This is a genomic window from Kitasatospora sp. NPDC032757 (assembly GCF_055579305.1).
The window spans coordinates 11,813-104,562 of the sequence record NZ_JBVINN010000033.1 but is presented as its reverse complement, the minus strand read 5'-3'; the positions used below and the strand labels follow the sequence as shown (position 1 = coordinate 104,562).

Below are 92,750 nucleotides of genomic sequence, written 5' to 3'. Positions count from 1 at the left end.
CGCCCGGTTACATTCCGAACCCGGAAGCTAAGCCTCACAGCGCCGATGGTACTGCAGGGGGGACCCTGTGGGAGAGTAGGACGCCGCCGAACAATTCTTCGAGAGAAGCCCCCGCCGGGGAACCGGACGGGGGCTTTTCTGTTGTAAGGTCAACGTGCAAAGTCGTCACACGGTACAGGAGGCCCCCGGGTGGAGGTCCAGGAGACGCGGGTCCAGACCGATCGCGTCCTCACCATCCCCAACCTGCTGAGCATGGGCCGGCTGGTCGGTGTTCCGTTGTTCCTCTGGCTGATTCTCTGGCCGGTGTTCGGTGGGCCGAACAATGACGGCTGGGCGTTGCTGATCCTGATGTTGAGTGGCATCAGTGACTACCTGGACGGAAAGCTGGCCCGCAGGTGGGGTCAGATCAGCCGGGTCGGCCAGCTGCTCGACCCGCTGGCGGATCGTCTCTATGTGCTGTCCACGCTGGTCGGTCTGACCTGGCGTGAGATCCTGCCGTGGTGGCTCACGGCGATCCTGCTGGCCCGTGAACTGTTTATCGCGGCGCTGCTTCCCATTCTCAACCGGCACGGCTACGGGCCGTTGCAGGTGAGTTTCCTGGGGAAGGCCGCGACGTTCAATCTGATGTACGCGTTTCCGCTTCTGCTGCTCGGCACCGGCGACAGTTGGATCGCACGGCCGGCCGAGGTCGTCAGCTGGGCCTTCATCTGGTGGGGGACCACGCTCTACTGGTGGGCCGCCATTCTTTACGCGGTGCAGGCGCGACAGATCGTCCGGGGCGTCTCGGCCTCCTCGGCGTCCACAGTCTGAGACGCGATCTGAGAGAAGTCCCACGGCGACACGGTGCGTCGGACGATATCTTCCGGGTAGAGAACCTCTGGAACGGTTTGATGGACCTGCAGGTCCACCACCGCGAAGGAGGACGCACCCGTAATGAAAGCCGTTGTAATGGCAGGGGGCGAAGGCACCCGACTCCGCCCGATGACCTCCAGCATGCCGAAGCCGCTGCTTCCCGTGGCCAACCGCCCGATCATGGAGCACGTGCTGCGGCTGCTGAAGCGGCACGGCCTCTCCGACACCGTCGTCACCGTGCAGTTCCTGGCCTCGCTGGTCAAGAACTACTTCGGTGACGGCGAAGAGTTGGGTATGCATCTGACATATGCGAACGAGGAGACGCCGCTAGGCACTGCGGGGAGTGTCAAGAACGCCGAGGACGCGCTGAAGGACGACTCCTTTCTGGTGATCTCCGGCGACGCGCTGACCGACTTCAACCTCTCGGAATTGATCGAGTTTCACCGTAGTAAGAACGCACTGGTCACCGTCTGTCTCACTCGAGTGCCGAATCCCCTGGAGTTCGGCATCACGATCACCGACGACGAGGGGCGCGTCGAGCGCTTCCTGGAGAAGCCGACCTGGGGGCAGGTCTTCTCCGACACGGTGAACACCGGGATCTACGTCATGGAACCCGAGGTCTTCGACTACGTGGCGGCGGGGGAGTCCGTCGACTGGTCGAGCGACGTGTTCCCGCAGTTGCTCAAGGAGGGCAAGCGGGTCTACGGGTACGTGGCCGAGGGCTACTGGGAGGACGTGGGCACCCACGAGAGCTATGGCAAGGCCCAGGCGGACGTCCTGGAGGGCAAGGTCGACGTCGAGCTCGACGGCTTCGAGATCTCTCCGGGCGTCTGGGTGGCCGAAGGGGCCGAGGTGGACCCGGAGGCGGTGCTCCGCGGGCCGCTGTACATCGGGGACTACGCCAAGGTCGAGGCCGGCGTGGAGATCCGCGAGCACACCGTGCTCGGCAGCAATGTCGTCGTGAAGCGCGGCGCCTTCCTGCACAGGGCGGTCATCCACGACAACGTCTACGTCGGGCCGCAGAGCAATCTGCGGGGGTGCGTGGTCGGGAAGAACACCGATGTGATGCGGGCCGCGCGGATCGAGGACGGAGCGGTGATCGGGGACGAGTGCCTGATCGGCGAGGAGTCGATCATCGCCGCCAACGTCCGGGTCTACCCGTTCAAGACCATCGAGGCCGGCGCGGTCGTCAACACCTCGGTGATCTGGGAGTCCCGCGGCCAGGAGCACCTCTTCGGGCTGCGCGGCGTCTCGGGCATCCTCAACGTCGAGATCACGCCCGAGCTGGCCGTGCGGCTGGCGGGCGCGTACGCGACCACGTTGAAGAAGGGGGCGACCGTCACCATCGCGCGTGACCACTCGCGTGGTGCGCGTGCGCTCAAGCGGGCGATGATCTCGGCGCTCCAGACCAGCGCGATCGACGTCCGCGACCTCGAGAACGTGCCGATGCCGGTGGCCCGGCAGCACACCGCGCGGGGGAGCGCCGGCGGGATCTTCCTGCGGACCACGCCCGGGGTGCCGGACTCGTTGGACATCCTCTTCTTCGACGAGCGCGGCGCCGACCTCTCGCAGGCCGGGCAGCGCAAGCTGGACCGCGTCTACGCGCGCCAGGAGTACCGGCGCGCTTTCCCGGGAGAGATCGGCGACCTGACCTTCCCGTCCAGCGTGTTCGACTCCTACGCGGGCAACCTGCTGCGGACCATCGACACCACGGGTGTCCGCGAGGCCGGGCTGAAGGTGGTCGTGGACACCGCGCACGGCAGTGCCGGGCTCGTTCTGCCGAGCATCCTCGGCCGGCTCGGGGTGGAGGCGCTCACCGTCTCCAGCGGGCTGGACGAGTCACGGCCGACCGAGGACGCCGAGGAGCGCCGGGCGGGGCTGGCCAGGCTGGGCGAGCTGGTGGCGTCCTCCCGGGCGGCCTTCGGCGTGCGCTTCGACCCGGTGGGCGAGCGGGTGGCCTTCGTGGACGAGCTGGGCCGGGTGATCGACGACGACCGGGCGCTGCTGGTGCTGCTCGACCTGGTCGCGGCCGAGCGCCGCAGCGGGCAGGTCGCGCTGCCGGTGACCACCACGCGGATCGCCGAGCAGGTGGCGGCGTACCACGGCACCCAGGTCATCTGGACCACGACCACGCCGGACGACCTGGCGAAGGCGGCCGCCACCGAGGGCACGGTGTTCGGCGGGGACGGGCGCGGAGGCTTCGTCGTCCCCGAGTTCAGCGGTGTGCTGGACGGTGCGGCGGCGTTCGTCCGGCTGGTCGGGCTGGTGGCCCGGACCCAGCTCACGCTGAGCCAGATCGACGCGCGCATCCCGCAGGCGCACATCCGGCGTCGGGACATCGCGACGCCGTGGGCGGCGAAGGGCATGGTCATGCGCTCGGTGGTGGAGGCGGCCGGCAACCGGCGGCTCGACACCACGGACGGCGTCCGGGTGGTCGAGGCGGACGGCCGGTGGACGCTGGTGCTGCCGGACCCGGCCGAGGCGGTCACCCACCTCTGGGCGGAGGGCCCGGACGACGAGGCGACGGAGGCGCTGCTGGACGAGTGGGCGGCGGTGGTCGACGGCGCCGGCCGGTGACCGCCGGGTGATCCCCGGCCGACTCCGGGAGGGCGGGGCGGCGAGTGCCGCCCCGCCCCGCTCGTCCGCCAGCCGGCGGATCTGCCTGACCCCCGATTGCCCGGTTGTCCGTTTTGGGGGCCTTGATGGTGATCCGTCGCTTCTGGTGAGTGCGCAGGTCAGGGGGAGTGCACAGGCCCCTCCGCCGACGTGGGACGATGGTCCGCATGCCAGCGACGCCGACGCCGAGTGCCAGCAACGGACGGTTCAACCGTCCGGACGCCTCGATGTCCTTGCTGACCAACGTGATGGATCACGGTCTGGACGAGGGCTACGCCGAGGCGGCCGCGGCGCGGGGCGGTGACCGCGACAGCCGGATACCCGGCACGGTCCGGGGCCTGCTGACGCTGGGCGCCGGGCTGGCCCTGGTGGGGGCGGTGGTGACGGTCGGCGCGGTGAACGCGCACAAGGCGGAGCCGACGCTCGCCAAGGAACGCGACGCGCTGATCCACCGGATCAACGACAGCAACGGGTCGGCGGACCGCCTGCAGAAGCAGGTGCAGGACCTGCGGCGGAAGGTCGACAGTACGCAGCAGCAGGCGCTGGCCCCGGGGGACGGCGACCCGGCCGCCCTGGCGGGCGCGGTCGGCCTGGCCGAGGTCACGGGCCCGGGGGTCAAGCTCGTCCTGGAGGACGCGGCCGGTACCGGCGCCGGTGGGAACGTCGATCCGCGCGCCGGGCAGGGGTTCTCCAACAGCGGCCGGCTGCGCGACCGGGACCTCCAGCTGGTGGTGAACGGGCTCTGGGAGTCCGGCGCCGAGGGCATCTCGATCAACGGGCAGCGGCTCACCGCACTCTCGGCGATCCGCGCCGCGGGCGAGGCGGTGCTGGTGGACAACCGGCCGCTCGTCCCGCCGTACAGCGTGCAGGCGCTCGGCGACGGCCCCAAGCTGATCGGCGCCTTCGAGAACAACATGGCGGGCCAGTACCTGCGTCTGCTGCAGGAGAAGTACGGCATCAAGTCGACGCTGTCCGCGCAGAAGAAGCTGACGCTGCCCGCGGCGGTGGGCGTCACCCTGCGGACCGCCCAGCCCGCCACGCCGGAGCCCTCGCCGTCGGCGAGCCCGTCCGCCACCGCCCCGAGCGCCGCGGCGTCCGGCGGGTCGCCGAGCCCCTCCGCGAGCACGTCGCCGTCGGCCACGCCGACCCCGCAGAGCTCCGGGAAGCGCACGCCGAGCGGCTCCGCCAAGACCACCACAGCCCACTCGCCCACGGCGACCACGAGCGGGTCGTCCACCGCAGGGACAGGAGCAGCCAGACCGTGATTGCCGTACTTGGTCTCGTGATCGGGGTGGTCGTCGGACTCTTCGTCCAGCCCGAGGTGCCGGACGCCGTAGTGCCGTACCTTCCGATCGCGGTGGTCGCGGCGCTCGACGCCGTGTTCGGCGGTGTCCGGGCGATGCTGGACGGGATCTTCAACGACAAGGTGTTCATCGTCTCCTTCCTCTCCAACGTGGTGGTCGCGGCGCTGATCGTCTTCCTCGGGGACCAGCTGGGGGTCGGCTCGCAGCTGTCCACCGGTGTGGTCGTCGTCCTGGGTATCCGCATCTTCTCCAACGCCGCTGCGATAAGGCGCCATGTCTTCCGCGCCTGAGCCGGGCCGCGGTGAGGCGGCGGAGGAGAGGACCGGGGACGGAGCGGCGGGAGAAGGCGTGGGCGAGAACGGCAGCGCGGAGCGGGAGACGGCTCCGGCGGCGGAGAAGCCGCTGCGGAGGCCTGCGGAGGTTGCCGGGCCCGTCGAGGCCGCGGCGCCTGCCGAGCCCGTGAAGGCTGTGGAGCCTGCCGAGCCCGTGAAGGCTGTGGAGCCTGCCGAGCCGGTGGAGCCTGCGGCGCCGGTGGAGGCTGTGGAGCCGGTCGAACCGGTGAAGCCGGTGGAGCCGTTGAAGGAGAAGGAGAAGGCGGAACCGGTCGAGGCGGCGCGTCCGCTGGCCGGGGAGGTCAGGAAGACCGAGGGGGCCGAGCGGAAGCCGGACGGGGAGCAGCAGAAGCCTCAGGCTGAGGTGGAGGAACCGGAGGTCGAGGCGGCGCCCGCCGAGGCAGCCGAGCCCGGACCGCAGCCCGGATCGGAGTCCGGACCGCAGCCCGGGGCGGAGTCGGAGGAGCCCGAGGCCGCCGAGCCGGCGCCCGCTTCGCGGGACGCCGACCGCGGTGCGGGCCGGCGCCGGCTGAAGGCGGCGCTCTGGCCGCCGCGGCTGTCGCGCGGCCAGCTGGTCGTGGCGCTGCTGCTGTTCTCGCTCGGCCTGGCCCTGGCGATCCAGGTCCGCTCGACCAACGACCACCACAGCCAGCTGCGCGGCGCACGCCAGGAGGATCTTGTCCGGATCCTCGACGAACTGGACGGCCGTCAGCAGCGTCTCCAACAGGAGAAGGCGGAGTTGGAGCAGTCCCTGGCCAAGTTGGAGAACAGTTCCAACCAGGCCAAGGAAGCCCAGGAACAGACCAGGAAGAAGGTGACGGAACTCGGTGTACTCGCGGGAACCGTCAAAGCCACTGGTCCGGGCATCGTACTCACTGTCGATGATCCCCAAGGGCAGGTGAAGGCGGATATGCTGCTGGACACCCTGCAGGAACTCCGAGCGGCGGGGGCGGAGGCGATTCAGATCAACGATGTGCGCGTGGTGGTCAACACCTACTTCACGGACCTGTCCGGTGGCGGTGTGCAGATCGACGGCAAGAAGGTCTCGCAGCCCTATCGCTTCACCGTCGTGGGGAACCCGCAGGACCTCACACCCGCGCTGAACATCCCGGGAGGTGTGGTCCGTACCCTGGAGAGTCATCAGGCCCGGGCGACCATCTCCCAGCAGCAGAAGGTGGTCGTCGACGCCCTCGTCGATCTGAAGACGCCGCAGTACGCCAAGCCGGCTCCGAAGTGACGGGGCACCGGCCGAACGGCCCCTCACCTGCGGGCGCCCCCCGGTGCGGGGGGTCGTCGCCGCGTGGGCGAGACTGGTCCACACCAGCACATGCCGGAGCACCACACGTCGGAGTACCACTCCAGCCGGCCCGGTCCGAGACCGGGCCCGCAGCCTGTCCGAGGTTCTCACCCTGCCCCGCGGGCGGGTCTGTCACACGCAAGGGGATTCGCCCGTGAGTTTCTTCTCGAAGTTGTTCGGTCGTAACAAGGGCCGTGACGCGGCCGCCGTCGAGGCACCCACCGCGCGTCACCGCCGGGCCGACGAAGAGCCCGCCGTGCCGGGCATGCGCCCTGCCCCCGAGGGGGTGGAGTACGCGGAGCGGCCTCTGTTCCGGGACGGCGCCAACCAGCAGTTCGCGGGGAATCCGGCGGGCTACGGCGCGTCGGTTGACCCCTCCGGCGCGCCGCGCATAGGTTTCCCGTCAGGACCCTCAACCTCTGGTGGAGGGTTTGCCCCGGATCCGTACGCCGGGCACAACCCGTCGGGTGTGCCGCGCCAGGAGGCTGTGAACATGGCTGGCCCCACTCCGTGCCCCAGGTGCGGCAACCAGAACCCGGCCGCGGCCCGCTTCTGTTCCAACTGCGGTACGGCGCTGCGCGGCGGTGCGTTGCCCGAGGGGGCGGCGGAGACCACGTCGACCATCTCGATCTCCGGCCTGGAGTCCTACGACCCCAACACCACGACCGGTACCGGCGCCACGCCGGCCCTGTCGGCCGAGGTGCTGGCGGCGATCGACGCGCTGCCGCCGGGCACGGCCCTGCTGATCGTCCAGCGCGGCCCCAACTCGGGCAGCCGGTTCCTGCTGGACTCGGACAAGACCACGGCCGGCCGTCACCCGCAGGGCGAGATCTTCCTGGACGACGTCACCGTCTCGCGCAAGCACGTGGAGTTCCGCCGGACGCCCGGCGGCGGCTTCACCGTGGCCGACGTGGGCAGCCTCAACGGCACGTACGTCAACCGGGAGCGGATCGACGAGGTGCCGCTGAACAACGGCGACGAGGTGCAGATCGGGAAGTACCGGCTGGTGTTCTTCGCCAGCCACCACCGGGGGTACTGAAACCAACGTCGGCAGGAGCCCGAGTGAGTACGAATACCCCTTCATCTCTCGGGGCGGCCACCCCCGTGTCGTCCGGTCCGCAGACGGACCAGGGCACACGGGGAGTGGTCGCGGCTCCCAGGCAGCCGGTCCGTCCGGACCGGCCCGCCGGGGGCGGCCGACGGCGCGGCGGCGACGAGCTGCTGAGCATCGGCGCGGTGCTGGCCTTCCTGCGGGACGACTTTCCCGAGGTCACCATCTCGAAGATCAGGTTCCTGGAGGCGGAGGGCCTGGTCGAGCCGCAGCGCACGCCCTCGGGGTACCGCAAGTTCAGCCCGGCCGACGTCGAGCGGCTGGCCTACGTGCTGCGGATGCAGCGTGACCACTATCTTCCGCTGCGGGTGATCCGCGAGCACCTGGACGCCATCGAGCGCGGTGAGAGCCCGCCCGCGCTACCCGCCGCCGACGCCCGGCCCGGGCCGCTGGAGGAGGCGGACCGCGAGCTGGTGGCCGGCGCCGAGAGCCCGGCCGGGGTCCGGCTGGGCCGGGCCGAGCTGCTGGCGGCCGCCGAGGCCGGCGAGCGGCAGCTGGCCGAGTGGGAGTCCTACGGGCTGGTCGCGGCGGGGCCGGACGGCGGCTACGACGGCGAGGCGCTGCAGGTCGCCCGGCTCGTGGCGGAGCTGGGCCGGTACGGGCTGGAGCCGCGCCACCTGCGCGCCATGAAGGCGGCCGCCGACCGCGAGATCGCGCTCGTCGAGCAGGTGGTGGCGCCGCTGCGGCGGCACCGGAACCCGCAGACCAGGGCGCATGCCGAGGCCACCGCCAGGGAGCTGGCCACGCTCTCCGTCCGGCTGCACGCGGCCATGGTCCAGGCCGGTCTGCGGAACCGTACCTGACCGGCCGACCCCGCTGACCAGCGCGGTCGGGTCTGCGCTTTCATATCCGGGTCAAGGGCCATAGGGTTGCCTGTGTGAATGAGCTCGACGTCGTGGGTGTCCGGGTGGAGATGCCTTCCAACCAGCCGATCGTGCTGCTCCGGGAGGTCGGGGGCGACCGTTACCTGCCGATCTGGATCGGCCCCGGCGAGGCGACCGCGATCGCCTTCGCCCAGCAGGGCATGACTCCGGTGCGCCCGCTGACGCACGACCTCTTCAAGGACGTCCTGGAGGCGCTCGGGCAGCAGCTCACCGAGGTGCGGATCACCGACCTGCGGGAGGGCGTCTTCTACGCCGAGCTGGTGTTCGCCGGCGGGGTCGAGGTGAGCGCCCGGCCGTCCGACGCGATAGCGCTGGCGCTGCGCACCGGTACGCCCATCTACGGGAGCGAGGAGGTGCTCGCCGAGGCGGGCATCGCGATCCCGGACGAGCAGGAGGACGAGGTCGAGAAGTTCCGTGAGTTCCTCGACCAGGTCTCGCCCGAGGACTTCGGCGGCGGCACGCCGCAGTAGCCGGCCGCCTGCAGCGTGTCGCCCCGGGGCCGCGTGCGGCGTTGTGCCGTGTACGTTCGGCCGTTTTGCCAAAAGGCGTCTACCTACCCACACTAGGGGCACGAAAAACCACTCTCCTGAGTGACGTGGTTTGTCCCGCCCGGCGTGGCGATCGTTGACGGGCCATAGGGGACTGCCTACCGTCAGGGGTGGCTGCCCGGGTGCCTGTCGCCCGCAGTCTGGGTTGCCCGCAGCATGAGTGGACGGAGGTAGGCATGACCGGCACCGGCGATGAAGCGGCCGTGGGAGGCCTGTGCGCCGTGCACATGCCGCGCACCGCCCGCAGCGTGACCGACCTGCCCCGGACGGAGCTGCCCCGGCTGAGCCGGTTCCCGGCCGTACAGCCCGGTCAGCCCGCCATCGAGCGGCTCGCGCCCACCTCGGAGCTGATCGGCTACCGCGGCCCGACGGCCTGTGCGGCGGCCGGGATCACCTACCGCCAGCTGGACTACTGGGCCCGGACGGGGCTGCTGGAGCCCAGTGTCCGCTCGGTCTACCCGGCGAGCAGCCACCGGCTGTACAGCTTCCGCGACATCCTGCTGCTGAAGATCGTGAAGCGGCTGCTGGACGCCGGCGTCTCGCTCCAGAACATCCGGGTGGCGGTGGCCCATCTGCAGTCGCCCGAGGTCGCCGGCCTGGCCGGGCTGACGCTGATGTGCGACGGCGCCACGGTGTACGAGTGCACCACGCCGCAGCAGGTGGTCGACCTGCTGAAGGGCGGTCAGGGCGTCTTCGGCATCGCCGTCGGCGCGGTCTGGAAGGAACTGGAGCTGGCTCTCGGGCGGCTGCACGCCGAGCGGACCGACACCGGTGAGACGGTGGTCGGGCACGACCCGGGCGACGAGCTGGCGCAGCGCCGCAACCGCGCGGTCTGACAGGCGTACTGACGAGGCCGAGGGGGGGGGGGGGGGGGGGGGGGGGGGGGGGGAGGGGGGGGTGGGGGGGGGGGGGGGGGGGGGGGGGGGGGGGGGGGAGGGGAGGAGGTTGGTCGGGGGTTTTGTAGGCCGCCGGCGAGAAGGGCTTAGTGGTGGGGGTGGGGTGGCTACCCACCCCCCCCCCCCCTCTCCCCCCCCCCCCCCCCCCCCCGCGGCCTCGTCGTGCCTGGTGAACCGATCAAGCCTGGTGAGCGACTCAAGGGGGAGCACGTGCGGTTCGGCTCCGGAATACCCGGCCTGCTGCGGCGGCGGGCACGGCGGCTCTGCGTCCGGCTGGGACGGCGGCGCACGCAGCGCCGGATCTTCCAACTCGTCACCGCGGTCTGCGCGCTGGCGCTGGCGCCGAGTGCCTGGCTGTGGATCTCGGCGGACGACCGGGTCGGTACGGTGGCGAGCGCGCCGAAGGCACCGGTGGCGGTGGTGTTCGGCGCGGGCCTGTCCGAGGGCAAGCCGTCGCCGTACCTGGCGCACCGGCTGGACGCGGCGGTCGACCTGTACCGGGAGCAGAAGGTCCAGGCGGTCCTGGTCACCGGCGACAACGGGCGGGACAGCTACGACGAGACCGACGCCATGCGGCAGTACCTGATCGAGCACGGGGTGCCGCAGGTACGGGTGGTGGGCGACTACGCGGGCTTCGACACCTGGGACTCCTGCACCCGGGCGCACCGGATCTTCGGGGTGGACCGGGCGGTGCTGGTCAGCCAGGACTTCCATGTCCGGCGGGCGCTGGCGCTCTGTGAGGCGGCCGGCATCGACGCGTACGCGGTCGGGGTGCCGGAGGTGCACGACGCCACCTGGCTGTACGGCGGGCTGCGGGAGATCCCGGGGGCTGGCAAGGCCGCGCTGAACGCCTGGCTGCGGCCGGACCCGCTGTTCCTCGGGCCCAGGGAGGAGGGCATCCCGCGGGCGCTGGCCGACGCGGGGGCGGCGCAGCAGCGTTAGGCCCTGCCGGGGGGAGGGACTTCGCCGGGGCGGGACCTCGCCGGGGGCGGGGAGGCGGCCGGGTTCGGCCGGACTGTCGTACCCGTGCGGCATGATCGGCAGGTGCGGTCACTGCCGAGCATCATCCACCTCGACATGGACGCCTTCTTCGCCGCGGTGGAGCAGGCGGCCAAGCCGAGCCTGCGCGGAAAGCCGGTGATCGTCGGCGGTCTGGGCGGGCGCGGGGTGGTCTCCACGGCCTCGTACGAGGCGCGGAAGTTCGGCGTGCACTCGGCGATGCCGATGGCGCAGGCACGCCGGCTCTGCCCGAACGCGGCGTTCCTGTCCGGGCGCTTCGAGGCCTACCGGCAGGTGAGCGAGCTGGTGATGGGCCTGCTGCGGGAGCTGTCGCCGCTGGTCCAGCCGCTCAGCCTGGACGAGGCGTTCGTCGACCTGGAGGCCGGTCCGTACGGTCCGGCGCTGGCGGCGGCCGACCACGGGACGGGGGAGCGGCTGGTGCTGGCCCTCGCGGAGGACCTGCGGGCCGACATCCACCGGCGGACCGGGCTGACCGCCTCGGTCGGGGCGGCCGGGTCCAAGCTGATGGCCAAGATCGCCTCCGAGCAGGCCAAGCCGGACGGGCTGGTGCTGATCGAGCCCGGCCAGGAGCGCGCGGTGCTCGGGCCGATGCCGGTGCGCGCGCTGCCCGGCATCGGTCCGGCCACCGAACAGGTGCTGCGGCGGGCCGGGCTGAACACGGTGGCCGACCTCGCCGAGGCGGGGGAGGCGGAGCTGGTGCAGCTGCTGGGGAAGGCGCACGGCGCCGGCGTCCACCAGATGTCGACAGGGGTGGACGACCGGCCGGTCGTCGCCGACCAGGACGCCAAGTCGGTGTCGGTGGAGGACACCTTCGAGGTGGACCTCGCGGACCGGGACCGCGTGCTGCGCGAGGTCGACGTACTGGCCGCGCGGTGCGTGCGGCGGCTCCGCGCGGCCGGCCGGTCGGGGCGGACGGTGGTGTTGAAGGTGCGGCGGTTCGACTTCTCCACGCTGACCCGTTCGGAGACGCTGCGCGGCCCGACGGACGACGAGGCGGTGATCACCGAGACGGCCCGGCGGCTGGCCTCGCAGGTGGACATCACCGGCGGGGTGCGGCTGCTCGGCGTCGGGGTCTCGCAGCTTGCCGACTACACCCAGGAGGACCTGTTCGCGCAGGCCGTCCGGGAGGAGGCCGCCGAGCACGAGGTGGTGGACGGCGAGGAGGAGGACGAGCCGGAGCCGGCCGGGCCCGCGGTGCGGCACTGGATGCCGGGGCAGGACGTGCGGCACGGCGAGTTCGGGCCCGGGTGGGTGCAGGGCAGCGGGGTCGGACGGGTGACGGTGCGGTTCGAGACGCCGTGGAGCGGGCCGGGCCGGGTGCGGACGTTCGCGGTGGACGACCCGGCGCTGGAGCCCACGCGTCCGCTGCCGTTGCGGGGCCGCGAGGGCGGGGGCGCAGACGGGGGCGAAAGCCCGGGGGAGGGCTGAGCGCACGAAACGGCCCCACCCGGCAGGGGAACCGGGTGGGGCCGTGTGAAGTGCCGGCCTCGGATGGTCGCGATGCCCTCGTCGACCGTTCGGGGACCGGTCCCCCGCGCCCTGTCCCTGGGCGCGGGGGGTGGACGCCTCGTCAGGCGTCGGTCTTGGCCAGTGCGGGGCTGGAGTTCAGGTCCGCGACCTCGTTGCCGGCGGCGACGGTGGCGGCCGGCTTGACGGAGCGGATCAGGAACGGGACGGCGCTGGCGATCGCGCAGACCACCGCGGCGGTCCAGAACGCGTGCTTGTAGGCGTCCAGGGTGGGCAGCGAGACCGGGATCGGCAGCTTCATGGTGTCGCCGGTCAGGATCGCGGCCATCACGGCGGTGCCGATCGCGCCACCGACGGTACGCAGCACGGCGTTCATGCCGTTGGCGATGCCGCTCTGCTCGACCGGGACGGCGCCGTTGATGTAGGCGGGCATCGCCGAGAAGGCGAGGCCGATGCCCAGACCGAAGATCGCCGAAGCGGTGTAGATGTCGGCCTCGTGGCTGTGGCGCGCGGCCAGGTAGGCCATCGCGATCGCGCCGAGCACGCCACCGAGGACCAGCGGCAGGCGCGGGCCGCGGCGGGCGATGAGCAGGGCGCCCAGCGGGGCGGCGACCATCGAGCCGATGGCGGACGGCAGCAGCATGACGCCGGCGTGCAGCACGGTGGCGGTGAAGCCGTAGTGCGTGAACTTCTCCGGGGTCTGGGCGAAGTTGCTGATCACCATGAACGAGCCGTACATGCCGAAGCCGATCAGCAGGCCGGCCAGGTTGGTGAAGGCGACGGCCGGGCGGGACATCATCTTCATGTCCACCAGCGGGTGCTTCACCTTGACCTCGATGACGCCCCAGATCAGGGCGACCACCGCGGCGACGGCGAACAGGCCGAGGGTCTTGGTCGAGGTCCAGCCCCAGTTGTTGCCCTGGCTGACCGCGACCAGCAGGGCGGAGAGCCAGCCGGCCAGGGTGATGGCACCGAGCGGGTCGGCGCCGCCGTCCTTGTCGGTGACAGGGTCGCTGGGAACGCGCAGGGCGACCAGGGCGACCGCGATCAGGCCGAATACCAGACCCATCCAGAAGATCGACTTGTAGCTCCAGTGCTCCAGCAGGAGACCGGTCGCCACCAGGCCGAGGCCGGAGCCGACGCCCATCGAGGCGCTGATGGCGGCGACGCCGCCGGTCACCTTGTGCTTCGGCAGCTCGTCGCGGACGATGCTGATCGCCAGCGGCAGCACGCCACCGCCGGCGCCCTGCAGGACACGGGCGACGACCAGCCAGGTGAAGGAGTGGGTGCTGACCGCCAGCGCGGAGCCGGCCACCAGGCCGGTCAGCGAGATCAGCAGCATCGGCTTGCGGCCGCGCAGGTCGCCGAAGCGGCCCAGCAGGGGGGTCAGCACGGCGGCGGAGAGCAGGTTGGCCGTCATCAGCCAGGTGATGCTGGAGCCGGAGACGCTGAGCTCCTTGGCCAGCGAGGGCAGGATCGGGACGACCGCGGTCTGCACCACGCTGAACGACAGCATCGCCAGGATGAGGGCCGGCAGGACCCGGGCGCTGCTCTGCTTCTCGGCCGCGCTGGTGGGCTGTGGTGCCTCACTCACGGTTGCTTCCTCCCGTACATAGTGAATGAACTGAAATAACCATGCAGGGAGATACTTCAGTGTGTCAAATATCGATCGGTGAAGCTTTGGCAAAGTCGAAGGACCGCGGCCCCGAAGGCCGGGGTCGCGGGGTGGAAAACCCGAAGGACCCCGGGCCGTGGCGGGCCCGGGGTCCTCGGTGAACTGCTCCGTCAGGCGAGGGGCCTGAGGGGGGCCGGGCGGGACGGCTCGTCGGCCGGAGCGGGGGTGTGGGCGTGGGCGGGCGGCGTTGCGGGGGCCGGGGTCGGGGTCGAGGCCGAGGTGGTGTTGTCGTGGACCTCGACGTGCTCGCGGCGCAGCTCGTCGCGGATCACCTCCTCGGTGGTGTACCGCTCGACCACCAGGCGTACCCGCTCGATCGGGGCCACGTACTTGCGGACCACCGGGCGCTCCTCGCGCAGCGTGACCTCCTCCACCGCCTCGGCGATGTCCTTCTCGCTCAGCGAGGCCCGCTCCGCCTCGCCGACCGGCATCCGCTCCACCCGCACGCGCTCGCGGACCACCGGGATGCGGCGCTCGACCGGCTCGCTGGTCACGTACTTGCGCAGCTTCGCGGTGCCGAGGACGTGCCACTCGGTAATGATGTCCAGGCGCTCCTCGCGGCAGGTGATCTCCACCGGGCCGCTGGGCGCGGACGAGGCCGGCCCGGAGGTGGAGGCGCCCGGGGCGGACGTGGAGGAGGCCGGCGCGGACGTGGAGGCGGCCGGGGCGGCAGGGGCGGCAGGGGCGACCGGGCCGGTGGTGGCCGGCGCGGCCTGGGGGCGCGACTCGGGGGTGACCGGCGCCGCGGACGTCGACGACGCCGGCGCGGACGTGGACGACGCCGGCCCGGACGTGGACGTGGAGGCGGCCGGGGCGGCAGGGGCGACCGGGCCGGTGGTGGCCGGCGCGGCCTGGGGGCGCGACTCGGGGGTGACCGGCGCCGCGGGGGTGGCGGGTGCGGAGGTGCTGAGGGTCCGCACGTTGGCCTCCGTGGCGGGTTCGGACGGCTTGCCGAGGTCGGCTGCCGGGGTGGTGTGGGGGGAGGCGGCCGGGGTGTCGGCCGGGTGGAAGGCGAGCGGCTTCGCGACGGGCGCGGCCGGTCCGGCGTTCGGGGCCGCCGGGGTGTCCGCGGGCGCCGGCGCCGTGTGCGTGGCCGCGGCCACCGCGGTGCCGGCGGCCGCCATCGGGGCCGCCGCCGGGACGGAGCCGAAGTCGTGGTCGGCCGGATCGGAGCCGGAGCCGTCGCCCGCCGACGGGCGTCCGTCCACCGGGGTGTCCAGCCCGTAGTAGCGGTACAGCTGGAGCTCCTGGGCCGGCGACAGGTGCTGGCCGACGCCGAAGTCCGGCGACTCCTTCACCAGTGACTTGTCGTACGGCACCCGCAGCTCGTCGCCGGAGAACTCGCTCGTGGTCAGGGGGACGAAGGCGTCCCGGCCGAAGATGCCGGTCCGGACGGCCGCCCATTCGGGCTGTCCGGTGGCGTCGTCCAGGTACACCTCGTCGACCGTCCCGATCTTGTCTCCGTTGCGGTCGACCGCCTTGTGGCCGATGAGGTCCCGGGGGTCGATATCGGTCTGCACTCTTTCCTCCAGTGCGCTGCGCCTGCGGAACTCCCGCAGGCCGATGGCCGGCCCGCCCGTTCCATCCGCCACTTCACACCAAAAGCCATGAACCGGACGCCCGCGACCGGGGCGGGGCCGGACGGGCCCGGTGCTGCGCCGTCCGGGTCACGGGGCCGTCCCGGGATCGACCCGACGCACCCGTGATCGAAGGGCCTCCCGCTGGTACCCTGGGCGCGACCGCCGAGCCCGCTCGGGAGAGTCCCCGACAGCGAAAACCACTGGTCGGGGCGCCGAAGGAGCAACTCCTCCCCGGAATCTCTCAGGCATCCGTACCGTGTGGGATAGGTCACTCTGGAAAGCAGGGCAGGACTACCGGCGAGGGAGCCGGTGGCCACCACCCTCACCGACGGTGCAAGCCGGCGGCGCGCCCACGGCGTGCCGCGCGGGCGAAGCTCTCAGGTCCCGATGACAGAGGGGGAGGCCTGTTGGGTCCGCCCGCCCAGGCCCTTCCGCTGTTGTCCGCAGCGGCGGAGCCGTACGGCGTGCGTACCCCCGCCGGTCCGTGACCAGGAGGCCTCGACCACCATGAACGCCCAGCCGAACGAGGGACGCCCCACCGGCGCCCCGACCCTCACCGAGCTTGAGCTGGCCAGTCCCTTCGAGAACCGCCACATCGGCCCCGACGCCGCCGCGCAGGAGAAGATGCTGGCCCAGGTCGGCTACGGCTCGCTGGACGAGCTCGCCGCCACCGCCGTGCCCGAGGCGATCCGCTCCATCACCGGCCTGGACCTGCCCGCCGGCCGCAGCGAGGCGCAGGTCCTCGCCGAGCTGCGCGAGCTGGCAGGACGCAACCAGGTGCTCCAGCCGATGATCGGCCTGGGCTACTACGGCACCTTCACCCCGCCGGTGATCCTGCGCAACGTCCTGGAGAACCCGGCCTGGTACACCGCGTACACGCCGTACCAGCCGGAGATCTCGCAGGGCCGCCTGGAGGCGCTGCTCAACTTCCAGACCCTGGTCTCCGACCTGACCGGCCTGGCCACCTCCGGCTCCTCGCTGCTGGACGAGGGCACCGCGGCCGCCGAGGCGATGGCGCTGGCCCGCCGCGTCACCAAGGTCAAGGGCGGTGTCTTCCTGGTCGACGCAGAGACCCTGCCGCAGACCATCGCGGTGATCGAGACCCGTGCCGAGCCGACCGGTGTGGAGGTCGTCGTCGCCGACCTCTCCGCGGGCATCCCCGCCGAGATCGCCGAGCGCGGCGTCTTCGGTCTGCTGCTGCAGTACCCGGGCGCCACCGGTGTGGTCCGCGACCTCGCCCCCGTCATCGAGCAGGCCCACGGCCTCGGCGCGGTCGTCGCCGTCGCCGCCGACCTGCTGGCGCTCACCCTGCTGAAGTCCCCGGGCTCGCTCGGCGCCGACATCGCCTGCGGCACCTCGCAGCGCTTCGGTGTGCCGATGGGCTTCGGCGGCCCGCACGCCGGCTACCTCTCGGTGCGTGCCGAGTACGCCCGCTCGCTGCCCGGCCGTCTGGTCGGCGTCTCCGTCGACGCCGACGGCACCCGCGCCTACCGCCTGGCGCTGCAGACCCGCGAGCAGCACATCCGCCGCGAGAAGGCCACCAGCAACATCTGCACCGCCCAGGTGCTGCTCGCCGTGATGGCCTCGATGTACGCCGTCTACCACGGCCCGGACGGCCTGGCCGACATCGCCCGCCGCACCCACCGCTACGCCGCCGCCCTCGCCGAGGGCCTGCGGGCCGGCGGCGTCGAGCTGCTCCACGGCGAGTTCTTCGACACCGTTACCGCCGTCGTCCCCGGCCGCGCCGCCGCGATCGCCGAGGCCGCGCGCGCCCACGGCATCAACGTCCACCAGGACGGCGAGGACCGGATCTCGGTCTCCACCGACGAGACCACCACCCGCGAGCACCTGGCGGGCGTCTGGGCCGCGTTCGGCGTCGAGGGCGTGGAGGCCGCCGAGAGCGCCGACGCGCTGCCGGCCGCGCTGCTGCGCGAGGACGAGTACCTGACCCACCCGGTCTTCCACAGCCACCGCTCCGAGACCGCCATGCTGCGCTACCTGCGCCGCCTGTCGGACCGCGACTACGCGCTGGACCGCGGCATGATCCCGCTGGGCTCCTGCACCATGAAGCTCAACGCGACCACCGAGATGGAGCCGGTGACCTGGCCCGAGTTCGGCCAGCTGCACCCGTTCGCGCCGATCGAGCAGGCGCAGGGCTTCCTGACCCTGATCCGCCAGCTGGAGCAGCAGCTGGTCGAGGTGACCGGGTACGACGCCGTCTCGATCCAGCCGAACGCCGGCTCCCAGGGCGAGCTGGCCGGCCTGCTGGCCGTCCGCGCGTACCACCACGCCAACGGCGACACCCAGCGTGACGTCTGCCTGATCCCGTCCTCCGCGCACGGCACCAACGCGGCCTCCGCCGTGATGGCCGGAATGCGTGTGGTCGTGGTGAAGACCCTGGTCGACGGCGACGTCGACGTGGACGACCTGAAGGCCAAGATCGAGCAGCACCGCGACCAGCTCGCCGTGCTGATGGTCACCTACCCGTCCACCCACGGCGTGTACGAGACCGAGATCACCGACATCTGCGCGGCCGTGCACGAGGCCGGCGGCCAGGTGTACGTGGACGGCGCCAACCTGAACGCCCTGGTCGGCCTGGCCAAGCCGGGCAAGTTCGGCGCGGACGTCTCGCACCTGAACCTGCACAAGACCTTCTGCATCCCGCACGGCGGCGGTGGCCCCGGCGTCGGCCCGGTCGCGGTCCGCGCGCACCTCGCGCCGTACCTGCCGAACCACCCGCTCCAGGCGGAGGCCGGCCCGGCCACCGGCGTCGGCCCGATCTCGGCCGCGCCGTGGGGCTCGGCGGCCATCCTGCCGATCTCCTGGGCGTACGTCCGGCTGATGGGCGGCGAGGGCCTCAAGCGCGCCACCCAGGTGGCGGTCCTGAACGCCAACTACATCGCCAAGCGCCTGGCCCCGCACTTCCCGGTGCTCTACACCGGCCCCGGCGGCCTGGTCGCGCACGAGTGCATCATCGACCTGCGCCCGCTCACCAAGGAGACGGGCGTGACGGTGGACGACATCGCCAAGCGCCTGATCGACTACGGGTTCCACGCGCCGACGATGTCCTTCCCGGTGGCCGGCACCCTGATGATCGAGCCGACCGAGTCCGAGGACCTGCACGAGATCGACCGGTTCTGCGACGCGATGATCGAGATCCGCGCCGAGATCGACAAGGTCGGCTCGGGCGAGTGGGCGGCCGAGGACAACCCGCTGCGCAACGCCCCGCACACCGCCGCCACGCTGGCCGGCGACTGGGCGCACGGCTACTCGCGGCAGGAGGCGGTCTTCCCGGCGGGTGTGAACCCGGCGGACAAGTACTGGCCCCCGGTCAGCCGCATCGACGGCGCGTACGGCGACCGCAACCTGGTCTGCTCCTGCCCGCCGCTGGACGAGTACGGCAACTGAGCGAGCCGAGCTACGGCAGGGCCCCGGTGCGGAAGTCCCCCAGCCTTCGGCCGGGAGGTGCTCCATCACCGGGGCCCTGCCCGTTCCTCGACGTCTGTCGGCGGCTGCCCCCGCCTGCGGGTCAGGCCGCGTGGGCGACGGGGCGGCGCGGGGCGATCACCCGGCCGTCGGGCAGCAGTTCGCCGGTGTCCTCGAAGAGCAGGACGCCGTTGCAGAGCAGGCTCCAACCCTGCTCCGGGTGGCAGGCCACCGGTACGGCCGCCTCGCGGTCCTCGGACTCGGCCGTCGGGCATTCAGGACGGTGCTGGCACATACGTACCCTCGCTTCGCTCTGCGATCCTCCCCGTGGTGCGGCGCCGTCGGATGCCCGTCGGGAGCCGCCGCGGTAGTCGGATCCTGTCCGGCGCCGGACGGTGTAGACCGGCGCTCAAGTGGGTAGGACAGGTGGTCCTTCCACGCTGGTTCCCAGTGTCGGCATCCCGGGACGATCGCGCAGCAGTTTGGTGACATGCGCCACAACCCGAGGGCAGAGATCACCCGTTCAGGTGGCTGCGGCCCGGAAAAGCCCCCGGACGGGCCATCAGGCGGCTGGCCCTTCAGGGCCATGCCCGATGGCCCGTCCGGGTGAGGCGGGCAGAGCGGGGCCGGCGCGGAGCGCGCCGGCGGGGCGATCGGTGAGGGAGCGGCCGGCGAGGGAGCCGGCCGGCGGGGGAGGGTTCAGGAGGAGCCGAGCAGCAGCGGCCGGCCCAGCGGCGCCCGGGCCAGCACCGGCAGCAGGTCGGCGGCCGGGTAGGCGCGGTGCGCGGTGACCCCGAGCGGGGCCGGTGCCAGCGGGATCAGAAGGTCCGCCCCCGGGTCGGCGTCCGGACTGTGCAGCCAGAGCGCCGTCGCGTACTGGCCCGGGAAGGTCAGCAGCCGGGGCTGCCGGCGGGCCCGTGACGTCTGGGTGAGCTGCCAGGCCTGGCGCAGCGCCCGGACGGTGGAGTCCAGGTAGGGCCCGGCGGTGAAGTGGGAGAAGGTGTGGCCCTCGACGCCCTGCACCACCTCGGCCGCGGCGGCCACCTCGGTGCCGTCCTTGATCAGGAAGCGCCAGCCCGTCCGCCGGGCGGCGGTGAGCTCGGGGCGCGGCCCGTCCAGGACGTGGACCGCGAGCGGGTGCGCGGGGAGCAGCGGTCCGGTCGGATGACGCAGCGCTGCGGCGGCGGGCTGGCGCAGCGCGTCCTCCGAGTCGAGCGCGGCGAGGACGGCGCGCAGGGCACTGGGCGGGGGCTGGGGGGTCTGCAGAGTCATGGCGGGGTCGCCTCTCCGTGCGAGATCGGCGTGCGAGTGCGGCATACCGGCATGGCGCGGTGTGTCGTCGGTGACGGGACCTGGCCATGTCCGGTTGTGCATGATCGCGGTGCGGGTACGGCCGCCGCCGTCGACGAGGGTTTCGGAGCGGCAGCGGGCCGGCCTGGGCGCAGTGCGAATTCTATCGAACAGGTGCGCAGGGTGACCTGTTTATCACAGGCGGTGGCGCCGGGCAAGTCGGCGGATGTGCTGAAAGACCGTCAGTTTCCTTGCATTGCAAGCCGTTCGAAGCAATCGGGTATCGATCTTCGAGGTGGGCATGATGCATGCACGGTCGCTCGGCCGGGCGGCTCAGGAGGAGGGGATCATGGGCGAGAAGGTCGTGGCGACGCGCGCGGACCTGTCGGACCGGCAGCTGTACCGCCGCAAGCTCCAGTCCTGCCTCGACGCGCTCGGGCGGATGCTGCGCGAGGACCGCTTCGACCGGCCCCGGGCGGTGATGGGCCTGGAGATCGAGCTCAACCTCGCCGACGAGCAGGGCCTGCCGGTGATGCGCAACGCCCAGGTGCTCAGCGCGATCGGCTCCAGTGACTTCCAGACCGAGCTGGGGCAGTTCAACATCGAGGTCAACATCACCCCGCACCGGCTCTGCGGCCACGTGTTCGAGGAGCTGCGCGAGGAGATCGACACCGGGCTGCGCTACGCCGACCGCAGGGCCGCCGAGGCCGGTGCGCGGATCGTCATGGTGGGAATCCTGCCGACCCTGGAGCACGACCACACCGGGCTGGACGCGATGTCTCACAACCAGCGGTACAGCCTGCTCAGCGACCAGATCCTGGCCGCCCGCGGCGAGGACATCACGCTGGACATCGAGGGCGTCGAACGCCTCCAGCTGGAGTCGATCACCATGGTCGCCGAGGCCGCCGCGACCTCGTTGCAGCTGCATCTGCAGGTCACCCCCGAGCGGTTCTCCTCGGTCTGGAACGCCGCCCAGGCGATCTGCGGCCCGCAGCTCGCACTCGGCGCCAACTCGCCGTTCCTGTTCGGGCGCGAGCTCTGGCGGGAGACCAGGCCGGTGCTCTTCCAGCAGGCCTGCGACACCCGTTCGGCGGAGCTCAAGGCCCAGGGCGTGCGCCCGATCACGTGGTTCGGCGAGCGGTGGGTGGACTCGGCGTACGACCTCTTCGAGGAGAACCTGCGGTACTTCCCGGCGCTGCTGCCGATCTGTGACGATGAGGACCCGGTCAAGACGCTCGCCTCCGGGGGCGTGCCGCGGCTCGCCGAGATGCGGCTGCACAACGGCACCATCTACCGCTGGAACCGGCCGGTGTACGACGTCAGCGGCGGAGTGCCGCACCTGCGGGTGGAGAACCGCGCGCTGCCGGCCGGGCCGACCGTCGCCGACACGCTGGCCAACGCGGCGTTCTACTACGGCCTGGTACGGGTGCTGGCCGAGCAGCCGCGGCCGATCTGGAACAGGCTGCCGTTCGAGCGGGCCGACGAGAACTTCCGGCAGGCCGCCCGGTACGGCATCGACGCCGTCTTCCAGTGGCCGCAGAAGAGCCGGGCCGGTCGCGGCGGCGGGCTCACCACCGTGCCCGCCGTCGACCTGATCATGAACGAACTGCTGCCGATGGCCCACCAGGGGCTGGACGAGTGGGGCGTGGAGCCCGCCGACCGGGACCGTTACCTCGGCATCATCGAGCAGCGCTGCCTGCGCCGGGTCAACGGCGCCTCCTGGCAGAGCGCCACCTTCCACCGGCTGCGCGAGCAGTTCGGGATGGACCGGCCGGCCGCGCTGGCGGCGATGACCCGGCGGTACGTCGAGTACATGCGCGGCGGCGAGCCGGTGCACACCTGGCCGGTGGGCTGAGGGTCCGACCGCCCCTTCACCGCCCCTGTGGAAGGATGACCGCTCCGGCGGTCGGCCGACGGCCGGAGCGATGCCGGACCGCTGGAGCACGCCGTGACCACCGCCTCGACCGAACCGGAGACCGCGAAGCCCACGCGCCGGCTGCTCGGCGTCGAGCTGCTGACCGTTCTCGGCCTCTCCCTCGGGGCCAGTGGCATCGGCGCGCTGATCAGCTTCACGGGATCGCTCACCGAGACGCTCAGCCTCGGCCAGCAGGTCGCCACCCTGAACTCCTCGCGCGCGCCCGGCCGGCCCTGGCTGGACCTCGCCTGGCAGCTCTACTACATCGGGCGCGGGCTGATGCCGGTCGTCCTGGTCGGCTACCTGCTGGTGCGCGAGGGCACCTCGCTACGGGTGATCGGCTTCGACCTCGGGCAGAAGCTGCGCGACCTCGGCCGCGGAGCCGTCGTGGCCGCCGCGATCGGCGGCTCCGGGCTGGCGCTCTACCTGCTCTCGCAGGCGGCCGGGTACAACCTGACGGTGGCGCCGTCCGGGCTGCCGGACGTCTGGTGGCGGATCCCGGTGCTGGTCGCCTCCGCCTGGCAGAACGCGATCCTGGAGGAGGTCGTCGTCCTCGGCTACCTGCTGCGCCGGCTCGGGCAGCTGGGCTGGTCGTGGCCGGCGGCGCTGGTGGCCAGCTCGGTGCTGCGGGGCTCGTACCACCTGTACCAGGGAGTCGGCGGACTGGTCGGCAACATGGTGATGGGCGCGGTGTTCTGCCTGCTGTACCGGCGGTGGGGCCGGGTGATGCCGCTGGTGGTGGCGCATGCGCTGATCGACACGGTGGCCTTCGTCGGGTACGCGCTGCTGGCCGGGCACGTCAGCTGGCTGCCCACCGGCTGACCAACGGCGGGACGGCGAGGGCGCGCGGCGGGCGGGCGAGCAGCCGGTCGACGTGCGGGCGCTCCAGGCCCCGGCCCGGGTCGATCGGGAGCAGGAGGCGGTCGCGCCGCCAGAGCGAGTTGCGGACCAGGCGGCCGGGGATGACGTCGTCGACCCAGGCGAAGGGCCGGCCGGCGGCGTACCGCAGCAGCGGGGCCCACTTGTGGGCGGAGAACAGCTCCATCAGCGGCACCTTCGGGTCGCCGGGCTGCGGGACGTAGCCGGTGAAGCGGACCACCGGCAGCTCGGGCAGGCCGATCGCCGGGGCGATGTGGGCGTTGGCCTGCTCCTCCCAGGTGGTGGCCCAGACGAGCTCGTACGTACCGGCCAGCTCGCGCAGCCAGGTGCCGTGCCGGGCGGAGAGCAGCACGGTGTAGCCGAGCAGGGTGTGGGCGTCGAAGTCGGCGTCCGCTTCGGGGCAGACCGGGTTGAGCACGCCGTCGACGTCCAGGAACAGCAGTGGCTTCGGCATCGGGCGCCCCCCAGGTCTGACTCCGTCGTCACCTGGTCGGACGAGCGGCGCCCGCCGGTGGTTGCCCACCGGAGGGCGCACGCGGGGCGCACCGGGCGCGTCAGCGGGTGGTGGCGGGCTCCGCGAGCGGTGCGGACGGTTGGTCGGCGGTACGCCGGGAGAGACGGCGGACCTGGGGTTCCAGCAGGACGACGGCGCTCAGCAGCAGGCAGAGCGCCGCACACGCCCAGAGTGCGCCGGAGAGGCCGAGCGCGTCCGCTGCGGGGCCGGCCAGGGCGGTGCCGACCGGGGCCAGCGAGAGCGAGCCGAGCTGGTCGTACGCCGAGACCCGGGAGAACGCCTCGGCCGGGATCTCCTGCTGGAGCGCGATCATCCAGTTGACGCCGAAGACGGTGACCCCGGCGCCGGACAGGAACATCGCCGCCACCAGGGCCGGCAGCGGCACGGCCAGGGCGAGCGCCAGGGCGGGCAGGCCGAAGAGGAAGACGCCCCAGTTGCCGATCAGCAGGATCCGGCGCGGCTGCCAGCGGACCATCACCAGGCCGGTCACCACCAGGCCGACGCCGTGCGCGGCCAGTGCCAGGCCCCAGTCGCGGGCCCCGCCGAGCCGCTGCTCGGCGACGATCGGCCCGTACACCGCGTCCACGGCGGTGATGCAGGCCATCAGCACGGCGAACTGGAGCACGATCACCCAGAGCCAGCGGCGGGAGGCGAACTCCTGCCAGCCCTCGCGCAGGTCGCGCAGCATGCCGCCGCCGGGCTCGGCCGGAGCGGCCGGCTCGGCCTCCAGGAGGAAGCGCAGCGAGGCGGCGAGCAGGAAGCAGCCGGCGTCCAGCGCGAGCACCCAGCCGGGGCCGACGGCGGCGGTGAGGGCGCCGCCGAGCGCCATGCCGCCGATCTGGGCGGAGTTGAGCGCCATCCGGAAGACCGAGAAGGCCCGGCCGGCGTGTTCGGCCGCCACGCTCTGCATGATCATGCCCTCGGACGCGGGGGCGTAGAAGGCGTGGCCGGCGCCGCCCGCCGCGGAGAGCAGCATCAGCTGCCAGAGCTGGACGTTCCCGGCCAGCACCAGGGCGGCCAGCACGGCCTGCGAGACGGCGCTGAACAGGTTGGCCGCGACCATGACGTGGTGGCGCGGCAGACGGTCGGCGAGCGCGCCGCCGACCATCAGCAATAGGACCACCGGGACCAGCCGGGCGGCGGTGACATAGCCGACCTCGGCCGTGGAGCCGCCGTTCTCCATGACGGCGAACGCGGTGGCGATCGGGGCGCCGGCATTGCCGAGACCGCTGATCACGGTGGCGGCGGTCTGGATGCGGTAGTTGCGGCCGGCCCAGGGGAAGCGGCGCCGGTGCGGGGGTGGGGGTTGGCTCTGCACCCGGCGACTATGGCCGGGGAACTGTCAGCTGTCCAGCGCGTTTCGGCCCTTACGGCCTCCGTCAGCCGAGATGGCCCCAGAGGAAGCTGAGCGTCCGCCGCCAGGCGATCCGGGCCTGGAGCGCGTCATGGGTGCCGAGCAGGTTCTCGTCGTTCATGAAGGCGTGCCCGGCCGGATAGAAGTGGATCTCCGGGCGGACGTCGGTGGCCTCGCCGATCCGGATCGCCGCCTCGTCCACGGCGGCCACCGGGATCGAGCGGTCGTGCTCGGCGTAGTGGCCGAGGACGTGGGCGGTCAGGCCGCGGTAGTCGAAGTCCGGGTCGGGCGGCAGCCCGTAGAACGGGACCGCCGCGGCCACCCGGTCGCCCTCGGCGGCGGCCAGCAGCAGGGCGAAGCCGCCGCCCATGCAGAAGCCGACCACGCCGACGGCGTCGCCGACCACGCCGTCCAGCCCGAGCAGGAAGCCGACCGCGCCGCGCAGGTCCACCACGGCCTGCCCGACCGGGAGTTCGCGTTTGAGCCGGGCGGCCTCGGCGGCGTCGTGGGTGGTCGTACCGCCGAACAGGTCCGGCGCGAGGACGGTGAAGCCCTCGGCGGCGAAGCGGTCCGCCATCGCCGCGACGTGCGAGGTGAGGCCCCACCACTCCTGGACCACCACCAGCCCGGGGCCGACGCCCTGCGGCGGCCGGGCCAGGTAGCCGTGGGCCTCGCGGCCGTTGCTGCGGAAGGTGACGTTCTGCCGGGAGCCGCCCTGCTCAGGCATGGCTTCCTCTCGGTGGGACGGGCCGCGCGCGGCGGCGTGGACGGCGGTGCCGCGGACGGCGGGCTCAGCCCATCTCCTCCAGGGCGCGGCCCTTGGTCTCCTTGATGCAGAAGACCACGAAGGGGATGGAGAGCAGCGCGAAGACCGCGTAGATCACGTACGTCGCCGACAAGTTCCAGTCGGCGAGGTCGGGGAAGCTGACGGTGATCGCCCAGTTGGCGATCCACTGGGCCGAGGCGGCCACGGACAGGGCGAGCGCCCGGATCCGGTTGGGGAACATCTCGCCGAGCAGGACCCAGACCACCACGCCCCAGGAGAAGGCGAAGCAGAACACGAAGACGTGCGCGGCGACCAGGGCGACGGTGGCGTGGGCGTTGTCCAGGGTGGCGGTGTCACCGGTGCCTTGCCGGTAGGAGAACGCCCAGGCGGCGGTGCCCAGCGAGAGCGCCATGCCGGCCGAGCCGGCCAGCGCGAGCGGCTTGCGGCCGATCCGGTCGACCAGCACCATCGCGACCACCGTGCCGATCACGTTGACGATCGAGGTGGAGAGGCTGATCAGCAGCGAGTCGGCCTCGTTGATGCCGACGGACTGCCAGAGGAACGAGGAGTAGTAGAAGATCACGTTGATGCCGACGAACTGCTGGAACACCGAGGCGCCGATCCCGACCCAGACGATCGGCAGCAGCCCGAACCGGCCGCCCAGCAGGTCCTTGGCGCGCGGCTTGTGCGTGGACTCCAGCACGGCGCGGATCTCGGCGACCCGGGCGTCGAGGTCCACCCCCTCGCCCTCCACATCCAGCAGCACCTCGCGGGCCTGCGCCTCGCGGTGGTCGGCGATCAGGTAGCGCGGGGACTCCGGGATCGCCAGCGCCATCAGCCCGTAGACCAGGGCCGGGATGGTCTCCACGCCGAGCATCCACTGCCAGGCCTGGATGCCGCCGAGGTGGCCGGTGGACTCGCCGCCGGCGGCCTGGTTGAGCGCCCAGTTGGCGAGCTGCGAGACGGTGATGCCGAGCACGATCGCCATCTGCTGGAAGGAGGCGAGCCGGCCGCGGTAGGCGGTCGGCGCGACCTCGGCGATGTAGGTCGGCGCGATGACCGAGGCGATGCCGATCGCGACCCCGCCGACCACCCGCCAGGTGGCCAGCACCTGGATGGTCGGCGGGAACATCGAGCCGATGCCGCTGATCGCGAACAGCACGGCGGCCAGCAGCATGGTCCGGACCCGGCCCAGGTGGTCGGCGAGCCGGCCGGCGGCCACCGCGCCGGCCGCCGAGCCGAGCAGCGCGATGGCCACCACGAAGGCCGTCTCGCCGTTGCCCACCCCGAAGTGCTTCTGGATGCCGGTCACCGCGCCGTTGATCACCGCGCTGTCGTAGCCGAACAGGAAGCCGCCCATCGCGGCGGCCGCGGAGATGAAGACGACGTGCCCGAGGTGCGCCTCACCGGCGGCCGGATGGGTGTGGGTTGTGGACACGCACGCTCCCCGAGTGGACGGGCCCGCCGGCACGGCCGAATGGGCAGGACTCGCCTCACATTCGATCAGCGGCCGCGGTGGCCCGCCCGGCACCGGGGCCCGAACGGGTGACTTTGCGTCAGTGTCGCGACCCCGTACGGCGGGCGTTGCGCCGGAGCAGCTGGGCGCGGACGCCCGCGTCCAGGCCGTGCCCGCGCTCGGCGAGCCGGTCCGCGAGGGCGTACTGCTCGTCGGCGGGCTTCTTGTCGTCGTACTTGAACTTGGCCCGCACCTCGCGGACCGCCAGCCGCAGCCCGCGCAGACCCGGAAGGAGCGGGCCGAACGGGCGCTCGCCGGGGGCGACCCGGGTGTCCGGCGTCTCCGGCTGGAAGTGCGCCAGCTGCCGGTTGAGGATCTCCGCCTTGCCGGCCGCGTCCTCGACGACCGAGGCCGTGCAGTGGAAGTGCACCGAGGCGTAGTAGCTGGTCGGCGTGCCCGGCTCGCCGCGCCAGTGACCGGGGGCGAAGGCGTAGTCGTCGGTCACCGCCAGGGTGACCGCGGGGTCGGCGCGGACGGCGGCGAGCAGGGGGTTGGGCGCGGCGAGGTGGAGCAGGATCTCGCCGGCCTCCGCGTCCAGCAGGAAGTGGGTGGGGACCAGCACCGGGCCCTCGCCGGCGCGGCCGTTGGCGGCGAGCAGACCGAAGTCGCGCCCCTCGGCGAGCCAGGCCTGCCACTCGGCCTCGTCGCCCCGGTCCCAGGACCTGATCAGCATCGCCGGGCCCCCGTCACCCGGTGAAGTCGCGCAGGTGCGCGGGGAGCGGCACGGTGGTGGACTCGTGCGGCTCGGGCGTGCCGTAGACCGTGGTCACCGGCACCACACCGGCCCAGTGCGGGAGGCCGCGGTCCTCCTCGTCGTCGTCGGCGCCGTCGGCCCGGGTCTTGGCGGAGACCTCGTCCAGGACGAGGCGGATGACGGCGGTGGCGGCCAGCTCCCTGGCGTTGGCCGGGCGGACCTCGGCGGAGCGGCCGGGGACGGTCTGGTCGACCAGCGCGTCCAGTGCGACCGACAGCTCCTCGGGGTCGGTCACCTGGTGGGCGGTGCCGTGGGCGACCACCGAGCGGAAGTTGATCGAGTGGTTGAACGCGGACTTGGTCAGCACCAGGCCGTCGACCAGGGTGACGGTGACGCAGACCGGAAGCCCCTCGTCGCCCTTGGCGCCGCGCAGTGGCCGGCTGCCGGTGGAGCCGTGGACGTACAGGCGGTCGCCGACCCGGGCGTAGATGGTCGGAAGCACGACGGGGGCGCCGTCGGCTATGAATCCGAGGTGGCAGAGGTAGCCGCTGTCCAGAATGGCGTGAATCGCGTCCTGCTCCCAGGTCGCGCGGTCCTTGTAGCGGGTCGGGGTGGTGCGCGGGGTGCGGGAGTAGGACGCAGCGCTGCCTGACATGACAACCTCTATGTACTAGTGCATAATCTCTTTTGTGCTAGGAGACTATCCGATCAAGGGGCGGCGCGCCAGCGAAATCGCGGCCGACGTCGAACAGGGCGTCAGTGCCGGACGACTCGCGCCCGGCACCCCGCTGCCCCCGCTGCGCGACCTGGCCGCCGAACTCGGCGTCAACCCCAACACCGTCGCCGCCGCCTACCGGCTCCTCCGCGACCGGGGCGTCATCGAGACCGCCGGCCGCAAGGGCAGTCGGATCCGCCCGCGGCCCGCGACCACCCCGCGCGACCAGATCCGGATGCCCGTCCCGCCGCACGCCCGGGACCTCTCCAACGGCAACCCCGACCCGGCGCAGCTGCCCGACCTCACCCCGGCCCTCGCCGCGGCCGCCGAGGCCGCCCGCCGCGACCCGGTGCGCTACGGCCGCGCCTCCGCCGACCCCGGACTGCTCGCACTGGCCTCCGAGGGCTTCCGCGCAGACGGCCTGCCCGCCGGGCCGGTCGCCATCGCCTCCGGCTCGCTCGACACCATCGAACGGATCCTCGCCACCCGGCTGCGCCCCGGCGACGTCGTCGCGGTCGAGGACCCGGGCTGGGGGAGCCTGTTGGACCTGCTGCCGGCACTCGGGCTGCGCGCCGCCCCGGTGCGGCTGGACGACGACGGCCCGCTGCCCGACGCGCTCGCCCGGGTGCTGGCGGACGGCGCCCGCGCGGTGGTCGTCACCAGCCGGGCGCAGAACCCGACCGGCGCCGTGCTCACCGCCGAGCGGGCGCGGGAGCTGCGCGCCGTGCTGGCCGAGCACCCCGGCGTCCTGCTGATCGAGGACGACCACGGCCACGGCATCGTCGACCAGCCGTACCATCCGCTGGCCGGCGCCGGGTCGGAGCACTGGGCGGTGGTGCGCTCGGCGGCCAAGGCGTACGGGCCGGACCTGCGGCTCTCGGTCGCGGTCGGGGACGCGGAGACCATCGGGCGGGTGCTGGGCCGCCAGCGGCTCGGCGCCGGCTGGGTCAGCCACCTGCTGCAGTGCACCGTCGCCGAACTGTGGCGCACCGACGCCGCGCCGGTCTCGCGGGTGGCCGCCGCCTACGGGGCCCGGCGTGGCGCACTGCTCGGCGAGCTGGCCGCGCGCGGCATCGAGGCGCACGGTGCGAGCGGGCTCAACGTCTGGGTGCCGGTGCCGGACGAGACCACCGTGCTGGCTGCACTGGTGCAGCGTGGCTGGGTCGCGGCGCCCGGCGCGCGCTTCCGCCTGGACTCCCCGCCCGGCCTGCGGATCACCGTCGCGGAGCTGGACCCCGCCGACGCGCGGCGGCTGGCCGACGACCTGGCGGCCGTGCTGGGAACGGACGGTGCCGTCTCGCGACCGATCTGAACCGACCGGTAACACAGCGAGAAACCTGGTGCAGATACCTAGCGGTAACAAGTGCGGGCGTGTCATGTTCATCGCGCCACCGGCCGGCGGCCCGCCCTCACCTACGCGTCTCCCCGCCCCCACAGCGCGGGCGAGACCGACCGCAGGAGTTCCGCCGTGCCCGAAAGCTGTTCGAGCATCACTCGCAGAACCACCCGCACCACCCGACTGACCCGATTCGCCCGCCGGCTGCTCGCCGCCGGGCTCACCCTCCCGCTCGGCGCGGCCGGCCTGCTGGCCGTGGCCGCCGCACCCGCCCGGGCCGCCGCCGGGACGGGGACGACCGCCAGCGTGACCCTCGGCGACAGCTACATCTCCGGCGAGGCCGGCCGCTGGAAGGGCAACTCCGTTGTCACCAGCGGCAACCGGGCCGGGACCGACCGGGCCTGGACCGGCAGCGCGTACGACCCGAGCCGGGTGTACGGCGCGACCGCGGCGAGCGGGTGCGACCGCTCGGACGTCGCCGAGGTCCGCAGTGCGCCCTCGGTGGCGCAGACCCAGATCAACCTGGCCTGCTCCGGCGCCGTCGCCGCCAACGTCTACCGCGCCGCCAACGGCGGCCAGTCGTTCAAGGGCGAGGCCCCGCAGGCCGACCAACTCGCCACCGTGGCCGGCCAGTACAACGTCAAGCTGATCACCCTCTCGATCGGCGGCAACGACCTCGGCTTCGCCGACGTGATCACCACCTGCGTCTCGGACTACCTCGTCTGGTACTCCTACTGCAACGACGACCAGCAGTCCGCGATCGACTCCCGGATGCCCGCCGCGATGGCCGGTGTCGGCAAGGCGCTGGACGAGATCCGGGCGGTGATGTCGAACGCCGGCTACAAGTCGGGCGACTACCGGATCGTGCTGCAGTCCTACCCCTCGCCGATCCCGCGCAGCGCCGAGATGCGCTACCCCGAGAGCGGCTGGAGCCGCTCCGACACCGGCGGCTGCCCGTTCTGGAACGGGGACGCCGACTGGGCGCGGGACTCGCTCGTCCCGCAGATCTCCCGGGCGCTGGCAGGCGTCGCCGCCGCGAAGGGCGCGCAGTTCCTGGACCTCGCCGACATGCTGCAGGGGCGTGAGGTGTGTGCGACGTCCGCCCGCCAGGCGACCTCGACCACGGCGCCGTCCGCCACCACCAGCGAGTGGGCGCGGTTCGTCGACGGCGGGCTCAGCTCCTCGCAGGGCGTCATCCAGGAGTCGATGCACCCGAACTACTACGGGCAGCAGGCCCTCGGGCAGTGCCTCACCCTGCTGTACGCGCGGCCCAGCGGTGACTACGCGTGCCGCAACACCGCGGGGAAGGACGCGAGCGGGATGTACCTGACCGCGAAGTAGCGGCCGGGGACGGGCCGGTGCCCCTGCCGGGATCGGCAGGGGCACCGGTCGGCTGGGTTGTTGCTGGGTTGTTGCTGGGGTCGTGCTCGGGTCGTGCCGGGGTCAGGGCCGGGGCCGGGGGGCTGGGCGGGTCCGGCGGCCGTCAGCCCTTGGCCAGCAGGGCCTGGGCGTGCGCCCGGACCTGATCCTTCGTCAAGTAGGCGTCGGTGTACTCGAAGTCGCGGAGCCGGGCGGGCTGGCGGGCCAGGAAGCCGGTCCGGACGAAGTCGTCGCCGGCGGTGGCGTTGAGCAGCCAGTTGGCGCCGACCCGGAACTTGGCCGCATTGGTGCGCATCGCCATCAGGTGGTAGCCGCGTGCCACCAGCTGGGCGGGGACGCCGCGCAGCTCGACACCGACCGGCTTGGAGACCGCGTCCTTGCCGCCGAGGTCCACCACCAGGCCCAAGTCCTTGTGGTAGTAGGGCTCCAGAGGCTGGTTGCGCAGCGCGGCGATCACGTTGTTCGCCACCGCCCTGCCCTGGCGGGCCGAGTGCTGGGCGGTCGGCGGGCAGACCGCGCCGTCACCCTTGGCGAGGTCCGGTACCGCGGCCGCGTCGCCGAGCGCGAAGACGCCCTCGAACTGCGGGACCCGCATCTCGGCGGTCACCGCGATCCGGCCGCGGACGGTCTCCGCGTCCAGGGTGGCGATCAGCGGGCTGGCCGCGACCCCCGCCGTCCAGATCAGGGTGCGGCTGGGGAGCACCCGGCCGTCGGTGAACTTGACCGACTCGGCACCGACTTCGGCCACCGAGACGCCGAGCGAGACGTCGATGCCGCGCCCGCGCAGCACCTCCAGGGCCGCGGTGCCGAGGGCGTCACCCAGTTCGGGCATCAGCTTCGGGGCGATGTCGATCAGGTGCCACTTGATCTGCCGGGAGTCCAGCCGCGGGTAGCGCTGGGCGGCCGCGGTCGTCAGACGCTGGAGGCAGGCGGCCGTCTCGGTGCCCGCGTAGCCGCCGCCGACCACCACGAACTGGAGCCGCGACTCGCGCTCCTTCTGGTCCAGGGTGGCCGAGGCGAGGTCGAGTTGGGCGATCACGTGGTCGCGGACGTAGGTCGCCTCGGCGAGCGTCTTCATGCCGCGCGCGTAGTCGGTGAGGCCCGGGATGTCGAAGGTGCGGGTCACGCTGCCGGGGGCGAGCACCAGGTAGTCGTACTTCTGCGCGACCACCTCGTCGGTGATCTTGCGGACCACGCAGACCTTGGAGCGCGGGTCCACGCCGATCGCGCCGCCCGGGACGATGTGGGTACGGCGCAGCGACCGGCGGAGCGAGACCGCGACCGACTGCGGGGTGAGCACCCCGGCCGCGACGTGCGGGAGCAGCGGAAGATAGAGCTGATAGCTGAACGGCGTGACCAGCGAGATCTCCGCCTCGGAGGGCGAGAGCTTGCGTTCGAGGCGGCGAGCGCACTCCAGTCCGGCGAAGCCGCCGCCCACGATCAGGATCCGAGATCGTTCCATCGCTCATCCTTACAGTGCAGGTCGTACCGCGCTGGGTCCGAGGCCACTACTGCCCGCCACACTCGCACGGCGCAGGGCGGGGTGCCACCGGGGCGGCGCGGATGGTGGAGACGGGGGTGGTGGGGCCTTCGGGGGTCGGGTGGGGTCGGGGCGGGCCGGTCGGTCCGGGTCGGTCCGGGGCGTCCGGCCGGTGCGGGTCGGACGGTGCGGGGCTCGGGGCCTCCGGGCGGTGGGGCGGCGCGGTGGCCGGAGGTGGGCTGGGAGAGCCCGGGCCGTGCATATGCCCGATAGGCTGTCCGGCGTGCTCCCCGAGGTGACGGCGGTCCGTTATGTGACCCCACTGCGAGAAGGCGGCTCGATGCCGGGCCTGGTCGAGGCCGACGACCGGCGGCTGTACGCGCTGAAATGGGTCGGCGCGGCGCAGGGCCGCAAGGCGCTGGTGGCGGAGGTGCTGGCGGGCGAGCTCGGCCGCCGGCTCGGCCTGCCGGTGCCGGAGCTGGTCACCGTCGACCTCGATCCGGTGCTCGCCCGCAGCGAGCCGGACCAGCAGGTCCAGGACCAGATGCGCGCCAGTGGTGGTCTCAACCTGGGCATGGCCTTCGTCAGCGGCGCGCTCAACTTCGACCCGGTCTGCTTCGACGTGGACGCCGGACTGGCCGGGCAGGTGCTCTGGTTCGACGCGCTGATCGGCAATGTGGACCGCTCCTGGCGCAACCCCAACCTGCTGGTCGCCACCGGCGGCCTGCGACTGATCGACCACGGCGCCAGCCTGATCTTCCATCACCACTGGCCCGGCGCCGCCGGGTGGGTCCGCCGTCCCTACGACGCCTCCGACCATGCGCTGCTGCGGGCCGAACCGGACCTGGTGGCGGCGGACAAGGCGCTCGCCCCGCTCGCGGAGGCGGCGATCGAGGCGGCGGTGGCGCAGATCCCCGACGTCTGGCTCGCGGACGAACCGGGCTTCGACTCGCCCGAGGCGGTGCGCGCCGCGTACCGCGCCCAGCTGACCGAGCGACTGGCCGGTCCGCGCGACTGGCTGCCGGAGGTGTCCGCATGACCGAGCCCGTGCTGCCGGCTGCCCTGCCGGCCGTCGCCGAGCTGCACGACTACGAGTACGCGGTGGTCCGGGCGGTGCCCCGGGTGGAGCGTGGCGAGTGCATCAACGTCGGCGTGCTGCTGTACTGCCGGCAGAGCGCGCACCTGGCGGCGCGGACCCACCTGGACCAGGCCCGGCTGCTGGCGCTGGACCCGGTGGCGGACGTCGCCGGAGTGCGGCGCGCGTTGCACGGGATCGAGGCGGTCTGCGCGGGCGGGCCGCCGGCCGGCCCGGCGGCGTCGGACAGCCCCGGGCAGCGGTTCCGCTGGCTGACGGCGCCGCGCAGCGCGGTCGTCCAGCCGGGGCCGGTGCACACCGGGCTGACCGCGGACCCGGAGGCCGAGCTGCGGCGGCTCTTCGACCAGTTGGTGCTCTGAGGCACGGCCCGGACAGCCGGACCGAGGACCTTTGCCGTGGTCAAAGCTTGAGTTGCTGAAGCACTCGGCCGTACGCTGACTCCATGGGTTCGACAGCGACGACGACCGTACCGACCAACGCCGAGCTGATGGAGGCGTTGGCCGCCGTCGGCGCCGCCTACTTCCAGGACTTCGCTGCTGCGGCGGCCCGGCACGGGCTCTCCTCCTCGCAGGCGAAGGCGCTCGGCGCGGTGCAGGAGCCGGTGCCGATGCGGGCGCTGGCCGGGCGGCTCGGCTGTGACGCCTCCAATGTGACCGGGATCGTCGACCGGCTGGAGTCGCTGGGCCTGGCCAACCGTGAGGCGGCGGCCGGTGACCGGCGGGTCAAGATCGTCGTGATCACCGGGCAGGGCCGGGAGATCCTGGGCCTGATCCGCGCCGAGATGAGCCGCACCCACCAGGCCTTCGAGGCGATGACGGACGAGCAGCGGGTGTCGCTGCACTCGATCTGTTCCCAGGTGCTGCCGGTGCTGACCGGCCGGGCCGCCGGCGCGCAGTAGACCGGGCCTCAGCGCGGCCCGGAGTCGCGCAGCCTGGGCCGCGCGGCCCGGGGGCCCGGTGTGGGGCCGGGAATCCGGGAGTGCGAGCTCGGGGCGCTGGTGGACGGGCTGGCCTCCGGGGCGGGCGACTGGCTCCGGCCCGCCCCGGCGTGGCCGTCGATGCGGCTGCGGCCGGGCCTGGCCGTCGGGGCTGCCGGCGGGCAGGGGCGCGGGAGGCAGCCGTGCGCGCGTCGCGGCCGTCCACCCGGTCCGGCGGCGTTCCGCCTGACCTCGGCTGTTAGGCTTGCGAAGCGTGAGCGCGAAGCCCCAGATCCCCAATGTCCTGGCCTCCCGGTACGCCTCGGCGACCCTGGCCCAGCTCTGGTCCCCCGAGCACAAGGTGGTCCTCGAGCGCCACCTGTGGCTCGCCGTCCTGAAGGCCCAGCAGGACCTCGGCGTCGAGGTGCCCGCGGGCGCCGTCGCCGACTACGAGCGGGTGATCGACCAGGTCGACCTCGGCTCGATCGCCGCCCGTGAGCGGGTCACCCGCCACGACGTGAAGGCCCGGATCGAGGAGTTCAGCGAGCTCGCCGGCCACGAGCAGATCCACAAGGGCATGACCTCCCGGGATCTGACCGAGAACGTCGAGCAGCTCCAGATCCGCCAGTCGCTGGCGCACGTGCGCGACCGCACGGTCGCCGTGCTGGTGCGCCTGGGCCGGCTCTCCGCCCAGTACACCGAGCTGGTCATGGCCGGCCGCTCGCACAACGTCGCCGCGCAGGCGACCACGCTGGGCAAGCGCTTCGCGACCGTCGCCGACGAGCTGCTGGTCGCCTTCCGCCGCCTGGAGGAGCTGATCGCCCGCTACCCGCTGCGCGGGATCAAGGGCCCGGTCGGCACCGCCCAGGACATGCTGGACCTGCTCGGCGGCGACACCGACAAGCTCGCCGAGCTGGAGAGCCGGGTGGCCGGCCACCTGGGCTTCGACAACGTGCTCACCTCCGTCGGCCAGGTCTACCCGCGCTCGCTGGACTTCGAGGTGCTGACCGCGCTCGTCCAGCTCTCCGCCGCGCCGTCCAGCCTGGCCAAGACGATCCGCCTGATGGCCGGCCACGAGCTGGTCACCGAGGGGTTCAAGGAGGGCCAGGTCGGCTCCTCCGCGATGCCGCACAAGATGAACACCCGCTCCTGCGAGCGCGTCAACGGCCTGGCCGTCATCCTGCGCGGCTACGCGTCGATGACCGCCGAGCTGGGCGGCGACCAGTGGAACGAGGGCGACGTCTCCTGCTCCGTGGTCCGCCGGGTCGCGCTGCCGGACGCGTTCTTCGCCTTCGACGGTCTGCTGGAGACCTTCCTGACCGTCCTCGACGAGTTCGGTGCCTTCCCCGCCGTGATCGAGGCCGAGCTCGACCGCTACCTGCCGTTCCTGGCCACCACCAAGGTGCTGATGGGCGCGGTGCGCGCGGGCGTCGGCCGCGAGACCGGGCACGAGGTCATCAAGGAGCACGCCGTCGCCTCGGCGCTGGCGATGCGGGCCGGCGCCCGGGAGAACGAGCTGCTGGACCGGCTCGCCGCCGACGAGCGGATGCCGCTGGACCGGGCCGCGCTGGATGCGCTGCTGGCCGACCGGCTCTCCTTCACCGGCGCTGCTGGTGCACAGGTCGCCGAGGTCGTCCGCCAGGTCGAGGCCGTTGCGGCCACCTACCCGGAGGCCGCCAAGTACGCGCCCGGCGACATCCTCTGACGGTTTATCAGACGATTTCCCTGACGATTTCCCAGACGTACGAGGGCTCCGCCACCGGTCAGGTGGCGGGGCCCTCGGGCGTTTCGGGGGCCCGCGGGGCGTCCGCCCCGGCGGCGAGGTGGCCCGGGTCGAGCGGCGGGGCGTTGGTGGCGCAGGAGTAGTGGCAGTCCGGCTCGGCCACCGGGTGGTCCTCGCCGGCCAGGACGTTGCCCCGGACGGTCGTGAACGCGGTGAGCCCGCCCGTGACCAGCAGCCCGGCGCAGATCAGCATCGCCGTCCGGAAGGCGGAGTCCACGGAGGAGGGCACCTGGTAGGCGTCGCCGCTGAGCCCGGCCAGTGCGGGCAGCGCGGCGACCGCGAGCAGGCCGGCCGCGCGGGCGGCGGCGTTGTTGACGCCGCTGGCGATGCCCGCGTGCCGGACCTCCACCGCCGCCAGCACGGTCGCGGTCAGCGGTGCCACCAGCAGCACCATCCCGCAGCCCATCACGGTGACGGCCGGCAGCACGTCCGTCCAGTACGAGGCCCCCGGGCCGATCCGCAGCATCAGCATCACGCCGGCCGCGCAGATCAGCGGGCCCACGGTGAGCGGCACCCGTGGGCCGATCCGCTTGCCCAGCCGGCCGGCCCGGGCGGAGAGCGCCAGCATCAGCACGGTGATCGGCACCAGGGCCAGCCCGGAGACGAGCGGCGAGAAGCCCGAGACGATCTGCAACTGCACGACCAGCAGGAAGAACACCCCGCTGAAGGCGGCGTAGACGCAGAGGGTGACCAGGTTCACCGCGGTGAACAGCCGGGAGGAGAAGAGGCCGAGCGGCAGCATCGGCTCCGGGGTGCGGCGCTCGACCACGACGAAGGCCGCGCCCAGCAGCAGCCCGGCCGCGCCGGTCAGCCAGACCCCGGGGGTCAGCCCGTCGCCGGCCGCGGTCAGGGCGTAGGTGACGGAGCCGAGCGCCAGCGCGGCCAGCGCCGCGCCGAGCACGTCGAACCGGCCGGTCGCGCTCTCGTCCCGGCTCTCCGGCACGTGCCGGGACGCCACGGCCACGACCACCGCGGCCAGCGGAATGTTCAGCAGGAAGATCCACCGCCAGCCGGGGCCGTCCACCAGCCAGCCGCCGACGAAGGGGCCGACCGCGGCCGACACCCCGCCCAGGCCCGACCAGAGGCCGACCGCCGTCGAGCGGTCGTCCGGGTGGTAGACGGCCTGAAGCATCGCCAGCGAGCCGGGCGTGAGCAGCGCCCCGCCGATGCCCTGGACCGCGCGGGCGGCGATCAGCACCTCGATGGTGGGCGCGGCGGCGCAGGCCGCCGAGGCGACGGCGAACCAGATGACGCCGAGCAGGAAGATCCGGCGCCGGCCGTAGCGGTCCCCGAGCGCGCCGCCGAGCAGGATCAGCCCGGCCAGGGTGAGCAGATAGGCGTTCAGAGTCCACTGCAGTGCGGCGAGCGGGGCCCCGAGATCGGTGCCGATCCGGGGCAGGGCGACGTTCACGACCGTGCCGTCGAGCATCGCCATGCTGGAGCCGAGCACCGTCGCCAGTAGTACCCAGCGGCCCTGCGCGGTGCCCAGGCGCAGGGTGCCGGCCTCGGAGTTGGTCACGGCCCGATCGTCCGCCCCGGGGGGCCGACGTGACAAGGGTCACCGGGGGTGTGTCGGTGAATGGCTTTCCGTAGGTGATCGCATGCGGACGGACACCGAAATCGGCGGAGCGTCGTGGATCAGTGGCGCGCGGTGAATCGATTGTGCACGTACTGTGCAGCCGATCATTCGGAGTGTCACCGTCATCCCGACTTTTGTTGCCCGTTCAAGAGATCGACATTGCTTCACCCGATCGGATGGGCTTTAGTTCAGCGACCGCCCGGCGTTGGCCCGGGTGGCCACCGGGTGGAACGCCTAGTCCTGCCGCTGCCCGGTGGTACGAACTGAACTCTGTACGGCAGGAGCGGGGGACCCAAAGGTAAGTCGCCGGACCGGAATTCACGGTCCGGCTTGGGGTGAAGCCGCGCATGCGGCCGGGCAACTCCAGCCCGAACCCGACAGCTCACCTCGCAGGCGTCGGAGAGGAAATTCCCCATGCCCGCACAGGCTCGTCGTATCGCCCTGCCCCGCGCCGCCCGCATCGGTATCGCCACCGCCGTCACCGGCGCCGCGTTCGCCCTTCCGCTGGTGACCACGATCAGCGCCCAGGCCCACACCGCCCCGGCCGCGAAGCCCGCGCAGACCAGCACCTGGACCGGCGCCACCAGCGTCGACGCCGCTCCGGCCGCCGCTGCTCCGGCCGCCGCCGCTCCGGCTGCCGCCGAGGCCGCCAAGCCGGCCGCCGCCCCGGTCGAGGAGAGCTACAAGGTCGTCGGCGGGGACACCCTGTCGAAGATCGCCAACGCCAAGCACGTCGACGGTGGCTGGCAGGCGCTGTACGACCACAACCGCTCGGTCGTCGGCTCCAACCCGAACCTGATCTTCCCGGGCCAGAAGCTCGCGCTGGGCGCCAAGGCCGCCGCCGCTCCGGCCGCCGCCGAGGCCGCCAAGCCGGCCGCCCCCGCCAAGCCCGCCTCGCAGGACTCGGCGAAGCCGGCCGCCCACGCCGCCGCCCCGAAGCCGGTCCAGGCCGCCAAGCCCGCGCAGGCCCCGGCCGTCAAGCCCGCGCAGGCCCCGGCCGTCAAGCCGGCGCCCGCCGCCGCCAAGCCGGCCGCCCCGGCCACCACCCCGGCCCCGGCCGCGGTGGCCAGCACCTCCGGCTACGTCGCCCCCGTCGCCAACCCGAAGCTCGGCACCGCCTACGGCGTGGCCGGCTCGATGTGGGCCTCCGGCCACCACACCGGTGCCGACTTCGTCGCCTCCACCGGCACCCCGCTGCGCGCCATCGCGGCCGGCACCGTGGTGAAGGCCGGCAACGGCGGCGCCTACGGCAACGAGGTCGAGATCAAGCTCGCCGACGGCAAGTACGCCCAGTACGCGCACCTGTCCTCGATCGGCGTGAAGATCGGTCAGACCGTCACCGCCGGCCAGCAGATCGGCCTCTCCGGTGCGACCGGCAACGTGACCGGCCCGCACCTGCACTTCGAGATCCGCACCGGCTCGGAGTACGGCTCGGACATCGACCCGATCGCCTACCTGCGGGCGCACGGCGTCTCCATCTGACCTTCGGGCAGAGACCACCGCAGGGTGCGGGGCGTACGACCTCCCGGGATGGTCATGTCGGGTGACCGCTCGACCGGGTGATCGCCGCACCACCGGCGGAACAACGGGCGCGGGACACGCCCAGGCCGGCCCGGCTCGCGAAGCTACTTCGCGGGCCGGGCCGGCCGTTGTCGTTTTCCGGGGAGCTTCCTCGACCGATGCTCGACCCGGTTCACGCCGCCTCGCTCGGGTCTCGCCGCTCGGTTCTCGACCGGGTTCTCGACGCGCTTCACGCCCCGGTTCTCGGCCGGGGGGCGGTCCGGTGGCGTTCGGTGGCGGGTCCGGCTTCCGGCCCGGTGCCGGGGGCCCGGGTCGGCCCGTACGCCGGTTCGCGATGCCCGCCCGCCCGGTCAGAACCGGTGGGCGGGCAGTCCGCTGTGGGCGGCGGTCAGCAGCTGGTGCACCCGGTGGCCGAACTCGTCGGCGTCGCGGGCCGGTTCGGGGAAGACCAGGCGGACGTCGCGGTGGCCGTGCGGGTGGTCGAGGCGGAGCACCAGGCCGTACCGGTCGAGCGCGAGGGGGCGGATCTCCGGGCGGCCGGCGAGGAGTCGGGGGTCGATCAGCCGGGTGAGCACGGCGAGCGCGTCGCGGTGGTCGTCGGCGAGGTGGGTGAGCAGGCCGGCCTCGTACGGGGCGAGCGGGTCGGGCGCGGCGAGGGCGAGATTGGCGCCGGTGAGCGCACTGGTGCCGTACGGGGTGGCGAGGACGGCGTGGGCGACGTCCAGGCGGAGGTGGACGCTGATGCCGTCGTCGGCGAGGTGGGCGAGGTGGAGCCGGCCGGCGAGGGTGAGGCGGCCGCGGACCCGGTCGCGCACGGCGACCGGGGCGACATCGGTGAGGTCCAGGACGACGGCGAGACCGTCCGGTTCGCGGGTCACGGCGAGGGTGAGCGGCGAGTCGAGCGGTGCGCTCAGGCGCAGCCGGGAGCCGTGCACCGCGACCGGGGTGTCGAGGTCGTGATGCTCGCCGCAGGCGCGGACCACCACCGAGGAGGTGGCGCCGAGCAGGCTGCAGACCCGTTCGGCGGCGGTGGGCTCGGACACCTCGACGTCGGTGGGGCTGGGGCTCATGACGACCTCCGGATGAGTTAGGTAAGCCTAACCTAATGAGTTTGCCGGACGGGGGCAAGATGGCCGGGGCGACTGTGGGTTGAATGTGCATGCGGGTATAGGCCGCGCTTGCAAGTATCAGGCGAGCGGTCGTATTGTCGACGCTGGTAGTTGCACGCACAACGTTCTCTGTCTGCTCCGGAAAGCGGTTCCCTCATGCCCCTCGCGCTCCTGGCGCTGGCGATCAGTGCCTTCGGCATCGGTACCACCGAGTTCGTGATCATGGGCCTGCTGCCCGAGGTCGCCGGCGACTTCTCGGTCTCCATCCCCACCGCCGGCCTGCTCATCTCCGGCTACGCGCTCGGCGTGGTGGTCGGCGGGCCGCTGCTCACCGTCCTCGGCACGCGCATTCCCCGCAAGGGGATGCTGCTGATGCTGATGGGCCTGTTCATCGCCGGCAACCTGGTCTCCGCCGTCGCCCCCGCCTTCGGGCTGCTGCTCGTCGGCCGGGTGCTCGCGGCCTTCGCGCACGGCGCCTTCTTCGGCATCGGTTCGGTGGTCGCCGCCGACCTGGTCGCCCCGCACAAGCGGGCCGGCGCCATCGCCCTGATGTTCACCGGGCTCACCGCCGCCAACGTGCTCGGCGTCCCGATGGGCACCCTTCTCGGCCAGCACTTCGGCTGGCGCTCCACCTTCTACGTCGTCGCGGCGCTCGGTGTGATCGGCTTCACCGGGATCGCCGCGCTGGTGCCCGTCCAGCCACGCGCCGCGGACACCCGGCTCGGCCCCGAGCTGGCCGTCTTCCGCAAGCCGCAGATCTGGCTCGCGCTCGGCATGACGGTGCTCGGCTGGGGTGGCATCTTCGCGATGTTCACCTACATCACGCCGATGATGACCGAGATGGCGGGCTTCGCCGACTCCAGCGTCACCTGGCTGCTCTTCCTGTTCGGCGTCGGCCTCTTCGTCGGCAACCTGCTCGGCGGCTGGTTCGCCGACCGCGCACTGATGCGCAGCCTGTACGTGATCCTCGCGGTGCTGGCGGTGCTGCTCTTCGCCTTCACCTTCGCCGCGCACAGCAAAGTGGGCGCGATCGCGGCCATCCCGCTGATCGGGGTCTTCGGCTTCGCGACCGTCGCGCCGTTGCAGAAGCGGGTGATGGACCAGGCCGCGGGCGCGCCCACGCTGGCCTCGGCCGCCAACATCGCGGCCTTCAACCTGGGCAACGCGCTCGCCGCCTGGCTCGGCGGGCTGGTGATCTCGGCCGGGCTCGGCTACGACGCGCCGAACTGGGTGGGCGGACTGATGGCCGCCCTCGCCCTGGGCATCGCGCTGTTCTCCGGTGCGCTGGAGCGCAGGGCCGGCGGCCGCGGCGGGGCCGGCGGCGTGGACACCGGCGGCGTCGGTCTCGGCGTTGGTGGCAAGGTCGTGGCGCGCGGGGGCACGGCGGCCGAGGAGACGGTCACCGCGGGGCGGTGATCCGGTGCGTGGTAGCACGGCGTGGGGTGGCCCGTGAGCGCTGACCCGTGGCCCGGGTGACCCGTGACCCGTGACCGGGTGGTCCGGTGAGGGGTGCTCCGGTGGGTGGTGCGGAAGGGCCCGGACGGTCGGTCGTCCGGGCCCTTCGCGGGTGTGGCCGGTCAGCCGATCACGGCCTGCGCGTCGATCTCGACCAGCATCGGCTCCTGCGGCAGCTCGACGAAGATCGTGGTGCGACAGGGCTTCACCCCGCCCGGCTTGATGTTCTCCTCGATGAACTCGGCGTAGACCTCGTTCATCAGCGGGAAGTCGGCCCGCTTGGTGAGGTAGACGCGGAACATCACCACGTCCTCGACGGTGGCGCCGCCGGCCTCGACGATCGCCTTGACGTTCTCCAGCGTCCGGCGCGTCTGCGCTTTCACGTCGCCGTGGAACAGGTACTCGCCCGTGGCCGGGTCCTGCGGGCCCTGGCCGGAGACCTGGAGGATCGGGCCCTTGCGGACACCCTGGGAGAACATCCAGGCCGGGGCGGGGGCGCCGTCCGTGCGGATCTCGGTCTTCTGGATGGAGTCGCTCATGAGCTTCCTCTGGTCGGGGGCGGGCGGTCAGCCGGCCGGGGGTGTCTGCCCGCAGTCGGCGGAGATGGCGCGGGTGGTGGCGAGCAGTTGCGGCAGCAGTTCCAGCACCTGTTCGTAGGGGAGGACGACGTCCGGGACGGAGATCGAGGCGGCCGCGACGACACGTCCGCCGGCATCCCGGATCGGGGCGGCCACGCAGTTGATGAACGCCTCGTGCTCGGCGTGGTCCTGCGCCCAGCCCTGGGCGGCGACCTTCTCCAGCTCGGCCATCAGGGCCTCGGGGGTGGTCAGCGTCCGGGTGGTGTGCGGGGTGAAGTCGATGCCCGCCACCACGCGGCGCCGCTCGGCAGCCGGCAGGTCGGCCAGCAGCACCTTGGACACGGCCGCGCTGTGCAGGGCCGCGCGCAGGCCGATCCGGGAGTACATCCGCACCGGGTGGCGCGAGTCGTACTTGTCGATGTAGACGACCTCGCCGCCCTCATAGGCGGCCAGGTGCACGGTCTGGCCGGTGGCGGCGTTCAGCTCGGCCAGGTGCGGGGCGGCGATCCGGCGGACGCCGCGCTGCTCCAGGGCGAGCCCGGAGAGTGCGAAGAGGCCGGCGCCCAGGTGGTAGCGGTAGGCCGGGTCGCGGTAGACGAATCGTTCCTCTTCGAGGCTCTGGAGCAGCCGCAGCACCGTGGTCTTGTGCACGCCGAGCACCTCGGCGAGCTGGTCCAGGGAACGCTCGCCCTCGCCGAGCTCGGCGAGGATGCGCAGGGCGCGGGTGACGGTCTGGCTCATGGGGCTCCAAGGGCCGGGGAAGGGGCCGGTAGCGGGTCTGTGGCCGGCCCGGGGCGTGCGGCTGCCCCCGCGCTCGTCGGCAGGACGGGCGACACGATGCCGTCCGCCGACACGCGGGTCGCCGCCCAGTCCGCGGCGGAGGCGGCCAGCAGAGCATCGACCGCGGGCGCCGGCGGCAGCTCGGCCTGGTCGCCGTGGGCGGTCAGCGCACAGGCGGCGCTGAGGTGGCCGAGCCGCAGTCGGCGGCGCTGGTCCAGGCCGCGCACGGTGCCTGCCAGGTAGCCCGCCGCGAAGGCGTCACCCGCTCCGGTGGCCTCGACCACCTCGACGGCGAGGGCCGGCTCGGTGACGGCCGTACCGTCCCGGTCCAGCGCGGTGACCAGCCGGGCGGCGTCCTTCACCACCACGGTCGCCGGGGAGGGGAAGCGGCGGCGCAGCGCCCGCGGGTCGCCGGTGCCGAAGGCGGCCTCGGCCTCGTCGGCGCCGAGCAGCAGCACGTCGGCGGCGTCCAGCAGTGGCGGCAGTACGGCCGGGTCGCGGTCGCGCCAGAGGGCGGGGCGCCAGTTGAGGTCGAAGCTGACCAGCCGGCCCGGCCGGCGATCGGCGAGCAGGGCGCGCAGCAGGGACAGGCAGTCGTCGGAGAGGGCGGCGGTGATGCCGGACAGGTGCAGCAGGCGGGCGCCGGCCAGCAGCCGGGCGGCAGCCGGGTCGGCCAGCAGGGCGGGCGAGAGCGTGGCGGCGGCCGAGCCGCGGCGGTGGTAGTGCAGGCGGCTGCGCCCGGGCCCGAGGTCGTGGCGGCTGCCGGTGGTGCCGCCGACCTCCTTGAGGTACAGCCCGGTCGGGCGGTGCCGGTCCACGGAGACCGCGGAGACGTCCACCCCGCGGGCGGCGACCTCGGTGAGCAGGCGGCGCCCGAAGCCGTCGTCGCCGACCCGGCTGATCCAGGCGCTCGGCACTCCGAGCGCGGCCAGCGCGCCAGCCACGTTGGACTCGGCGCCGCCGACCGCGAGACGGAAGTGCTCCACCGACTCCAGCGGGCCCGGCCGGTCCGGCAGCAGCACCGCCATCGACTCGCCCACGCAGACCGCCGTCGGAGACGTCGGCCGCGGGGTGCCCGAGCTCGCGGCGGGATCCTGTCGGGGCATCAGCTGGGCTCCTCGCGTGCTGCGGCGGCCGTTCCGTTGACCTTGGTCCGGCGCCGATGCTAGAACCGTGCTGCCAGCATGTGCAACCCTCGTTGCACATGTTGCAACACGGTAGATGGAGGAAGACGGTGGACCAGACCTTCGCAGGCACCTTCGCAAGCACCGGCACCGGGCCGGCGATCGACACCGGCAAGGTGGCGGCCCTCGCCGACGAGGTGCTCGACTGGCGCTTCAAGGCGCTGCCGCCCGCCGCCTCGGGCCTCAGTGCCCGTGACTACCTCGCCACCGGGCCCACCCTCGCCGGGCTCGGCACCCCGCTGCTCACCCTCGACGGGGCCGCCGTCGACCACAACGTGCGGACCATGGCCGACTGGTGTGCCAAGGCCGGCGTCGCGCTCGCCCCGCACGGCAAGACCACCATGGCGCCCGCGCTCTGGCAGGCGCAGCTCGACGCGGGCAGCCACGGCATCACGCTCGCCAACCTGCCGCAGGTCAGGGTCGCGCGGGCCTTCGGCGTACAGCGGATCCTGCTCGCCAACACCCTGCTCGACCCGGCCGGGCTCGGCTGGCTCGCCGCCGAACTGGCCGCCGACCCCTCGTTCGCCTTCGTCTCCTGGGTCGACTCCACCGAGAGCGTCCGGCTGATGGACGAGGCGCTGCGGGCGGCCGGCGCCGATCGCCCGGTCGAGGTGCTGGTCGAACTCGGCGGCCCCGGCGGGCGCACCGGCACCCGCGGCGTCGACGCGGCGGTCGAGGTCGCCGCCGCCGTGCTGCGCGCACCCACCCTGCGGCTGGCCGGCATCGGCGGGTACGAGGGCGCACTGGCCCACGACGCCGGTGCGGACGGGCTGGCCACCGTCCGGGGCTACCTGCGGGACCTCGCCGAGCTGCACGCTCGGCTCTCCACCGCATACGACGACGCCGCCGCGCCGCTGGTCACCGCCGGTGGCAGCGCCTACTTCGACCTGGTGGTCGAGGAGTTGAACGCCCTCCCGGAGGCCTTCGTGGTGCTCCGCTCGGGCGCGTACATCGCCCACGACGACGGCTTCTACCGCGGGATCTCGCCGCTCGTCCGGGGCGCCGGCGACACGCCGTTCCGCGGCGCGCTGCACGGCTGGGCCCGGGTGGTCTCCCGGCCGGAGCCCCAACTCGCCCTGCTGGACGCCGGCAAGCGAGACCTGCCGTTCGACGAGGGCATGCCCGAGCCGCAGCTGGTCCGGGGCGGGGCTGATCTGACCGGCACGACGGCGAGGATCACCGCGCTCAACGACCAGCACGCCTTCCTGCGCGACGCCGGCGATCTCGCCCCGGTCGGCGCCGTGCTGCGGCTCGGCATCTCGCACCCGTGCACCGCCTTCGACAGGTGGACGCTGATTCCGGTGCTGGACGACGCCTCCGCGCCGGAGCCGAAGGTCACGGGCCTGGTCAGGACCTTCTTCTGATGGCTGCGGGCCGGACGCGTGGCGGTCCGGTGCTTGGTGGTCCGGTGCACGGCGATCCGATGAGTGGTGGTCCGGTGTACGGCGGTCCGACGCTCGGTGGTCGTGAGGGCGGCGCTCCTGCGAGTGGTGGTCCGCTCGTCTTCAAGGGCGCCACCGTGATCGACGGGAGCGGCGCCGACCGGTACCGGGCCGACGTCCGGACCGACCGGGGGATGATCACCGAGATCGGTCAGGGCCTGGCCGCCGCACGGGAGGTGGACGCCGACGGGCTGGTACTGGCCCCCGGGTTCATCGACATGCACGCCCACTCCGACCTCGCCCTGCTGCTCGAACCCGAGCACCCGGCCAAGGTCACCCAGGGCGTCACCTGCGAAGTCCTCGGCCAGGACGGCCTGTCCTACGCGCCGGTCGACGACACCACACTGCCGGCGCTGCGCCGCCAGATCGCCGGCTGGAACGGCGACCCGGAGGGCTTCGACTGGGACTGGCGGACGGTCGGGGAGTACCTGGACCGGCTGGACCGGACGGGTACGGGCATCAACGCCTGCTACCTCGTCCCGCACGGCACGCTGCGGATGCTCGCCGTGGGCTGGGAGAACCGGGCGCCGCGCCCGGCCGAACTCGACCGGATGCGCGCGCTGTTGGGGGAGGGCCTGCGGCAGGGGGCGGTCGGGATGTCGAGCGGGCTCACGTACACGCCGGGGATGTATGCCGGCACCGCCGAGCTGGTCGAGCTCTGCCGGGTGGTCGCGCAGTACGGAGGCTTCCACGCGCCGCACCAACGCTCCTACGGGGCTGGCGCGTTGGAGGGCTACGCGGAGATGGTGGAGATCGCCCGGCAGTCCGGCTGCCCCGTCCACCTGACCCACGCCACCATGAACTTCGGCGTCAACCAGGGGCGGGCCGGCGAACTCCTCGACCTGGTCGACCGGGCCCTTGCCGACGGCGTCGACCTCACCCTCGACAGCTACCCCTACCTGCCGGGATCCACCACCCTGGCCGCCCTGCTGCCCAGTTGGGCCACCGAGGGCGGCCCGCGGGCCACCCTGGCCCGGCTCGGCGAGCCGGACGCGCGCGAGCGGATCCGGTACGAGGTGGAGGAGAAGGGCAGTGACGGCTGCCACGGGGTGGTCACCGACTGGGCGACCATCCAGCTCTCCGGCGTCCGGAACCCCGCGCTGGCGGGGGCCGTCGGGCGGACGGTGGCCGAACTCGCCGCCGAGCGGCGGCAGAGCGGGACGGACGTCTTCCTCGACCTGCTGCGCCGGGACGAGCTCGCCACCACCATCCTCCAGCACGTCGGCCACGAGGAGAACGTCCGGGCGATCATGCGCCACCGCGTGCACACCGTCGGCAGCGACGGCCTGCTGGTCGGCGCCCGCCCGCACCCGCGGGCCTGGGGCACCTTCCCCCGCTACCTGGCCCGCTACAGCCGGGAGTCGGGGGTGCTCACGCTGGAGGAGACCATCGCCCGGATGACCGGCCGCCCCGCCGCCCGGCTCCGACTCGACCGGCGCGGCCTGATCGCCCCCGGCCACCACGCCGACCTGGTCCTCTTCGACCCGGAGAAGGTCCAGGACACCGCCACCTTCGAGCAGCCCCGGCGGCCCGCCGCGGGCATCGAGCACGTCTACGTCAACGGCACCGCCGTTGTCCGGCAGGGCCGCACCACGGGCGCCCGGCCCGGGCGCGCCCTGCGCCGAACCGACCGAGGGACCCGAGCCGCATGAGCCCCACGCCCGCCGTCCTCGCCCGCATGCGCGCCGTGCTGGCCGCTTCGCCCGTCATCGCCGTGGTCCGCGCCCCCCGGATACCCGACGCCGTCGCGCTCTGCGCCGCGCTCGCCGAGGGCGGCATCAATCTGACCGAATTCACCTACACCACACCGAATGTGACGGAACATCTGCGCCGCGCCGCGCGGGAGGGCTGGCGGGTCGGGGTCGGCACCGTGCTGACCGTGGAGCAGGCCGAGGGGGCCCTCGCCGCCGACGCCGCGTTCCTGGTCACCCCCGGACTCCGGCCCGACGTGGCCCAGCGCGCGCACGCCGCCAGGGTGCCGGTGGTGCTCGGCGCACTCACACCGACCGAGGTGGCGCAGGCGGTCGAACTCGGCGCCGCGGCCGTCAAGATCTTCCCGGCCCGGGCGTTCGGCCCCGGCTACTTCAAGGACCTGCGCGGCCCGTACCCGGACGTCCCGCTGGTCGCCTCCGGTGGCGTCAACGCGGGCAACGCCGCGGAGTTCCTGGCCCAGGGCGCCCTCGCGGTCTGCGCCGGGACGGATGTGGTGGCGCCGGACGTCGTCGCGGCCGGCGACTGGGCGGAGATCACCCGGCGGGCGAAGGCGTTCACCGAGGCGTGCGGGGCGGCCCGCTAGCGGTACGGCGCGTTCCGGTCAGGGGTGGTGCCGGTGGCGGGGGTGGGGCTTGGCCGGGTCGGCCGGGTCGGGCAGGGACAGGGGGAGGGGGAGGGCAGGGGCAGGGGCAGGGAGTGGTGGATGCGGGCTGTCGGGACGGCCGGGATTGGACGAGAATCGGTAGACCCGGCCCCCGGACCCGGCAGGAGGATCCACCCCATGACCTCGACCCGCCCCGGCCCCGACTGGCTGGCCGACGCCGTCCTCTACCAGATCTACCCGCAGACCTTCGCCGACTCCGACGGAGACGGCATCGGCGACTTCGCGGGCATCGCCGACCATCTCGATCACCTCGCCTGGCTCGGCGTCGACACGGTCTGGCTCAACCCCTGCTTCGCCTCGCCGTTCCGCGACGCCGGCTACGACATCAGCGACTACCTCGCCCCGGCCCCGCGCTACGGCACCACCGAGGACCTCGCGGCCCTCGCCGAGGCGGCGGCCCGACGGGGCATCCGGCTCCTGCTCGACCTCGTCGCCGGCCACACCTCCGACCGCCACCCCTGGTTCCTCGCCGCCGCCGAGGACCGGTCCGACCACCGCTACATCTGGTCCGACCGCCCGGTCGACGGCTTCGTCGCCTCGCCCGGCAGCCGCCCCGGCTGGTACCGGCCGAACTTCTTCGACTGCCAGCCCGCGCTCAACTTCGGCTACGCGCGCACCCGTTACGACGAGCCCTGGCGCCAGCCGGTCGACGCCGACGGCCCGCGCGCCAACCGCGCCGCTCTGCGCGAGATCATGGCTCACTGGCTCGGCCTCGGCGTGGCCGGCTTCCGCGTCGACATGGCCTCCTCGCTGGTCAAGGACGACCCCGGGTTCACCGAGACCGCCAAGCTCTGGACCGAACTGCGCGACTGGCTCGACCGGAGCCACCCGCAGGCCGCCCTGTTCGCCGAGTGGGGCGACCCGGCCACCGCCGTCGCCGCCGGCTTCCACGCCGACTTCTTCCTCCAGTTCGGCGGCGCCGACCGGGGCCTGCCGCTGCGCTCGCTCTGGAACAACAACGCCGGCACGGTGGAGGAGTACTGGAAGCAGGGCCCCTGCTACTTCGACGCCGAGGGCCTCGGCACCCCGCAGGTCTTCCTGGACGCCTGGCGCTCCGCCGCCGAACTCACCGAGGGCGCCGGGTACATCGCACTCCCCACCGCCAACCACGACTTCTCCCGGCTCGCCACCGGCCCGCGCACCGCCGAGCAACTCGCCGCCGCCTTCGCCCTCCTGCTCACCTGGCCCACCCTGCCCGCCGTCTACTACGGCGACGAGATCGGCATGCGCTACCTGCCGGACCTGCCCGACGTCGAGGGCAGCGTGCTCGGTCCGCAGTACAACCGGGCCGGCTCGCGCACGCCGATGCAGTGGGCGCCGGGCCCGAACGCCGGCTTCTCCACCGCACCGGCCGAGCGCCTGTACTTGCCCGTCGACCCCGACCCCCGCCGGCCCGACGTCGCCACCCAGCGGGCCGACCCGACCTCGCTGCTGCACACCGTCCGCCGGCTGATCGCGTTGCGCCGGGCCCACCCGGGGCTCGGTGCGGAGGGTGGAGTGGAGGTCCGGCACGCCGGGTACCCGCTGGTGTACACCCGGGCGGGCCGGTACCTGGTCGCCGTCAACCCGCGGCGGGAACCGGGCTCGGTGCCGCTCGGGTCGGTCGGTGCGGGAGCCGGGTCGGTGGCGGCGGGCCCTGGGTCGGTCGTTGCGCGGCCGCTGGACGTGCAGGGGGTGCGGGTGGCCGACGGGGAGCTGCGGGCGGAGGGCTTCTCGTACGGGGTGTTCGAGCTGGGCTGATGCCCGGGAGAGCGGGCCTTGGTCCGGGGGCGGGCCCGGGTGGCCGCAGACGTCGGCGGAGGCCGAGGAGGAGATGGAGGAGGCGGTCGCGGTCTGACCCCCCTCGCGGGAGGGCTTCACCCGGCTTCACCCGGCGCCAGGGGCGTCGGTGCCGGGTGGGGACTGGTGGTCCTCTGCTCGGTGGGGGAGTCGGCCGTCCAGCCAGGCTCTGAGCTCGGCGGTGTGCTCGCCCAGCCGGGGCGGGCGGCGCTCGTAGCGCGGAGGTGTGCGGGAGAGGCCGATCGGGTTGGCGACCAGGTCGAGCGGTTCACCGTCGTCGGTGCCGTCCGGGCCGGTCAGTGTGGTGCGCGGCTCCAGGCCCAGGGCGTCGGCGAGTCGGAAGGCGTCGGCGAGGTCGTTCACCGGTCCGCACGGCACACCGAGCGGGGTGAGGAGGGTGCACCACTCGGCGGCGGTCCGGTGCCGGAGGCGGGCGGTGAGTTCGGCGGCCAGCACGTCGATGTGGGCCACGCGGTCCGAGTTGGTGGCGAACCGGGGATCCGTGGCGAGCTGCGGCACGTCCAGCCCCCGGCAGAGTGCGGCGAACTGGCGGTCGTTGCCGACGGCGATCACCAGCGGCCGGTCGGCGGCGGTGAGCACCTCGTACGGCGCGATCGACGGGTGGCGGTTGCCGAGGATGCCCGGGACCACGCCGGCCAGGGTGTACCCGGCGGACTGGTTGACCAGGCTGGAGAGCAGCGTGGAGAGCAGGTTGACCTCCACCAACTGGCCCTCGCCGGTGGCGTCCCGCTCGCGCAGCGCGGCCAGCACCCCGACCGCGGCGTGCAGCCCGGCCAGCACGTCCACCAGGGCCACGCCCGTCTTCACCGGCTCGCCGGGCGCCGGTCCGGTCACGCTCATCAGCCCGCCGACGGCCTGCACCAGCAGGTCGTACCCCGGCAGTTCGGCGCCCGGGCCGGTGCCGAAACCGGTCACCGAGCAGTAGACCAGCCGGGGGTTGAGGGCCTTGCTCTCCTCGTAGCCGAGGCCGTGCTTCGCCATCGTGCCCGGGCGGAAGTTCTCCACCAGGACGTCCGCGCGGCGGACCAGTTCGACCGCGCGGGCGTGGTCGGCCGGGTCGCGCAGGTCGAGTGCGATCGAGCGCTTGTTGCGGTTGACGGAGAGGAAGTAGGTGGCCTCGCCCCCGACGTGCGGCGGGCCCCAGGCGCGGGTGTCGTCCCCGGTGCCCGGCCGTTCGACCTTGACCACGTCCGCGCCCAGGTCGGCGAGGAGCATCGTGGCGTACGGCGCCGCGAGGACGCGGCCGAAGTCGGCCACCAGGACGCCGGAGAGAGGGAGGTTCATGAGGTGCCTCCAGTGGTGGGGAGGGGGTGCATACGCGGAGGTACACGGTACGGGTGGTGGGGACCGCCCGGGCCGGCGTCTCGCCGTACCGCCCGGCGCGGGAGGCGGTGGTCGCCGCGCCGCTGCCTGCCTGGTGAGCACCATCGCTCTCCCTCTCGCTCGTCCGGTTTTCCTGTCGTTCGGCTTTGTGTCGCCCGGCTGCGTGTCGCCGGGCGTTGTGTCGCCGGGCCCGGTGCTGTCGCCCGGCCGGTCCGTCGGGTGCGGATCATTCTGTGCGGCCGGGGGCAGCCGGCGCAGTCGACGCGATGTCTCGTGGAGTGCCAGGGCCGGATGGACGTTTCGTCTGGCGGGGTCCGTGGTGCCGTGTTCCCCGGACGGCGGTGGCCCGAGCGGGGGATCTCGTGGTGGCGCGGCGGCGCAATGCGGGTGGCAGGGGCGGTGTGCGTGCTCTGCTGACAGGTGCGCGCTAAGCCCACCCCCGTTCGGTTCTGAGTTCGAGTACGACTCCGAGTTCGACGTCGAGTTCGAGGAGACACCCATGACCCGCCCGCCCCGCCGGCTTGCCGGCCTGCTCGGTACCGCCGCCTCCACAGCCCTCGCCCTGCTGGTGGCCACCCCGGCCGTCGCTGTCGCGCCGCCGCTCTCGCAGCCCCGGATCATCGCCCACTTCAACCTGGACCTGGGCCTCCAACCGGAGAACATCGCCCTCGAACCGGACGGCTCGGCAGACCTCACCTTCTCCTTCGCCCGCAAGATCGGCCGGGTCGACCGGGCCGGAAACCTCACCGAGCTGGCCGTCCTGCCCGCGCCCGCACAGCCGGCCACCCCGCTGATCGGTGCGGCCGTGGTGACCGGCATCGCCCGCGCCCACGACGGAACCCTTTACTTCGCCTACGCCACCGGCACCGAGGACCTCACCGGCATCTGGCGCCTCTGCCCCGGCGGCACCCCGGAACGCATCTCCGCCCTCCCCGTCACCAGCTTCCCCAACGGCCTCGCCCTCGACGAGCGCTCTGGCCTGCTCTACACCGCCGATTCGGCTCTCGGGGTCGTCTACGCCACCCCTCTGAAGGGCGGGGCCTCGACGGTCTGGTCCGACGACGCGCTGCTCAAGCCCCACGGTGGTTTCGGCGCCAACGGTCTCAAGGTGCACCACCACGCCGTCTGGGTCGGCAACACCGACACCGGCAACCTGCTGCGCATCCCGATCGACGGTGACGGCACCGCCGGGCCGGCCGAGACCCGCGCGACCGGCATGGTCGGCATCGACGACTTCGCCTTCCTGGGGCACAGCAACAACGTGATCGCCGCGATCAACGGCACGAGCGAGGCCGTCTACATCGCCGGGGACGGCAGCCACCACACCGTCCTCACCGGGCAGGACGGCCTCTCCAACCCGACCTCGGTGGCCGTCCGCGGCGACACCGTGTATGTCCCGAGCGCGGCTTACCTCACCCGGACCGACCCCAACCTGCTCCTCGCGACGTTGGAGCGGTAGCCGGTAGCCGGTAGCCGGTAGCCGGTAGCCGGTAGCCGGCTGCGGCTGCGGCTGCGGATTCGCATGCGGTCGCGGTGAGCCGGTGGACCCGGGTGGGGGAATCGGCCTCGCTCGGGCCACCGGTGGGGCCCCGGTGGATGGGGCGCAGGGGTGCAGGGGTGCAGGTGGGGGGCGGTGAGTCGGTGTGACCCGTGGGGGGCTGTGCTGAGGACGCGTTCACCGCCGCTCAACCAGGTTGTGGGATAGGTAAGTTCGATGCTGTCCACCCAGGTGGCCGGCTGGTCCGGGCTGCTGCGGCCGGCCAGTACCCACAGGCCGGGGCCCCGCCGGCCCACGAGCCAGACGACCGGGAAGCTCCAGAGCATCGGCGGGCCGGCGGTGGAGAGAGAGGTGGAGAGGGGTGTGCAGACGCCGACGGCGGGGGAGAGATACGTGAATCTGAGGGAGACATAGGCCCAGAGATTCGTGTCGCGCCTGAACCGGGGGCGTGACGTGACGCTCGGGGCCAGGGCGCGGGGAAACGTACGAGAGTGAGTTTCCAGGGGCAAGGGGGTCACGGCTGTCTGCGTTGTACGCTGCCGGAAACACTCGGCAGGACGGTGATCGGGGAGGGCCCGCCATTGACCACCACCGGGAGTAAGACCCCGCTGCTCAGTGCCGTCCTCGCCCCGCTCACCGACCTCGGCCGGGCCGATGCCGTCGCCCGCCGGATCACCGAGGCGATCGCCCTCGGCCTGGTCGCCGACGGCGACCAACTGCCCAGCGAGAACGACCTCGCCGACCAACTCGGCGTCGCCAACGGAACCCTGCGCGAGGCGCTCGCCCTGCTCCGCGACGCCGGACTGATCGAGACCCGGCGCGGCCGCAACGGCGGCAGCTTCGTCCGCACCCCGGCGGAAGGATCGGACCGTCTCCAGCTCGCCCGGCTGCGCGAACTCGGCACCGTCGAGTTGCGCGACCTGGGGGACGAGGAGCTGGCAGTCGCCGGAACCGCTGCCCGGCTCGCCGCCGAACGCGCGCCCGCCGACCTGGCCGGCCGTCTCACCCGGCTGGTCACCGCGCTGCGGGAGGCCCGCACCCCCGCCGAGCTGCGTCGTGCCGATGCCCGCTTCCACATCGAACTCGCGGTCGCCGCCCAGTCGGCGCGCCTCACCCGGCTCGCCGTCCGGCTCCAGGCCGAACTCGGGCCGCTGCTCTGGCTGCCGGCGCCCTACGTGCCCGACCGGGAGCGGTTCGCCGAACAGCACCGGGAGATCCTGGTCGCGGTGGTTGCCGGGGACGGGCCCGGCGCCCGCGCGGCGGCGGAGGCGCACACCGTCGCGTGCGTGCACCACCTGGTGCGGGGCCACCTGGAGCTGACGGACTCGACGCGGGTTCCTCGGCCGGCGTCCTCGACCTTCCTGGCGGAGCGGTCATGAGCGTGTCGGCCTGGTCCCCAGCCTGGTCCCCGGCCGGGGTGGCCTTCCGGCTGGGCGTGCCGGGCCGGATGCGCGTTTGACCTTCGACCTCGGAGGTATCCCGTCCGGCTGTGGCTGTGGCTGTGGCTGTGTCGGCGGTGCCGTCAGTGGCGGTGGGGAGGTGCTCAGGTGCGACGGGGTGGCCGGGTGAAGCAGCAGTCGCCGCATACTCCCGCGCCCGGGCCCACGCGGTAGTAGAGGCAGCAGCTGTTCCGCCGGAAGCCGGTGTCGTCCAGGATCCCGGCGCCGGCCAGCGGCGGCCGGTCGAGCAGCCCCGCGGCCAGTGCCCTGGCCCGGCCGGGAGCCGTGTGGGGGCCGAGCATGCGCAACGCGCCCGCGAGTGCGGATGCGGCGTTGCCCTGGAGGAGCCGCTCCGAGAGCGGCACCGTGGCCCGGACGGCGGCGGCAAGCGGCGCCAACTGGCCTTGGACGAGAGCTCGGTGGAGGCGTTGGGTCAGGGCTTCTTTGTCGTCGGCCCGCGTGTCCTCCGACCGGGGCTCGTACGGCGTCCAGAGATCGATCGGCCCCTGCTCCGGCACGCGTACGAATGCACTGCCGGGGTCCAAGGAGGGGACCACGCCGAGCAGGACGGCTGCGCCGAGGCTCACCGAGCAGAACCGGGCGGCCAGTCCGAGGTGCAGGATCGAGGCCGCCACCCGGGGTTCGCCGGTGCCGAGCCGTCGCGCGACCTCCCGCACGCGTGCGGGGAGCAACCCGTCCGGCCCCTCCGCGTAGAGCTCGTGCAGCGGCCGGAAGCCGGGAGGCGGCGTGTCGGTGGGCGCGGTGGCGGCGTTCAGCGCGAAGTACGGGCCGACGGTGGCGAGTCGGCTGTAGTCGGGAGGGGTGGTGGTCATCGGGTGGCCGCCGGGTCCGTCGGGCCCGCCACCGGGTCCGCTGTGGGGCCCGCTGTGGGGCCCGCTGTGACGCCTGCGCCGGACCGAGGGCGGGCGGCGCGGAAGGTGCGGCCGGCGGTCGGGCGGTGGTGGGGCATCGGGCGGTCCTTCGGGTCGGGCGGGTCGGGCGGTCGGCCCCGTACGTGACGTTGTCGTTGTCGGTACCGACGAACGGTACCGCGCCCCCGCGGCCCGGGATCGGGACGCCCCTCGACCCGGGTTGTGACCGCGCCGCACCATTGGTGACGGTGGTGCCGCCGCTGTCCGGGAGTCGTGACAGAGGGCGAGGGTGCATGTCCGGTGCCGGCGAAGCGACCTGAGGTTCAATCAGCACTCCGTCTGTGGTGGGGGGATGTGATTGTCCCGGGGAGGATCCCGGCCTCCCCCGGGAGCTGGGCCCGAGGAATCCGGTGGGCGCCGCGCCATAGGCTCGGCGCATGCGTTCCGAAATCCCGGCGTCGGACGGCCGGTCCACTTCGGCTGTCCCTCCCCACCAGCCGGCCTCGCCCCGGCCGGCCCCGCCCCGGTCGACCCCGGATCGACCGGCCCTGGATCGGCCGGCTCTGACCGGGCCCCCCGCCGCCGTTGCGGCGCGGCTTCGCCGGCCGCTGTCCGCCGTCGCGGCGCTCGGCATGCTGGCGCCGGTGGTGCTGGCGCACCCGGGCCAGCGTGCGGCCGCGTTGCTCGTCGCCGCGATGGCCGCGCTCGCGGCGGCGGTGGCGCTCCTGCGGTGGCCGTCCCGCGGGGTGACGCCGGCGGCCGCGGCGGGTGCCGTCGCGGTCGCCTCGCTGGTGCTGGATGCGGGCTACTCGGGTCCGTACCGCCTCGCCGCGTTCTGGCTGCCGTTCGAGTGGCTTGCGCTGCTGGTGCTGCTCGGCCGGGCGGCGCGGCGGGTGCCCGGCCGGTGGGCGGGGCCGGTCGGGGTGGCGGTCGGCCTGGCCGTGCTGTTGGTGCCGCTGCGCTTCACCCTCCGGGTACCCCAGGCGGGTTGGACCGGTTCGCTCGTCGCCCTGCTGCTCTCGCTCCTTCCGGCAGTCGGTGTGGCCGGAGCCGGCCTCTACCTGCGGGCCCTGGACGCCCGCCGGGAGCGGGCAGTGGCCGGCGCCCGCCGCGAGCAGCGACTCGAAGTGGCCCGGGGACTGCACGACTTCGTCGCCCACGAGATCACCGGCATCGTGCTGGAGGCCCAGGCCGGCCAGCTGCCCGGCCTGGACGCAATGGAGGCGGCCGCCCTGCTGCGCCGACTGGAGGAGGCCGGTCTGCGGGCGCTGGACTCGATGGACGCGATGGTGGGCGCGCTGCGCGACCCGCAGGCGGACGAGGTGGCGGAGGGTCGGGCGGTCGGGGCCACCCGGGTGCACGGGCTGGCCGACCTGCCGGAGTTGGGCGGGCGCTTCTCGGGGAGCGGTTCGACCCTGGCCGCCGTCGAGCTGGCGCCGGAGGCCACCGGGCTTCTGTCGCGCGAGGCCGAGGCCACTGCGTACGCGGTCGTGCTGGAGGGGCTGACCAATGTGCGGCGGCATGCGCCCGGTGCGGCGGAGGCGATCGTGCGGGTGGCGGTTGTGGGCGGCCCGGTCGGGTCGGCCGGTCCGGGTGGGCCCCACGACTCGGGTGGTTCGCGTGATGGGGGCGGGCTTGCGGCGGTGGCGCTCCGGTCGGTGGTGGTGTCGGTGACGGACGACGGTGGGCGCGGGGGTGGTCCGAAGGGGCTGCTGCGGCGGCTCCCGGGCAGCGGCGGTACCGGACTGGCCGGCCTGGCCGAGCGGGTGGGCGCCCACGGCGGGACACTCGTCGCGGGTCCGCACCGGCCGTCGGGCTGGCGGATCAGCTGCGAGCTGCCGGTGCGGTAGTTGCAGCTGCGGGAGCCGGTGGGGAGCCGGTGGGGTGGTCGGTCGGTAGGCCGTTCGGCTTCCCCGGGAGGACCCTTCCCATGACTGCCACACCGGCTGTGCCGGACACGCCCGTCCGCCGGGTGCTTGCCACCGTGGTCGCGCTGGTCGCCCTCGCTGCGCTGGTGGCCGTCACCGGTTGCGCGAAGGCCGACGAAGCCACCCCGGAGGACAAGACCTTCGGCTATCACGGCACCACTCTCGACGTTGTCTCGCTCCACCACGTTCCGACCGATCTGGTGGTGGCGGACCGTCAGGACATCAAGGTCATCCGCTGGTTCAGGGCGGACGTCATCGGAAAGCAGAGAAGCAGCTGGGCGTTGGATGACGACACCCTCACGCTGGAAGCGAGTTGTAGCGGAATCGCCAACTGTGACGCCCGGTTCCGCGTCGAAGTCCCGCCGCACATAACCGTGCTGCGCGACGGAGCTCAAGGGCGACACCGCCTGAGCCGCTGGGCGACGCGGGGTGGGGGGCGGTGCGGGGCGTGCGAGACTGCTCCCCGTGACGAGTCCCCATTCGGAGCGCAGCCCGAGGAGCCCGGCGTCTGCTGCGGCGCGTGCAGCGCTGCCCGCTGCGGTGCCGCCAGGGGTCGCGTCCGCGACGGTGATCGGCGCGGAGCCGCCGGAGGCCGCCCAGGCTCCGATCCGCACGCTGATCGCGGACGACCAGGAGGCGGTCCGCCGGAGTGTGCGGCGGATCCTGGAGGCGCAGCCCGACATCACCGTGGTCGGCGAGGCAGCCGACGGCGCCGCCGCGCTCGAACTCGCCGGGCAGCTGCGCCCGGACGTCGCGCTCGTCGACATCCGGATGCCCCGGATGGACGGCCTGGAGCTGACCCGACGGCTGGCCGGGCCGGGTGCCGTCACACCGGTGCGGGTGGTGGTGCTGACCACCTTCGACCTCGACGAGTACGTCTACCCGGCTCTTCAGCACGGGGCGTCGGGCTTCCTGCTGAAGCGGTCCGGGCCCGCCCTGCTGGCCGAGGCGGTCCGGGCGGCGGCGGGCGGGGAGAGCCTGATCAGCCCGTCCGTCACGGTCCGGCTGCTGAAGCACGTGACGGCGCCCCGGCGTCCGGAGAGCCGTCGTGGTCTCGTCGTGCCGCTCACCGAACGGGAGGTGGAGGTCGCCGGTCACGTCGCAGCGGGCCGGACCAACGCGGACATCGCCGCCGAGCTGTTCATCTCACCGGGCACGGTGAAGACGCACGTCGCCAGCATCCAGCGGAAGCTGGGCGTGCAGAACCGGGTCGGCATTGCCGTGCACGCCTGGGAGATGGGGTACGCGTATCCGACCGCGTAGTGGCGCTGTGTCCCTCGCACGTTGCCCGGCCGTTCGGCGGGGAGGGCGGGGGATGCGGGGGAGGGCGGGGGATACGGGGGGAGCGCGGGGGATGGGGGGAGGGGTGGGCACGGGGAACCTGCGAGGCGGGGGTGGCCTCCGGACATCGTGTCCTCCGGCCTCACAGTTCGATCGTCGACCGAGGTACCAGCGGCAGACCCTGATCCGTCTCGATCTGTCGCCACTGCCTCCTGCGGTCGAACTCCCTCATCTACCTCGCAGGTCCACCTCCATGATGCTCCTCCCGTGCCGGTTGCACCAGAGTCTTCCGGTGCGAAATCGGGCAAAGTGTGCAGGTCGGGCGCGGGGCGGGAGGGCGCGAGGTCGGGAGACCGGCCCGAGGGGATGTCCGGCGGATGTCCGGGGCTGCTCGGAGGCTCCTCGGGCGCTGGTGAGGAGGGACGGCCGCTAGCGCAGGGCGTCCTTGCGCAGGAACCGCTTCAGCCGCTGCCACGTCCAGGTGTTGATCACGTCCTCGGTGGTCAGCCAGGCCCGCTGGGCGGTGCCGATGCCGTAGCGCGGGTAGGCGAGGTGGCCGGTGGCGTGGGCATCGCTGTCGATCGAGAACTTCACTCCGTAGCGCTTCGCCCGCAGCGCGTCCTCGTCGCGGAGGTCGAGCCGTTGCGGTGAGCTGTTGATCTCGATCGCGGTGCCGGTACGGGCAGCGGCCTCGAAGACCGCGTCGAGATCGACGTCGATCGGCCCGCGCCGGCCGATCCGGCGGGTGGTGAGGTGGCCGATGATGTGAACGTACGGGTTCTCGCAGGCGCGGATCAGCCGACGGGTCTGGGTGGCCCGGTCGGCACCGAAGTGCGAGTGGACGGAGGCCACGCAGACGTCGAAGCCGGCCAGGAACTCGGCGGGCCAGTCCACTCCGCCGTCCGGGCCGATGTTGAGCTCGGTGCCGTGCAGCAGGCGCATCCGCCGGTGCCGGCCGGCGAGTTTGCGCAGCTGATCGCGCTGGGCGAGCATCTTCTCGTCGGTCATCCGCTGCATGACCAGGTCGGGTGCGTGGTCGGTCACGGCGTAGTACGCGTAGCCGCGGGCGGCCGCCGTGTCGATCATCTCCTCCAGGGTGGCCAGCCCGTCGGTGAGGTTGGTGTGCGAGTGCAGGTCACCGCGGAGGTCCGCCTCGGTGACCAGCTCCGGCAGTTCGCCGCGCAGCGCCGCCTCGACCTCACCCCGGTCCTCGCGCAGCGGCGGCGCGATCCACGGCAGCCCGAGCGCCGCGTAGACCTCCTCCTCGGTCGCCGACGCCACCTTCGCGCCGCCCGCGCCGGCGCCCGCGCCACGGTCGCCGGTGCCGGTGCCGGTGCCGCTGTCGGCCTGCTCCGCGTCCTCGGCTTCCTCGGTGTTCTCGGCTTCGAACAGCCCGTACTCGGAGAGCTTCAGGCCGGCCCGGACGGCCATGGTGCGGAGCTTGATGTTGTGGGCTTTGGAGCCGGTGAAGTAGACCAGCGCCGCACCCCAGTCCTCCTCCGGCACCACCCGTAGGTCCACCTGGAGGCCCTTGGTCGTGCGCACCGAGGTCTTGGTCGGGCCGCGCACGATCACCTCGGCCACGTAGGGGAGTTCGGTGAGTGCGGCCATCAGCGGCGCGGAGTCCTCGGCGGTGGCCAGCACGTCGATGTCGCCGACGGTTTCGCGCATCCGGCGCAGCGAACCCGCGTACGCGCAGCGGGTGCAGCCCGGCACGGCCGCGATCGCCGCGACGATCTGATCGGCCTGCTCGGTGGCCGCGTCGAGCAGCGTCCGCCCGCCGGACTGCCGCATCATCTCGATGCCGTGCAGGATCTTGTCGCCGCTGCGTTCGCCGAACCCGGCCACCCCGCTCAGCCGGTCCGCGCGGATCGCCTCGGCGAGCTGGTCGACCGAGGCGATGCCGAGATCGCGGTAGAGGGCGAGGGCGCGTTTGGGGCCCACGCTGGGGACGGCCATCATCTCGCGCACCCCGGGCGGGATCGCGGCGCGCAACGTCTCCAGCGCCTCCATCCGGCCGGTGGCGAGGTACTGGGCGACCTTCTCGGCGGTGGACTTCCCGACGCCGGGGATCTGCTGGAGGCCCTTGGCGTCCAGCCCGGCGACGTCCTCCGGGTAACCGCCCACGGCGCGGGCGGCCTTCTCGTAGGCGCGGGCCCGGAAGGCGTCCCCGCCGGTGATCGAGATCAGGTCGGCGTACTCCTGGAGCAGCTCCTGGACCTGGTCGTTGAGCCGGGTCATGGGGTCAGTCTAGGTTCGGCGGTCGGATCGGGCCGGGTGGCCGGGTGGCCGGGTGGCCGGGTGGGTGGGCGCCGGACGGCATTCCGGGCAGGCGGCGCTCCGACGGCGCGCCGGGGGGGGATCCGGCGGACCGGACCCGCCGGTCGGCCGGGTGGTACCCGCCGACCGGCGGGGTGCGGTGGCCGATTTGCGTCCATGAGCCGGATTGTCACCCGGGTGGCGGAGGCGCAGGCTTGGCGCAGGGGCCCGGAGAGCGGCCCCGTCCGGCCTGCTGCGCCTCCGGCGGTGGCGGCCGGTGACGTACGAGGGGCAGGGCGATGGCACGCGGGAAGCTCTGGGGCTATGTCGCGTCGGGGGGTGCCCGGGTACTCGGTGGGCTGGGCGCTTTCGGCGGACTCGGCGGACTCGGCGGCCCGGGCGGCTCCGGGGCCGCCGGGCGCGGCGGCGGCCGGGACGGTGGATTCGGGAGCGGTTCGGACGGTGCCGCTGACGCGGGCGGGTTCGGTGGCGCCGGCTCCGGCTGGGCGGGCGGTCCGGGGCGGCCGCCGGGGGAGATGGCCGCACCGCGGGCACTCAGCAGGCCCGAACTGGAGCGGGTGCGGTGGACGGAGCGTACGGAGGGCTGCGATCCGCAGGCACAGCACGTCCAGGTGGCCGAGGTGGTGCAGAGGGTGCTGCGGGGCGGCGGCCGGGCGGCGTCGGTCTCGGTGCGGATACCGGCCGGCCTGCCGGTGGTGGCCGTGGACGCCCGGCGGCTGGAGTCCGCGCTGGCGGGGCTGGTCGACCATGCGATCCGGCGCAGCCCGGCGGGGGACCGGGTGCTGGTCCGGGTCGACGCGGTGTCCGGCCGGAGGGCTTCGGGCGGTTGGGGCGGCGTCGGAGGCGCGCGCGGTCCGGGTGGGTCGGGCACCGTGGCGCGGGCCGTTCGTGGCCGGGAGCCGGGGCCGGCCGGTGCGGCGTCGGACCGGGCCCGGGTGGAGCTGAGGGTGGTGGACCGCGGGCCCTGTGAACTTCCGGAGGCCCGTGAGTGGCTGCTCGCCGGAGTGCGCCCGGACGGTCCGGTGGGCCCGGCCGGCTACGGGCTGATCCGCGCGGCCGGCGGGCAGCTGGCGGTGGAGCCGACCCCGGGCGGCGGCATCACCGTGGTCCTGATCCTGGCGGTGGCCGGCGACTGAGCGCAACGGACGGCCACCCCGCGGTATCGGGCGGCCCGGCCCGGCATCCGGAAGATCGCCAAGACTTCTTTGCAAATAACCCTTTGCAAAGAAGTGCTTGCGGTTCTAATCTGCTGCCATGACCGAGGAGCAGAAGTGGCCGCACGGCCCGGATCCGCAGACCGATGTCGTCGTCCTCGACGCCAAGGGCCTGCGGGCCCTCGCCCACCCCGTGCGCGTGCAACTGGTCGGGCTGCTGCGCCGGCACGGACCGTCCACGGCGACCAGGCTCGCCGAGCGGATGGGGCTGACGTCGGGCGCGACCAGCTACCACCTGCGCCAGCTGGCGGCCGCCGGCTTCGTCGCGGAGGACACCGAGCGCGGCAACGCCCGTGAGCGGTGGTGGAAGCCGCTCCACCAGATGACCTGGTTCGCCGACCGGGACTTGGCCGACGAGGAGCCCGGGGCCGCGTTCGCCTATCTGCGGTCGGTCGTCGCCGCCAACGCGCTGACCACCCAGCGTGCGCTGAACTCCTTCGAGACGATGCCGCGGGAGTGGCGGCACGCCTTCGACTTCAGCGACTGGTCGCTGCGGCTGACGCCGGATGAGGCGCGCCGCCTCGCCGAGGAGGTGGCGGAGGTGGTCGCCCGCTACCGCTGGGCCGCGGGGCCCGAGTCCGGTGCCGGGTCCGGTGCCGGGGCCGGCTCGGAGGCCGAGGCGGTGCCGGAGGGGGCCGAGCGGGTCGCGGTGGTGTTCCAGGTCCTGCCCGACCCCGCGGGCGAGCCGGAGGCGGACGAAGCGGAGGGGCGGAGGTGAGCGCCGTCCCCGATGCGCCTCCCCGGTCCGCCGCTCCGCGCACGGTCCGGCCGCTGGCCGGGGTGCTCGGGGCGATGGCGATCTCCCTGACCGGGACGCGGGTCTCGGCGATCGCCCTGCCCTGGTTCGTCCTCGCCACCACCGGCAGCGCCACCATGACGGGTGTCGTCGCCTTCGTCGAGATGACGCCCTACGTCCTGGTCAAGGCGCTGGCCGGGCCGGTCATCGACCGGCTGGGCCCGAGGGTCATCTCCTGGACGACGGATGCGGTGAGCGCCGTTGCCGCGGGCATGATCCCGTTGCTGCACGGCCTCGGGGTGCTTCCGTTCTGGCTGCTGCTGGTCATGGTCGGGCTGGTCGGAGCGGTCCGCGGCCCGGGGGACCTGGCCAAGGAGGTGATGGTCCCCGAGGCGGCCGACCGTGCCCGCATCCCGTTGGAGCGGGCCACCGGGCTCTCCGGGGTCACCGAGCGGCTTGCCTCCACGGTCGGCCCGGCGATCGGCGGCGGGCTGATCGCGCTGCTCGGCCCGATGGCCGGTCTGACGGTCAACGCGGTCGCGTTCGCCCTCGGCTCGCTCGTCATCGCGCTCGTACTGCCGCGCGGCATGGGCCGGGCGGCCACCACCCCGCAGCCGACGGGGGAGAACGCGCCGGAGCAGGAGGCTGGCTACTGGCGGATGTTCCGGGAGGGCTTCACCTTCGTGCGCAGCGAGCCGCTGATGCTCACCGTAATCGTGATGATCGGTGTGACCAACCTGCTGGACGCCGGGTTCATGACGGTCCTGGTGCCGGTCTGGGCGCAGGAGTCCGGCGGCGGCCCGGCGGCCATCGGCCTGACCGGCAGCGCCTGGGGGATCGCCGCGGTCGGCGGCAGCCTGACAGCGGCGGCGTTCGCCCACCGGCTCCCGCGCCGGATCGTCTTCTTCACCGGCTTCCTGCTCTGCGGGGCGCCGAGGTTCCTGGTCCTCGCCATGGACGCACCGATGGGCGTCGTGCTCGCCGTCTTCGTGGTGGGCGGGTTCGGCTCCGGCTTCCTCAACCCGATCCTCGGCGCGATGCTGTTCGAACGGGTGCCGCGCCACCTGCTCGGCCGTGTCGGCGCCCTCGGTGACTCCCTGGCCTGGGCCGGCATCCCCCTCGGTGGTCTCCTCGCCGGCGCCGCCGTCGCCCTCACCGGCCTGATACCCGTGCTGTTCGTCTGCGGTGGCCTGTACTTCGCGACCACCACGCTCGCCGGACTCCGCCCGGAGTGGCGGGAGATGGACCGCCTGCGCGGCCACGGCCCGGCGGGCGAGGTGCCGGAACCCACGCGGTCGGCGGCCTCGGCCTGACGCCGTTCGTCCGGACGTCGGGCTCACCCGGAACGGACGCTGACCGGGCGCGTCCACCACGCCACGACGGACGCTGACCACCACGCGCCACCACGCCACGACGGACGCTGACCAGCGCGTCCACCCGCCCATCACGGACGCTGACCGGGCGCGCCCAGCATGCCCGGCACGGAGGATCCCGTGGGCGCCGGCCGAGGGTGTTTCGCCCGGGGAACGTGCGGACACCGATTGCCGGTCAGTTGCCCGTTGACTTGCCGATGACGGCTGCGGCGATCTCCTACTGTCCGTCAAGTGACCGGAGAAAATAAATCGTGTCGGGTGATCGAGCAAGAACTCTGTGACATCTGGGCGGGCGTCCTCGGCGTCACGGCCCAGCCGCACGACGATTTCTTCGATCTGGGCGGGAATTCGCTCAAGGTGGTCGATGTCGTCATCGCTGCACGGCAGCGCGGAATATCCGTGCGGAGCTCGGCGGTGTTCCGGAATCCCACACCGGCCCGGCTCGCCGAAAGCCTGACGGTTGGCGGCGTCGGATCCGTTGATCCGCCGGCCGGGATTCCGGTCCCGGCCGTGCTGACGGACTCCGCCCCCGCGCCTGACTCCGTCAGCACGCCGGCCCCCGCCCCGGCGTCGGCGTCCGCCCCCGCGTCCGCCCTCGTGCCGGCCCCAGCCGCCGTGTCAGCCCCCACCCCCACCCCCGCCCCCGTACACGGCGCGCCGGCCCTGGCCGTGCTCGTCGCGGACGGTGTCGGGGAGCCGCTGTTCCTCGTCCTCTCGGAGCAGTTCTCCGACCTCGAGCGCGAGGCCGCGCGGGGCTGGGAGACCGGGCGCCCGGTGTACACGCTGTCGCTGGAGCACGACCCGGGCGCCGACCCGGCTGCCGAGCCGTGGACGGCGACCGTCCCCGAGCTGGCCGAGCGGTTCGTCGGCGAGCTGCTGGCCGTCCAGCCGGCGGGCCCGTTCCACCTGGCCGGTGTCGGCAGCGGCGCCGTGCTCGCCTTCGAGCTGGCGCGTCAACTGCGCGCGCACGCACGGGAGGTGGACCGGGTGGTGCTGATCAAGCCGCCCGCCCTGCCCGGCTCGCCGGTCGACTTCGACCTCGCGCTGCGCCGCCGGCTGGCCCTGGTGGTGAAGCGGTTCGGCCTCGGCGGCGAGGAGGACGCGGAGCAGGTACTCGCCCTGCTGAGCCGGGAGGGCTGGTACGGCGCGGACACCGGGGCGGCCGACCTGGCGCGGCTCCAGCGGGTGGCGGCCGGCCTCGCGTGGGCGCTGAGCCGCTACCGCCCGGAGGCCTGCGACGTCCCCGTCGTCCTGCTCCAGGACGAGAAGGAGGCCGACGCAGCCGAGCTGCTCTGGGGCCGGGCGGCCGCGGACCTGCGACCGCACTGGTTCGACTACGGCGTCGAATGGTTCGGGCCGTTGCTCGCCGATCCCAGGGTGGCTGACGTCATCAAGGCGGAGTTGCTGACATGACGTACGAGCAGCGCCTGCCGAACGGCCTGGTGGTGCGGTGCCTCAACCGCCATGAGGCCGAGTATCTGTACAAGGAGATCTTCGAGGACGGGGTCTACCTGCCGCCGGACGGCGAACCGCTCCCGGACGACCCGGTCATCGTCGATGTCGGGGCCAATATAGGGATGTTCGCGCTGTTCGCCGCGCAGCAGTGGCCGACCGCCCGGATATTCTCCTTCGAGCCCGCTCCGGAGGTCTTCCGGTTGCTTTCCGGCAATGTCGCGGGGCTTTCCAACGTCACGGCTCTCAACCAGGCCGTCGGCTCCGTTGCGGAGCGGCGTGAGCTGACCTTCTACCCGCAGTACACGATGATGTCCGGATTCGACGCGGATCCTGCCGAGGACAAGGAACTGGTCCGCTCCTACATCAGGAATGTCGCCGCCGGCCTCGACGACGAGGAGCGCCGCGCGGTGTTGGTCGAGGAGACCGAGGAGATCCTGGCCGGCCGCTTCGAGGAGGTCCGGAAGGTCTCGTGCGAGGTGGTGCGGCTCGACGAGACGGCGACGAGCCTCGGCATCGACCGCATCGACTTCCTGAAGATCGATGTCGAGGGTTTCGAGCTGGAGGTGCTGCGCGGCATCGGCGAGGAGCTGTGGCCGAGGATCCGGCTGGCGGCCGTCGAGGTCGAGGGGGAAGGCCGGCTGGCCGCGGCCGTCGACCTGTTCACCGTCCACGGCATGACGACCACGGTGGAACAGCCCGAGGAGTACCGCGGCACCGATGTCCACACGTTGTTCGCGCGGAGGAACTCATGAGGGGAACGCTGGTCAACCGGAAGTGGGTCATCAGGCCGCGCCCGGTGGCCGAGCCGGACGTGCGGGTGATCTGCTTCCCGCACATCGGTGCCGGGGCCTCGATCTACAACGAGTGGGCCGACCGGCTCCCGGCCGGCGCCGAGCTGTGCGCCGTCCGGTTCCCCGGGAGGGAGAACCGGCTGGACGAGCCGCCGATCGAGGAGATGCCGGAGCTCCTGGAGACGTTGGGCAGCGTCCTGGCACCGGTGACGCAGGGACGGTTCGTGCTGTTCGGGCACTGCTCCGGCAGCCTGGTGGCCTTCGAGTTCGCGCGCTGGCTGCGCGCGCAGGGCCGGCCGCAGCCGGAGCTCCTGGTCGTCTCGTCGATCGAGGCGCCGGCCGTGCGCTCGATCGAGTCCCCGCTCCATCTGCTGCCCCGTGAGGAACTCTTCGAACAGGTGGCGTCGTTCGGCGGCGTGGCGCCGGGGGTCCTCGGCGACCCCGACCTGATGGAGATGTTCGAACCCGTGCTGCGGGCGGACTACCGGCTGATCGAACGGGCCCCGTACGCCCCCGGGCTGCCGCTGGACGTCCCGATCGCCGTCGCCGGCGGCATGCACGACCACTTCGTGACCTACGAGTCCATGGCGGCCTGGCGCTGGGAGACCACCCGGCCGTTCTCGCTGCACATGTACCCGACCAGCCACTTCGTGCTGGACGAGGCGTCGGAGCTGGTCTCCGCCCTGCTGCGCGGTGCGCCGGCGGCGGGCGCGGGACCGACCGGCTGACCGACGCCGCTGACGCGTGCACAAGCTCCAGAGAGAGACGAAAAGATGGCAATCATTCTCACCGACCAGGACGTCCGCCGGGCGACCGACGTCAAGGGTGTACTGAACGCGCTGGACGAGGCCTACCGGGAGGACCACGCCGGCAACACGGCGATCACCGAGCGGGTCAACCTCCGCTTCGAAGGAGGCTGGCTGCGGCTCATGGCCGCGGCGCTGCCGGGCCTCGGCGTGGTCGGTTACAAGGAGTTCCACCTGGTCGGCAGCACCGTCCGGTTCCAGGTCAACCTCTTCGACATCAGTACCGGTGAGTTCCTGGCCGCCGTGGACGGCAACCACCTCACCGTCCTGCGCACCGCCTCCACCGCCTGCCTGGCCGCCGCCAAGCTGGCGCCGGGCGCCCGGAGGGTCGGGATCATCGGTTCCGGCGCCGAGGCACGCATGCAGGCCACGGTCATCAGCCAACTGCTGGACCTGGAGCGGATCTCCGTGCACAGTCCGCGCAAGGAGCGGCGCGACGGGTTCGCCAGGGACCTCTCGGAGCGCCTCGGCGTGGAGATCGAACCGGTCGCGGACGGGGCCACCGCCGTGCAGGACGCCGACCTGATCCTGGTGGCGACCAACACCGGTGGCAACGGCCCGGCCTTCTATGCGGACTGGATCCCCGAGACCGTCCACATCAGCTCCACCGGCTCGACCCTGCCCGAGGAGCGGGAGCTGGACGCCGAGGTCTGGCGCGCGCCCGGGCTCATCGTGGTGGACCGGCTGCAGGCACTGGAGGAGTCCGGCGACGCGATCACCGCCGTCAAGGCCGGTACCCTGGACACCGGGCGGGTGATCACGCTCGCCGAGCTGTGCAGCCGCCCCGCCGACGCGCCGCGCCCGGCCCGCACGCTGTTCAAGTCCGTGGGCTCGCCGCTGCAGGACGTCGCGGTGGCCGCGTACGCCTACCGCAGTGCCGCGGCGCAGGGCCTGGGCACCGAGCTGGCGGGCTTCCCGTCCACCAAGGGCAGCGTCCCGGTCGTGGCAGGCGGTCGGAAGTGACGCTCGGCGGCGCGCCGCAGACGGTCGAGGTCAGCGAGGGCGTGTTCGCGTACGTCCAGCCGGACGGCAGCTGGTTCCTGAACAACACCGCCTTCCTGGTCGGCCGGCAGGGCGTCATCAGCATCGACACCTGCGCCACCGAGAGCCGGACACGTGCCTACCTGGACGCGGTCGCCGGGGTGGCCGGGGGGCCGGTCCGCACGCTGGTGAACACCCATCACCACGCCGACCACACCTTCGGCAACTACCTGCTCCCCGGTGCCACGATCATCGGGCACGAGCAGGCGCGGGCCGAGGCGATGGCCTTCGGGCGGCCGTACAACCGGGGCGTGTGGAACGAGATCGACTTCGGCGAGTTCGAGCTGGCACCGCCGTTCCTCACCTACACCGACGGGGTCACGCTCTGGTCGGACGAACTGCGCTGCGACGTGCGGCACGTGGGGGGCCCGGCACACACGACCAACGACTCGATCGTCCACCTGCCGGACCGGTCCGTGCTGTTCGCCGGTGACCTGCTCTTCAAGGGCGGCGCACCGTTCGTGCTGATGGGCTCGGTCAGCGGGGCGATCGAGGTGCTGGAGAAGGTGGTGCGGCCGCTGGACGCGCAGACCATCGTCCCCGGTCACGGCCCGGTCTGCGGGCCCGAGGTGATCGACGAGGCGCTCGGCTACCTGCGCACCGTGCAGGAGATCGCCCGCGAGGCCAAGGACGCCGGGCTGAGCCCGCTGGAGGCCGCCTTCGAGAGCGACCTCGGCGAGTACTTCGCATGGCTGGACGTCGAGCGGATCGTCGGCAACCTGCACCGCGCGTACGCGGAGCTGGACGGCACCCCGCCCGGCGCCAGGATCGACACCGCCGCCGCCTACCGGGACATGGTCGTCTACAACGGCGGCAAGCCGCTCACCTGCCACGCCTGAGCCGGCATCACCCGGAACCGACTTTCTCTGCCCTCGGGAGGGGGATTCCCTTGACGCGACCCTGGCGGATAGCCGTCGTCGGCAGCGGCCCGCGCGGGCTGGCGGTGACCGAGCGCCTGGTGGCCCGGCTGACCGAGCAGCCCGGCGACCGGCCGGTGGAACTGCACCTGATCGACGCGGTGGAGGTGGGCTGCGGGCGGATCTACCGCACCGACCAGCCGGAGTGGTTCCTGATGAACACGCCGGTGGGCCTGATCTCCGCGTTCTCCGGCGCCCAGGACGACGGGCCGGCCCGGGCCGGTGCGGGGCCGACCTTCGACCAGTGGTGGTCCGCCGGCGTCCCCGGCCACCCGGGGCCGGAGGGGTACGCGCCCCGGGCGGTGTACGGCCGCTACCTGCGTTTCGCCCTGGACGCGATCGAGGCCCACCTGCCGGCACACGTCCGGCTGACGCGCGTGCGCGCGGCCGTGACCGACCTCGAACCGTGCGGTGGCGGCTACCGCCTGACCACGGCCGGCGGGGGCCGCCTGGACGCGGACCGGGTGGTCCTGGTCACCGGCCACGCCGGGCCGGCGCCGGCGGAGCGCACCGAGCGGGAGCTTCTCGACTTCGCCGCGGACCGCCCCGCTCTCGGCTGGATCCGGGGCGACTCGCCGGCCGAGATGTCCCTCGACGCCATCCCGGCCGGCGCGGCCGTGGGCGTGCTGGGGCTCGGGCTGTCCTTCTACGACGTCATGGCGGCCCTCACGGTCGGCCGGGGCGGCCGGTTCACCGAGGACGCGGACGGTGAGCTGGTGTACCGGCCCGGCGGCGCGGAGCCCGTCCTGCTGGCCGGTTCGCGCAGCGGGCTGCCGCTGCTGGCCAAGGGCGACAACAACCGGCCTCCCGGGTACTCCTTCAAGCCCGTCCTCTTCACCCCGGACCGGGTCCGCAGCCGGGCGGCCGGGCCGGTGCTGGACTTCACGGCCGACGTGCTGCCCTGGCTGACCGCCGAGATCGACCTGGTCTACTACGCGACCGCGTTGCGCCACTCGCACGGGCCGTGCGCCGCCGAGGAGTTCACCGCGGAGGTGGTCCTCGCCGGCGACGCCGGGCTGCCGGACGTCCGCACGATCGCCGCCCGTCACGGTGTCGCCGGGATGCCCCCGATCGACCTGGAGGCGCTGGCCCGTCCGTTCGCCGGGCGGACCTTCGCCGGGCCGGAGGAGTTCGACCGGACGCTCGCCGCGCTGCTGCGCGGGAGTGTCCGGGAGGCCGAGCGCGGCAACACCCGGTCGCCGCTGATGGCCGCGCTCGACGTCATCCGCGACACCCGCTGGGTGATGCGCGAGTGCGTCGACTTCGGGGGGCTCGACCCGGCTTCACACCGGGAGGCGTTCCTCGGCTCGTTCGTGCCGGTCAGCTCGGTGCTGGTGGCCGGGCCACCGCCGGTGCGGCTGCGGCAGGCACTGGCGCTGATGGCGGCCGGCGTGCTGCGCGTGGTCGGGCCCGAGGTGCGGATCGCCGCCGATCCGGGCCTCGGCCGGTTCACCGTCTCCTCGCCCCGGGTGGCGGGTTCGGGGACGCCGGTCGACCACGTGGTCGACGCCCGCGTCCCGGTGCCGGACCTCGGCCGCGACCCGGCGGAGCTGACCCGCAACCTCCGGGGACGCGGCCTGTGGACCGAGTTCGTCAACCGGGACGAGCAGCACGCCTTCCGCACCGGCGGGGTGGCGGTCACCACGGCCCCGTTCCATCCGGTGGACCGCACGGGCCTGCCCGACACCGGCCTGTACGTCCTCGGCGTTCCCACCGAGAACACGCGCTGGTTCACCCAGGTCGGCTTCGGCCGCCCCGGTCCGTGGGGCGACTACGTCCGAGACGCCGACGCGATCGCGGCCCACGCGCTGTCCGGCGTCCGTTCCGGCGAGGAACTGCCCGCGCGGGCGACTCCGGCCTACCAGTAGACAGCACGTCGCGCGCGTGCCGCGGTGCGACCACGAGGAGAGACCGCATTGACCGTCACACTGACCCTGCCCACCGCCTGGCAGCCCGGGCACGCCGCGGGCGAACCCGGCGAGACCGTCGTGGAGTTCGGCGATCTCGCCGACGGCCTGGGCGCACTGGCCGCGACCTGCGGGGCGACCGTCGGCGAGGTGCTGGTCGCCGCGCACGTCAAGGTGCTCGGCATGCTCACCGCGGACCACGGGCTGAGCACCGACGTCAGCCTCCCCGAGCACGGGCGGCCCGTCGCCGTCGAGGTGCACCGGGACGCCGAGACCTGGCGGCGGCTGCTCCAGCAGGTCGTCAAGGACCTGCGCTCCGGCGAGGAGAGCGCCGCCGCCCCGGCCGGCCGGGGCGCGGCCCGCCCCGACCGGGTCCTGTTCGCCGCGGCCGCCGGGCCCGGGACGGCGTACGGCCTGCTGGTCGCCCCCGAGGACGGACGGTTGCGGCTGACGGCCCGCGCCGAGAGCGTCGCGCCCGCCCGGTTCGCCGTCCTGGCGGAGATGTACCGGCTGGTCCTGGAGGCCATGGCCGCGGCACCCGACGGCGACGCCCTGGCCGCCCGGCTCCCGGCCGGGGAGAGGCAACTGGTGCTGCACACCTGGGCGTCCGGTGACACGGTCGACCACGGGACGGACACCGTCGACGCGCTGATCCACGCCCAGGCCCGCCGCACCCCGGACGCGGTGGCCGTCCGCTCGGACGAGGGCACCCTGACCTTCCGCGAACTCGACGAGCGGGCCAACCGGATCGCCCACCACCTGAGGGACCTCGGCGCCGGACCCGACACCCTGGTCGGGGTCTGCCTGCGCCGCGGCCCGGACCTGCTGCCCGCCTTCATCGGGGTGTGGCGCTCCGGCGCCGGCTACCTGCCGCTCGACCCCGACCTGCCGCCCGAGCGCCTCCGGCTGATGGTCGAGACCGCCGGCTGCGAGACGGTGCTCACCGAGACCGCGCAGCTGCCGCTGCTCGAACCGGTGGACGGCGTCCGGAGCGTGCTCGTGGACGGGGACCGCGCCGCGATCGACGCCCGGCCGTCCGGCCTCCCCGACACCCCGGCCGACCCGCACCGGCTCGCCTACGTCATCTACACCTCCGGCTCCACCGGCGCACCCAAGGGCGTGATGGTCGAGCACCGGGGCCTGGCCAACTACCTGCTGTGGGCGGCCAGCGCGTACGCCGGCCGGGGCACCGGTGGCTCCGCCGCCTTCTCCTCGATCTCCTTCGACCTCGGCATCCCGAACCTGTTCAGCCCGCTGCTCGCCGGTCAGCCGGTCCACCTCCTCCCGGACCCGCTGCCGATCGCCGACCTGGGCGAGCACCTGGTCGCCGGCGGGCCGTACAGCTTCCTGAAGATGACCCCGGGCCAGCTGGACCTGCTCAGCCTCGACCTCACCCCGGAGGAGACCCGGGACCTCGCCGGGATCGCGATCGCGGCCGGCGACGCCTTCACCGCCGACCTGGCCGGCCGCTGGATCGCCGCGGCGGGCCCCGACGGCACCGCCGTCGCGACCGAGTACGGCCCCACCGAGATCACCATCGGGAACTCCGGGTACGTCGTCACCGAGCCACCGGGCAACGTCCTGGTGCCGCTCGGCGACCCGATCCCGAACACCACGATGTACGTGCTCACCGACCGGCTCGAGCCGCTCCCGGTCGGTGTCGCGGGCGAGGTCCACATCGGCGGCGCGGGCGTGGCACGCGGCTATCTGCACCGGCCGGAGCTGACCGAGGAGCGCTTCCTGCCCGACCCGTACGGCCCGCCCGGCGCGCGCCTCTACAAGACCGGCGACCGGGCCCGCTGGTTGCCGGACGGCTCGCTGGAGTTTCTCGGCCGGGTCGACCACCAGATCAAGATCCGTGGCTACCGGGTCGAGCCGGGGGAGATCCAGGAGCAGCTCCGCCGCCACCCCGGCGTCGCCGAGGTCGTCGTGATCGCGGCCGACCCGGACGCCCGGACCCAGAGCCTGGCCGCCTTCGTGCTGCCCGAGACGGGGGCCGCGCCCGAGGCCGCGAGCCTGCGCGAGCACCTCGGCGGGCGCCTGCCCGCGTACATGATCCCCAGCAGTTTCGTGACGGTCGACCGCTTCCCCCTGACCGCCAACGGCAAGGTCGACGTCCGGCAGCTGCGAAGCCGGCTCGAGCCGTGACGCTCCCGCACCACCAGACGAGAGGCAGCAGTGTGACCGCCCTTGCATCCGGGCCCGTGTCCGTGGACGCGATCCGCCTGGCACTCACCACCGAGGAACGCGCCGTCCTGCGCGGCCTGGCCGAGGAGCTCGTCCGGACCCCGCCGGTGCTGCTCGACGACCCCGACTGGCTGGTCGAGGCCCGCCGGCTCAGCTGCCGGCTGCCGGTCCGGCTGATCGAGGCGCTGCGCGGACTGCGACAGGACGCCGGGGTGGCCGGCATCCTGTCGGTCACCGGGCTGCCGGTGGACGAGAGCGCCCTGCCCGACACCCCGACGGTGAAGGACTCGGTCCAGCGGATCCCGGCGGTCCCCTCCGCGGCGGCGATGCTGCTGGCCCAGCAGCTCGGCGAGGTGATCGCCTACCGCGACGAGAAGCACGGCGCCCTGGTCCAGGACGTGGTCCCGGTCCGCTCGCTCGCCGGGTCCCAGAGCAACGCCGGCTCCGTCCCGCTGGAACTGCACAACGAGAACGCCTTCCACCCCTACCGCCCGGACCTGGTCGGCCTGCTGTGCCTGCGCGCCGACCGGGACGGCCGCGCCGGCACCCTGGTCTCCTCGATCCGCGAGGCGTTGCCGCTGCTCGACGGCGCGGACCTCGCCGTCCTCAACAGCCCCCGCTTCGTCACCGAGGCGCCGCCGTCCTTCGGTTCGGGCGACGCCACGGCGCCGCACCCGGTGCTCGGGGGCAACGTCCGGGACCCGGACATCCGGGTCGACTTCAACGCCACCACCGCGCTGGACGACGAGGCCGCCGGGGCCATGGAGCGGCTGGGCACGGTGCTGGCCAAGGTCTCCTCCTCACTGACCCTGGCGCCCGGCGAGCTGGTCTTCATCGACAACCGCCTGGTGGTGCACGGCCGTAGCGACTTCACCCCGCGCTACGACGGCCGTGACCGCTGGCTGCACCGGGTGTACGTGCACCTCGACAGCAGGCGCAGCGCCGCCCACCGCAACGGCCGCGGGCCCGTGCTGATCTGATCGGCCGTTCCGTGCCGGGAAGGGCCGGGAAGGGCCGGGAAGGGCCGGGAATCGGGAATTCCCCGGCTTTCCCCGGGACCGGTCGTCACCTGTTCGCAGGCACCTGCTTTCTGCCCCCGAAGGTGCCGCAATCCACCGGCCGAGGCCCCTAGCGTTGTCAATCTGACGTCTCGAATGGAACCGGGCAATGGGAGGCGGATACGCCAGTCGCCCGGCGTGAGGAATTGGAGCTCAACAGTGTTCTCGCCCTCCGTCAGGCAGCAAGGCCTGTGGTTTCTGAGTCGGCAGGAAGGCTTGTCCCCCACCTACAACGTGCCGAGCGCGGTGCGGCTGGTGGGGGAATTGGACCGGGAGGCCCTCCGGCTCGCGCTGGGCGACGTGGTCGCCCGCCACGAGCCCCTGCGAACGGTCTTCGAGGTCGTCGACGGCACCCTCTGCGGGCGGGTCCTCGAGGTCGGGGACGGCGGCGTGGAACTCCCGGTGACCGAGGCCGACGAGGCGGGCGCCGCCGAGACCCTCGTCCGGCTCGGCCGGGTGCCGTTCGACCTCGCCAAGGACCTGCCCTTCCGGGCGCACCTCCTCGCCCTGGGCGAGCGGACGCACGTGCTGCTGCTCGTCGTCCACCACATCGCCACCGACGGCGCCTCGGAAGGGCCGCTCTTCCGCGACCTGGCCGTGGCCTACCGGGCGCGGACCGCGGGCCGGGCCCCGGACCGGCAGCCGCTGCCGGTGCAGTACAGCGACTACGCCGCGTGGCAGCGCGACTCCCTCGGTACCCCCTCGGACCCTGCGAGCGAGGCCGCCGAGCAGCTGGCCCACTGGCGCGAGGCGCTGGCCGGTCTGCCGGAGGAGGCGCTGATCCGGCCGGACCGCCCGCGGCCCCTCACCGCCTCGTACCAGGGTGTGGCGCACACCGTCAGCTGCTCCCGGCAGGTCCACTCCCGGCTGCTGGAGATCGCCCGGGAGACCGGGACCACGCTGTTCATGGTGGTCCAGGCGGCGACCGCCGTCCTGCTGTCGCGGACCGGGGCCGGCGACGACGTCCCGATCGGCGTGCCGGTCGAGGGCCGGGCCGACGAGGCGCTGGAGGACCTGGTCGGCTTCTTCGTCAACACCGTCGTGCTGCGGACCAGCACCGCGGGCAACCCGTCCTTCCGCGCGCTGCTCCAGCGGGTGCGCGAGACCGACATCGCCGCCTGGGCCAACCAGGACGTCCCGCTCGACTGGGTCGTCGAGGAGCTCAACCCGGAGCGCTCCACCAGCCGCAACCCGCTCTTCCAGGTGCTGCTGACCCTGGAGGAGGCCGGTGACCACCCTCTCGACCTGCCCGGACTCACCGTCAGCGCCGAGCCGGTCCACATCGGCACCGCCAAGTTCGACCTCTCCATCGGCTTCAGCCGGCAGCGGACCGAGCACGGCCTCCCGGACCGGCTCGCCGTCACGGTCGAGGGCAGCACCGACCTCTACGACGAGGCGACGGTTCGTGCCGCGGCCGAACGCCTGGCGCTGGTCCTGGAGGCGGTGGCGGCCGACCCCGACACCCCGATCCGGGAGATCGCGCTGCTGGACGCCCGCGAGCGCGGGCTCCTCACCGAGTGGAGCGGCACCCTCGGGGCCGAGCCCACCGCCACCCTGGTCGGGCTGTTCGAGGCGCAGGCCGCCGGCCGGCCCGACGCGACCGCCGTGGTGGACGGCGAGACCCGCGTCACCTACCGGGAGTTGAACGCCCGGGCCAACCGGCTGGCCCGGCTGCTGCGCGCCCGGGGCGCGGGCCCCGAGGAGCGCGTCGCGGTGCTGCTCGACCGCTCCGCCGACCTGGCCGTCGCGCTGCTGGCGGTCCTCAAGACCGGCGCGGCCTACCTGCCGGTGGACCCCGCGTACCCGGCCGAGCGCATCGCGACCCTCTTCGAGGAGGCACGGCCCGCCCTGGTGGTCACGGACGGCGCCGCCTCGGCGTCCCTGCCGCCGCAGTTCGAGGACGCCCCGGTCCTGCTCGGCGGCGGCGCCGTCGAAGCGGAGCTCGCCGCCGGGGACGCGGCCGACCTGACCGACGCCGAGCGCACCACGCCGCTGCTGCCCGGGCACCCGGCGTACGTGATCTACACCTCCGGCTCCACCGGGCGCCCCAAGGGCGTCACCATCGCGCACAGCAGTGTGGTCGCGATCCTGGAGGCCACCCGCGAGCGGTTCGCCTTCGGCGGCGACGACGTGTGGACCTGGTTCCACTCCTACGCCTTCGACGTGTCGGTGTGGGAGATGTGGGGCGCCTTCGCGCACGGCGGCACCCTGGTCAGCGTCCCGTACGAGGTGTCGCGCCTGCCGAAGGACTTCCTGGCCCTGGTGGCGGGGGAGCGGGTCACCGTGCTGTGCCAGACCCCTTCGGCCTTCTACCCGCTGATCCCGGAGGACGCCAGGAGCACCCCCGAACTGGCGCTGCGCGCCGTGATCTTCGCGGGAGAGGCGCTCGACTTCGCCCAGATCTCGCCCTGGTACGACCGGCACCCGGACGACCGGGTGACGCTGGTCAACATGTACGGCATCACCGAGACCACCATCCACGCCACCTACCTGGCGCTGGACGCGCCGACGGTGGCCGGCTCGGTCGGCCGGAGCCTGGTCGGCGGGCCGTTGGCCGGCCTGCGGATGTTCGTGCTGGACGAGCGGCTGAGCCCGGTGCCGGTCGGCGTGGTCGGCGAACTGTACGTGGCGGGGCCGCAGTTGGCGCGCGGCTACCTGAACCGGCCGGGCCTGACGGCGGAGCGCTTCGTGGCCTGCCCGTTCGAGGGTGCGGGTGAGCGGATGTACCGCAGCGGCGACCTGGCCCGCTGGAGCCCGGACGGCGGGCTGGACTACATCGGCCGGGCCGACGACCAGGTGAAGGTCCGCGGCTTCCGCATCGAACTGGGCGAGGTCCAGGCGGTGTTCACCCGCAACCCCCGGGTCCGCCAGGGCGCGGTCATCGTGCGCGAGGATGTACCCGGTGACAAGCGCCTGGTGGCCTACGCGGTGCCGGCGGACGACGGTGTGACGGCCGACGAGCTCCACGAGGACCTGCGCGAGCAGCTGCCCGACTACATGGTCCCGAGCGTGATCATGGTCAGCGAGCTGCCGCTCACCCCGAACGGCAAACTGGACCGCCGCGCACTGCCGGCCTGGACGGCCACCGGCGGCGGGGTGCGGGCCTCCGGGACACCGGTCGAGAAGGTGCTCTGCGCGCTGATGGCCGAGATCCTCGGGGTCCCGGACGTCGGTGTCGGCGACAACTTCTTCAACCTCGGCGGCCACTCGCTGCTCGCCGTGATGTTCCTCGACCGCGTCACGGAAATCGCCGACATCGGCGGCGTCCCGCTGACCATCCGCGACCTGTACCGCTGGCCGACCGTGGCCCAGCTGGCCCAGCAGCTGACCAACCGCACCCGGGGCAACCCCATGGAGCCGGTCCTCACCATGCGCGAGGGCGTCGGCGAACCGCTGTTCATCCTGCCGGTGGCCTCGGGGCTGAGCTGGACCTACTCCCCGATCCTGCCGCACCTCGACGACGACCGCCCGGTGATCGGCCTGCAGTCCACCCAGCTCGCGGACGGGGTGAAGCCGGCCTCCATGGCCGAGATGGCCGACTCCCACGTCGCGGCGATCCGCGAGCTCCAGCCGCACGGGCCCTACCACCTGATGGGCTGCTCGTTCGGCGGGGTGCTGGCGTACCTGGTCGCCGTCCGGCTGGAGGCGGCGGGGGAGGAGGTCGCGACGCTGGCCCTGCTGGACGCCCGGCCGCTGCCCGAGGAGTTCCGGCCGGCCGAGGCGGACAGCCGCTGGGTGATGGAGGTCCTGCTGGGCCACCGCGCCGACGGCCTGGCCGACCCGGCGGGCCACGAGGAGCTGGTCGACCTGCTCCGCGCGCACGACCCGGTGCTCGGCATGCTGGAGCGGAAGCAGGCCTCCACCGTCGCGGCCACCACCGTCGGCAACTGCGAGGCGTTCCTGCACTACCACGCCGGGGAGCGATTCTCCGGCGACCTGCTGTTCTTCAACGCCACCCGGACCAGCGACCGTTCGGGCGCGCAGACGTGGGGAGCGTTCGTCGACGGCGAGATCCTGCAGTACGACCTCGACTGCGGGCACCTGGAGATCACCGACCGCGAGCCCCTACGGGAGATCGGCCAGCTGATCGACGACCACCTGGCGCAGTGGTGAAAGCGGAAGGAAACCGAATGTCCACCAGTGTCACCCCCCGGCGCAAGCCCGCCTCGGACGTCAACGTCCTGGGCGTATCGGCCGGTTACCACGACTCGGCGGCCTGCCTGATCCGCAACGGCAAGCTGGTCGCCGCGGTCCAGGAGGAGCGGTTCACCCGGGTCAAGAACGACAAGTCGTTCCCCCGGAACGCGCTCCGCTACTGCCTGGACGAGGCCGGGCTGAGCCTCGCCGACGTCGACGCCATCGGCTACTACGAGGACCCGGTGCAGAAGCTGGGCCGCCAGATCTGGATGGGCCTGATGCCCGGCGTGCCGGCCAAGCGCCGCCACGACATCCAGGACCGGATGACCAGGACCCCGCCGATCGACGTGCTCCGCACGGTGACCGGGTACGAGGGCCCGGTCGAGATCGTCGACCACCACCTCTCGCACGCGGCGAGCAGCTACTACTTCTCCGGCTTCGACGAGGCGGCCATCCTGACCGTGGACGGCGTCGGCGACTGGCCGACGACCACCTACGGCTCCGGCAACGGGCACCTCGTGGAGCGCTTCGAGCAGGTGGACTTCCCGGACTCGCTGGGTTTCTTCTACAGCGCCGTCACCGGCTACCTGGGCTTCGAGGTCAACGAGGGCGAGTACAAGGTCATGGGCCTGGCCCCCTACGGGGAGCCCCGCTACGCCGACCGGATCCGCGACCTGGTCGAGCCGGGCGAGGGCGGGCAATACCGGCTCAACATGAAGTACTTCTCCTTCCTCTCGGAGGAGTCCATGTACTCGCCGGCGCTGGCCGAGCTGCTCGGCCGGCCGGCCCGGGTGCCGGAGTCCGAACTCCAGCCCTTCCACCTGGACGTGGCACGCAGCGTCCAGGTGGTCCTGGAGGACATCCTGCTGGAGAAGGTGCGCTACCTGCACGAGAAGGTGCCGAGCGAGAACCTCTGCATGGCGGGTGGTGTGGCGCTGAACGTGGTGGCGAACAGCCGCTGCCTGAGGGAGGGCCCGTTCGAGCGGCTGTTCGTGCAGCCGGCCGCCGGCGACGCGGGCGGTTCGATCGGGGCCGCTGCGGTGGCGCACGTACGGCTGACCGGTGAGCGGCCGGAACACAAGCGGCAGGAGCACGTCTACCTGGGGCCCGCCAGCTCCGGTGACGAGGTGCACCGGCTGCTGAGGAACACCTCCGCGCGCTACCGGGACTTCCGGGGCAAGGAGGAGCAGTTGATCACCCACGTGGCCCGGAAGCTGGCCCGGGGCAAGGTGGTCGGCTGGCTCCAGGGGAGGATGGAGTTCGGCCCGCGCTCGCTCGGCGCGCGTTCGATCCTGGCCGATCCCCGGGGCGCCGGGACGCGCGACCGGATCAACGAACTGGTCAAGCTGCGGGAGTCGTTCCGCCCGTTCGCGCCGGCCGTGCTGGAGTCCGAGGCGCAGAACCACTTCGACCTGGACCACCCGTCTCCGTTCATGCTGGAGACCCACCAGGTGACCTCCCCGATCGACCTGCCCTCCATCACGCACGTGGACGGCTCGGCGCGGATCCAGACCGTCGACGACGGGAGCAACCCGAGGTTCGCGAAGCTGCTGGGCGAGTTCCACCGGCAGACCGGGTGCCCGATCCTGCTCAACACCTCGTTCAACGTGCGCGGGGAACCGATCGTGTGCACTCCGCTCGACGCCATCAGGTGTTTCGTCAAGAGCCAGATCGACCTCCTGGTGATCGAGGACTTCGTTCTGGACCGTTCGTCGATTCCGCTGCTGTGGGAGTTGGAGACCGCGATTCCCACGCCGCTGGCCGGCGAAGCCGTCGACCACCTCGTCTACACGCTCCTCTGAACAGGAACGGGCCCATGGACCGACCTTCGGATTCCCTGAAGTTCTTCGCCGATCAACTGGCGCGGCAGCTCTCGACCGACGACGGCGCGCGGCTGGCACAGCTGCTGCGGCTGCTCTCCACCGACCCTCCCGGCCCCGCACCGGCGCCGGGCGCGGCGGCCGGGCCGCCGGACGTGCAGCGGGTCGGGATCTGGCAGCGCACCGGCGGGGCCGGGCCGTTCGTCCGCGACCAGGAGCGGCGGCTGGAGTGGCCCATGTGGGCCAACGCGGGTGAGATCCCGGCCAAGGCACGCGGCCGGCGGGTGCTGCTCCTCGGCGAGTCGGTGGCCCGCGGTTTCCTGTACGACCCGGCCTACAATCCCGCCGGGGTGCTGGCGGCGCTGCTGGAGTCCCGTCTGGGGCCCGGCGACGTCGAGGTCGTCGACCTGGCCCGTACCTCGCTGGGGCGGGAGATCAAGGACCTCGCCCTGGCCGCCGCCGTGCTGGAGCCCGACGCGGTGGTGCTCTTCTGCGGCAACAACTGGCGCTACGAACTGCCGACCGAGCCGCTGGAGCGCGGAGTGCTGGCGGCGGCGGTGCGCGAGCGGGGCCCTGCCGGGTACCGGGAGCACGCGGAGGAGTTCGTCCGGCGGACCTCCGAGGAGATCGTCGACGAGGTCTCCGCGTTCTACGCGGAGCGCGGTGTGCCGGTGCTGTGGATAGCCCCGGAGTTCAACCTGGCCGACTGGCGCGACCCGGTGGCGAACGCCGCCCACCTGCCGGCCGACGGCAACCAGCGGTGGGCGGCCCTGTACGGGACGGCCCGGGCCGCGCTGGCCGAGGGCCGCTTCGGGGAGGCGGCCGAGGCCGCCCGCCGGATGGTCGAACTCGACCAGGGCACCAACGCGGCCGGCCACTACGTCCTGGCGGACTGCGCCCGGGCCGCCGGCGACGAGGACGCGGCCCGGGCCGCGCTGGAAGCCGCCCGGGACGCCCAGATCTGGGACACCACCGTGGTCTACGCCCCGCGGAGCACCGCGCCGGTCCTCGCGGCCCTGCGCGAGGGCGCCGAGCGGCACGGCGGCCTGCTGGTCGACTCGCCGGAGCTGTTCCGCGAGCACCTCGGCGGCGGCATTGCGGACCGGCGGCTCTTCATCGACTACTGCCACCTCAACGCGGAGGGCATCCGCGTGACCATGGCGGCCGCGGCCGCCGCGCTGCTGGGCGCGTTCAAGGAGACCGCGGTGAGCTGGCGGGAGCTGCTCGCCGAGGCGCCCGGGCCGGAGGCCGGAGCGGAGGCGGAGACGCTCTTCCTGGCCGCCGTCCACAACGCGCACTGGTGGCAGGACGGGGAACTGGTCGAGCACTCGCTCGAGCGCTCGGTCGGCCTTTCCGACCGGCTCGCGCCGCTCATGTCGGCCTATCTGGAACTGCAGGCCCGGCGCACCCCGATGCTGATGTGCGAGTCCGCGGAGAAGCTGCTGAAGGCCGGTTCGCCGCAGATCCAGCGCTACCTCTTCGTGAATGTCCGCCAGTATCTCGATCCGCTCATCACGGGATCGATCGCCAACGTACTGGCGAAGGACGGCCAGGACGTCCGCCGGCAGGTCGAGAAGGTGTGGATCGACGAGCATTCGGTCGGACTCCGGAAGGCCGACCTGCTCGACCCCTCGTACAACTCGGCCGGCCGCCAGGCACTGGAGCTCCAGTGGTCGACCCCCGGTGCCCCGGCGTACGAGCGGAACTACTACAAGGCCTTCTCGGCCCGATCGGTGTTCTTCTTCGTGGGTGAGGCCGGCCGGCCGGTCGAGCTGGACGTCACCTGGCGGACACCGCACCCGCGCGGCGCCGGGGGGCAGGTGTCGGTCGAGGTGAACGGCCGGCCGGTCGCCACCGTGTCGGGCGGCGCCGGGTGGGAGCGCCACGGGATCTCGCTGCCCGGCGAGATCGTGTGCGACGGCCTCAACGAGGTCGTCCTGGCCTGGCCGTCACCGGCCTTCCCCGGTGACGCGGGGATCCGGAGGATCTCCGCCGACGTCCTGGCGGGCCGGACGCCCGACCCGTACTGCTCCTTCGGTGACGTCCACACGTTCACCGCTGTCGTCGGGGGTGCCGGCGACGGCGACCGACCCGGGGCGGGCCGGTAACAACGCATTCCCCGAACGGCGGTGCCGAAATCATCGGCACCGCCGTTCTGCGTGTACGAGCGAAAAATGCCCGATGGCACGCCAAAGGAATCGGGCGCGTCCTCCGGCCCGCTTCAGACAATCACGGTGCGGCCGATGACCGCAAACGGTTGTCCACCATGCGGACGTGACGGCGAGACGCCCTCCGGGACTGCGGAAGATTCCTCTCCCGGCTGGCCGGAATGAGCCCCTCCGGATGGCCCGGAACGTGAGGATCCCGGCCGTGGAGCGGCACGCAGCACTCACAACCGGGCTCGCCGGGATCTGACGAGACGGTGTAAAGCGGGCGTATCCCGCGGCCGGAGATATGCCGGGGATGTGCGCTTCTGGGGGCGATCAAGGGTGTTTGGCGAGCCGCTCCGGACGGCTTCGATCGAGCCAGGAGCTTTCCTTGTGTACCCGTCATGTGTTGTCATCTGATGCCGCACGAACTGCGGTGAGCGCCGTCAGGTTGCCGGAACGGGGGAAGTGTCATGCCGGGCAAAACCGACATTTGGTCCGTCAGGCGGAAGGCCGGAGAAATCGTTCTGGGGACGGCGCTCTGTCATTCGGTGGCCATGCGCCGCGCATGAGCCACCTCCGGTGGTCAAAGGTTCCCCGAGAGCTCGGGGTCGATTCAAATATCTCCGCAGCAGGCCGTTGCGATGACCGAATCCCTCTGCGTGTCATTTCTGGCGGACGGTGGCTGCGAGCCGAATGGCCGATGCGGAATCCCATGTGATCTCCATGAAATCGGTGAGACCGGCGCATTCCGTCCGGGCCGGCCAGTGCTGTGGTCCGCCCGAGGGGGTGCGGTGACGATCTAGACCCATCCGTCCGGCCGATCCCAGCGAATCGGACGGCAATCTCTGGAGCGTGTTCAAAATCACTGCCAACCATGTACAGAATGCACAGTTCAGTGTCCTGCTGCGAAATGCGCGAAAGCGCGTGGGGATGACCCAGCGGCAGCTTGCCGAAATCTCCACGATCAGTGTCCGGGCCATCCGCGACCTGGAGCTGGAACGCACAAGGACCCCGAGGATCCAGACCATCCGGCTGCTCGCCGACGCCCTGCGGCTGAGCAAGGCCCGCCGGGCCGAACTCGAGGCGGCGGCCGGCCCCTTCGTCGGCGAGACGCTCATCGACGAGCTGATCGCACCGCCCGCCCCCCTGGGCCCGATCATCGGCCGCGGGCGCGAGACGGCCACGCTGACCGCCATGCTGGAGTCCTCCGGACACCGGCTGGTCAAGGTCGTGGGCATGCCCGGCGTCGGCAAGACCCGCCTGATCCACGAGGTCGCCAGCGTGCTGCACCAGAGCGGCCGGATGCCGGCCGTCTGCATCGAACTGGACGGCCCCGGGCCGGTCGGCGACGATCCGCGCGACCCCGCGAACACCCTGCTCGGCCGGATCGCCGATCTCCTGGGGTGTGAGCCCGCCCTCGACGACCTGGCCGCCGTCCTGGCCAAGAACGACATCCTGCTCACCGTCGACGGCCGGGACCTCGACCAGGACGACGAGCTGATGCTGCGTCTCATGCTGAGCCGCTGTCCGGGACTGCGGGTGCTGTACGAGACCTGCGAGACCTCGCCGACCGCCGGCGACCCGGTCTTCCCGGTCTTCCCGCTCGCCGTGCCGGAGTGGGCCCGCGGCGAGGCCCGCGACGCCGACCTCGCCGCGTACCCGGCGGTGGAGTTCATGCGATCGCGCTGCGCGCAGCTCTACCTCGAGACCGCCGCGGACATGGAGGTGACCGCCGCGATCGCCCGCATCTGCTGGCACCTGGACGGCGTTCCCGCAGTTCTGGAGGCCGCGGCCTCCTGGCTGCTGCTCTACGAGCCCGCCCAGCTCCTGGACCCCGCGGCCGGCCTCCCGGCGATGCTCACCAATGCCCTGGTCAACGCCGACGACTCGCTGACCGCCTGGCTCGCCCGCACGGTGGCCGCGCTGCCGGTGGAGGACACCGAGGGGCTGCGGCGTCTGGCCGACGCCGACCCGTGGACGGTGGACCATGCTGTCGGCCTGCTCGGTGGCCCCGCCGCCGCGGCGTTGCGCGCCATCCACCTGCTGCGCACGCTCGGCCTGGTGCGCCGGATCGCCGGGGCGAGCGGCGAACCGCCCCGCTTCTCCGTGCTCAACCTGGTGCGCCACGCCCTCCCGCCCTCCGTCACGGTGCAGCGGCAGCTGACGTGCACCGTGCCTTAGGTCCTGCCCGGCCTCGCGCCGGAGCCCCGTCGGACCGGGCCGAGGCGGCGGAGCGGATATTGCCTCCGCTCTGCCGCCGATGGTGCCGATGGAGGCGTTCCGGGGCGACTTATTCTGACCGTCAGCGGGTGTGTTCTCGCAGCTCGACGGCGGTGAACGAGCTTATCTACACGAGGTGGGGGTCGGCGTGGGCGACAGTGCTCGGCGAGCGCTCCGCGAGCTTCTGGCGGAGGTTCTGGGTGTGGCCGGGGTGCGTGGGGAGGACTCCTTTCCCGGCCTCGGCGGTGACTCGCTGAAGGCCGTTCGGCTGGCCGGCCGGGCACGGGCCGAGCTCGGCGTGACACTGAGCGTCCGGGACCTCTACGACGCCCCGGACGTCGACGCGCTGGCCGCCCTGGCGGTGCCGGCGGACACCGCCGCCCCCCGGGGAACCGCGCCGGACGGCGCCCGCCTTCCGCTCACCTCCGCCCAGCAGGGCCTGCGCTTCCTGGAACGGCTGGAGGGGCCGGGTGCGAGCTTCAACCTCCCCCTGGCGCTGCGCCTGCGCGGTCCGCTCGACCGGGAGGCGCTGCGGGCCGCGGTGGACGACGTGGCCGCGCGGCAGGAGGCGTTGCGCACGGTCCAGGGGGAGACCGGCGGTGTCACCGGGCAGCGGGTGGTCGACGCCGGTGTGGCGTTCCAGGTCGAACGGGTCGCCGAGGAGGAGCTCGAGGCCCGGCTGGCCGCCCTGACGACGTACGGCTTCGATCTCGCCGCGGAGATCCCGCTGCGGGTCTGGTTGCTCGAACTCGGCCCGGACGACCACCTGTTGCTCCTGCTGACCCACCGGATCGCCGTCGACGAGGCCTCACTCGGACTGCTCGCCCGCGACCTCGACACGGCCTACGCCGCCCGCTCCCGGGGCGGTGCGCCGGACTGGGGCGAACTGCCCGCCCGATTCACCGACTTCGCGCACCGCCAGAGCCGGCTCGCGGCCGCGGCCGGCGGCGCCGACCCGGCCGTGGCCGCGCGGTTGAAGGCCCGCGCGGAACTGCTCGCGGGCATGCCCGACGAGCTGGCCCTGCCGTACGACCGGCCGCGCCCGGCCGTCGCCACGCACCGGGGTGAGGAGGTCGGCCTCCGGCTCGACGCGCAGACGCACCGGCGCCTGGCGGAGGTGGCCCGGGCGGCCCGGAGCAGCATGTTCATGGTGGTCCAGGCCGCCGTCGCGGTGCTGCTGAACCGGCTCGGCGCGGGCGAGGACATCCCCCTCGGCACCCGCGCCGAGGGCCGCACCGACGCCGACCTGCACGACGTGGTCGGGCCCTTCGCCAACCTGCTGGTGCTCCGTACCGACGTCTCCGGCGACCCGACCTTCGCCGAGCTGCTCGGCCGGGTGCGGGAGACCGGCCTGGACGCCTACGCCGACCTGGACATCCCCTTCGGACTGGTGGTGGGCGCCGTCAACCCGGCCCGCTCGCTCGCCCGGCACCCGCTCTTCCAGGTGCTGGTCACCGCGGGGACCGGCCGGGCCCCCGCGTCCCTGGCCGGCGTCGACGCGCAGCCCCACGGGACGACCCCGCACCCCGCCCGGCACGACCTCGCCTTCGCCTTCGCCGAGCGCTTCGGCGAGGACGGCGCGCCCGGCGGCATCGAGCTGACCCTCACCTACCGGACGGACCTCTTCGACCGGGCGACCGCCCGGACCATCGGCGAACGGCTGCTGCGCGTGCTCACCGCCGTGGCCGCCGACCCCACCGGAAAGGTCGGCGGGATCGACGTCCTCGACCCCGCCGAGCGCCACCGGCTCCTGGTGGAGTGGAACCGCAACAGCCCGCCGTTCGAGGTGCCGCGCAGGACCCTGCCGGACCTGCTGGAGGCCCAGGCCGGACGGACCCCCGACCTGCCGGCCGTGCAGATGGGCGACACGGTGCTCACCTACGCCCAGCTCAACGCCCGGGCCAATCAGCTCGCCCGGTACCTGGTCGGCCACGGCGTCGGGCCCGAGTCGGTGGTGGCGCTGATGATGGAGCGCTCGGTCGACGTGATCGTGGCCCTGTGGGCGACGCTCAAGGCGGGCGGTGCCTACCTGCCGATCGACCCGGGCTACCCGGCCGACCGCATCGCGTTCATGCAGAGCGACGCCGCCCCGGTGCTCACGCTCACCGAACCGGTCGACGCCGGACACCTGCCGGCGACCGACCTCACCGACGCCGACCGCCTGGCGCCGTTGCGGCCCGAGCACCCCGTCTACGTCATCTACACCTCGGGCTCCACCGGCCGGCCGAAGGCGGTGGTCATGCCGGGCGCCTCCCTGGTGAGCCTGCTGGCCTGGTACGAGACCACGCTCACGCCCGGGCGGATGGCCCAGTTCTCCTCGCTCAGCTTCGACACCTCCGCCTTCGAGGTGCTGTTCGCCACCACCAGCGGCGGCGCCCTGGTGGTGCCGCCGGAGGAGGTCCGGCGCGATGTCGACCTCTTCGCGCGGTGGCTGGCCGACCACGACGTCCACGACATGAATCTGCCGAACCTGGTGCTCGACGCGCTGTGCGAGTCCGCCGAGCGGACCGGCGTCCGGCTGCCCGAACTGCGGATGATCGCCCAGGGCGGGGAGGCGTTGACCCTCTCGCCCCGGCTCAAGGCCTTCTTCGAGCCCGAGCGGCGCCGGCTCGACAACTACTACGGTCCGACCGAGACCCATCTCGCGATCGCCCACTCCTTCCCCGCCAGGGGCGCGGACTGGCCGACGGAGGCGCTGCTCGGCCGGCCGATCGGCAACATGCGGGGGTACGTGCTGGACGGCCGGCTGCAGCCGGTGCCCGCCGGCGTGGTCGGCGAGCTGTACCTCGCGGGCGAGCAGTTGTCCCGCGGATACCTGAACCGTCCGTCCGCGACCGCCGCGCGCTTCGTCGCCAACCCGTTCGACGGGCCGGGCAGCCGGATGTACCGCACCGGTGACCTGGTGCGCTGGACCGGGGACGGCCACCTGGTGTTCCTCGGGCGGGTCGACCACCAGGTGAAGATCCGTGGCTTCCGGATCGAACTCGGCGAGATCGAGACGGTGCTGCGCAGTCATCCGGCCGTCGCGCAGGTGGCCGTCCTGGCGGTGGAGGACCGCCCGGGCGCCAAGCGTCTGGTCGCGTACGTCGTGTCGGAGTCCGGCCCGGTGGACCAGGCCGCGCTGCGCGCGCACGTGGCCGGGGCGCTGCCCGACTACATGGTGCCGTGGGCCTTCGTCCAGCTCGACAGGATGCCGCTCAATCCCAACCGGAAGCTGGACCGCGGGGCCCTGCCGAAGCCCGGCCGCGCGGCTGCCGGGCGGGCGCCCCGCACCCCGGTGGAGCGGGCGCTCTGCGGGATCTTCGCCCGGGTGCTGGCGGTGCCCGAGGTCGGTATCGACGACAGCTACTTCGACCTGGGCGGCACCTCACTGCGCGTCGGCGAGCTGACCGCGCTGATCCGGGCCGAGCTGGGGGCCGAGCCGCCGCTGCGGGTGCTGTTCGAACGGCCGACCCCGGCGGGTCTCGCCGAGCACCTCGCCCCCGGAGCGGGGCGCCCCGCTCCCGGAGCCGCCGACCTGGCCGGTCACGGACCGGCTGATCACGGACCGGCCGGTCACGGACCGGTCGGTCACGGGTCGGCCGATCGTGGGACGGCCGCCCGGGTGGTGGCCGGCTCCGCGTCGGCCTTCTCCGGCGGCTCGCCGGGGGGACCGGCACAAAGGCGCCCCGGCCCGCCCCGTCCCGAAATGCGGACAGCCGTCCTCGGGGAGATATTCTCGGAGCTCCTGGAATGCGGCCCGGTTTCCGGCGAGGACAACTTCTTCGCGCTGGGCGGCCATTCCCTGCTCGCCACCCGGCTGGCCAATCGGATCAGGGACGAGTTCGGCGTCGAGGTGTCGCTGAAGTCCCTGTTCGACAGCCCCACGCCGGAGGGAATAGCGGCGCTGCTCGACGGAGGGCGGGCGGCGCGGCCCGCCCTGAGGGCCCGGCCGCGGTAGCCGGGCGCCCTGTCGGCACGGTCTGACGGGGCGTCAGGTGAGCGTGCGCGGGAAGCATTTCATTCCGTTCCGCCGAGGGGATCCGATATAGTTGGGGCCGGAGTCGAGAGGCGCTGCAACGGGAAATCCTCCCGCCACGCTCGACTTGAAATCACTCGACCAAGGGCGCCTCCGGTGATTTCGTACGGAGGTTGTCGAAATGAGTGATTCTCGTACCCGACGCGACGCGACCGCGACGCTGAGGCGGCTGATGAGTGAACGGATCCTGGTTCTCGACGGCGCCTGGGGCACCCTGCTGCAGGCCATCAAGCTGGGTCCGGCCGACTACCGGGGCGAGGTGATCGACGGGGCCCACCCGTACGACGTGACGGGTGACCCGGACCTCCTCAACCTGACCCGGCCCGATCTCGTCCTGGACGTGCACCGGCGCTACCTCGCGGCCGGGGCGGACATCATCACCACCAACACCTTCACCGCGACCAGCCTCGGCCAGGCCGACTACGGCCTGGAGCACCTGGTCCGGGAGATGAACCTGAGCGGGGCGCGGCTCGCCCGGCAGGCGGCCGACGAGGCCGGGGGCAAGTTCGTCGCGGGCTCGGTCGGCCCCCTGAACGTCACGCTCTCGCTCTCCCCGAAGGTCGACGACCCGGCGTACCGGGCGGTCACCTTCGAGCAGGTCAAGGCGGCGTACGCGGAGCAGATGGCGGCGCTGGCCGAGGGCGGGGTCGACCTGCTGCAGATCGAGACGATCTTCGACACGCTCAACGCCAAGGCGGCGATCGCGGCCGCCCGCGAGGTCGCGCCCGAGCTGCCGCTGTGGCTCTCGGTCACCATCGTCGACCTCAGCGGCCGCACCCTGTCGGGGCAGACGGTCGAGGCGTTCTGGCGGTCGGTCGAGCGGGCCGAGCCGCTGATCGTCGGCGTGAACTGCGCGCTCGGCGCCGCCGAGGTGCGCCCGTACGTTGCCGAGCTGGCCCGGCTGTCCGGCGCCCACGTGGCCTCCCACCCGAACGCCGGCCTGCCCAACGCCTTCGGCGGCTACGACCAGACGCCGGAGGAGACCGGCCGGCTGATCGGCGAGTTCGCGCAGGCGGGTCTGGTCAACATCGTCGGCGGCTGCTGCGGCACGTCGCCCGACCACATCGAGCAGATCGCCGCCGCCGTGGCCGGGGTGACGCCGCGCGTCGTCGCCGAGCCGCCCGCCGCGACCCGGTTCAGCGGGCTGGAGCCGTTCGAGATCGGCCCGGACACCGGCTTCGTCATGATCGGTGAGCGCACCAACGTCACCGGCTCGGCGAAGTTCCGGCGGCTGATCGAGGCGGACGACTACCAGGCCGCGGTCGACGTCGCTCTCGAACAGGTCCGCGGCGGCGCCAACCTCCTCGACGTCAACATGGACGCCGACCTGCTCGACAGCGAGCGGGCGATGACCACCTTCCTCAATCTGGTGGCGACCGAGCCGGAGGTGGCCCGGATCCCGATCATGATCGACAGCTCCCGGTGGAGCGTGATCGAGGCGGGTCTGGCCTGCGTGCAGGGCAAGGGGGTGGTCAACTCGATCAGCCTCAAGGAGGGCGAGGAGCCCTTCCTCGCCCAGGCCCGGCGGATCCGCGACTTCGGGCTCGGCGTCGTCGTGATGGCCTTCGACGAGCTGGGCCAGGCCGACACCACCGAGCGCAAGGTGGACATCTGCGGCCGGGCGTACGACCTGCTGGTCGACAAGGCGGGCTTCGCGCCCGAGGACATCATCTTCGATCCGAACGTCCTCGCCGTCGCCACCGGCATCGCCGAGCACAACGGCTACGCCAAGGCGTTCATCGACGCCCTGCCGCTGATCAAGCGGCGTTGCCCCGGCGCGCGCACCAGCGGCGGAATCTCGAACCTGTCCTTCTCCTTCCGCGGCAACGACGTGGTGCGCGAGGCCATGCACTCGGCCTTCCTGTTCCACGCGGTGCGCGCCGGCCTGGACATGGGCATCGTCAACGCCGGACAGCTCGCGGTCTACCAGGACATCCCCGCCGAGCTGCTGGAACTCGTCGAGGACGTGCTGTTCGACCGCCACCCCGACGCGACCGACCGGCTGGTCACCTTCGCCTCCACCGTCACCGGCAGCGGCACCAAGCGGACCGTCGACCTCTCCTGGCGGGAGGGCACCGTCCAGGAGCGCCTCTCGTACGCCCTGGTCCACGGTGTCGTCGACTTCGTCGAGAAGGACACCGAGGAGGCCCGGCAGGTCCTCGGCCGCCCGCTCGAGGTGATCGAGGGGCCGCTGATGGACGGCATGAAGATCGTCGGAGACCTGTTCGGCTCGGGGAAGATGTTCCTGCCGCAGGTGGTCAAGAGCGCCCGCGTGATGAAGCGCTCGGTCGCCTACCTGGAGCCCTACATGGAGGACGAGAAGACCTCCGGGCGCGGTCAGGGCAAGGTGGTGCTGGCGACCGTCAAGGGCGATGTCCACGACATCGGCAAGAACATCGTCGGCGTCGTGCTCGGCTGCAACAACTACGAGGTCATCGACCTCGGCGTGATGGTGCCCGCCGCGAAGATCCTGGACACCGCGATCGCCGAGGGCGCCGACGCGATCGGCCTGTCCGGCCTGATCACGCCCTCGCTGGACGAGATGGTCTCCGTCGCCGAGGAGATGAGCCGGCGGGGCATCGAGCTCCCGCTGCTGATCGGAGGCGCGACCACCTCCAGGCAGCACACGGCGGTGCGGATCGCGCCGGCGTACGAGGGCCCGTCCGTGCACGTCCTCGACGCCTCCCGGGTCGTCGGCGTGGTATCCGACCTGCTCGACCCCGAGCGGGCGGCCGAGCTGGACACCGCCAACCGCGCCGAGCAGGAGCGCCTGCGCGAGCAGCACGAGACCCGGCACCGCGTCGCCCAGCTCACCCTCGCGCAGGCCCGCGCCAACAGTGAGCGGATGGACTTCACCGACCTGCCGACGCCCGCGTTCACCGGCGTGCGCACCGTGACGCCGGAGATCGGCGAGCTCCGCAAGCTGATCGACTGGCAGTTCCTGTTCCTCGCCTGGGAGCTCAAGGGCAAGTTCCCGGCGATCCTCGACCAGCCGGTCGCGCGTGAGCTGTACGACGACGCCATCGCCATGCTCGACCGGATCATCGCCGACGGTGCGTTCCAGGCGCGCGGCGTCTACGGCTTCTGGCCCGCCCACTCCGAGGGCGACGACATCGTGGTCGACGGCGTCCGGCTCCCGATGCTGCGCCAGCAGACCGCCAAGCCCGCCGGCCGGGCCAACCGCTGCCTGTCCGACTACGTGGCCCCGTCCGGTGACCACCTCGGCGGATTCGCGGTCGCCATCCACGGCGCCGAGACGCTGGCGGCCCGGTACGAGGCCGAGCGTGACGACTACCGGGCGATCATGGTCAAGGCGCTCGCCGACCGGCTGGCCGAGGCGTTCGCCGAGTACGTCCACCTGCAGGCGCGCCGGGAGTGGTTCGAGCCGGACGCCGACCCGCTGCTCGAGGACCTCCACGCCGAGCGGTTCCGGGGCATCCGCCCCGCGCTCGGCTACCCGGCGAGCCCGGACCACTCCGAGAAGCGCGAGCTGTTCGAGCTGCTCGACGCCGGCTCCCAGGAGATCGGCCTGACCGAGTCGTTCGCGATGACGCCGGCCGCCAGCGTCAGCGGTCTGATCTTCGCGCACCCGGGGTCGCGCTACTTCAGCGTCGGCCGGATCGGCCGCGACCAGCTGGAGGACTACGCCGTCCGGCGCGGCTGCGAGCTCAGCGAGGCCGAGCGCTGGCTGCGGCCCAACCTGAGCTGACGGCAGCGCGCAGACGCCGCGGGGGGGGGGGGGGGGGGGGGGGGGGGGGGGGGGGGGTGGGGGGGGGGGGGAGGGGGGGGGGGGGGTGGTGGGGGGGGGGGGGGGGGGGGAGCCGGCGGCGCA

66 protein-coding genes, 1 rRNA gene, 2 pseudogenes and 2 riboswitches are annotated in these 92,750 nt (G+C 73.0%); of the genes and pseudogenes, 49 read left to right on the top strand and 20 right to left on the bottom strand.

Annotation, left to right across the window (positions count from 1 at the left end; all coding sequences use genetic code 11):
- The 12 genes from rrf to ACZ5WK_RS29280 all read left to right on the top strand — a co-directional run.
- A 5S ribosomal RNA gene (gene rrf / locus ACZ5WK_RS29335) occupies positions 1–92 on the top strand; the annotation flags it as partial.
- Between the two features lie 97 nt (positions 93–189).
- The gene (locus ACZ5WK_RS29330; RefSeq protein WP_465551718.1) at positions 190–810 is read left to right on the top strand and encodes a CDP-alcohol phosphatidyltransferase family protein; all 621 of its coding nucleotides are present in this window, start codon (positions 190–192) and stop codon (positions 808–810) included.
- A 123-nt stretch (positions 811–933) separates the two neighbouring features.
- Entirely contained in the window at positions 934–3,429 is a 2,496-nt protein-coding gene (locus ACZ5WK_RS29325; RefSeq protein WP_396322592.1) for a sugar phosphate nucleotidyltransferase, read from the top strand.
- 206 nt (positions 3,430–3,635) lie between these two features.
- Positions 3,636–4,733: a DUF881 domain-containing protein gene (locus ACZ5WK_RS29320; RefSeq protein ID WP_465551716.1), complete on the top strand. Its 1,098-nt coding sequence runs from the start codon at positions 3,636–3,638 to the stop codon at positions 4,731–4,733.
- Complete coding sequence (locus ACZ5WK_RS29315; protein WP_030062488.1) at positions 4,730–5,062, top strand: small basic family protein; 333 nt, start codon at positions 4,730–4,732, stop codon at positions 5,060–5,062. Before ACZ5WK_RS29320 ends, ACZ5WK_RS29315 begins: the two co-directional genes overlap by 4 nt.
- A 58-nt stretch (positions 5,063–5,120) precedes the next feature.
- Positions 5,121–6,341 (top strand): DUF881 domain-containing protein, encoded by a 1,221-nt coding sequence (locus tag ACZ5WK_RS29310; RefSeq protein ID WP_465551714.1) that lies wholly within the window; start codon positions 5,121–5,123, stop codon positions 6,339–6,341.
- Positions 6,342–6,555: 214 nt separating this feature from the next.
- Entirely contained in the window at positions 6,556–7,440 is an 885-nt protein-coding gene (locus ACZ5WK_RS29305; RefSeq protein WP_396322590.1) for an FHA domain-containing protein, read from the top strand.
- 104 nt (positions 7,441–7,544) lie between these two features.
- Positions 7,545–8,315 carry a transcriptional regulator FtsR gene (gene ftsR / locus ACZ5WK_RS29300; RefSeq protein WP_465551726.1) on the top strand — a complete coding sequence of 257 codons (771 nt, stop codon included), beginning with the start codon at positions 7,545–7,547 and terminating at the stop codon, positions 8,313–8,315.
- Positions 8,316–8,389: 74 nt separating this feature from the next.
- A complete protein-coding gene (locus ACZ5WK_RS29295; protein WP_360185161.1) occupies positions 8,390–8,866 on the top strand; it encodes a bifunctional nuclease family protein in 477 nt (158 codons plus the stop codon).
- 254 nt (positions 8,867–9,120) lie between these two features.
- Positions 9,121–9,780 carry a MerR family transcriptional regulator gene (locus ACZ5WK_RS29290; RefSeq protein ID WP_465551711.1) on the top strand — a complete coding sequence of 220 codons (660 nt, stop codon included), beginning with the start codon at positions 9,121–9,123 and terminating at the stop codon, positions 9,778–9,780.
- 270 nt (positions 9,781–10,050) lie between these two features.
- Positions 10,051–10,782, top strand: coding sequence for a SanA/YdcF family protein (locus tag ACZ5WK_RS29285; RefSeq protein WP_465551709.1), 732 nt, complete (start codon positions 10,051–10,053; stop codon positions 10,780–10,782).
- A gap of 102 nt (positions 10,783–10,884) precedes the next feature.
- Positions 10,885–12,288: a DNA polymerase IV gene (locus ACZ5WK_RS29280; protein WP_465551707.1), complete on the top strand. Its 1,404-nt coding sequence runs from the start codon at positions 10,885–10,887 to the stop codon at positions 12,286–12,288.
- A gap of 142 nt (positions 12,289–12,430) precedes the next feature.
- Here ACZ5WK_RS29280 and ACZ5WK_RS29275 read toward each other — a convergent pair whose 3' ends face one another.
- The 3 genes and pseudogenes from ACZ5WK_RS29275 to ACZ5WK_RS29265 all read right to left on the bottom strand — a co-directional run.
- Positions 12,431–13,921: an MFS transporter gene (locus ACZ5WK_RS29275; RefSeq protein WP_465551705.1), complete on the bottom strand. Its 1,491-nt coding sequence runs from the start codon at positions 13,919–13,921 to the stop codon at positions 12,431–12,433.
- A gap of 191 nt (positions 13,922–14,112) precedes the next feature.
- On the bottom strand, positions 14,113–15,126 hold the full coding sequence (locus ACZ5WK_RS29270; protein ID WP_465551724.1) for a YsnF/AvaK domain-containing protein: 1,014 nt from the start codon (positions 15,124–15,126) through the stop codon (positions 14,113–14,115).
- 21 nt (positions 15,127–15,147) lie between these two features.
- A pseudogene (locus ACZ5WK_RS29265) lies at positions 15,148–15,522 on the bottom strand (PRC-barrel domain-containing protein); the annotation flags it as partial.
- 223 nt (positions 15,523–15,745) lie between these two features.
- Positions 15,746–15,849: riboswitch (glycine riboswitch) on the top strand.
- A gap of 240 nt (positions 15,850–16,089) precedes the next feature.
- On the opposite strand from ACZ5WK_RS29265, the gene gcvP reads away from it, so the two are divergent.
- Complete coding sequence (gcvP, locus tag ACZ5WK_RS29260; RefSeq protein ID WP_465551703.1) at positions 16,090–18,990, top strand: aminomethyl-transferring glycine dehydrogenase; 2,901 nt, start codon at positions 16,090–16,092, stop codon at positions 18,988–18,990.
- A 121-nt stretch (positions 18,991–19,111) separates the two neighbouring features.
- Here the strand turns inward: gcvP and ACZ5WK_RS29255 are convergent, their stop codons facing one another.
- Both ACZ5WK_RS29255 and ACZ5WK_RS29250 read right to left on the bottom strand, forming a co-directional pair.
- A complete protein-coding gene (locus ACZ5WK_RS29255) occupies positions 19,112–19,303 on the bottom strand; it encodes a DUF5999 family protein (protein ID WP_396322584.1) in 192 nt (63 codons plus the stop codon).
- Positions 19,304–19,707: 404 nt separating this feature from the next.
- Entirely contained in the window at positions 19,708–20,280 is a 573-nt protein-coding gene (locus ACZ5WK_RS29250) for a hypothetical protein (RefSeq protein ID WP_465551701.1), read from the bottom strand.
- 367 nt (positions 20,281–20,647) lie between these two features.
- Between ACZ5WK_RS29250 and ACZ5WK_RS29245 the strand changes: the two genes are divergently transcribed.
- The gene (locus tag ACZ5WK_RS29245; RefSeq protein WP_465551699.1) at positions 20,648–22,153 is read left to right on the top strand and encodes a glutamate-cysteine ligase family protein; all 1,506 of its coding nucleotides are present in this window, start codon (positions 20,648–20,650) and stop codon (positions 22,151–22,153) included.
- 93 nt (positions 22,154–22,246) lie between these two features.
- The gene (locus tag ACZ5WK_RS29240) at positions 22,247–23,035 is read left to right on the top strand and encodes a CPBP family intramembrane glutamic endopeptidase (protein ID WP_465551697.1); all 789 of its coding nucleotides are present in this window, start codon (positions 22,247–22,249) and stop codon (positions 23,033–23,035) included.
- Here ACZ5WK_RS29240 and ACZ5WK_RS29235 read toward each other — a convergent pair.
- The 6 genes from ACZ5WK_RS29235 to ACZ5WK_RS29210 form a co-directional block, all read right to left on the bottom strand.
- Positions 23,013–23,546: an HAD domain-containing protein gene (locus tag ACZ5WK_RS29235; protein ID WP_465551695.1), complete on the bottom strand. Its 534-nt coding sequence runs from the start codon at positions 23,544–23,546 to the stop codon at positions 23,013–23,015. The two genes, ACZ5WK_RS29240 and ACZ5WK_RS29235, sit on opposite strands and share 23 nt — an antisense overlap.
- A gap of 100 nt (positions 23,547–23,646) precedes the next feature.
- Positions 23,647–24,924: an MFS transporter gene (locus ACZ5WK_RS29230; protein WP_465551693.1), complete on the bottom strand. Its 1,278-nt coding sequence runs from the start codon at positions 24,922–24,924 to the stop codon at positions 23,647–23,649.
- Positions 24,925–24,985: 61 nt separating this feature from the next.
- Positions 24,986–25,687, bottom strand: a complete 702-nt coding sequence (locus ACZ5WK_RS29225) for a dienelactone hydrolase family protein (RefSeq protein WP_465551691.1) — start codon at positions 25,685–25,687, stop codon at positions 24,986–24,988.
- Between the two features lie 64 nt (positions 25,688–25,751).
- Positions 25,752–27,164, bottom strand: coding sequence for a sugar porter family MFS transporter (locus ACZ5WK_RS29220; protein ID WP_465551689.1), 1,413 nt, complete (start codon positions 27,162–27,164; stop codon positions 25,752–25,754).
- A gap of 118 nt (positions 27,165–27,282) precedes the next feature.
- Positions 27,283–27,915 carry an FMN-binding negative transcriptional regulator gene (locus tag ACZ5WK_RS29215; RefSeq protein WP_396322576.1) on the bottom strand — a complete coding sequence of 211 codons (633 nt, stop codon included), beginning with the start codon at positions 27,913–27,915 and terminating at the stop codon, positions 27,283–27,285.
- Positions 27,916–27,928: 13 nt separating this feature from the next.
- Positions 27,929–28,591, bottom strand: a complete 663-nt coding sequence (locus ACZ5WK_RS29210) for a pyridoxamine 5'-phosphate oxidase family protein (RefSeq protein ID WP_465551687.1) — start codon at positions 28,589–28,591, stop codon at positions 27,929–27,931.
- 34 nt (positions 28,592–28,625) lie between these two features.
- Here ACZ5WK_RS29210 and ACZ5WK_RS29205 point away from each other — a divergent pair, with 34 nt between their 5' ends.
- Positions 28,626–29,963 (top strand): aminotransferase class I/II-fold pyridoxal phosphate-dependent enzyme, encoded by a 1,338-nt coding sequence (locus ACZ5WK_RS29205; protein WP_465551685.1) that lies wholly within the window; start codon positions 28,626–28,628, stop codon positions 29,961–29,963.
- A 156-nt stretch (positions 29,964–30,119) separates the two neighbouring features.
- Positions 30,120–31,328, top strand: a complete 1,209-nt coding sequence (locus ACZ5WK_RS29200) for a GDSL-type esterase/lipase family protein (protein WP_465551683.1) — start codon at positions 30,120–30,122, stop codon at positions 31,326–31,328.
- Between the two features lie 142 nt (positions 31,329–31,470).
- Here ACZ5WK_RS29200 and ACZ5WK_RS29195 read toward each other — a convergent pair whose 3' ends face one another.
- Positions 31,471–32,829: an NAD(P)/FAD-dependent oxidoreductase gene (locus tag ACZ5WK_RS29195; protein ID WP_465551681.1), complete on the bottom strand. Its 1,359-nt coding sequence runs from the start codon at positions 32,827–32,829 to the stop codon at positions 31,471–31,473.
- A gap of 301 nt (positions 32,830–33,130) precedes the next feature.
- Between ACZ5WK_RS29195 and ACZ5WK_RS29190 the strand changes: the two genes are divergently transcribed.
- The 4 genes from ACZ5WK_RS29190 (at position 33,131) to purB (ending at position 36,564) form a co-directional block, all read left to right on the top strand.
- On the top strand, positions 33,131–33,886 hold the full coding sequence (locus ACZ5WK_RS29190; protein WP_465551679.1) for a HipA family kinase: 756 nt from the start codon (positions 33,131–33,133) through the stop codon (positions 33,884–33,886).
- Positions 33,883–34,302 (top strand): DUF3037 domain-containing protein, encoded by a 420-nt coding sequence (locus ACZ5WK_RS29185; RefSeq protein WP_465551677.1) that lies wholly within the window; start codon positions 33,883–33,885, stop codon positions 34,300–34,302. Before ACZ5WK_RS29190 ends, ACZ5WK_RS29185 begins: the two co-directional genes overlap by 4 nt.
- Before the next feature lie 83 nt (positions 34,303–34,385).
- Complete coding sequence (locus ACZ5WK_RS29180; protein ID WP_396322569.1) at positions 34,386–34,841, top strand: MarR family winged helix-turn-helix transcriptional regulator; 456 nt, start codon at positions 34,386–34,388, stop codon at positions 34,839–34,841.
- Positions 34,842–35,133: 292 nt separating this feature from the next.
- The gene (gene purB, locus ACZ5WK_RS29175; protein WP_465551674.1) at positions 35,134–36,564 is read left to right on the top strand and encodes an adenylosuccinate lyase; all 1,431 of its coding nucleotides are present in this window, start codon (positions 35,134–35,136) and stop codon (positions 36,562–36,564) included.
- Positions 36,565–36,622: 58 nt separating this feature from the next.
- Here the strand turns inward: purB and ACZ5WK_RS29170 are convergent, their stop codons facing one another.
- Positions 36,623–38,161, bottom strand: a complete 1,539-nt coding sequence (locus tag ACZ5WK_RS29170) for an MFS transporter (protein ID WP_465551672.1) — start codon at positions 38,159–38,161, stop codon at positions 36,623–36,625.
- A gap of 311 nt (positions 38,162–38,472) precedes the next feature.
- Positions 38,473–38,632: riboswitch (cyclic di-AMP (ydaO/yuaA leader) on the top strand.
- A gap of 3 nt (positions 38,633–38,635) precedes the next feature.
- Between ACZ5WK_RS29170 and ACZ5WK_RS29165 the strand changes: the two genes are divergently transcribed.
- On the top strand, positions 38,636–39,703 hold the full coding sequence (locus tag ACZ5WK_RS29165) for a M23 family metallopeptidase (protein WP_465551670.1): 1,068 nt from the start codon (positions 38,636–38,638) through the stop codon (positions 39,701–39,703).
- Positions 39,704–40,092: 389 nt separating this feature from the next.
- Here ACZ5WK_RS29165 and ACZ5WK_RS29160 read toward each other — a convergent pair whose 3' ends face one another.
- Positions 40,093–40,812 (bottom strand): DUF2470 domain-containing protein, encoded by a 720-nt coding sequence (locus tag ACZ5WK_RS29160; protein ID WP_465551668.1) that lies wholly within the window; start codon positions 40,810–40,812, stop codon positions 40,093–40,095.
- 195 nt (positions 40,813–41,007) lie between these two features.
- Here ACZ5WK_RS29160 and ACZ5WK_RS29155 point away from each other — a divergent pair, with 195 nt between their 5' ends.
- Positions 41,008–42,267, top strand: coding sequence for an MFS transporter (locus tag ACZ5WK_RS29155; RefSeq protein WP_465551666.1), 1,260 nt, complete (start codon positions 41,008–41,010; stop codon positions 42,265–42,267).
- Positions 42,268–42,428: 161 nt separating this feature from the next.
- On the opposite strand, the gene ACZ5WK_RS29150 is transcribed toward ACZ5WK_RS29155, so the two are convergent.
- Genes ACZ5WK_RS29150 through ACZ5WK_RS29140 form a run of 3 tightly spaced genes read right to left on the bottom strand, consistent with a single transcriptional unit; the run spans position 42,429 to position 44,770 of the window.
- Positions 42,429–42,845 carry a RidA family protein gene (locus tag ACZ5WK_RS29150; RefSeq protein ID WP_465551664.1) on the bottom strand — a complete coding sequence of 139 codons (417 nt, stop codon included), beginning with the start codon at positions 42,843–42,845 and terminating at the stop codon, positions 42,429–42,431.
- Positions 42,846–42,872: 27 nt separating this feature from the next.
- On the bottom strand, positions 42,873–43,625 hold the full coding sequence (locus ACZ5WK_RS29145) for an IclR family transcriptional regulator (RefSeq protein ID WP_465551662.1): 753 nt from the start codon (positions 43,623–43,625) through the stop codon (positions 42,873–42,875).
- Positions 43,622–44,770: a sugar kinase gene (locus tag ACZ5WK_RS29140; RefSeq protein WP_465551660.1), complete on the bottom strand. Its 1,149-nt coding sequence runs from the start codon at positions 44,768–44,770 to the stop codon at positions 43,622–43,624. The genes ACZ5WK_RS29145 and ACZ5WK_RS29140 overlap by 4 nt, the downstream gene beginning before the upstream one ends.
- 128 nt (positions 44,771–44,898) lie before the next feature.
- On the opposite strand from ACZ5WK_RS29140, the gene ACZ5WK_RS29135 reads away from it, so the two are divergent.
- The 4 genes from ACZ5WK_RS29135 (at position 44,899) to ACZ5WK_RS29120 (ending at position 50,407) form a co-directional block, all read left to right on the top strand.
- On the top strand, positions 44,899–46,212 hold the full coding sequence (locus ACZ5WK_RS29135) for a type III PLP-dependent enzyme domain-containing protein (protein ID WP_465551658.1): 1,314 nt from the start codon (positions 44,899–44,901) through the stop codon (positions 46,210–46,212).
- A 59-nt stretch (positions 46,213–46,271) separates the two neighbouring features.
- Positions 46,272–47,942 (top strand): N-acyl-D-amino-acid deacylase family protein, encoded by a 1,671-nt coding sequence (locus tag ACZ5WK_RS29130; protein WP_465551656.1) that lies wholly within the window; start codon positions 46,272–46,274, stop codon positions 47,940–47,942.
- A complete protein-coding gene (locus ACZ5WK_RS29125; RefSeq protein WP_465551654.1) occupies positions 47,939–48,586 on the top strand; it encodes a bifunctional 4-hydroxy-2-oxoglutarate aldolase/2-dehydro-3-deoxy-phosphogluconate aldolase in 648 nt (215 codons plus the stop codon). The genes ACZ5WK_RS29130 and ACZ5WK_RS29125 overlap by 4 nt, the downstream gene beginning before the upstream one ends.
- Before the next feature lie 198 nt (positions 48,587–48,784).
- Positions 48,785–50,407, top strand: coding sequence for an alpha-amylase family glycosyl hydrolase (locus ACZ5WK_RS29120; protein ID WP_465551652.1), 1,623 nt, complete (start codon positions 48,785–48,787; stop codon positions 50,405–50,407).
- Between the two features lie 126 nt (positions 50,408–50,533).
- Here ACZ5WK_RS29120 and ACZ5WK_RS29115 read toward each other — a convergent pair whose 3' ends face one another.
- Positions 50,534–51,751 carry a CaiB/BaiF CoA transferase family protein gene (locus ACZ5WK_RS29115; RefSeq protein WP_465551650.1) on the bottom strand — a complete coding sequence of 406 codons (1,218 nt, stop codon included), beginning with the start codon at positions 51,749–51,751 and terminating at the stop codon, positions 50,534–50,536.
- Between the two features lie 538 nt (positions 51,752–52,289).
- On the opposite strand from ACZ5WK_RS29115, the gene ACZ5WK_RS29110 reads away from it, so the two are divergent.
- Together ACZ5WK_RS29110 and ACZ5WK_RS29105 are read left to right on the top strand one after the other, a co-directional pair.
- Positions 52,290–53,249 (top strand): NHL repeat-containing protein, encoded by a 960-nt coding sequence (locus tag ACZ5WK_RS29110; RefSeq protein ID WP_465551649.1) that lies wholly within the window; start codon positions 52,290–52,292, stop codon positions 53,247–53,249.
- A gap of 620 nt (positions 53,250–53,869) precedes the next feature.
- Positions 53,870–54,667 carry a FadR/GntR family transcriptional regulator gene (locus ACZ5WK_RS29105; protein ID WP_465551648.1) on the top strand — a complete coding sequence of 266 codons (798 nt, stop codon included), beginning with the start codon at positions 53,870–53,872 and terminating at the stop codon, positions 54,665–54,667.
- Positions 54,668–54,831: 164 nt separating this feature from the next.
- Here the strand turns inward: ACZ5WK_RS29105 and ACZ5WK_RS29100 are convergent, their stop codons facing one another.
- Positions 54,832–55,560, bottom strand: coding sequence for an IucA/IucC family C-terminal-domain containing protein (locus tag ACZ5WK_RS29100; protein WP_465551647.1), 729 nt, complete (start codon positions 55,558–55,560; stop codon positions 54,832–54,834).
- A gap of 683 nt (positions 55,561–56,243) precedes the next feature.
- Here ACZ5WK_RS29100 and ACZ5WK_RS29095 point away from each other — a divergent pair.
- Complete coding sequence (locus tag ACZ5WK_RS29095) at positions 56,244–57,449, top strand: sensor histidine kinase (RefSeq protein WP_465551645.1); 1,206 nt, start codon at positions 56,244–56,246, stop codon at positions 57,447–57,449.
- 684 nt (positions 57,450–58,133) lie between these two features.
- Positions 58,134–58,790, top strand: coding sequence for a response regulator (locus tag ACZ5WK_RS29090; RefSeq protein WP_465551722.1), 657 nt, complete (start codon positions 58,134–58,136; stop codon positions 58,788–58,790).
- Positions 58,791–59,237: 447 nt separating this feature from the next.
- On the opposite strand, the gene ACZ5WK_RS29085 is transcribed toward ACZ5WK_RS29090, so the two are convergent.
- On the bottom strand, positions 59,238–61,049 hold the full coding sequence (locus ACZ5WK_RS29085; RefSeq protein WP_465551643.1) for a helix-hairpin-helix domain-containing protein: 1,812 nt from the start codon (positions 61,047–61,049) through the stop codon (positions 59,238–59,240).
- A gap of 554 nt (positions 61,050–61,603) precedes the next feature.
- Here ACZ5WK_RS29085 and ACZ5WK_RS29080 point away from each other — a divergent pair.
- The 18 genes and pseudogenes from ACZ5WK_RS29080 (at position 61,604) to metH (ending at position 92,627) form a co-directional block, all read left to right on the top strand.
- On the top strand, positions 61,604–62,224 hold the full coding sequence (locus ACZ5WK_RS29080) for a histidine kinase (protein WP_465551641.1): 621 nt from the start codon (positions 61,604–61,606) through the stop codon (positions 62,222–62,224).
- 118 nt (positions 62,225–62,342) lie between these two features.
- The gene (locus tag ACZ5WK_RS29075) at positions 62,343–63,020 is read left to right on the top strand and encodes an ArsR/SmtB family transcription factor (protein WP_465551639.1); all 678 of its coding nucleotides are present in this window, start codon (positions 62,343–62,345) and stop codon (positions 63,018–63,020) included.
- A complete protein-coding gene (locus ACZ5WK_RS29070) occupies positions 63,017–64,351 on the top strand; it encodes an MFS transporter (RefSeq protein ID WP_465551637.1) in 1,335 nt (444 codons plus the stop codon). Before ACZ5WK_RS29075 ends, ACZ5WK_RS29070 begins: the two co-directional genes overlap by 4 nt.
- Before the next feature lie 291 nt (positions 64,352–64,642).
- A pseudogene (locus ACZ5WK_RS29065) lies at positions 64,643–64,849 on the top strand (acyl carrier protein); the annotation flags it as partial.
- A gap of 177 nt (positions 64,850–65,026) precedes the next feature.
- Positions 65,027–65,824, top strand: coding sequence for a thioesterase domain-containing protein (locus tag ACZ5WK_RS29060; RefSeq protein WP_465551720.1), 798 nt, complete (start codon positions 65,027–65,029; stop codon positions 65,822–65,824).
- A complete protein-coding gene (locus tag ACZ5WK_RS29055) occupies positions 65,821–66,618 on the top strand; it encodes an FkbM family methyltransferase (protein WP_465551635.1) in 798 nt (265 codons plus the stop codon). Before ACZ5WK_RS29060 ends, ACZ5WK_RS29055 begins: the two co-directional genes overlap by 4 nt.
- Positions 66,615–67,385 (top strand): thioesterase II family protein, encoded by a 771-nt coding sequence (locus ACZ5WK_RS29050; RefSeq protein ID WP_465551633.1) that lies wholly within the window; start codon positions 66,615–66,617, stop codon positions 67,383–67,385. Before ACZ5WK_RS29055 ends, ACZ5WK_RS29050 begins: the two co-directional genes overlap by 4 nt.
- Before the next feature lie 45 nt (positions 67,386–67,430).
- Positions 67,431–68,426: an ornithine cyclodeaminase family protein gene (locus ACZ5WK_RS29045; protein ID WP_465551631.1), complete on the top strand. Its 996-nt coding sequence runs from the start codon at positions 67,431–67,433 to the stop codon at positions 68,424–68,426.
- Entirely contained in the window at positions 68,423–69,343 is a 921-nt protein-coding gene (locus ACZ5WK_RS29040; protein WP_465551629.1) for an MBL fold metallo-hydrolase, read from the top strand. The genes ACZ5WK_RS29045 and ACZ5WK_RS29040 overlap by 4 nt, the downstream gene beginning before the upstream one ends.
- Before the next feature lie 50 nt (positions 69,344–69,393).
- Entirely contained in the window at positions 69,394–71,289 is a 1,896-nt protein-coding gene (locus ACZ5WK_RS29035; protein WP_465551627.1) for an FAD/NAD(P)-binding protein, read from the top strand.
- A 48-nt stretch (positions 71,290–71,337) separates the two neighbouring features.
- Positions 71,338–73,476, top strand: coding sequence for an amino acid adenylation domain-containing protein (locus ACZ5WK_RS29030; protein ID WP_465551625.1), 2,139 nt, complete (start codon positions 71,338–71,340; stop codon positions 73,474–73,476).
- A gap of 56 nt (positions 73,477–73,532) precedes the next feature.
- Positions 73,533–74,495, top strand: a complete 963-nt coding sequence (locus tag ACZ5WK_RS29025; RefSeq protein WP_465551623.1) for a TauD/TfdA family dioxygenase — start codon at positions 73,533–73,535, stop codon at positions 74,493–74,495.
- A 174-nt stretch (positions 74,496–74,669) separates the two neighbouring features.
- Complete coding sequence (locus ACZ5WK_RS29020; protein WP_465551621.1) at positions 74,670–78,686, top strand: non-ribosomal peptide synthetase; 4,017 nt, start codon at positions 74,670–74,672, stop codon at positions 78,684–78,686.
- Positions 78,687–78,703: 17 nt separating this feature from the next.
- The gene (locus tag ACZ5WK_RS29015) at positions 78,704–80,512 is read left to right on the top strand and encodes a carbamoyltransferase family protein (protein ID WP_465551619.1); all 1,809 of its coding nucleotides are present in this window, start codon (positions 78,704–78,706) and stop codon (positions 80,510–80,512) included.
- A gap of 14 nt (positions 80,513–80,526) precedes the next feature.
- Positions 80,527–82,638 (top strand): SGNH/GDSL hydrolase family protein, encoded by a 2,112-nt coding sequence (locus tag ACZ5WK_RS29010; protein WP_465551617.1) that lies wholly within the window; start codon positions 80,527–80,529, stop codon positions 82,636–82,638.
- An 894-nt stretch (positions 82,639–83,532) separates the two neighbouring features.
- The gene (locus ACZ5WK_RS29005) at positions 83,533–84,861 is read left to right on the top strand and encodes a helix-turn-helix domain-containing protein (RefSeq protein WP_465551615.1); all 1,329 of its coding nucleotides are present in this window, start codon (positions 83,533–83,535) and stop codon (positions 84,859–84,861) included.
- Between the two features lie 130 nt (positions 84,862–84,991).
- Positions 84,992–88,840: a non-ribosomal peptide synthetase gene (locus ACZ5WK_RS29000; RefSeq protein WP_465551613.1), complete on the top strand. Its 3,849-nt coding sequence runs from the start codon at positions 84,992–84,994 to the stop codon at positions 88,838–88,840.
- A 199-nt stretch (positions 88,841–89,039) separates the two neighbouring features.
- Positions 89,040–92,627, top strand: a complete 3,588-nt coding sequence (gene metH / locus ACZ5WK_RS28995; protein ID WP_465551611.1) for a methionine synthase — start codon at positions 89,040–89,042, stop codon at positions 92,625–92,627.
- Positions 92,628–92,750 lie beyond the last annotated feature (123 nt).

Bases quoted from the DNA above. Each gene is read 5' to 3' on its own strand.
- ACZ5WK_RS29325 (WP_396322592.1), top strand. From the start codon at position 934: ATGAAAGCCGTTGTAATGGCAGGGGGCGAAGGCACCCGACTCCGCCCG.
- ACZ5WK_RS29320 (WP_465551716.1), top strand. From the start codon at position 3,636: ATGCCAGCGACGCCGACGCCGAGTGCCAGCAACGGACGGTTCAACCGT.
- ACZ5WK_RS29290 (WP_465551711.1), top strand. From the start codon at position 9,121: ATGACCGGCACCGGCGATGAAGCGGCCGTGGGAGGCCTGTGCGCCGTG.
- ACZ5WK_RS29270 (WP_465551724.1), bottom strand. From the start codon at position 15,126: ATGGCGGCCGCCGGCACCGCGGTGGCCGCGGCCACGCACACGGCGCCG.
- gcvP (WP_465551703.1), top strand. From the start codon at position 16,090: ATGAACGCCCAGCCGAACGAGGGACGCCCCACCGGCGCCCCGACCCTC.
- ACZ5WK_RS29255 (WP_396322584.1), bottom strand. From the start codon at position 19,303: ATGTGCCAGCACCGTCCTGAATGCCCGACGGCCGAGTCCGAGGACCGC.
- ACZ5WK_RS29250 (WP_465551701.1), bottom strand. From the start codon at position 20,280: ATGACTCTGCAGACCCCCCAGCCCCCGCCCAGTGCCCTGCGCGCCGTC.
- ACZ5WK_RS29245 (WP_465551699.1), top strand. From the start codon at position 20,648: ATGGGCGAGAAGGTCGTGGCGACGCGCGCGGACCTGTCGGACCGGCAG.
- ACZ5WK_RS29235 (WP_465551695.1), bottom strand. From the start codon at position 23,546: ATGCCGAAGCCACTGCTGTTCCTGGACGTCGACGGCGTGCTCAACCCG.
- ACZ5WK_RS29225 (WP_465551691.1), bottom strand. From the start codon at position 25,687: ATGCCTGAGCAGGGCGGCTCCCGGCAGAACGTCACCTTCCGCAGCAAC.
- ACZ5WK_RS29215 (WP_396322576.1), bottom strand. From the start codon at position 27,915: ATGCTGATCAGGTCCTGGGACCGGGGCGACGAGGCCGAGTGGCAGGCC.
- ACZ5WK_RS29210 (WP_465551687.1), bottom strand. From the start codon at position 28,591: ATGTCAGGCAGCGCTGCGTCCTACTCCCGCACCCCGCGCACCACCCCG.
- ACZ5WK_RS29195 (WP_465551681.1), bottom strand. From the start codon at position 32,829: ATGGAACGATCTCGGATCCTGATCGTGGGCGGCGGCTTCGCCGGACTG.
- ACZ5WK_RS29185 (WP_465551677.1), top strand. From the start codon at position 33,883: ATGACCGAGCCCGTGCTGCCGGCTGCCCTGCCGGCCGTCGCCGAGCTG.
- ACZ5WK_RS29180 (WP_396322569.1), top strand. From the start codon at position 34,386: ATGGGTTCGACAGCGACGACGACCGTACCGACCAACGCCGAGCTGATG.
- ACZ5WK_RS29165 (WP_465551670.1), top strand. From the start codon at position 38,636: ATGCCCGCACAGGCTCGTCGTATCGCCCTGCCCCGCGCCGCCCGCATC.
- ACZ5WK_RS29160 (WP_465551668.1), bottom strand. From the start codon at position 40,812: ATGAGCCCCAGCCCCACCGACGTCGAGGTGTCCGAGCCCACCGCCGCC.
- ACZ5WK_RS29155 (WP_465551666.1), top strand. From the start codon at position 41,008: ATGCCCCTCGCGCTCCTGGCGCTGGCGATCAGTGCCTTCGGCATCGGT.
- ACZ5WK_RS29150 (WP_465551664.1), bottom strand. From the start codon at position 42,845: ATGAGCGACTCCATCCAGAAGACCGAGATCCGCACGGACGGCGCCCCC.
- ACZ5WK_RS29145 (WP_465551662.1), bottom strand. From the start codon at position 43,625: ATGAGCCAGACCGTCACCCGCGCCCTGCGCATCCTCGCCGAGCTCGGC.
- ACZ5WK_RS29140 (WP_465551660.1), bottom strand. From the start codon at position 44,770: ATGCCCCGACAGGATCCCGCCGCGAGCTCGGGCACCCCGCGGCCGACG.
- ACZ5WK_RS29130 (WP_465551656.1), top strand. From the start codon at position 46,272: ATGAGTGGTGGTCCGGTGTACGGCGGTCCGACGCTCGGTGGTCGTGAG.
- ACZ5WK_RS29125 (WP_465551654.1), top strand. From the start codon at position 47,939: ATGAGCCCCACGCCCGCCGTCCTCGCCCGCATGCGCGCCGTGCTGGCC.
- ACZ5WK_RS29120 (WP_465551652.1), top strand. From the start codon at position 48,785: ATGACCTCGACCCGCCCCGGCCCCGACTGGCTGGCCGACGCCGTCCTC.
- ACZ5WK_RS29115 (WP_465551650.1), bottom strand. From the start codon at position 51,751: ATGAACCTCCCTCTCTCCGGCGTCCTGGTGGCCGACTTCGGCCGCGTC.
- ACZ5WK_RS29110 (WP_465551649.1), top strand. From the start codon at position 52,290: ATGACCCGCCCGCCCCGCCGGCTTGCCGGCCTGCTCGGTACCGCCGCC.
- ACZ5WK_RS29100 (WP_465551647.1), bottom strand. From the start codon at position 55,560: ATGACCACCACCCCTCCCGACTACAGCCGACTCGCCACCGTCGGCCCG.
- ACZ5WK_RS29085 (WP_465551643.1), bottom strand. From the start codon at position 61,049: ATGACCCGGCTCAACGACCAGGTCCAGGAGCTGCTCCAGGAGTACGCC.
- ACZ5WK_RS29080 (WP_465551641.1), top strand. From the start codon at position 61,604: ATGGCCGCACCGCGGGCACTCAGCAGGCCCGAACTGGAGCGGGTGCGG.
- ACZ5WK_RS29075 (WP_465551639.1), top strand. From the start codon at position 62,343: ATGACCGAGGAGCAGAAGTGGCCGCACGGCCCGGATCCGCAGACCGAT.
- ACZ5WK_RS29055 (WP_465551635.1), top strand. From the start codon at position 65,821: ATGACGTACGAGCAGCGCCTGCCGAACGGCCTGGTGGTGCGGTGCCTC.
- ACZ5WK_RS29050 (WP_465551633.1), top strand. From the start codon at position 66,615: ATGAGGGGAACGCTGGTCAACCGGAAGTGGGTCATCAGGCCGCGCCCG.
- ACZ5WK_RS29045 (WP_465551631.1), top strand. From the start codon at position 67,431: ATGGCAATCATTCTCACCGACCAGGACGTCCGCCGGGCGACCGACGTC.
- ACZ5WK_RS29020 (WP_465551621.1), top strand. From the start codon at position 74,670: ATGGAACCGGGCAATGGGAGGCGGATACGCCAGTCGCCCGGCGTGAGG.
- ACZ5WK_RS29015 (WP_465551619.1), top strand. From the start codon at position 78,704: ATGTCCACCAGTGTCACCCCCCGGCGCAAGCCCGCCTCGGACGTCAAC.
- ACZ5WK_RS29010 (WP_465551617.1), top strand. From the start codon at position 80,527: ATGGACCGACCTTCGGATTCCCTGAAGTTCTTCGCCGATCAACTGGCG.
- metH (WP_465551611.1), top strand. From the start codon at position 89,040: ATGAGTGATTCTCGTACCCGACGCGACGCGACCGCGACGCTGAGGCGG.